Source organism: Leucobacter sp. G161, assembly GCF_001482305.1.
Lineage (GTDB): Bacteria > Actinomycetota > Actinomycetes > Actinomycetales > Microbacteriaceae > Leucobacter.
Genome location: NZ_LOHP01000017.1, coordinates 1 through 114,409, shown reverse-complemented (window position 1 = coordinate 114,409; position 114,409 = coordinate 1). Strand labels below are relative to the sequence as shown.

The following is a 114,409-nucleotide window of genomic DNA, read 5'->3' as shown; positions in this document are numbered from 1 at the left end:
ACCGTTTCAGCGAAACGAGATGTGGTCATGGCGCCTCCTTGCGTCGTACATACCGTCCAGTCGGTATGAATACTTTAGCACCGACCACACGTCTCGACACTAGCCCCGAGCCGCGATAGATCACAATCGAGAATCAGACATACCGTCCGGTCGGTATTTCCGGTACGGTGGCGCCACCAACGACACGAAGAGGTGCCGATGAATTCACACACGCTGGAATCAGCTCCCGTTACTCCACGCCTGGAAGTGGACCGACTCACCGTAAAATTCGGTGGATTGACCGCCGTAGACGACGTTTCTTTCGATGTGCAACCGAGCGAGGTTGTCGCGCTGATAGGCCCGAATGGCGCGGGCAAGACAACCGTATTCAACGCGGTCTGCAGCCTGCTGCGCTGTGCAGGGGACATTAAGATCGACGGCAGCCCCGTGCCGCGGCAGACGCCGAAGCTCTCGAAGCTGGGGCTGTCACGGACGCTGCAGGGCCTCGGGCTGTTCTCGAGCATGACGGTGCGCGAAAACGTGGTGCTCCCCCTTGCCGGAGGCCCCACCAGCGAAGCCGAGGCGGCGGCCGATGCCCAGTTGGAGCAGCTCAACTTGCTGCACCTTGCAGACCGACTCGTGTCTGAGCTGTCATACCCCGACCGCAAGCGCGTGGCACTAGCGAGGTCGCTCGCGACTGACCCGAAGCTCCTCCTCCTTGACGAACCCGCTGGCGGGCTCGGAGCTGAGGACATTGCAGCGCTCTCAGACACGATCCGGGACGTCGCCGCAAGCGGCCGCTCAGTACTCCTGGTCGAGCACCACGTCGACTTCGTGATGGCCCTCGCCGACCGCATCGTCGTGCTCGATTTCGGACGGGTCATCGCACGGGGAACGCCTGACGAGATCCGCACCGATCCGCGGGTTGAAGAGGCATACCTTGGCGTGACCGCGGCGAACGGAGACGCATCGTGACGACCGAACCCTTAGCTGGCGCTGCCCTCTCCATCCGAGACCTCACCGTGGGTTACGGTGGCGGGCCAGTGCTCCACGGTGTCAACGTCGACCTCAGCCCCGGCGAAGTCGTCGCGCTGTTGGGGGCGAACGGAGCCGGGAAAACCACTCTGCTTGGCGCCCTCACCGGTCGAGTTCCCGTCACCAGCGGAGCTCTGTCGCTCGACGGGAAGGACCTCCGGGGTATGCGCACCGAGGATCGCGCCAGGCTCGGACTCGCTCTGGTGCCTGACGGACAAAGCGTCGTCGGCGAACTCACCGTGGATGAGAACCTTCGCCTCGGAGCGCTGTGGCGCCACCGTGGTCCGGCACGCGAACAAGCGATCCAGCGGATCTACGAGATGTTCGAGCCCCTCGATCGCAGAAAACTCGCCGACGGCCACCAGCTCTCCGGCGGCGAGCGCCAAATGCTTGCCCTGGGCCGGGCGCTCATCGCGGAGCCACGGCTCATCGCGCTCGACGAGCCTTCACTGGGGCTCGCTCCGCTTGTCGTCGCGCAGATCATGCGCACGCTGCGCGAGACCGCCCGCGAACGAGGCCTCACCGTATTGCTCGCCGAACAGAATGTCACCGGCGCGCTCTCGATTGCCGACCGTGGCATCGTGCTCAATCTCGGCAAGGTGGTCGTCGATGCAGACGCAGCCACGCTCGCCGAGGACTCCGCTCTTCGACACGCCTACTTGGGATTCTGATGGATAGATTTGCTTTTCTCTTCGCCACAGGGCTCGCGCGCGGAGCGATCTTCGCGCTGTTCGCCCTGTCACTCGTGCTCATTTGGCGCGCTACCCGCATCATCAACTTCGCGCAAGGAGCGATGGCGCTCGTAGCCACCTACGTTGCTTTCGCAGTCTCGGGAGCGACGGGCAGCTACTTTGCTGGCCTCGCTGCGGGAATCCTGACCGGAGCGCTGATGGGCTTCATCGTTGAACGTGGCGTCATGCGGTTTGCGCCGCAGTCGTCTCCGCTTACCGGTGTGCTCGCAGCGATCGGCCTCGTGATGGTGCTGCAGTCACTCCTCGGGATCTTCTTTGGGTCGCAGTATCGGGCCATGGCTGCCCCGTTTGACCGCAGCGCAATCGTGATCGGCGGTGTCCCGCTGTTGTCGCCCAACGACCTCTTCACCATCGGCGTGACGTTGGTGGTGATGATCGCGCTTGCGGTGGTCTTTACGAAGACTTCCCTGGGCTTGCAGCTTCGAGCATCAGCGTTCGCCCCCGATGTCTCCCGGCTGCTCGGTGTGCGGGTCACGCGCATGGTAACAATCGGGTGGATGCTCTCGAGCGCCGTCGCAGCCCTCGCCGCGATACTGCTCGTCCCCACCGAGCTCGGGCTGAATCCCCACGCCACGGACATGCTGTTCATTTATGCGTTTGCCGTCGCCGTCATTGGCGGCCTCGACTCCCCTGTTGGTGCCCTGCTGGGCGGCCTGACCGTCGGGGTCGCGATGAGCCTACTCACCGGATATCTCGGCGCGACAGTCGCGCCGATCGGTGTTCTCGTACTCCTCGTACTCGTCTTGCTCGTCAAGCCGGGCGGAGTGTTCTCGACACGGAAGGAGCGCAGCGCATGACCCGCGTCCTGCCCTCGTTGACCGGCCGCAGCCGCATTATCGTGTTCGGCGCGATACTCACGGTGCTTGCGATCGGCGCTACATTCATCCTCGATCCATATCGCAACTTCCAGTTTGCGACGATCGCTGCCTACTTCTGTGTGACAGCCGGGCTCACGCTTCTCGTAGGCCAGAGCGGACAGCTCTCCCTTGGCCACGCCGCTCTCATGGCAACCGGCGGCTACAGTTATGCCCTCACCGCGAATGCACTCGCCGATGCTGATGTCGCGGGACTCCCCAGGTTCCTGATTTCGCTCGTCGTAGCAATGCTCGTCGCAGGCGTCGTCGGCCTGCTCCTCGGGCTCGCAGCAGCCAGGCTCCACGGCCCGTACCTTGCAGGGATCACGCTGGCCCTCGTGGTCTCCGTGCCGGCGGTAGCAGCGACGTTCAAGGTGCTCGGCGGCGACCAGGGCCTTCCCAGCCCGTACCAGGGCGTGCCCGAAGCGCTACGCACCCTGATCGCTACGGAGCAGTGGCACGCGTGGGTCGCGATCCTCGTCGCCGGCGTGCTTGTCACCTGGCTCGTGCTCCTTCGGAACGGATCATTCGGCCTGCGCATGCGCGCCGTTCGAGACGACGAAACCGCGGCGCGGCTCAACGGCGTCGCCGCTGGCAGGGTCAAAGTCACCGCCTTTACCGTCAGCGCCATCGCAGCCGGCGCTGGCGGGGCCGTGCTCTGCTTCATCACGCAATCGGTAAGCCCCGGAGCGTACACGCTCCCGTTCTCGCTGCTACTCGTCGTTGCCGTCGTGCTCGGAGGCCTCGGCAGTATCGGAGGCGCGGCCCTCGGCTCGGTACTCGTCGTCATGCTGCCCTGGCTCATCACGACCGCGACCTCGGTACTTCCGCTTTCCGCAGATATGACCCAGCGGCTCACAGGCAACCTGCCCGTGCTGATCTTCGGCGCCCTGCTCACCGTCACGATTCTCGTGCGACCGGGTGGCCTCGTCGATCTTCTCCCCAAGCCCAAGTCTCGGGGGCCAGAGCAGGCTTCCGGGGTACCCGCACACCCTGTATCCACTGAGTGAAAGATGTCTTCAATGTTCATGATTAAGCGCAACACAGCTGTTGCAATCGCCGCCGCGACCGCGGCAGCGGCTCTCGTACTCACAGGCTGCAGTACGCCCAATGGCCAGGGAAATGGTGACGCGTCAGCGGTTCCCGGGGTAACCGATGACTCAATCACGATCGGCACGCACACTCCGCTCACGGGCCCCGCAGCCCCCGGTTACTCGTCGGTTTCCGCAGCAGCGCTCGCGTACTTCGAGTATGTGAATGCCAACGGTGGCATTCACGGCAGGACAATCAACTACATCATCAAGGATGATGCGTATAACCCAGCGAATACCCAAATGGTCGTCCGGGAACTCGTCCAGGACGACAACGTGTTTGCCGTCTTCAACGGCATCGGAACAGCCGCCCACACATCGGTGCTCGAGTACCTCAACGAGAATCAGGTTCCTGACCTCTTCATCGCCACCGGGTCAAAGAACTGGAATCAGCCAGAAAAGTTCCCGTACACCTTCCCGTTCAACGCTGACTACTCGGTTGAGGGCGCAGCGCTGGCACAGTATGCCGTTGACGAGTACCCCGGCCAGAAGGTGTGCGTGCTTGGGCAGGATGACGATCTCGGTGGGTTCATCCTTGAAGGAGTCGAAGAAGCCCTCGGCGCGGATGGGATCACACTGGCCGAGGAATACTCGACCTCAAACCCTGACATCACCGCGCAAATCGGCGCAATGCAGGCGGCCGGCTGCGAAGTGAACGTCCTGGGCAGCATTCCGGCGTTTACGGCGCTGGCGCTCAGCACTTCCGCCCGCATCGGCTGGGACACCAAGTGGTTTGCCACCTCAGTCGGCTTGGACCACACGACCCTGATGGACATCCTCGGCGAGGATGCCGGCCCAGCGTTGATCGAGGGGCTCGTTGGTGTGAACTATCTTCCCACCGCATATGGAGACAGCGAGTGGGTAGAGCTCTTCCGCGAAATCAACGACACGTACAACAGCAGCGCACCGTTTACTGAGAACGTCGTATTCGGGATGAGTGTCGCGTACCTCTTCACGGAAGCGCTTGAAAAGACCGGCGAGAACCCAACCCGAGAGGGGATCCTCGACGTCATTCGCTCTGGCGAGCTAAAGGGCAACGGCATTGCTCCACTCGCCTTCGGTCCGAAGAGCCACGGTTCGTACTACACCGTGGGAATCCTCGAGGTTGAGGATGGCCAGCAGGACTACATCGATGTCGCGTACACCGTCGAAGACGGCAAGGCCACCCGTGTGGCTATGGATCCGGTTCCGTTTGTCCCAGGCGGTATCCCCGGCTCCTAATCAGTGCGCGTTCAGCCCCGAGGGGCCGGTTCCCGCCGGCCCCTCGGGTCCACCACCACGCAGAGAAGAGGGACCCATGAATTCCCGTATTCGCACTACCCCTGTCGCGCTCGCAGCGGCAACCGCAGTCACTGCGCTCGTCCTCAGTGGATGCAGCATGCCGTCTGATTCTGGCGACGGCACCACCGCGACTCCCGGTGTCACCGACGACACCGTGACGATCGGCACTCACACACCGCTCACAGGCCCGGCCGCCCCAGGTTATGCGTCTGTATCAGCGGCTGCGCTCGCATATTTCGAATACGTCAATGACAACGGCGGAGTCTACGGGCGCAACATCAATTACATCGTCAAAGATGACGGATACAACCCCGCCAACACACAGATGGTCGTGCGGGAGCTCGTTCAGGACGAGGGCGTGTTCGCAATCTTCAACGGGCTTGGCACACCACCACACAGTTCCGTCATCGACTATTTGCACGACAACGATGTCCCCGACCTGTTCGTAGCTTCGGGTTCGACCATGTGGAATCAGCCCGAGGAGTATCCAAACATGTTCCCCTTCAACGCCGACTATGTCGTTGAGGGAGCGGGACTCGCGCAGTATGCGGCAGACACCTATCCCGGTCAGAAGGTCTGCCAGCTCGGGCAGGATGACGACCTGGGCGAGGATATGCTCGCCGGAGCCGAGATGGTGCTTGGCGAGGGTGGCCTGGTGCAGGTCGAGCAGTACTCGTCCTCAAACCCAGACGTGACGGCTCAGATTGGTGCGATGAAGGCGTCAGGCTGCGAGATCGCGATCTTGTCAACGATTCCTGGCTTCACCGCGCTCGCGATGACCACCGCAGCTCGTCTCGACTGGGAGCCGCTCTGGATGACCTCTTCGGTGGGCGCCGACTACCCTGTCCTCCTCGATCTCTTGGGTGACGCCGGCCCCGGCATGCTCGACGGGTTGGTCGCGACCGGGTATCTCCAGTCGACCGACGCCGACAACGGCTGGTCACAGTTGTTCAAAGAGATCAATGATCAATACAACGGCGGCGCCGAGTTTACCGGCGCGGTGTTCAACGGCATGAGCGCGGCGTACCTTTTCACCGAGGCGCTCGTTGCGGCAGGTGAACAGCCGACGCGTGAGTCCATCGTCGAGGCGATCCGCTCCGGCGACCTCGTCGGGAACGGCGTTCTTCCTCTGTCCTTCAGCGAGGACGACTATTCCTCGTACCGCGGCGTGGGCATCAGCATCGTCAACGACGGCGTCCAAGACTTCGTCGATAAGGCGTACCGTCTCGACGGCGATACGGTTTCGGCGATCGATCTCGATCCGGTTCCGCTCGTTGGGAAAGGAATTCCCGGCGCGTAGGCCAGGCGCACATAGGTAGGGCTCCCGGGGTGTATCCCCGGGAGCCCTACCTATGTGCTTACTTGGCTGGCGAGTAGATCCGCTGCAGCTCGCGCTTCAGGATCTTGCCGCTCGCACCCAACGGGAGATCGTCGACGATGTGTACGACGCGGGGATACTTGTAGGCTGCGACGTGCTCCTTCGCGAACTCGATGATCTCAGCCGGGTCGATCTCTGTGCCGGCGAGCGGCAGCACAGCCACGTGGATTTCTTGCCCACGCAGCTCGTCATCGACGCCGAACACCGCCGAGGCAGCGACCTTCGGATGGCGTGCGAGCACCGCTTCAACCTCGGTCGGGTAGACGTTGTAGCCAGAGCGTAGGATCATGTCCTTCTTCCGGTCGACGATGGTCAGGATCCCATCGGCGTACGTTCCCAGATCGCCAGTGCGGAACCAGCCATCGACAATTGCCTCCTGCGTGGCCTCCTCGCGACCAACGTACCCCTTGAACACGTTGTGTCCACGTACGATGACCTCGCCAAGATCTCCCTCGCCCTCGAAAAACTCAATGCGGTCTTCGATGTCCGGATCCGCGAGTGCGACCTCGACGCCCCAGAGGGTTTGCCCGACGGTGCCCGGCACGGTCGGCTCGCCGAACCGATTCACCGTAACGGTGGGTGCGGTCTCAGTGAGACCGTACCCCTCATGCGGCGGAACTCCGTAGGCCTCCTCGAACGCTTCCAGCAGCGCGACCGGGAGGGCAGCACCGCCGGAGTTCGCGAATTTCAGCGGCGGTCGCGCGTCTGAGCGGCGCGCGGCCTCAAGCAACCCGACATACATTGTCGGCACCCCGACAAACACCGTCGCCTGATGCTTGACCATGAGTTCGAGCGCTTGATCTCCGTCGAAGCGCGGCATGAGGATCACAGCGCTTCCCGCGCGGAACGCCATGTTCAGCACCGAGGTCTGCCCGAAGGTGTGGAACAGCGGCAGCCCGCCGAACGTGACGTCCTGGTTCGACACTTGAACCCCATCGATGAGACCGGAATGCACCTGCTCGATGATCGAGAGGTGGCTTCCGACAGCACCCTTGGGCGTACCCGTCGTGCCGCTCGTGAACAGGATTGTCGCTGCGTCAAGCGGGCCGGTCGGTTCGATGCGTGTGATGGGTTCTGCTGCGGCGGCCTCCGCCTCGAGCCGGGGAATCGCGCCGGGTGCGTCGGCAGGCAGGAGCACGGTCATGAACGGCACTCCGGCTTCGGCGGCGGCAGGCGCCGCCTCGGCGAGCGAGGTCGCCGAGGCGATGAAGAGATCCGCCCCGGCGTCCTGCAGCGTGCGCGTGATCTCCTCTGCCTTGAGCAGCAGGTGGATCGGCACGACGATCGCGCCGAGGGCGAGGACGGCGTAGTACACGCGAGGAAAATCGGGCACATTCGGGATCATCATCGCGACACGATCCCCCCGCCCGATCCCGCGGGCGCGCAGGGCGCCCGAGTAGGCCCGGGATTGGTCCCACAGTTCTCTGTAGGTGATCGCTTCGTCGTTATAAAACACGGCGGGCCGGTCTGCATGTCTCACAGCCGATTCGCTGAGAATGCTCGCTACCGAGAGCGTCGTGAAACCTCTCCCGTCTACTGCGGGATCGTGCGGGTGTGCCATCGTGGTGTCTCCTTTGACGTGTCTGACGGGTGCCCGAAGGGTTACAGCTTGAGCTGTGCCCTCCCGAGGCTGTTGAGGTGGACCTCGTCGGGGCCATCGGCGATCCGCAGCGTGCGAACCCCGGCGTACAGCCCGGCGAGCGGGGTATCGTCGCAGACTCCTGCGCCACCGAACACCTGGATCGCGCGATCGATGATCTCAGCGACCGCGCGCGGCACGGCGATCTTGATCGACTGGATCTCGGTCATCGCTGCCCGGTTCCCGACGGTGTCCATGAGCCAGGCGGTCTTCAGCACCAGCAGCCGAAGCGAGTCGAGCTGGATCCGCGACTCCGCGATCCATTCACGGATCACGCCCTGCTCGGAAAGCGACCGGCCGAACGCGTGACGGGAATTCGCGCGTTCGATCGCGAGCGACAGCGCACGCTCCCCCATGCCGAGGGCGCGCATGCAGTGGTGGATACGTCCGGGACCGAGGCGAGCCTGCGCGATGGCGAAACCGTCGCCCTCAGCGCCGATGATGTTGCTGGCGGGCACACGCACATCGGTGAACAGCACCTCGGCGTGCCCGCCGTGGTCGCGATCGTTGTAGCCAAACACGGTGAGCGGACGCACAATTTCAACGCCGGGCGTATCCCGCGGGACGAGAATCATTGACTGCTGCTTGTGCCGCTCTGCCTCGGGGTCGGTCTTCCCCATGACGATGAAGATCTCGGCTTCGGGGTTCATGGCGCCAGTGGACCACCACTTCCGACCGTTGATGACGTACTCATCGCCATCGCGGCGGATCAGCGTGCCAATGTTCGTGGCGTCGCTCGATGCGACGTCAGGCTCGGTCATGCAGAACGCCGACCGGATCTCGGCGTTCAGGAGTGGCGTGAGCCAGCGCTCTTTCTGTTCGGGGGTGCCGAAGTCGGTGAGCACCTCCATGTTGCCCGTGTCGGGTGCCGCGCAGTTCAGGGCCTCAGGCGCGAGCCGCGGGCTCCAGCCGGTGATCTCCGCGACCGCAGCGTACTGCAGGTTCGTCAGGCCGGCTGCGCCGGTCTCCGCGGGGTCACCCGGGAGGAAGAGGTTCCAGAGACCACGCTCGCGCGCCTCAGCCTGAAGCTCGCGAACGATGGGCTGCGTCGCCCAGTTATCGGGATCGGCAGCGAGCTGCTCATCGAGGATCGGTTCGGCTGGGAGCACCTTTTCGTCGAGGAACTCGCGTACCTTCGCTGTGAGCTCGAGTGTTTTTTGGTCGTGTGCGAAATCCATCAGAGCACCTTCAATCCATTCTCGGCAAGTGGCTCAACGAGCTCACCTATCCGGTCAAATCCTTCGCCGACGGTGCCGCCGGCCTGATAGCGGTAGTGGATCCCCTCAAGGATCACTGCGAGTTTGTACGCGGCGAATGCCCGGTACCAGCTGAGATCGGGGAGCGTGATCCCTGCCTCAGCCGCGTAGGATTCAGCGAGTTCTTCAAACTCGGGATACCCGGCGTCAGGATCGACCGCGCTCGCGATCGCTCCGCCGCTGGGGAGCTTGCCGATGTCCCAATACAGCGCGAAGATCCCGAGGTCGACGAGGGGATCACCGAGCGTCGCCATCTCCCAGTCGAGAATGGCCGAGATCTTCGGGGGGCTACCGTCGACGAGAGCGTTATCGAGCCGGTAGTCGCCGTGCACGATGCCGGTGCGCGTCGTCTCCGGAACGCCCTGCTCAAGTGCTGCTTGGAGCTCATCGAGAACGCGAACTTCGCGCGACCGCGACGCGTCGAGCTGCCGCCGCCAGGTGGCAAGCTGCCTGGTGAGATAGCCGACGGGTTTTCCGAAGTCTTCCAAACCGACCGCTTCGACATCCACAGAATGCAGTGCGGCAAGGTGGTGGATGAGCTCGAAGCTCAGATCGCGGATCTCATCACTGGTGTAGGCATCGTTCTGCTTGCGCGATACGACGACCTTGCCCGGAGCCTTCTCCATGAGGAAGAACGTGGTTCCGGTGATGTCGCCCCCGGTGTCGTCGACAAGGTCGATTGCAGTCGGGACAGGAATCGCGCTGCCCGCGAGCGCCGAAATCACTCGGTGTTCGCGAGCCATGTCGTGCGCGCTCGACAGCACATGACCGAGCGGTGGTCGGCGCAGAACCAGCGGCACTCGTGCGCCCTCAACCGAGTAGGTGAGGTTCGAACGGCCGCCTGCGATAACCTCTGCGCGCAGCGGACCTGCGGCGAGTTCGGGGTGTGCCTTGCTCAACCATGTGGTGAGCGCGGCAACGTCTAGGCCTGGGGTCTCAGGCATCTGCACCTGTCTTCCTACGGCTCCTCTTCGTGCCGCAATTCCGAGCATACCGGATGGTCGGTATGTGCGCGAGGGGGCGGCACAACTTCACGGGCGAGCGCACGCACGATGCGCTCAGCGTGCCCAGAGTCTGCGAATAGGGCACCGCAATACACGCCATAGCAACTGACGTCAGCGCCACCGACGGCCGCTCCGCCGCGAGCTTTTTCGGGTCGCGCGCGAGCTACCTGCCGGTTCGATTAACCGTCGACGCGCAGCAGGAGACGAAACGCTGCGCTTGCCCGCTCGACACTGGGCTCATCGCCCGAGATGAGATCCGCGTACGAGAATGACTCGGACACCCGCGAGAGCAGGTACGCAAGCCCGGCGGGATCAATCGCGCCACCGAGCGGGGCGTCCCCGAGTTCGCGTCGCACCAGCCACTCGACCGTCGCAAGGAAGCGACGCTGGATCGGGCTCTCCTTCGTCGTGAGCAGCCGGAGCGCACGCGCGGGCTCCCGCCGGAGGAAGGTCCGAAAGTAGGTGGCGTTAATGAGACCATCAACAAAGTTGGTGAGCATCGCCGCGAGCCGCGGCGCACCCTCGAGATGCGCCGTCGCCTGCTCGCCCTGCACAAACGTCGGCACGGCCAGTGACCACAGCACCTCGCTCAGGAGCGCGTCGCGGTTCCCCACCCAGCGAAACAGCGATGTCCGGTCCACCCCAAGATCTGCCGCGAGCTCGCCCATGCTGATGCGGTTGCCGGCGATGAACGCTTCACGCGCACCCTCGAACGCACGCATGGCGTCGTCACGGGTGTCGAGCCGGTCAGACAGCAGGGACGGGGCAGCTGCAAGGCCCACCTGAGCGATCTGCGCGCCAACTGTGCTGTTCATCCGATTACTCTATCGGCCCGTTATCGGGTCGATGCAACATTTCTGGAAATAGTGTGCACATTTCAAAATATGATGCATACTGGTCACGATCGCCGACGATCGGAGAGACCATGACCACGCCCAATGACGCGCCACGCGGTTCCGCCCCAGCAGCCAGACTTTCCGCTGATTTTTTCGCATTCCAGCAGCTACTCACGGAGACAGAACAGCGCGCCCTTGCCGAGCTCCGCGAGTTCTTTGACTCCGAGATTCGCCCCTTCGCAGACGACTATTGGGAGCGGGCAGAGCCCCCCAAGCATCTCCTCGCTCGCGCCGCAGAAATGGGCATGTTCCGCCACGCATTCCCCGACTACGCGCCCTTCGAAAACAGTGCAGTATTCCGCGGCTGGGTCGCGATGGAACTCGCGAGTGCAGATCCCTCAACGGCAACGCTCATTGGCGTGCACTCCGGCCTGGCGATGGGCGCGATCTCTGTCGGTGGTTCCGAAGCGCAGCGCGCCGAGTGGATGCCAAGACTCGTCACCGGCGAGCAGATCGGCGCTTTCGGACTCACCGAGCCGAACCACGGTTCCGACACAGCCAAGGGTCTCGAGACCACGGCTGAACGACGCGGCGACGAGTGGGTACTCAACGGCGCAAAGCGGTGGATCGGCAACGCCGTCTTCGCCGACTTCGTCGTGATCTGGGCGAGAGACCTCGCCGACAATCACGTGAAGGGTTTCATCGTCCGCACCCCGGCCGCCGGGTTCACCGCAACCAAGATCGAACGCAAGCAGTCCATGCGCGCCGTCGAGAACGCCGACATTGTGCTCGACAACGTCATTGTGCCCGAGCACGATCGGCTGCAGAATGTGTCGAGTTTCCGTGAGGTTGCAGAGGTGCTCCGGCAGGCCAGAGCTGGCGTGGGCTGGCAGGCCGTCGGTGTCTCCATCGCTGCTTACGAGGCGGCGCTGGCCTACGCGAAGCAGCGCGAACAATTCGGCAAACCCATCGCCTCATTCCAGCTCGTGCAGCTGAAGCTCTCAGAGAGCCTCGCGAACATCACCGCGTCACTGGCGCTGTGCGTGCGCGCCTCACAGCTCCAGGACGAGGGCTCACAGAGCGACGAGCACGCGGCGATGGTGAAGGCGTTCACCACCGCACGGATGCGCGACACCGTCGCCATGTGCCGCGACATTTGCGGCGGCAACGGGATCCAGCTCGACTACGGGGTCGCACGATACTTCGCCGACGCAGAGACCGTGTACACCTTCGACGGCACCTACGATATGAACTCGCTCGTCGTCGGCCGAGCCATCACCGGCATCGCAGCATTTACCTAACCACACCCAACACTCACTGAGGAGACCCGATGCCAGAGGCATACATCGTTTCAACCGCACGCTCACCGATTGGCCGTGCGCGGAAGGGTTCGCTCGCGTCGCTGCGTGGCGATGACCTCGCAGCCCGCATGGTGCAGGCAGCGCTCGACCAGGTGCCAGGGCTCGACCCCGCCCGCGTGGAAGACCTCATCCTGGGCTGCGGTCAGCCCGCAGGCGAGCAGGGCTTCAACATCGCCCGCATCGTGTCGGTGCTGCTCGGCCTCGATGGCGTCCCCGGTACCACGGTCAACCGGTACTGCTCGTCCTCCCTGCAGAGCACCCGGATGGCCTTCCACGCGATCAAGGCTGGCGAGGGCGACGTGTTCGTCTCCGCTGGTGTCGAGATGGTCAGCCGCTTCACTCAGGGAATGGCAGACGCCACCCCCGGCGTGGAGATCGAGAATCCGCTCTTCGCCGACGCCATGGCGCACTCCCTGTCCCGCGAGGGCGCTGGCGCGCCGAAGTGGACCGACCCGCGCGAATCCGGCGCACTCCCCGACCCGTACATCGCGATGGGCCAAACCGCCGAGAATGTCGCGCAGCTCCACGGGATCACGCGCGACGAGCAGGACGCATTCGCGGCCCGCTCGCAGCAGCGCGCGGAAGCAGCCATCGCTTCCGGATTCTGGGAGCGTGACATTACCCCGGTGACCCTCGCCGACGGGACTGTCGTGGCCGCCGACGACGGCCCGCGCGCTGGCGTCACGGTCGAGTCACTCGCCGGCCTCGACCCGGTATTCCGCCCCGACGGCACCGTCACCGCTGGCAACTGCTGCCCCCTCAACGACGGAGCCGCGGCGCTCGTCGTTGTCTCCGAGCGGGTCGTCAACGAGCTCGGGCTTCAGCCGCTCGCCCGCATCGTGTCGACGGGTGTCAGCGGCCTCTCCCCCGAGATCATGGGCCTCGGTCCGGTCGAGTCCTCGCAGCGTGCGCTCGCGAAGGCCGGTCTCACGATCGACGATATCGATCTCGTCGAGATCAACGAGGCGTTCGCCGCTCAGGTGATCCCCTCCGCACGCGAACTCGGCATCGACGAGGAACGCTTGAACGTCCACGGTGGCGCAATCGCGGTCGGCCACCCGTTTGGCATGACCGGCGCACGCATCACCTCAACACTCATCAACGGGCTCCAGGCAACCGGCGGTCGCTACGGCCTCGAGACCATGTGCGTCGGCGGCGGCCAGGGCATGGCGATGGTGCTCGAGCGTCTGTAACCACGCCCACGATTCTCCGTATCAATCACTCCCGAGAGGACTCAACTTATGACCCGCATTGCAATTGTTACCGGGGCGGCCCGCGGCATCGGTGCAGCCACCGCGATCCGACTGGCGAAAGACGGGCACGCCGTGGCCGTGCTCGACCTCGACGAGGCTGCGTGTGCTGACACCGTGACCGCCATCACCCAGGCAGGCGGCCGCGCGATCGCGGTCGGAGCGAACGTCGCAGACAGCGCGGCCGTCGATGCCGCGGTGGCTCGCGTTGTTGACGAGCTCGGCGCCCCGACCATCCTCGTGAACAACGCGGGGATCATTCGCGACAACATGCTCTTCAAGATGACCGAAGACGACTGGGATTCCGTACTCGGCGTACACCTGCGCGGAGCATTCCTCATGAGCCGCGCGGTGCAGAAGCACCAGGTCGAAGCCAACTGGGGTCGTATCGTGAACCTGTCGAGCACCTCGGCGCTCGGCAACCGCGGCCAGGCCAACTACTCGGCAGCGAAGGCTGGCATGCAGGGCCTCACGAAGACCCTGGCGATCGAGCTCGGCCGCTACGGTGTCACCGCGAACGCAATCGCGCCCGGCTTCATCGTCTCTGACATGACGCGCGCGACCGCGGAGCGCATGGGCCTCTCCTTCGAGGACTTTGTGAAGCACATGGCAGCGGAGGTCCCTGTCGGGAGGGCCGGCACCCCGGACGACATCGCGAACTCAGCAGCGTTCTTCTGCTCCGAGGACGCGAGCTTCGTGTCGGGCCAGGTGCTCTACGTTGCAGGAGGGCCGCGCGCATGACTATCTCAGTAGCCCACCCCAGCGCACTGCCCGAGGCAATCGGCCAGTCGGCCGTCGGCGAATGGCTGCAGGTCGATCAGGAACGCATCCAGGCCTTCGCAGATGCGACAGGCGATCACCAGTGGATCCACCTCGACGCCGAGCGTGCCGCGACTGGCCCCTTCGGCGCGACCATCGCGCACGGCTACCTCACACTCTCACTCATCCCGTTCCTCACGGGCGGCCTGCTGGCCGTTGACAACGCCGCAATGGTCGTCAACTACGGCCTCGACCGGGTTCGCTTCCTGCAGCCGGTGAAGGTCGGTTCGAAGGTGCGGGCACGGATCGAAGTGATCTCGGCGGAGGAGAGCCGCCAGGGCTGGCGCGTCGGCTCCCGCACGACGATCGAGATCGAAGGCGCCGAGCACCCTGCACTCGTGGCGGACACGATCGCGCTGTTCGTCGCCGGATAGCTCACGCCACAACGGGTGCCGCGCTCATCTGCATGAGCGCGGCACCCGTTGTGGTTCCCGAGGCCAGTACTCAGGCGAGACGAGGCACGAAACGCATCGAGTCCACGCGCTCGGCAATGAGCTCGTCGCGTGCCCAGCGCTCCTGCAAGCGGGTCAGCATCTCCGTGAGTCCGTCACGATCGAGGCCCTCAGCAATGAGCAAGTGCACCTCGGTCTCCGGCGCGGTGAGGTCACCCGCGGGATCTCCAGGAAGCAGCGCGAGTGCTTGAAGTGGCCCCTCGCCAGCGGCCGCTGAGAGGAACGCGGCGCGCACGTCCGCGTCAGCCCAGGCGGGGGCGCGGGTCTCCCCCAACGCAACCGATTCCAGCTCGGGCCGGCGCACCCCGAACTGTGTGTCGGGAGATCCTGGATCCACGATGATGAGGTCGGTGCCCTCCTGCGCCGCGGCAACCGCCGCCTGCGGCCCCGGCACCGGGATCGGGCGTGAGCCCGGGTTCCAGGCCTGCATCGCGGCGACCGAGGAAAAGACGGGCATCACGCGCCGGCCATCAGGGCTCGCGACTGTCACGATGGAAAGCTCCTGCGATTTCTCGACGATCCTGCCGTCGGGAGTCTCGCCGAGCTCACCCGCCTCAGCGAGCAGCGGAACGAGTACGCGGCACCGCGAGAGTTCGAGGAGCACGGCCTGTCGCAGCATCGACAGTGACTCAATCGTTGCGGGGTCGGCGCCCTCGGATCGGTAGCTTTCCCCGGCTGCACGCAGCGTGGCGATCGCTTCCCGCAACGCGGGAGGTGTCTCGCCGTCATCATCCGCGAACGCGGTCTCATGGTGGTCAAACGTGCGGCCCGCCCACGGGAACCCCGCCGAGTCGGCGTCGCCACCCGCGACGAGGCTCTCAGGGACACCGGTCGACCTCGGGGTGTCCCCCGTCGACGGAAGCTTCTTGATCGCCATCTCGAGCGCTGTCGCTACCTGCCGGCGACGTCGAGCGCTGCGGGCAGGGTAAATGCGCCGTCGTAGAGCGCCTTACCGATGATCGCGCCTTCGACGCCGTGCGACACCGTTTCACGGAGCGCGGCGATATCGTCGAGACTCGAGATGCCACCCGAGGCGATCACGGGGCGGTCGGTGCGTGTGCAGACCTTCTTCAGCAGCTCAACGTTCGGGCCCGCCATCATCCCGTCCTTGGTGACGTCGGTCACGACGTACCGAGGGCAGCCTGCGTCTTCGAGGCGTTCCAGCACGTCCCAGAGGTTGCCGCCGTCCTCGGTCCACCCGCGCGCTGCGAGGGTCTCACCGCGCACGTCAAGACCCACCGCGATCTGCTCGCCATAGTGGGCGATGACTGCGCGCGTCCATTCGGGGTTCTCGAGCGCCGCGGTGCCAAGGTTGACGCGGGCCGCACCCATTTCGAGTGCGGCTTCGAGGCTCTTGTCGTCGCGGATCCCGCCCGAGAACTCGATCTTCACCCGGTTTCCGGCGCGCGCAATGATCTTGCGCGCGATGCCGACATTCGAGCCGCGACCGAATGCCGCGTCGAGGTCGACGAGGTGGATCCACTCGGCGCCCTGCTCGATCCAGTCCATAGCCGCGTCGACGGGGCTACCGTAGTTGGTCTCGGTGCCGGCGGCACCCTGCGTAAGCCGTACGGCCTTGCCATCGACCATGTCGATGGCGGGCAGCAGCTGCAGTTTCGGGCTCGTGGCGAGCTCGGTCATCGGTTCTCCTTGGTGGTGGGTGTGAGTGAAGCGATCCAATTGCGCAGCAACTGAATTCCCGCCTCCCCCGATTTCTCGGGATGAAACTGTGTCGCGGTGAGCGGCCCGTTCTCGACTGCCGCTACAAACGGTTCGCCATATTCAGACCAGGTGACCTTCGGTGCGAGCGCGGGCGTGCGCCCTTCGAGGGTCCATTCTGTGGCGGCGTTGCTGTGCACGAAGTAGAAGCGTTCGTCTTCGATGCCGTTGAACAGCGCGGACCCCGCAGGCACGTTCACGGTATTCCAGCCCATGTGCGGAAGCACGGGGGCCGCAAGCTCGCGCACCGTTCCCGGCCACTCGCCGAGTCCCTCGGTAGTGACGCCACGCTCAATGCCCTCTTCGAACATCACCTGCAGGCCGACGCAGACGCCGAGCACCGGGCGGCCGCCAGCGAGTCGGCGACCGATGAGCTCGTGTCCCTGGATCGCGCGGAGCTGCGCAATCACTGCGTCGAAGGCACCGACGCCGGGCACGAACAGCCCATCGGCGTCGAGCACCTCGCTCGGATCGCGCGTGAGTGCGACGGCAGCTCCCGCGTGGGCGAGTGCCTTCACCGCCGAGTGAACGTTGCCCGAGCCGTAGTCGAGCACTGCGACGCGAGGAGCATCGCTTCCGCTCACAGTGCTCCCTTAGTGGAGGGAATGCCAGTCACGAGCGGATCCTTAGCCTTCGCGGTGCGGAACGCGCGCGCGAACGCCTTGAATTCTGCCTCGGCGATGTGGTGCGGATCGCGACCCTCAATGAGCTTCAGGTGCACCGACAGGCGAGCGTTGAGCGTCAGCGCCTCGAAGAAGTGCCGCACCATCGACCCGGTGTAGTGGCCACCAATGAGGTGGAACTCGAAGCCCGCGGGCTCACCCGAGTGCACGAGATACGGCCGGCCCGAGATATCTATGACGGCCTGCGCCAGCGCCTCATCAAGGGGCACCATGGCGTCACCGTAGCGCGAGATGCCTCGCTTGTCACCGAGCGCCTCGAGGATGGCCTGGCCGAGCAGGATCCCTGTGTCCTCCACCGTGTGGTGCACATCGATATGAACGTCACCCTCGGCACGGATCGTGAGATCAGTGAGCGAGTGACGTGCGAACGCCGTCAGCATGTGGTCGAAGAAGGGCACCCCTGTTTCGATGTCCGCCTCACCGGTTCCGTCGAGGTTCAGGCTCAGGCGAATGGTGGACTCACTTGTGGCGCGCTCAAGCGTCGCGATGCGTGCAGCTTCGGTCATGCTCTCGATCCTACCGCGCGGTGTCAGTGGCGCGCAGTCGTGCCCGCCGCCGAGCGAACAACCAGACAGCCAGAAGCACTGCTGCTGCGAGACCCAGCACGATCAGGTTCGAGACGCCCGATGTCGCGCGCATCACCCCGGCCTCAAGTTCGGCCTACTTGCTCGCGTCGAGCACCCCGCTGAAGCGTTCGGCACCGTCAGTCACGAGCATGAAGACCCCGACGGCAATGGTGATGAGTCCGCCGATGATGTTTGACCACGCGTTGCGCCACCGACCAATCACGAGTTCGCGCGGGCGCATGAGTGTGCGGATCCCCGGAATCCGGTTCCACAGCAGCGCAAGCAGAAGCAAGGGCAGGGTCATCCCGGCCGCATACAAGAGCATCGTGAGGCCGCCCATGAGCGCATTGCCACCGAACGCAGCCATCGCCAGCACCGCACCAAAGACCGGCCCGGCACAACCGCCGGCAAGCCCATAGACCGCTCCGAGCGCGTACACCGACGCAATCGAGGTCCCCTTCGCGCTCTGCTGCTTCGTGAGCGCGGGCAGCGGAATACCCAGCAGCATCACCAGGCCGAGCACAATGACGAGGACAAGCACGACGGTCATGAGCCCGCTGCGGTTGGCAGCGACCCAAGCGCCGAGCGTGCCAGCGAGAAGGCCGAGCGGCACGAGCGTCGTTGCGAGCCCCAGGAAGAATGCGCCGGTGCGCGAAAACAGGTCGCTCGGACTGTGGAACGCGTAGGCAAAGAACGCCGGAAGCACCATCACCGAGCACGGGCTCAGCAGCGCGAGTGCGCCACCGAGAAAGGCTCCCAGCAGACTGAGATCCATACGCCGCGTTACTGCTCCGCGGCGGCCACTGCCGCGTCGAGCTGCTGGCGGAACGTGTCAACGGGCTGCGCACCAGACATCACCTGGCCGCAACCGGTGGTTGCGAAGAATGGCACGCCCGTCACTCCGATCCGCTGCGCCTCCGCGGTGTCCTCGCGCACGGCGTCCTCGAACTTGCCGCTCTCGACCGCTGCCGTGAACTTCGCGATGTCAGCGACACCAGCGCTCTTCGCAAACTTCGTCAGTGCCGCGAGATCGAACTCGCCATTCGCGTTCTGCGCATCTTCGGGTGCGTGGTACACCTCGTCATAGAACTCGAAGTACTTGCCCTGCTCGCCGGCGGCACGCGATGCTGCTGCGATAAGAATCGAGTTCTCGCCACCCACGAGGGCTGCATCGTGGATCTCGAGCCGTACCTTACCGGTCTCGACGTACTCCTCAATCAGCACCGGAAGGGTATCTCGCGAGAACGAGCCGCAGTACGGGCAGCGGAAGTCAGTCCACTCGTGCAACACGACGGGAGCGTCGATGTCACCGAGTGCACGCGGGTCGTCAGCGTCGAGACGGTCGACCACCGGGCAACTGGCTGCCGTCGCGTCAGTCGTGTCACCTTCGGCGCCAGAGGAGGAGCTTGCGCCGCTGCTGTCAGGCCCTGTCGCTGCGTCCTGCAGGCTCTGCGTTCCCAGCGCTGCGACAAGCAGCAGTGAGACAGCCGCGAGAATCACGGTGGCGAGGCGCATCCGCCGGTATCTGCGTTCGAGAGTCGGGCGGTCGAGAGCTTCTATCGGCTTCGGCATGTATTTGAGCCTAACGGCTTTCCTTGAGGCCTTGGCACAGGAACACTTCGTAGACGAAACTCACGCTTCGACCACGCGCGGCTCGAGCCGACCCGTTACACGCTCCCGGCGGCCCCGAACTCCTCGATCGCCGAAATAACGGTGGAGGTCTCAGACTCGGTGCCCGCGGTGATCCGAACGTGCCCGGCAATACCGAGATCACGCACGAGAATCCCCTGCGCACGCAGCCGCTCAAACACCGCGCCAGGGTCAGCGAAGCCGCCAACCAAAAGAAAATTCGCCCCGGATTCGTGCACGGTGTACCCGCGCTCCGCGAGCGCCACACCGAGCCGGTCTCGCTGCGCGCGAATCTCGCCGACTGTCGCAAGCATGGCCTCCGAGTGCTTCACTGCCGTCACCGCTGCCGCCTGCGTGAGGCCCGACAGGTGGTAGGGCAGCCGGACGAGCCGGAGGGCGTCGACTACGGCGCTGTCCGCAGCAAGGTAGCCCAGTCGCACCCCGGCAAACGCGAACGCCTTGCTCATGGTGCGACTCACGATCAGGCGGTGCCTACCGGGAAGGAGCGAAATCGCTGACTCTGTGGCGGTGTCGAACTCCTTGTAAGCCTCGTCAACGACGAGTATGCCGTCGAATGCGTCGTAGGCGGCAATGACCGTTTCCAGGGACATCGGCGTCCCCGTCGGGTTGTTCGGAGCACAGAGCACCACGATGTCTGGCTGGTGCTCTCGAATTGCCGCGACGGCTAGCTCCGGTGTCACCCGAAAATCGGCGTCCCGTGGCACACCGATCCAACCGGTGTCGGTGCCATCGGCAAGGAGCGGATACATCGAGTAGGTCGGCGTAAAGCTCATGAGCGTGCGCCCTGGCCCGCCGAAGGCCTGGAGGATCTGCTGGAGCACCTCGTTGGATCCGTTGGCTGCCCAGACCTGCTCAGGGGTGAGGCCGTACCCGAGGTACCCGGCGAGCGCTTCACGGAGGCCCATGAACTCGCGATCAGGGTAGCGGTTCACTCCGCGGAGGGCCGCTGCCAACGCTTCCGTGGCTTCGGCGATGAACGCCTCGGGAAGCGGATGCGTGTTCTCGTTGACGTTCAGGCTCACGGGCACTGCCGCTTGCGGAGCCCCGTAGGGGGTCTTGCCGACGAGGTTGTCACGGAGGGGAAGATCGCTCAATTCAGCCACAGCTTCAGTCTACTCAGCACTTCTGTCCCCGGTAGCCACCACTCCCACGAGTGCCCTGGAACCGGACACAGGGCGCGGTCGTGTCCTGCGGGCCGCGAACAGCCAGGCTTAGAGACCCGAAGCCTGGAACGTGAGGTCGTTGCCCTCGAATCGCAGCGGCACGGCGACCGCCTCGCCGGCCCGCAACTCAGACGCCTGCATCTGGTTCAGGCGCTGAATCTCGGCAACCACATCGCGAGGATCAGCTGCGGGCTCGAGGTCTGTGGCGATACTCCAGAGCGAGTCACCCGACTGGGCGACCACGTACGGGAAGCCCTGCACGCCCTCGGCGCCGTTCGCAATCGCGCCTGGAGCCGCGAAGGATGCGGCGAAACCGAGCGCTCCAGCAATCAACACCGTCGCGAGCCCACCGAACACGAGTCGACCCCTGCGCGTCAGACGGAGCTTCACCGGAGCATGCGCCCCAGAGGCGGAAGCGACGCCAGTTTCTCCGCGTGCCGCACCAATGCGGGGGCTGAACTGGGTGACGTTTGCAGTAGCAGTCATGAGGGGTTCCTCTCTCGAGAGTGTTCGAAGCACTTTCGCTTCTTCGAACATCTCTTTCGAATATATCTTCGATAGATCGAAACCGCAAGCGCCGTATTCGAATGAATATCGCCTCTTTTCAAGCGACACTCGAACGAATGTTTGCCTCGCCTCGAACACAGGGGCTAGGGTTTCGAACAATGAGGTCACCCAATCAGGGACCTCCGACATTCACGGCAACTGGCGGATTTCCGCGGAACTTCCAGCCCCCTGCGCCACGAGCACCCCACCGAGAGGACGAGCGATGAGCGAACTGGCCGCAACACCACGGAAGCCGCTGACCGAGAAACAGCAGGCGATCCTTGAGTTCATCGCCCGATCAGTTGAGTCCCGGGGATACCCGCCGAGCATGCGAGAGATTGGCGACGCTGTCGGCCTCTCCTCACTCTCGAGCGTGACACACCAGCTCAGCAGACTGGAACTCGGGGGCTATATTCGCCGCGACCCCAACCGCCCGCGGGCACTCGAGATCCTCGTCGAGCTCGCGGTTACGAGCAGCGCCCTGGCCGACGCTCCCGCGACACAGGCGCAAGAGACCGCCTTCGTGCCGCTCGTCGGCCAGATCGCGGCCGGCGTGCCCATCACCGCCGACCAGCAGGTCGAGGAAATCGTCCCCCTCCCCCGTCAACTCGTGGGAGACGGACAGCTCTTCATGCTCAAGGTTGTCGGCGAGTCCATGATCGATGCCGCCATCTGCGACGGCGACTTCGTGGTTGTCCGCCAGCAGCGCGAGGCCGACAATGGCGACATCGTTGCAGCCATGCTTGACGGCGAGGCAACGGTCAAGGTATTCCGCCGACGCGACGGACACACCTGGCTCCTGCCACGCAACAGTGCGTTCGAGCCGATCCTTGGCGATCACGCAGAGGTGCTCGGCAAGGTCGTGGCCGTCTTCCGCTCGGTATAGCCACACAGCCGCACCCCGACCCCAAGAAGCCCCGCCTCGGACACTTTCCGAGGCGGGGCTTCTTGCCTCTCGCGCCACCATCTTGCCTTCTTGGACTGAGTCCATCTAGTATTGCCGCATGCGCTCCACCGCCGAAGTTCGCACTGTCCTCCCCTCCGCCAATCCACTCCGATCCCCGGCTGCGCCAACGTTCACCGTCCTCGGCTTTGCCCCAGACTTCGTGGACTACCAACGCGGTCTTGAGGCGCAGCAGGACGCGGCAGCGGCTCTCTCCTCCGGGGCCACACGCGGGACAGTCCTCGTCCTCGAACACGACCCTGTGTACACCGCAGGCCGCCGCTCCGAGCCACACGAGTACCCGAATGACGGGACCCCGGTTGTGCCCGTCAACCGCGGCGGCAAGGTGACCTGGCACGGTCCTGGTCAGCTCATCGCTTACCCCGTCATCAGGCTCGCCGACGGCCTGGGCGGGGTGAACCTGGTGCACGCGCTCGAGAAGGCGCTCATCGCCACGATCGCGGACCTAGGCGTTCCCAGCTATCGCATCGAGGGACGCACGGGGGTATGGACCGATCCGCCGCGCGACGCACCCCCGGGAACGCCCCCAGACAAGCTCGCGCAGATCGGCATTCACGTCAGCCGCCGGATCGTCACCCACGGCATCTCGCTGAACTGCAGTAACGACCTCGCACCGTTCGCCAGCTTCGTGCCATGTGGCATCAGCGATGGGGGCGTCACCACGCTCAGCGAGCGCGCCGGGCGGACGATCACCCCCGCCGACGCCGCACCGATACTGCAATACCACCTCGCCCCCGCACTCGAAAGGCTCTCTGCATGACCGTCAAGATTCTCCCGTCGAGCGGCACCCGCCCTGAGCCGGAGGAACGTCGCCTCCTGCGCGTGGAAGCGAAGAACGCTGAAACACCCATCGAGCGCAAGCCCGAGTGGATCAAGACGCGGGCCCGCACCGGCCCCGAGTACCAAGCGGTACAGTCGCTCGTCACGAGTGAGGGGCTCCACACCGTCTGCAAGGAGGCCGGCTGCCCGAACATCTACGAGTGCTGGGAGGATCGCGAAGCGACCTTCCTCATCGGCGGTTCCATCTGCACCCGCCGATGCGACTTCTGCATGATCACCTCAGGCAAGCCGCTCCCCCTCGACCTCGACGAGCCACGCCGCGTTGCGGAGTCCGTGCGCACCATGGGGCTCCGCTATGCCACCATCACCGGCGTGACGCGCGACGACCTCCCCGACACCGGGGCATGGCTCTACGCTGAGACCATCCGGCAGATCCACGCCCTCAACCCGGGTTCCGGGGTCGAGGTCCTCGCCGACGACCTTGGCGGCCGTTCGGAGGACCTCGCGCAGGTCTTTGAGGCCGCGCCCGAGGTCTTCGCGCACAACCTCGAGACCGTGCCGCGCATCTTCAAGCGGATCCGCCCAGGCTTCCGCTACGAACGGTCGCTGGAAGTACTCACCGAGGCCCGCGACGCCGGCATGATCACGAAGTCGAACCTCATCCTCGGCATGGGTGAGACCCGAGCTGAGATCATCGAAACGATGCGGGAGCTGCGCGACGCTGGCTGCGACATCCTCACACTCACCCAGTACCTCCGTCCGTCGAAGCTGCACCACCCGATCGACCGCTGGGTGCGGCCCGAGGAGTTCGTCGAGCTCAAAGCTGAGGCAGACGCGCTCGGGTTCGACGGGGTGCTCGCGGGCCCCCTCGTGCGGTCCTCCTACCGCGCTGGTCGTCTGTGGGCGCACACGATGGCACGCAAGGGTATCGAGGTGCCGGAGCATCTCAGGCACCTGGCTGAGCAGGCCGCGGGAGCAGAGGCTGGTGCGGACTTCCCGCAGGCCGTCGCCGCAGTCTGAGCACCCGCTGCCCGCTGCCCCTCCCTCCACAAGTTCTCCGCCCCTCCCTCCACCAGCGCCGAGAAGACATGCTTTCAGCGAGGTCATGCCTGATCCGCAGCCAAAAAGGCATGACCTCGCTGAAAATACATGACCTGAGCGCTGTGGGGCGGGTGGGGCAGGTGGGGGCAGGTCGGGGGCAGGGGCAGAGCAGCACGCCCGCGCCCACGGGCGCTACCCCAGCAGGTCGAGCTCCCCGAGCACCGCGAGCACCTGCTCGTGCCTGTTGAAGGTGTAGAGGTGGATCGACGGGGCACCGCCCGCGAGGAGCTCCCGCGCGAGCGAGATCGTGTGCTCCACCCCAAGCTCGGGCGCGTATCCGCCCGCTTCCTCCAAGGACCGTTCAAGCAGCACTGGCGCAGGCCGCCCGGCGAGCGAGGCGACCTTCCGCAGCTGCCCGCTCGTCGATACCGGCATGAGCCCGGGCAGCAGCGGCATCCTCAGCCCCGCTGTGCGGGCAGCGTCGGCGAACGACAGGTATTCCTCAGCACGGAAGAACAGCTGGGTGATCGCAAACTGCGCGCCAGCGGCCTCCTTCGCGAGTAACCAGTCAATGTCGGCCGACTGTCCCTGCGACAGCGGGTGCCCGTTCGGGTACGCAGCAACCGCGGTGCGGCCCACGCTCGTGAATGCCGGCCGCTCGGCTCGCGCCTCCGAAATGAGCTCGGTGAGTTCGAGCGCGCTCAGCGACCCCGCAACGAGCGGACTCGCCTCGTCTGAGCCGCGCGGCGGGTCTCCTCGGAGCGCGAGGAAGTCGTGAATCCCCGCGTCGAGGATGCGGTGGATCGTCTCGCGGATCACCTCCCGCGACTCGCCAACGGTCGTGAGGTGCGCGAGCGGGAGGGCGTCCGTGTGGTCGCGGAGGTAGGCGAGCAGGTCGAGCGATGCGTCGCGGTGCGAACCGTTTGCCCCGTAGGTCACGGAGATAAAGTCGGGGCCCGCGGCTGACAGGTGCTGCACCGAGTTCCCGAGGGCGAGCGCCGCCGCCCCCGACCTGGCGGGGAACACCTCGAACGAGAAGCGGGCGCGCGTTGGCGCGCTCCCGGTCAGCAGGGTGGCGTTCACGCGAGCACCTCCGACGCGAGCTGGGTCCCGCGCACGCGGGCCGCGATCTTCGCGAAGGCGACATCGCGCGCGTGGTCTGGGGAGCCGTGCCTGGGTTTCTCGTCAATGAGGTAGGGCGAGAAGCCGCAGTCATCGGTGGATCCGAGCAGCTCCGGCGGCACGAACCGTGCCGCGCGCACGAGCTGGTCGCGCACCTGTTCAGCGGTCTCAAGCTTCGGGTTCGTCGGGTTGGTCACGCCGAGTAGCACGCGCGGAGCTTCCCGGCCCGCCGCGCGCAGCGCAGCGATCTCCCGACCGATGAGCCGGGCGACCCGATCCTGGTCGGGCTCCCCCGCCGCCTGCACGAGGAAGTACCCCGCCTCAATCTGGAACAGTTCGGGCAACAGCTCCGCGTAATCGACGTCGGCGCTGTGCGCGGAATCATTGTCATTGCCCGGACACGTGTGCACGCCGACGGCCTGGCGCTCGGAGTCAGTGAGCTCGCCGAGTACCCGGTTGATGAGGTCGATGAACCCGCCGAGCGCGCGCGGGCCCGCCCAGGGTGCCGGCACGTCGCGCCGCAGCGCAAGCCGCCCCTCGGTGAAGTCGATCGAGACGCGGCTCGCGCCGGCAGCGAACGACCTCCTAATGTCCTCGACGCAGCCCGCGACCACGTCTTCGAGGAACTCCGAGCGCGTGTACCCGCCGAGCCCCTCCGCTGGCACGGTGAGCGACAGCATCGACGGCGAGATCACGGCCTGCTTGAGCGGCAGGGTCGTGTGGGCTCGGGCGAGCGTCACGTCGGACGCCGCCCACGAGCTGAACCGAAACGGTGCCGTGGCAAGCCGGGGCACGACCCGGTGGTGCCCGTCGGCGAACACCGCGAACACGGGCCCCGCCGTCACGTCTCCGCCCGCGAGCGGGTAGCTCGCGAAGCTCTGCCTGCGCTGCTCGCCGTCACTCACGATCGGCGAGCCGGTCTCCGCGAGGCGGTCGAGCGTCGCGCGCACCGCGAGATCCTGCTCGCTCGCGAGCTCCTCCTCGGAGATCGCGCCGATCTCCGCGTCGAGCACCGCACGCTGCAGCCGCCCCGGCCGCGGGAGCGACCCGACCTGCTCGGTGGGCAGCTCGCCCACCGGCCAGGCGAGGCCGCTCCCTGCGACGCCGCTCCCAGCGAGGCCGTTCCCCGCGGTGCCACTCCCCACTGCATCGGCGGACACTATGCGCCCGCGCGAACGGCCTTCGCGGCCAGCACAAGGTTCGTGAGGCTCGCGACAGTCTCGTCGTAGCCGCGCGTCTTCAGCCCGCAGTCGGGGTTCACCCAGAGCTGCTCGCCGGGAATGCGCGCGGCGGCGATGCGGATGAGCTCCGTCTGCTCGTCGACGCCCGGCACGCGGGGCGAGTGAATGTCGTAGACGCCCGGGCCGATGCCGCGCGAGTAGCCGTGATCGCCGAGGGGCGCCACGACGTCCATGCGGCTGCGCGCTGCCTCGATCGACGTCACGTCGGCGTCGAGCCCGTCGACCGCGTCGATGATCTCGCCGAACTCCGAATAACAGAGGTGCGTGTGGATCTGCACCTCGGGCGCGGCCCCACCGGTCGCGAGTCGGAACGATCCGACCGACCAATCGAGGTACTCCGCCTGGCGCTCGCGGTCGAGCGGCAGCAGCTCACGCAGCGCCGGCTCGTCGACCTGCACGATCGTGATGCCCGCGTCAACGAGGTCAGCGATCTCGTCGCGGAGCGCGAGCGCCACCTGCGAGGCGGTCTCGCCCAGCGGCTGGTCGTCGCGCACGAACGACCAGGCGAGGATCGTGACCGGGCCCGTGAGCATGCCCTTCACGGGCCGGTCGGTGAGGGACTGGGCGAACGCCGACCAGCGCACCGTCATCGGCGCGGGGCGCGAGACATCGCCCCAGAGGATCGACGGCCTCGTCGCCCGGCTCCCGTACGACTGCACCCAGCCGTGCTCGGTGACCGCGAAGCCGTCGAGCAGCTCGGCGAAGTACTGCACCATGTCGTTGCGCTCGGCCTCGCCGTGTACGAGCACGTCGAGCCCGATCTCCTCCTGCAGGCGGATCACCCGCTCGATCTCCTCGCGCAGGAAGCCTTCGTACGCTGCCTCATCAATTTCGCCCTTCACGAAGGCCGAGCGCGCCTTCCGGATCTCGCCGGTCTGCGGGAACGAGCCGATCGTCGTCGTTGCCAACTGCGGGATGTTCAGGCCACGCTGCGCGCTGCGGCGATCTGCTTCGGCAGCTCGGTTGCGGTCGGCCTCGCCCGCGGCCGTAGCCCTGTCGCGGATCGCGGGGACGTGGACGCCGGGAGCTTCGTCGCGGTCTGCGAGCACCCGGTCCACCTCGGCGAGCTCGGCCTCGATCGCGGCGGCGCCTTCGCTGAGGCCGCGGGCAAGCAGTGCGACCTGTTCGACCTTCTGGTCGGCAAACGCCAGCCACGACTTCAGCAGCGCGTCGAGCTGCTGCTCGTCGGCAACGTCGTGCGGCACGTGCTGCAGGCTGTTCGAGGTGCCGACAGCGACATCGATGCCCGCCTCGGCGAGCGCACGAAGCGTCGCGAATGCCGCCCGGAGGTCGGTGCGCCAAATGTTGCGGCCGTCGATGACGCCCGCGACGAGCTGGGTGCCGGCGAAGGCCTGCGCGAGGGAGCCGTCGGCAAGGGCAGCCGCGGGGAGCGTGCCGCGCACAAGGTCCGTCTGCACGGCTTCCACCGGGAGCGCGCCGAGCCGCACGAGCGCGCGGGACGCGTCGCCGTATGGGGCGGTGAGCAGGATCCGCGGGCGGGCGGTCCCGGCCGCGGCGGATCCGAGCACGCCGTATGCGCGCTCAACGAGGGCGAGCGTTTCGTCGCGTGAGGTGCGGAGCGAGTCGGACACGAGCGCGGGCTCGTCAAGCTGCACCCAGGTGGCGCCGGCTGCGGCGAGCGCCTCGAGCAGCTCAGCGTAGACCGCGGTGACCTCGTCAAGTCGGTCGATGGGGTCGAAGCCCGCAGGCGCGCCGTCTGCCGCCTTCGCGAGCAGCAGGTAGGTGACGGGGCCGACGAGCACGGGGCGGGATTCGATCCCCTGCGCTGCGGCCTCCGCGACCTGGGTGACGAGCTGCGCTGGGTTCGCGGCGAACGGAGTGCGCTCGTCGATCTCAGGCACGCTGTAGTGGTAGTTCGTGTCGAACCACTTGGTCATCTCGAGCGGCTGATGCTCAGCGTTACCGCGGGCGAGCGTGAAGTACGTATCGAGGTCTGAGCCGCTCGCGTCGAAGCGCTCAGGGATCGCGCCGAGCGCGAGCGTCGCGTCGAGCACCTGGTCGTAGAAGCTGAAGCTCTCGGGAACCGCGCCACCCGCCGCTGGCAGGCCGAGCTCGACGAGGCGTGCGCGGGTGGCGGCGCGCAGCTGGCTCGCGGTCTCGGTGAGCTCGGTCTCGGTGATGCGCCCCGCCCAGAACGACTCGACCGCGCGCTTGAGCTCGCGGCGGCGGCCGATCCGCGGGTAGCCGAGGATCGTGGCGTTGGGAAGTGGTGCAGCGGTCATGGTGGGCCCTCCGTCAGGTGCAGTGCGTTGCGTGAGACGGGCCGTTCAGAGTGCCCGTGTGCAGCAAAAGTACCTGGAAGGCGGGGGCTCGCGTGCCTGAGTTTCGCCCTGTTACCGCGTGCGACGAAGTGTTACACCTCTAGACCGCGACCGTGCGCCTGCGATTACCCGAAGATATGCCCGAACCCTCGGGAACGGGCATACGGTTCGTCGATCACAGAGGAACGGGCGCGATGCGGTGCGGCGGGGTGGGGCAGGGCGCGGTGGGGTGCAGCGCGGGCGCAGTGAGGTGCAGCGCGGGCGCAGTGAGGTGCAGCGGGGTGGGGCAGGGCGCGATGCGGTGGGGCAGGGCGCAGCCCGGGGCCGAGCCACCACTGAGGTGCCCTGCCCCGTGCGCGCTAGACGAGGAAGTCGTCGAGTTTCGAGAACATCTCGGGGGTGACGAGCGCGCGCACGCGCGTGCCCTCCTCGACATAGTCCAACTCAAGAATGCGATTGCGCTCGTGTAGCTCGGCGACGAGGTCTCCCCTGTCGTACGGCACCACAACGGTGACCTCGCGGTCGGGCGTCGGGAGGGCGGCGTCGATCCGAGCCTTGAGCTCCTCGATGCCCTCTCCCGTGCGCGCTGACACGAAGACCCCGTCGGGCGCGAGCCCGTGGAGCAGCATCCGCCGCGAATCGTCGATGAGGTCGGCCTTGTTGAACACCACGACCTCGGGGATCGCCTGCGCGTCAACCTCTGCGATGACCTCGCGCACGGTCGCGAGCTGCGCCTCCGGGTCCGGGTGCGAGCCGTCGACGACGTGGAGAATCACATCTGCGTCGCCCACCTCTTCGAAGGTCGAGCGGAAGGCCTCGACCAGCTGGTGCGGGAGGTTGCGAACGAAGCCGACGGTGTCGACGTACGTGAACGTGCGCCCGTCGGTGGTCTCCGCGTGCCGCACCGCGGTGTCAAGCGTCGCGAACAGCTGGTTCTGGACGAGCTCCTGCGTGCCGGTGAGCCGGTTGAGCAGGCTCGACTTGCCAGCGTTCGTGTAGCCGGCGATCGCAACCGACGGCACCTCGCCACGCTTGCGGTTCGCACGCTTCGCTTCGCGGGCGGGAGCGAACTCAGCGATCTGCTTGCGCAGCCTGGCCATCCGGGTATTGATGCGCCGGCGGTCGAGCTCGATCTTCGTCTCACCGGGGCCGCGCGAGCCCATGCCCGCGCCGGCAGCGCCCACCTGGCCACCCGCCTGACGCGACATCGACTCGCCCCAGCCGCGGAGCCTGGGCAGCAGGTATTCGAGCTGCGCGAGCTCAACCTGCGCCTTGCCCTCACGGCTCTTCGCGTGCTGGCTGAAAATGTCAAGGATCACGGTGGTGCGGTCGATGACCTTCGCGTTCACGACGTCCTCGAGCACACGCCGCTGGCTGGGCCCGAGCTCGTCATCAGCGATCACCGTGTCCGCGCCGAGCGCCTGCACGAGCTCGGCGAGCTCCTGCGCCTTGCCCTTGCCGAGGTAGGTGGCAGGGTCCGGGTTTGCGCGGCGCTGGAGCACACCGTCGAGCACAGTCGCCCCCGCGGTCTCAGCGAGGGCCGCGAGCTCGCGCAGCGAGTTCTCCGCTTCTTCGAGCGCGTCCTGCGCGGATTGCGTACGCGACGACGAGTAGATGCCGATCAGCACGACGTTTTCGAGGCGCAGCTGACGGTACTCAACGTCGGTAACGTCTTCCAGCTCGGTAGAGAGGCCGGCGACGCGAGTCAGTGACGCACGATCCTCGCGATCCATTTGGATCCCGTGATCGTCAGCGTCGAGCTCGTCGTGCGTCGAGCTGCCGAGTGCTTGTGCCTCAGAGAGGTCACGGATGACGGAAGCGCCTACGCCGGAGGCGCGGCGAAGCACCCGCTCAAGCGGGTCATTAGTTGTGTCCGCGGATTCCGTGGCGGTATCAGGCGCGGGTGTTTTCGAGACGGCGGCGTCGCCGGTCACGGTCTCATCAGTCTGGTCTTCAATGAAATCACTCATGTGCTTCCTAAGTGTACGGGCCTGGGACGCTTCGCACACGGATGTTCGCTTCGGGCACGCCCGATACGTTCCTCCCTGAGATACTGGAGCACGTGAACCAGCACTACTTTTCCGAGTCCCCCGCGGGCGACTTCACCCCACGCGAGATCGCAGTCACACTCGCCGGAGGCAGCCACAGCGTACTCACCGCTGGCGGCGTCTTCAGCCCTGAGCACCTCGACCAGGGCACCGCCATCCTGCTCGACGCGCTGGGCGACCTCTCCCAGCTGTCATCAGCGGAAGACACCGGCGCTGGCCCGATCCTCGACATCGGCTCGGGTTGGGGCCCGATCGCGCTCGATGCAGCGCTCGCGCACCCGGGCCGCGAGGTCTGGGCGATCGACGTGAACGAGCGCTCGCGCGAACTCACCGTGCGCAACGCCGAGCGGCTCGCCCTCACGAACGTGCGGGTTGCCGCACCCGAGGACGTACCGACTGACATTGTGTTCGCCGAGATTCGTTCGAACCCACCGATCCGTGTCGGCAAGGAGGTTCTCCACGGCATCCTCGAGACTTGGCTGCCCCGGCTCGCTCCCGGCGCGAGCGCATACCTCGTGGTCGCGAAGCATCTCGGGGCCGACTCGCTGCAGCGGTGGATCGGCGACACATTTCCCGATCTCACTGTTGACCGCGCCGCACGAAAGAAGGGCTTCCACGTGATCCGCGCAGCCCGACGGGACTAACCCGAGCTAGGGCAGCTCAATCTCGCCGCGATAGACGAGCTCGGCTGGGCCTGAGAGAGACACGTGCTCACCTTCCTCTGTCGCGAACATCCGGACCCCGAGGCGACCGCCTGGCACCGTTACGCTCCAGCTATTGGGCATCTGTTCCCCACCCCAGTGGCGGAAGGCCAGCGCCGAAGCGGCCGCGCCTGTGCCGCACGACTGCGTCTCCCCGACTCCGCGCTCGAATACGCGCATCCGAATGTGGGCGACACCGTTCTTGAGGAACGGATCCGCCGGGACGACGAATTCGGCGTTCGCGCCGTCTTCGGGCACGGGTTCAAATGTCGGTGTGCTCTCGAGCTGCAGCCCATCGAGCTCCGTCTCGTCAGCAAGCACCGTCACCACATGCGGGTTACCGACCTCGATCCCGAGTCCAGGACGAGCGACCTCGAGCCCTGTGGCAGCAACGAGCCGCTCCTTGCCCAGGCGCCACCGCCCGAGGTCAACGGTGTAACCGGCGGCGCCAACAAGCACATCGCGGACGCCCGCGCGGGTACCGATGGGCAGCGTGTCATTTCGCTCGGGTGAGACCAGGCCCTCGGAAATGAGGTAGTGCGCGTACACGCGGATGCCATTGCCACACATTTCTGCGGTAGAGCCATCGGCGTTGCGGTAGTCCATGAACCACTCGGCTTCGGGCTCCTCGGCGAGAATTGCAGCTCCCTCGCCGATCGCGTTCGAGCGCACCGCCCGAATCACCCCGTCGGCTCCGACCCCAAAACGGCGATCACACAGGAATCGAACGATGTCGGGGGTGAGGTCGAGCGCGCCGTCGGGGTCAGTGATGAGCACAAAGTCATTGCCTGTGCCGTGTCCCTTGGTGAATGTGATCGTGGTCATGGGCGACTCCTTCGGGTGGGGTACGGCGCGGTGTTCTCTGTTACGGTACAGCACGCCACCCTCGGATTCGCTTGACGTACTACGCCTCACATAGTACGTTGAACGCAGTGAGTTGCGGCGAGCGCACCCACATTTCAATTGCGAAGAGAGAATCACGTGATCGGTGCCGATGCCATACGGGGGTACGTCGACCTCATGGTGCTGTCCCTGCTGCGAAGGCGCCCCTCGTACGCCTACGACCTCGCGCAGCAAATCAGCGCGGTGGCTGGCAACGAGTACGCCATCAAGCAGACCACCCTGTACTCGGCGGTGAAGCGGCTCGAGACTTCGGCGCTGGTCACCTCGTTCCCCGGGGCCTCTGACTCGGGCAAGCCGCGAACCTACTACCAAATTACCGCCCTGGGGCTTTCCCACCTCGCCGAGAAACTCGCCGAGTGGGAAATCACCAAGTCTGTCGTCGACCGCTTTGTCGAAGGAGCATCCTCGTGAACGTCATCATCGCTTACCTCGAAACCATGTTCGGAGCCTACCCGGCCAGTCCGCGCATGAGCGAGGCGCGCGCGGAGCTCCAGGCCATGATGGAGGATGCCTACGCCGCGGCCATCGCCGACGGCCTGTCTGAAAACGAGGCAGTCGGCAAAGTCATCACGGAGTTCGGCAATCTCGACGAGCTCGCCCCCGTGCTCGGGATCTCCCGCGAGATCCACCCGCAGGATCAGGCTACGGGCCAGGTCGCGCCGCCTGCGGCGACGGCCACAGGGCTGCCAGGATCGGCGACGCCAGGCGCGGCCGGCGCCCGACCCTCCGGGTACTCGCAGCCGCCTGCGCAGCCGCTGCCAACTCCGCCGTCCCCGGCGTACCCGCCGCTTCCCCTTGCGGAGGCGAAGGCTTACGCGCAGCTGCGCCAGCAGACCGCCCCGAGGCTCGGCAGCGCGGTCGCACTGTTCGTGTGCGGCCCCGCCCTGCTGGTTGCGCTCACGACGCTCTGGCCGAGCGGCGAGCAGCGCATCGGGAGCTTCGTCGGGATCCTCGCGCTGCTCTTCTGCGTCGCGGTCGGCGTGCTGCTGCTCGTCGGCCGGTCGCAGCAGCTCAAGGCCTTCGCTCGGATTGAGCACGGCCAGTTCAGCGTCTCACCCGAGGTCACAAGCTGGGCCAACGCCCTCTCCCAGCAGTACGCGCGCCGCCGCAACGGGCGCCTGCAGGCCGCGATTGGGCTCTGGATCCTCGCCATCATCCCCGTCATGTCAACGATCGTCCTCCCGAGCGGTTGGAGCGGTGCCGCGGTCGCGATGTCACTCCTCATCGTCGCGGCCGGACTGCTCGTGTTCCTCCCCGCGAACTGGGCTGAGGAGACCGCCGGCGTGCTCACGCAGCGTACAGGCGCGGCGGCGACCGGAGGCTTCGGGGCCGCAGACGGCGATGACGAGCGCAGCGTGGTGGGCGTGATCGCGAGCTTCTACTGGCCGATCGTGACCCTCGGCTACCTCGCGTGGAGCTTCCTTTGGGATGCGTGGGGCGACTCGTGGATCATCTGGCCGATCGCCGGTGTGCTGTTCGGTGTCATCGCGGCCGGGTTCGGCTCGCTGGAGTCGTACCGCAAGGCGCGACGCTAGGGCCTCACAGCGTTCGCCGCGGGAACCCCGCTCTCGCGCGGGCGCAAACGGATTCCCCGGCTGCGCGCCGTCGCAAGATCTGTGATCCACCACACATCTGCCCAATTTCGAGGCAAGCGGCATAGCTTCGGCAGATCACAGGTGTACGGTCACGAAGCGGGCCGGGGAGCTCGCGGGCAGCTCCCGCGCAGCTCGCGGGCAGCCACCTGGCGGCAACTTGGCAGCTCCCGCGCAGCTACCGCGCGGCCGCGACGGCATCGAGCGCGGCAAGATCCCGCCCCGCGGTCTGGTCGATCCACTGCACGCCGGGATACCGTTTGAACCAGCTCACCTGCCTGCGCGCGTAGCGGCGCGTGAGCGCCTGCGTCTCGGCAATGGCTTCGGCCTCGCTCATATCGCCCCGGAGCTCGGCGAGGGCCTGCGCATAGCCGATCGCGCGGCTCGCGGTCTTGCCTTGTTCGAGGCCGTGCGGGATCAGGCCACGAACCTCGTCGAGCATGCCGTCAGCCCACATCCGCTCGACCCTGCGATCGAGGCGCTCCGTGAGCACCTCGCGCTCGCAGGAGATCCCGATGATGCGGGTCGCATCGTGCGACTCCCCCGCACTCCAGTACTCGGGCTCGCTCGGGAGGGTCACCCGCGCGTCGCCGCCGAGCAGCGCGACCTCGAGCGCCCGCACGACGCGCCGCGGGTTACGCCGGTCGACGGCCTCAGCCACGTCTGGCGCGAGTTCACGAAGGCGATTCACGAGGGAGGCTACGCCGCGCGATTCGAGGTCGGCCTCGAGCCCTGCCCGCACCGTGTCGTCGCGCGGCGGAAACTGGAAGTCGAAGATGACGCTTGAGACGTAGAGGCCCGATCCACCGACGAGGATCGCGTCAGCGCCGCCCGCGAGAATCTCTGAGATGCGCTCTCGCGCGGCCGGCTGGTACGCCGCCACGGCCGCTTCTTCCCGCGGGTCGAATGCGTCGAACAGGTGGTGTGGGATCCCCCGACGCTCCCCCACAGGAAGCTTCGCGGTGCCGATGTTCATTCCACGGTAGAGCTGCATGGCGTCGGCGTTCACAATCTCGGGCTGTGCGCCCGTGATCGCCGCGCGGCGCTCGGCAAGGTCGAGCGAGGCCTCGGACTTGCCAGTGCCGGTCGCGCCGACGATCGCCCAGAGCGTCGCCACTATTCGCCGATGCGGAGCGTGGGGAGCCCGAGGTTGACCGCGCGGCCTGCCCCGGTAGCGCCGGCGCTCGCCGGGGCGGGCACGCCGCAGCTCTCGGCCTGGCGGCGATCCCACGCATCCCCCGCGCGCGTGCGGCGCACGGCATACGTCGAGGTGTCGTCGGCCACCACGAAGAACGAGCCAGCACTGGTGATCGTGGCTGTGGCCATGTCGCCGGGCCGAGGCGTCTCGGCCCCCTCCGGAACCGTGAAGTGCACGAGCCGGTTGTCGGGCGCACGGCCCGAGAGCCGGTGCGTCTCGCCGTCTTTGCGCCCCTCGCTCGCGGCGACGAGAATCTCGACGGTGTTGCCGATGAGCGCCTCATTCTCGGCGAGCGACATCCGGTCTTGGAGGGCTGCGAGCCGCTCGAAGCGCTCCTGCACGACCTCCTTGGGGATCTGGTCTTCCATCGTTGCCGCCGGGGTGCCTGGGCGGATCGAGTACTGGAACGTGAATGCGCTCGCGAAGCGTGACTCTTCGACGACCCGCATGGTCTCGGCGAAGTCTTCTTCTGTTTCGCCTGGGAATCCGACGATGATGTCGGTCGTGATCGCGGCGCCAGGGATGCGTGCGCGCACGTCGTCGAGGATCCCGAGGAACTTCTTGGAGCGGTACGAGCGGCGCATCGCCTTGAGGATCGTGTCTGAGCCCGACTGCAGCGGCATGTGCAGGGAGGGCATCACGTTCGGCGTCTCGGCCATCGCCGCGATGACGTCGTCAGTGAAGGCCGCGGGGTGCGGGCTCGTGAAGCGCACCCGCTCCAGGCCCTCGATCTCGCCCATGGCGCGCAGCAGCTTGCCGAACGCCTGCCGGTCGCCGAACTCGACGCCGTAGGTGTTGACGTTTTGCCCGAGCAGCGTGACCTCGATCGCGCCGTCGTCGACGAGTGCCTGCACCTCGGCGAGGATGTCGCCGGGGCGGCGATCCTTTTCCTTGCCCCGCAGCGAGGGCACGATGCAGAAGGTGCAGGTGTTGTTGCACCCGACAGAGATCGACACCCAGCCACTCGACGCAGAGTCGCGCTTGGTCGGGAGCGTCGACGGGAATACTTCGAGCGACTCGAGGATCTCGACCTGCGCCTCCTCGTTGTGGCGGGCGCGCTCAAGCAGCGTCGGCAGTGACCCCATGTTGTGAGTGCCGAAGACGACGTCCACCCAGGGGGCCTTCTCGACGATGTCACCCTGGTCCTTTTGAGCGAGGCAGCCGCCCACGGCGATCTGCATCCCTTCGCGCTCGCGCTTCACCTGGGCGAGCATGCCGAGGTTGCCATAGAGTTTGTTCGCCGCGTTCTCGCGCACCGCACACGTGTTGATCACGTATACGTCTGCTTCGTCGGCACGGTCGGCTGGCACGTAACCCGCCGCCTCAAGCGAGCCCGACATCCGCTCGGAGTCGTGCACGTTCATCTGACAGCCGAGCGTGCGCACCGTATAGCTGCGGGGTGTCCCGTCCGGGCGGATCGCTGCTGGCGACGACTCGATCTTCACTGCTTCGACGGTAGACATACCCACAATTCTACCCGGGGCCGCCCAAGGTCAAGAACGCAGCCAGCCTAGCGAAAGCGGACGGTTCCACGCCCGCTGCCGCTCGGACCGGCACCGTCAAGCGCTTCGCGCGCGGCGCGCGAAGCCCGTTCGCCTGACCAGCCACGCCTCGCAAGAAACCCGAGCAAGCGACGCTCAGCCGTTTGCCGGTCGAGGCCCGCCATGCGCCGGGCCCGGTCGATCGCGGTCTGTTTGAGCAACTCAAACTCAGCCTCGTCGTCAAGCCCCTCAAGCGCCGCCTCGATCGCAGCGTCAGGAAGATAGCGTTCGCGGAGCTTCTGCCGAATCCGCGCTTTACTTTCGCCCTTGGAATCTCGCAGCTTCGCCGCAACGGAGCACGCCAGGTCGGCGTCGTCGAGGTAAAGCGATTCCTGGCACTTCGAGACGGCTGCCTCCGCGTCGAGGTCGGGATGACCCGCCGCGACGAGCGCACGCTGAAGTTCACCGCTCGACTGCGCACGTCGCGCAAGCAACTTCACCGCAGTTTCGTATGCCGTCGGCCCCTCGTCGAGGGTCTCCTCGGGCACGTCTGGGGCGTTCAGGCCGTCAGGACGCTCGAAGGGCGCCGCAACAAGCCGAGGCCAGCTGGCCGGCGGCGCACCCTCGGGCTCCGGGGCGTCATCGTTTCCACTCACGTCGCCCTCGGAGTCCACCGCAACGGGAGCCGGAGCCCACGCAGCGGTGGTCTCCGGATCCGTCTCTGATGCGGGCGGCTGCGCCGGGGCGTTCTGCGGCTCAGGTCTGCGCAGCTTACTTCGGAACTCGATGACCTCAGCAAGGTCTCCGGTTTCCTCCCGAGGCGGCTTCGGCCGCTCCTCGGGGGGCGGCAGGAACCTAACAGCCACGGTTACGCACTCGCTGCGAGTTCGTCGCCCTTCGCAGGCGTGGCGGCCTTTGCTGCAGCAGCTCCCTTCGCGGGAGCCTCTGCCTTCGCAGGCGCCTCTGCTGCCTCCGCTGGGGCCTCCTCAGTTCGCCCATTGACCCCGAGCTTGGTGAGGATCTTCTCTTCGATCTCGAGCGCGGTATCCGGGTTCGCGATGAGGTAGCGGCGAGCGTTCTCCATGCCCTGGCCAAGCTGATCGCCGTCGTAGGTGTACCACGCACCGCTCTTCTTCACGAGCCCCTGCTCGACGCCGTAGTCGATGAGCGAACCCTCGCGGGAAATGCCAACGCCGTAGAGAATGTCGAACTCGGCCTGCTTGAAGGGCGGGGCCATCTTGTTCTTCACGACCTTTACGCGGGTACGGTTACCCACCGCGTCCTGGCCGTCCTTGAGGGTCTGAATGCGGCGAATATCGAGTCGCACCGATGCGTAGAACTTCAGTGCTTTACCGCCGGACGTCGTTTCCGGGCTACCGAAGAACACACCAATCTTCTCGCGCAGCTGGTTAATGAAAATCGCGGTCGTCTTCGTCGAGCTCAGGCTACCCGTGATCTTCCGAAGCGCCTGCGACATGAGGCGCGCCTGGAGGCCAACGTGGCTGTCTCCCATATCGCCATCGATTTCTGCCTTCGGTACGAGCGCCGCGACCGAGTCGATGACCACAAGGTCTACCGAGCCGGAGCGGATGAGCATGTCAGCGATCTCTAGCGCCTGTTCACCGGTGTCGGGCTGCGCAACAAGCAGCGCGTCAATATCAACGCCAAGCTTCTTTGCGTATTCGGGATCAAGCGCGTGCTCCGCGTCAATGAAGGCCGCAATGCCGCCCGCACGCTGCGCGTTGGCGATTGCGTGGAGCGTCAGCGTGGTCTTTCCCGAGGACTCCGGGCCGTAGATTTCCACGATACGTCCGCGAGGGAGCCCTCCAATGCCGAGCGCGACGTCGAGCGCGACCGAACCCGTCGGAATCACCTCGACAGCCTGCCGCTCCTGGCTACCCATGCGCATCACTGCGCCCTTGCCAAACTGGCGATCAATGAGGGCGAGTGCCGACTCGAGTGCCTTCTCGCGGTCCTTTGGTGCTGCCATGATGACTTCCTTCGTATTCGCGCGGATGTTCCGCTGATCTGCCGCCTACCGACTGTCACGGCACCGCTTCTCGGTGCTGACAAGGCTGGGTAGTTCCCTAGCTTCAGACCCTAGACCGGGCCTCCGACATTCACTGCCGGAGACACCGATCTGTGGATCGATCACACCAGTTCACTACCTGTGGACGAAGATAACACTCTTCGAACACATCTTCGAATACAGCGCGACGGCGTGTCGCGCAATGGAGTCAATCTTCTTGCGGATCACTGAGGCCGCGCCCATGGCGGCGGGCCTCAGGTACTTCGAATTCGGCGCAGAGCGCCTCCCAGACATCGCGCGGGGACACTCCCCGCGCGAGCGCCTCATCGGGTGTCGAACCCAGTGTGGCGAGCCAATAGTCGCGCAGCAGAACCCCCGAATGGGCCTCCCCGAACTCCTCGGCTACCGCAGTGCGGAACGCGCGATGCCGCATCGACCGCTAGCGGGAAATAAGCTCGGAACCGTAACCGGAAACGAGATCGACCGGTACCGTGTCGGGAACCCGGCTCGGCATAGGAAGCGAGAGCCCCTCAACGATCGCTAGACGTTCGCTCACCTCACCGAGGATGACCGAGAGCGGGGTGTCCAACGCGTCTGCGACAGCGGCAAGAATCTCGCTCGAGGCTTCCTTCTGCCCGCGCTCGACCTCACTGAGGTATCCGAGCGCGACGCTGGCATCTCCAGCAACCTGTCGGAGCGTACGCCCCTTCTGCAGACGGAAGTCGCGAAGCACATCACCAATTTCTTGACGTACTAGCAGCATGTGCAACCTCCTTGAATCTGCACGACCATCGGGTCGTGCATGTTACTTTACCCGGCGGAAGCCGATTCGGCATCCACCGCCACTTATCGTGACACTGGGAACAACCAAGAGACTACCCGGTCTATTCCCGGAACTTCCTGAACTTGAGCGGAGTGCACTCAGGTCTATCGAAATTCTCAGGCTTTTCCAGGAAATCGCTGTGCTGGTGCCGCTTCCTGCGCCCGGAGCGCTTCGACGACCAGCTCAAGCGCAGCATCGACAGCCCGCTCTCGAATGGCTTGCCGGCCACCCGCAATCACGGGAAGAAGCACGGCTTCCTCCCCCGCTGCCGAGCTCACGCCGATCCACACAGTCCCGGACGGCTGCCCTGTCTGGGCATCCGGCGTTGGCCCGGCGACTCCTGTCGTTGCGATCCCGAGATCCGCGACACGGCGTGAGCCGTCTGCGGCTTCGACCGCACAGGCGTGGCGCACGCCGACAGCCATCTGCCTTGCGACTTCGCCATCGACGGGCCCACGGACGTCCAACACGGCTCGATCCACCCCGAGCAGCGAGGCCTTGAGTGCAGTGTCGTAGGCCACGACGCCGCCAGTGAAGACCGCGGATGCTCCGGGAACGGACACTATCGCCGCGGCGAGCATGCCGCCGGTGAGCGATTCTGCCGCTGCGATGCGCAGCCCGAGCTTTGCCGCACGCTCAACGATCTCCGCGGCCAGCGCGTCACGATCACGCATGTCGGGTGGCTGCTCCCCGCCCACGAACGAACGCGATGATGTAGTCGACGCCGCTCGCGAGCGTGAGCAGGACCGCGATCGTCATCGTGACAATATTCACCCAGGTGAACACCGTGCCTGCGGTCCCGGCAAGCTGTGCGAGCGGAGTGAGCGCGAGCGTGATCGCGACCGCCTGCGCCACCGTTTTCAGCTTGCCCATCCAGTCTGCGGCAACGACCACGTCGCTGACGATCATGAGCCGATGGATCGTGATGCCCACCTCGCGGACGAGCACGAGAATAACGATCCACCAGGGCAGCTCACCCAGGATCGCGAGGCCAACAAATGCCGCGCCAGTGAGTGCCTTATCGGCGATGGGATCGAGCAGCTTTCCGAGGTCGGTAATCAATCCCCGGGAGCGCGCGAGGTAGCCGTCGAGGGCATCGCTCGCGATTGCGACAACAAAGAACGCCGCGGCTCCCCACCGCATCGCGACGCTCTCCCCGGAGGCGAGCAGCAGCCACAGGAAAAACGGTGTCGCAACGATACGGGCAGCAGTGATGATGTTTGGAGCGTTCCAGTTGCTCGGCTTCACGCTGTCAACGGCTTGATTACTCATGCGCCCACTCTACTGCGGCTGACCGCGGGAATACCGGCGCCCGCGGCCGTCGGGCTAGTCACGACCGGTCAGGTGCCACGCGTCTTCCGAGCCCTCGTCGTCGTCACTGTCGCCATAATCGAAGGCTTCGGGTGCCGCTGCCTCTCGCTGCGCAAGCGGATCGTCGTACCGGCTGTCGGCCTCGTAGGAGGATTCGCCAGTGACCTGCCCGATCACCGCGGTTTCCGCTTCGGCAGCGGGTGGTGCGGGCGGAGTCGCGTACGACGGAGCCGCTGCGGGCGGCGCGGCTGCGGCGGGAGGGCCACCGCCCTGAATCCTGTTGAGGACTTCCCCGAGCTGTTCCGGGGCGACGAGCACGTCGCGGGCCTTCGACCCCTCAGACGGGCCGACAATGTCGCGGGACTCCATGAGGTCCATGAGCCGCCCCGCCTTCGCGAAGCCGACGCGCAGCTTCCGCTGCAGCATCGATGTCGATCCGAACTGTGAGGTGACCACGAGCTCAATCGCCGCAACGAGAACCTCAAGATCGTCGCCGATGTCTGCGTCGATCTCTTTCTTCTCGGCAACCTGGGCAACGTCGGGGCGGTACTCAGGAGTCGCCTGCTCCTTCACGTGTTTGACGACACGCGCGATCTCGCTCTCATCAACCCAGGCACCCTGCACGCGGATCGGGCTCGATTCGCCGTTGAGCAGCAGCAAGCCATCGCCCTGCCCGATGAGGCGTTCCGCACCGACCTCGTCGAGGATCACTCGGGAGTCCGTGCCAGATGCCACGGCGAACGCATACCGGCTCGGCACGTTCGACTTAATCACGCCGGTGACGACGTTCACTGACGGGCGCTGCGTCGCGAGCACGAGGTGAATACCCGCCGCGCGCGCGAGCTGGGTGATGCGCTGGATTGAATCCTCCACGTCGCGCGGGGCGACGAGCATGAGATCGGCAAGCTCGTCAACGACGACGAGCAGGTAGGGATAGGGCTTCAGCTGACGCTGGCTCCCCTCAGGCAACACGATCGAACCGTCGCGAACGGCAGCATTGAAGTCATCGATGTGTCGGTAGCCGAACGACGCCAGATCGTCGTAGCGCATGTCCATCTCTTTGACGACCCACTGCAGCGCCTCAGCAGCTTTCTTCGGGGCGGTAATGATGGGGGTGATGAGGTGCGGGACACCCTGATACACCGTGAGTTCGACGCGCTTCGGATCGACCAGCACCATGCGCACCTCGGCCGGGGTCGCCCGCATGAGCAAGCTCGTAATCATCGAGTTGATGAAGCTCGACTTGCCCGAGCCGGTCGCGCCCGCGACAAGCAGGTGGGGCATCTTCGCGAGGTTGGCGAGCACGAACTCACCCTTCACGTCTTTACCGACGCCGATCGTCATCGGATGCGCGTTGCGCTGGGCCTTCGCCGAACGCAGCACGTCTCCCAGTGCAACGTTCTCGCGGTCCTTATTCGGGATCTCGATACCGATGGCGCTCTTGCCAGGGATGGGCGACAGGATGCGCACCTCGTTGGAGGCAACCGCATACGAGAGGTTGCGCGACAGAGCCGTCACCTTCTCGACCTTCACGCCCGGCCCGAGCTCGACTTCGTACTGCGTCACCGTCGGGCCACGCGAGAAACCGGTCACGACTGCGTCGACCTTAAATTCCTCGAACACCCGAGCGACGGCTGCCATGATCTGCTCGTTGGCTTCACTGTGGGTCTTCGGCGGCGGGCCGGCAGAGAGGAGCGCCTGCTCGGGAAGTGCGTAGTCTGCCTGCGCTGCTGGGGCGTGTGGTGGCGCGACCGCGAACTCGCGCTCCTCGATCTCCGGCTCGGGTTCACGCGCAGGCTCGGCGAAACTGTCGAACGAGTCGTCTCCCAGGCCAGACCCTCGCCGTGTACCTGCCGCCGCTTGTTCGACGCCCTCAAGCCCGGAGAACACGTCAGTCGGCAACAGGTCGGTTGTCGGCTCTTCTGCGAGAGCTGACTCGAATGCCCCGACCGGTGCTGCGTCGCTTGGGGCGAGCACCTCGTCGATTGCAGCCGGGTCAGGCAGGTAGTTGGGGTCTTCTTCGCGGCCCGTGGCGTTGCGGCGCCACCAGGGCAGAGCTTCAGCCTTCTCGTCCGAGTGGTCGAACAGCTCGGCCGTCTTATCCGACGCAGTCGCCTTGGGGCTCTCGCTGTCGCGGTCCCGTGGCTCAGGCACCGGCGCCCCGAAGAGGTAGGCATAGCCCTCACGCAGCCGGTGGCCGATGCGACTCGGTGGGGTCTTCGTAATAATGAGCACGGAGAACCCCAGCAGCAGGCTGAGGACGGGCACGGCGACCCAGATGGTTGCCAGGTTGAGCGGGGCACCGATGAGCCAGCCGAGTAGCCCTCCTGCCTCGGCGAGCCCCGGCATGCCGTCTCGCGGCTTGGGAGCGTCGCCCAGCACGTGCGCAAGCCCGGATGCGCTCGCAAGTGCGAGGAAGAGCCCAATTGCAATCCGGCGATTGTCATTCACCGTGGATGGGTTGTTGAAGAGCCAGAGCGCGAAGCCGCCCATGATGATCGGCAGGCCAAACGCGATCCTGCCGAACAGGGCCCCGAATGTCCAGGTGTCGAGCTGCGTGGCGACGCTGTTGCCGATGAGGAACCACTCAATCACCGCACCAACGAGGGCGAGCAGCACCAGCAGCATCGGGAATCCATCGCGCCGCGCCTCAGGCTCGAGCGGCTCCGACCTGAACGCTCTTGCACCAGCGCCAACGGCATGCGACAGGCCTCGCCAGGCGCGCACCACGATGCTCTCGGTCGGCTCCTCAGCCATGATCACTTTCGTCGTCGCCGAAGTGCGGGTCGACCCTTTCGGAGCCGATGCGGGTGTTTGGGCACCCTTCGAACGGGTGCTCTGCGATCCGGTGGATCGACTCGAGCCCCCGCGCGACGAAGCGTTTTTGGCCATGTGAATACGGTACAAGCCGCCGCTGACATTGCCGGGACGACTGGCGGCGCGCCCCAGACTCGGTTGCGGCGGCTTCGCTGCCGCGGCTTAGAAGCCGACGCCTCGGTTCGCCATGAACGGCCGCGGATCCTGCGGGACGCCGCCAACAAGGGTCTCAAAGTGGAGGTGCGGTCCCGTCGAGTTACCCGTGCTGCCGACGAGGCCGATGATCTGGCCTGCGCTCACCGGCTGTCCTAGCCCAACGGAGGGCGTGAACTGCATGTGTCCGTAGAGCGTGGAGACGCCGCCGCCGTGATCGATACGCGCCATGTTGCCATAGCTGAACTCGCCAGCCCATCCGGAGAAGGAGACAGTGCCGCTCGCGGCAGCGTACACGGGGGTACCCTGCCCAATAGCAAGATCGATACCGGTGTGACCGTAGTATCCCCACCATTCGGTCGACACCCAGTATCCGCGCGGGAGGGGGTTCGTCCAGCCTGACGTGGTGACGCCACCGCCGCCGCCACCGGGGTTCCCGCCTCCGGTGTTGCCACCGCCGCCTCCGCCACCGGGGTTGCCGCCGCCGGGATTGCCGCCACCGTTATTGCCGCCACCGTTGTTGGCGTTCGCTGCCGCTTCTTCCTGAGCCTTGCGGATGGCCTCGAGACGCGCAGCTTCTTGACGCTGACGTTCCTGTTCCTCGAGCACCAGGCGCTCCTCGTAGCCCTTGGTCGTCGACGTCGTCTTGTCCTCGAGAGCTGCGAGTTGCTGCACAAGCTGTTTCTGCTGCTTCTCTTGCTCGAGCTGCTCGGAGCGGGCAGCATTTGCGATCTCCGCTGCCTTCTGCTGGTTCTCTTCGGCTTCCTTCGCAAGCTTGTCGCGCTCTTCACGAGCGGAGTCAGCCTGCTCGCTGAGGGTCTGCGCTGAGTTCATCGCGCGCTCGGCATTTTGCCAGATCGTCGTGTTGCGCTCTGTCGCCTTCTCGGTCTGCGCAAGGCGATCGAGAAGTGCGTCAGCAGTGCTGCCATCGGATTCGAGGAACAGACTGAGGTTCCTGTCGACACCGCCGGAACGGTAGATCTGGGAGACCAGAGCTGCAGCCTGCTCGGAAGCCTGTGTGGCCTCGGCCTCACTTGATTTCGCCTGCGTCTCAAGGGCTTCGAGTCGCGCCTGTGCATCACGGAGCTGGCTCGCTGCTTGATCGTACTTCACCGAGGCAGCCTCGGACTCGGCTCGGGTGCGCTCGACTTCCTGCTCCACGCGTACGAGCAGGTCCTTAATCTCCTTGACCTTGCCCGCTGCTGCCGATTCGTTCTGCTTTGCCTTCTCAACGTCCTGCCAGGTCGGCAGATCAGAGACGATGGCAGACGCCGGAGATACGGGGCCCACCCCGATGCCGCTCAGCAGAACAGCGCCAGCGGCGGCAATTCCGAGTGCGAGCCCCGCTCTGCGACGCAGTCGTGACTGTGGCTTACTCGTCATCGTGAGATCTCGCTCCCTTGTACGTGGGTGCTGCCGCTGTGTGAGGCAAACAGCTATCGTCGGTAACTTACCAGTTGAGCTTCAAGGTTTCTAGGAGCGCCTCTCAGAAAACTGCCGGGTGTTGGTTAGCGTCTCAGGACGCGCCGCAGGATCGCCTGTGCCTCCGGCACCCGCAGCACCATGAGCATCGTGAGGTAGACAACCCCCATCACCGCGGAGATTGCCAGCGCAAATACCACGGCAAGCATCAGGCCGTAGTCGGGCGCCAACCCGGTTGCAAGGCCGAACAACAGCATGCCGACAATAAGCGTCGGCACCGCGGCGATCGCATAGCGCCCCATACTCCCTGCAAGATCACGTCCACCGATGCTCCCAAGCCGTCGGCGCAGGAGCCACAGCGCGAGCAGTGCCTGCCCGATCGTCGAAGCCGTCCAGATCGCTGCATAGGTCACGCCGATGTGCGCGGCGTCGACGAAGTTCACCGCAATCAACAGCCCGACAATGAGCGCGATGAGCTGCGCCGTAATGAAGGCGAAGGGTGTGCGTGCATCAGACAGCGCGAAGAACGCGCGCTGCGTGGTGAACATGAGGCTGTAGGCGGCAAGGCCGATCGAGTACACACGCATCACGAGCGCCATAGCTTCGATGCCCTCTGCGGTTCCTGTCGGCCACAGCACACGGGTGACAAACGGTGCCGCCATGAACATCAGTGTCGCAGCAAACAGCATGAGCATGGTGACCTGTTTCGCGGCCGCCCGGTAGGCCTCGCGGAACTCGGGGATGTTTCCGGTCTGGCCGAGTTCGGACATCCTCGTGAAGTAAGCCGTGACGAGCGACACCGCAATCACCGAGTGCGGCAGCATGAACACCAACCAGATGTTCTGCAGCGCGGCTGTCGCCGGCCCCTCCCCTGACGCCATATTCATAATGGGCGTCGCGACGAGACCACCGATGGTCATGAGCGTCGCGGTCAGCAGCGCCCAAAACGCGGTCCGGCCGGTCTGTCTGAGCCCAACGCCGCGCCACTTGAAGTCGGGGCGGAACGAGAGCCCGGCCTTACGCCAGGGCACGATGAGGATGAGCGCTTGCGCCGCGATGCCGAGCGTCGCGCTCCCCCCAAGGATCCCGATGGACAGCGGAGTCCAATGCTCAATGGGCGGGTTATTGCTTGTGCCGAACAGCACGATGTACACGATGATGCCGCCGATTGCTACGACGTTTGCGATCGCTGGCGCCCATGTGAACGGCCCGAAGACATTCTTCGCGTTGAGAGCTTCGCCCAGTACCGTGTACCAGCCATAAAACATGATCTGTGGGATGCACCAGTAGGCGAAGGCGATCGCGAGAACCCGCTGCGGTTCGGGCCATCCCGGCGTGAGCAGCTGCAGAATCAACGGCGCACCGAGCATCGCGAGCGCCGTGACCGCGAACAGCGCGACCGACACCAGCGTGAGCACTTTGTTGAGGTATGCCTTGCCGCCGTCTGCATGCTGCACAGACTTGACGATCTGCGGCACGAGAATCGCGTTGAGCATGCCGCCGGCAAGCAGCATATACAGCGTGTTCGGCAGGATGTTGCCGTTCGCAAACGCATCCGCCGAGCGGGACAACTGCCCGATAGCGACACCCAGCAGCGCGGTCTTCACAAATCCGAGGATGCGCGAAACCATCGTGCCCGAGGCCATGATCGCGCTCGCGCGCTGCAGGGCTGAGGCCATTAGTAGAACACGTCCTTGCGGGTCGCGAGCGTGTAGCGCCGCGCGACGCGGTCACCCAGCGTGCGCCAGATCTTCGCTTTGCCTGGCTTGAGCGCAAGGTCGAGTGTGCCGACAAAGTCAGTCACGTCTTTTGAGAGCCGGAGCTTGTATTGGCCGACCCCGTAGAGCCGGTGTTCTTTGTCATCGAGGCGGTCGCTCGGCGGCGTCCCGATGAGGTCGTGCCGGGTCGCGCCCTGCTCTTTGCCCCAGCGAATGAGTTCGAGTTGCATCCGGTACATTGCCCCGGTCGGAAGCTTCGCCTTCGCGGAGGCGCCGTCCTTGTAGCCGCTCGTCTGGCCGAGCGCGGTCGCGAACATCCCGGCCACGGGAACGTCTCCGTCGTAGCCGATCACGAGCTGCCCGCGCCCAGCGGCCTGGAATCCCTGCCAGAAGTCACGGAAGTACTCGTACGGGCGCAGTTCGAACTTGTCTTCGGCAGTGCCGGAGAGCAAGTCAAACATGATCCGGCAGTTCGCCTCGTTCGCCTCGACGCGACGCACGTCGAATCCCTCGCGGTCGGCCTTGCGAATTTTCGTGCGCGTACTCGCCGAGAAGCCCGCCATAATGGCGTCTTCATCACCCGAGATGTCGAGGATGATCGTGGAGACATGCGGCAGCACATGCGGGGCTGGATCGTAGCCGGCTGCTCGCAGCGTGTCGAATGTCTCGTCACTCGCGAGGAGCCGGGGCTCAACCTTCAATAGGAACACGCCCTCAGCGCGCGCGAAATCTGCGAGTCGCTGCCCACGCGCCACGAATTCGGTTGTGCTTATCGAAGCACCACTTGCGTCAGTTGACGCGTCGGGGCCGCCAGGTACGTACCAGAACCGGCCGAGCAGCGGGATTCGCTTTTCAAGCACGAGCGTTGCGGGAAAATTCTCCCCGCAGATGTACCGCGGCGTGTAGCGCTGGTGGCGCTTGACCTCGCCGTACTCGCGACTCTGCCAGATTTCACCGCCGCCGGGAGCGAGCTCAACGAGCTCGTCCCAGCGTGCGATTTCATCCGCGGAAGCGAAGCGGAGTTGATCCACCGCTATACCACCACCACGACAGGAACGATCATCGCCTTGCGGCGCAGCTTCGTGCCGACCCAGCGGCCAACGGTGCGACGGACAACCTGCTGGAGCGCGTGCGAGTCGGTGACGCCCTCCTTCATGGCCTTCTCGATCGCGTCGGCGACCTGCGGCTTAATCTTGTCGAAGACATGATCGGCCTCGGCGACGCCCTTCGCGTGGATCTCGGGGCCTGACACGATCTGGCCGAGCGTGGTCTCCACGACGGTGATGACCGAGATGAAGCCCTCTTCAGCGAGCGTACGACGGTCACGAAGATCGTCGTCCGTGACCTTGCCGACGCTCTTACCGTCAACGTAGATAAAGTCGATCTTCAGCTGGCCGACCTCGCGAGCGACGCCATCACTGAGATCCACAACGGTGCCGTTCTCGGCGATAATTGTGCGGTTCTGCGGTACACCGGTCTCGATCGCAACGCCTGCGTTCGCGATGAGGTGGCGGTACTCGCCGTGGATCGGCATAACGTTCTTCGGGCGCACGATGTTGTAGCAGTACATGAGCTCACCCGCCGAAGCGTGGCCCGAGACGTGCACGTTCGCGTTGCCCTTGTGCACGACGTTTGCGCCGAGCTTCATGAGGCCGTTGATGATGCGGAAGACCGAGTTCTCGTTGCCGGGAATCAGGCTCGACGCGAGGATGACGGTGTCGCCCTCCCCCACCTCGACCTGGTGCTCCTTGTTCACCATGCGGCTGAGCACGGCCATCGGCTCGCCCTGCGATCCCGTCGACATGTAGACGATGCGGTGGTCGGGAATGTCGGCGCTCTTCTTCAGATCGACGAGCACGCCTTCCGGCACGTTGAGGAATCCGAGATCAGAGGCGATCTTCATGTTCCGCACCATCGAGCGGCCGAGCAGCACGACGCGGCGGCCGTTCTTCGAGGCAGCATCGAGCACCTGCTGGACACGGTGCACGTGGCTCGAGAAGCTCGCGACCACGACCTTGCCGGTCGACTTCTCAATGACGCGTTCGAGCACGGGCCCGATGTCCTTCTCGAGTGCGGTGAAGCCGGGGACCTCAGCGTTCGTCGAGTCGGTCATGAAGAGGTCAACGCCCTCTTCACCGAGCCGCGCAAATGCGCGCAGGTCAGTGATGCGGCCGTCAAGCGGCAGCTGATCCATCTTGAAGTCGCCCGTACCGATCACCATGCCTGCGTCGGTGCGGATCGCAACCGCGAGCGCATCGGGAATCGAGTGGTTCACCGCGATGAACTCAAGATCGAACGGCCCGAACTTCACCCGGTCGTCCTCGGCGACAAGGTGCGTCTTCGGCTTGATCCGGTGTTCCTTGAGCTTGGCCTCGATGAACGCGAGCGTCAGCTTCGAGCCAACGAGGGGAATGTCCTCGCGGCGCTTCAGCAGGTAAGGAACGCCACCAATGTGATCCTCGTGGCCGTGCGTGAGCACGACCGCGACGATGTCCTGGAGCCGATCCTCAATCAGCGTGATGTCGGGAAGAATGAGATCGACACCCGGCTGGTGCTCCTCCGGGAAAAGCACACCACAATCAACCACAAGCAACTTGCCGTCGATTTCGTAGACGGTCATGTTGCGGCCGACCTCTCCGAGGCCGCCGAGTGGCGTAATGCGAAGCGTGCCCTTTTTGAGCTTGGGCGGAGCGTAAGGGGGGTTGGGCACTGGGCCTCCTGTTATTAGCGGGTGGTGCCTGCAATCTTGGGCAGGGCACCGCCGGCAGCCGCATTGCGGTCCGGCCTGAAGTTTGAAAGGTCGACGCCTGGCAGGTCGCGAACGAGCGCGAGGTCGTCTTCAATGAGCGCGGCCTCCCACTCTTCGGGCCCGACAAGCGGGAGCCGAACGCGGGGGCTCGAGATACGGCCGAGGCCGTGCAGGATGTACTTTACCGCCACAGTACCGGGAACGTGCGTCATGGCCGCGCGCACGAGCGGTTCGAGCTGCTGGTGTGCGGCGCGTGCGGTCTGCAGGTCGCCGGCGTTCACCGCGTCGATCATCGCGCGGTACGGGGCCGCCGCGATGTTCGCGGTCACGCCGATGAGGCCGGTTGCGCCAATCGACAGGTGCGGCAGCACGTTCGGGTCGTCGCCCGAGAAGTACATGAGGTCGGTCTGGTTGAGCACGCGGCTCACCTCGCTGAAGTCGCCCTTGGCGTCTTTCACGGCGAGAATGTTCGGGTGCTTCGCGAGGCGGAGGATCGTCTCGTATTTGATCGGCACTCCGGCGCGGCCGGGAATGTCGTACAGGATCACCGGGAGATCGGTCGCGTCAGCAACCATACGGAAGTGCGTGAGCAGGCCCGCCTGGGTCGGCTTGTTGTAGTACGGCGTGACGATCATGACACCGTCTGCGCCGGCCTTCTCGCTGGCCTTGTACATCTCGATGGCGTGCGCGGTCTCGTTGGAGCCGCCGCCCGTGATGATCTTTGCGCGGCCGCTACTGACAGACTTGGCGACCTCGACAAGTTTGAGCTTTTCAGGGTCAGTGAGGGTCGACGTCTCGCCAGTGGTGCCAGTGACGACGATGCCGTCGGCCCCACTCACGATGCAGTCTTCGATGTGCTGTTCGGTCGCAGCCCAATCAACCTCACCCTCGGAATCGAAGGGGGTGATGAGAGCGACGAGCACCTGCCCGAAAGGATTCTCTACGTTTGCCACCTCTCTAGGCTACCGGATCAGTCGCCCCCGCGAGGCCAGCGCGTCGAAAAGTGTCAGCTACGGGGTCGCTCGTCGGTGATACCGTTCGAACCGATACCCGAGCCCGCTGGCCGCCACGAGCGGCTCACCCGGGTCGACGAGCACCCACTCAGGGCCGATCTCCGGCGCGAAAGTGTCGGCGTCGGCGACATCCATGTCAATGCGTGTGACCAGGAGGTCCGAAGCGTAGGGCATCGCCGTGCGGTACAGCTCACCGCCACCCATAATCCAGGCGTCGACACCGTCGAGCGTCTCGAGTGCTGCATCGAGCGAGAGGGCGGTCGTCGCGCCGGCGGCCGCGTACTCCGGGTCTCGCGTTACGACGACGTTTGCACGCCCCGGCAGTGGCCGGAACCGTTCGGGAAGCGATTCCCAGGTGCGACGCCCCATGATGACGGGTGCGCCGAGCGTCGACCGCTTAAAGTGCGCGAGGTCCTCCGGCAGGTGCCACGGCATGTCGCCGTTTCGACCGATCGCTCCCCCGCGGGCCTCCGCCCAGATCATCCCGAGCACCATTACACCGCCACTGGCGCTTTGATACCGGGGTGGTGTTCGTAGCCCACGACCTCGAAGTCTTCGTACTCGTAGTCGAAAATCGACTCGCGATCCGCCAGCTCCAGCGTCGGGTACGGGAACGGTTCACGACTCAGCTGCGTGGTGACCTGTTCAACATGGTTGTCGTAGATGTGACAGTCTCCCCCCGTCCACACGAACTCCCCGGGCTCAAGGCCGGTCTGCTTCGCGATCATTTGGGTCAGGAGCGCGTACGACGCAATGTTAAACGGGACACCGAGGAACAGGTCGGCCGAACGCTGGTACAGCTGGCAGGACAGCTTGCCGTCTGCGACGTAGAACTGGAAGAAGGCGTGACAGGGCGCAAGCGCCATGTTCGGGATGTCAGCGACATTCCAAGCTGACACGATAAGCCGACGTGAGTCAGGGTTCGTCTTGATCTGCTCGATGACGTCGGTGATCTGATCGATGTGTCCGCCCTCAGGCGTCGGCCAGGAGCGCCACTGAACGCCGTAGACGGGACCGAGGTCGCCCTGCTCGTCAGCCCACTCGTCCCAGATTGTGACCCCGTTGTCCCGAAGGTACGCAACGTTGCTTTCACCCCGGAGGAACCAGAGCAGCTCAATCGCGATGGATTTGAAGTGCACGCGCTTCGTCGTGATGAGCGGGAAAGACTCCGCAAGGTCGAACCGGAGCTGCTTGCCAAACAGGCTTCTCGTACCGGTTCCCGTGCGATCTGACTTTGGTGTTCCGTGCTCAAGAACCTCTCGAAGCAGGTCCTCATAGGGGGTGGGGATCGCCGATGCTGTCATGCGTTCATCGTACCGCCAGTGCGGCGCAGCCACGCAGCCGCTTCGCTGACAGCGAGGCCCCCAACACGCTGACTGGGCCCCGCGAGCGTATGCTCGCGGGGCCCAGTCAGCGTGTTGGCCCGGTGCCGGGCGGCAGCACGTTAGCCCTTGAGCCCGTCGTCAAACAGTTCGAGTGCGGACGTGTCGTTCGTAGCGTCGGTGGTGCTCAGCACCTGCCCCTTGAAGAAGCGCGGCGAGAATCGCGACTGGATGAGCATCAGCACCACGCCGAGCCCCAGCATAACGATACCGATGAGACCGACCAGACCGATCCCGGCAATGTTGCTTCCTGAGCCAGCCGCGGGGTCGAGGCTGTCGATCGTCGTCTGCACGAAGACGACAAGCAAAAGCACTCCGCCGAGGCCTGGCAGAATGACCTTGGAGATCAGCGAACCGACTCCTTCTCGCGGCGCCTGCTTGCGGAAGTACCAGGTGCTCGCGAGTGCGGTGATCCCGTAGTAGAAGCACACCATCATGCCGAGCGCGGTGATGGTGTCCCAGAGCACGTCCTCGCTGATGAAGCGCATAATCGCGTAGAACACCGATGCAACAATCGACGAGAGGAACAGCGCGACGTACGGCGACTTGTGCTTCGGGTGGATCTTCTTGATCGATGCCGGGATCGCCCCGTAGTGTGACATGGCCAGCAGCGTACGGGCCGGCGAGATCGCGGTCGAGTTAATGGATGCCATCGCGGACACCAGGATCGCGAACGACAGGAAGATCGCGAACGGCCCCATGACCGGGTGCGCGAGTGCTGCGAACACGTTTTCAGCGATATCGGAGTTGCCGAGTCCGGTAGGTCCATCGCCGATGCCTGCGTACGCGACGGTAGCTGCGGCGGTGCCGACATACATGACCACGAGGAACAGCACGAGGATCATTGCGGCCTTGCTCTCGGTGGAGACGCGGCCCTTCGACTTCTTCGTTTCCTCGCCCATGGTGAGCACGGTGTCCCAGCCCCAGTAGACGAAGATCGAGACTGCGATGCCTGCGGCGAACGCGCTGAAGCTCGATACCTCGAGCGGGTTGAACCACGACAGCTCGGGCATCTTGCCCTCGGTGTTGGCCGGGTCAGCTGCGCCAACGAACATGGCGATGGCAAACCAGAGCATGACTGCGACCTGGAAAAAGACGGTGATGTACTGGAAGATCTTCGTCGACGTCATACCGCGGTATGAAATGAACGTCGCGATCGCCATGAAGCCCAGGCACACGAGGATGTTGATGAACTTGTTGTCAGACAACAGTGCGATCTCGGGGTTGTCAGCGAGGATCGCAATCGATTGGAAGAGGAACTCCACGGCAATACCGGCGAGGTTCGACAACACCAGCACGGTCGCGGCGATGAGGCCCCATCCCGCCATCCAGCCCACCCACGGGCCGAAGGCGCGGGTTGCCCACGTGAACGAGGTGCCCGAGTCGGGCATGGCAGCGTTCAGCGCACGATAGCCGATCGCGACGAGCAGCATCGGCAGGAAGCCCATGAGGAAGATCGCGGGGGTCTGGTAGCCGACCTCGCTGGCGGCGGGACCGATAGCCGAGGTGAGCGTGTACGCGGGAGCACAGACAGACAGGCCAATGACAAGCGCTCCCATCACTCCGACGGTGCCGGACTCGAGGCCCTTCTTACTGATTCCGGATACGGAATCCAGCGTTCGGGTTGCCGGATCGGCGTCGCCGAGGTCGTATTTAATCATCGCGTTGTATCGTCCTCCATCGGATGTCAGCGGTCCAAACCTTCGTGGGGCGGCCACCGTGTTCTGCGGAAGATTGTAATCCGAGACGAACGATATGCCCTAATTACTCATCGAATAAACACGAAATTAGTTGCGCTTCAGTGAAATTGCTTGCCGAATCGCACTTCTTGCTCGTTTTCGATCGCCTGCGGCGTCGTAGACGAGCCCCAAGCGCATGAATGCCTGCCAGCTCCCTGAGTCACTCTCGGCGGCGGCCTTGTAGCGCGGGAACACCGCATCGGCCTGCTCCCTGAGGACGCTCCGATCCGGGATCTCACTCGAGACCAGCTCTTCAGGGTGCAGGCCAGCCTCACCGAGCTCGTCGACCAGCTGGGTGGATCGGAACCCGAACACGATTTCACGCACGAGCGCCCACACTCCGAGCAACGGCAGAATGATGAGCGCAACACCCATCGCGATCGCGATGGGTTCGGTCGAGCTGAGCAGCGCGACTGCGCGCACCCCGGCAAACAGGAAGTACAGCACGAGCAGCAAGCTCATGAAGGCAACCCCGATGATCGCCCTGACGCGCGCGCTCACGCGAGTGTCCCGACGCCCAGCACGCGGTCGAGACCCACGGTGAGGCCACTCGCAGTCCGAAGCGCGTCGAGGCCCGCCCGGATACCCGCAACGTACGCCTCGTTCGAGTACGTGTCGTGATGAATGCTCAGCATCTCCCCCGGCCCGCCAAAGCGCACCTCCTGCAGCGCGACAGTTCCGCTGAGTCGCAGACTGTGTACGGGGATCCCGGCAATGAGCTCGCCGCGCGCCGGCTGCTCTGCGAAGGGCGAGGCGACGGGCGCTGCTCCAGCAGCCTCGCGAGCAGCGGCAACGAGTTCCGCTGTGCGGACGGCTGTGCCCGAGGGCGAGTCGACCTTCGCGGGATGGTGCGTCTCGACCACCTCGATCGAGGAAAAGTAAGGCGCCGCTATCTGGGCAAGGGCGGTGCCGAGCACCGACCCGAGTGAGAAGTTTGGTACGACGATGACTGCGGAACCCGCGACCGAGTCGACAGTCTGCTGGAGGCCGGCAAGCCGATCCGCCGACCAGCCGCTCGTGCCGACGAGGACCCGCTGCCCGCGACGAATCGCGCGCTCAACGATGGCTGGTGACGCGTCCGGCGTGGTCACGTCGACAAGGATGTCGGCGTCAGCGCCATCCTCCGGCTGGCTGCGACTGGTCAGCCTTGCCGCAAGCGTAAAGCCGTCGTATTCCTCGATCACCTCGCATATCAGCGCCCCGAGTCGCCCTGTCGAACCGGCTACCGCCACGCGTATGCTGCTTGCACTCATGTTCCGAGTCTACCGACGCTGTCTGCGGTAGCCTCGAAGGTATGACTGCTGCCCAGCGCCCCAAGGCGACGCTCCGCACTCTCGACGAGATCAAGACGTATCTCGCGGAGTCTCCGCAACCGATCTTCTACCTCAGCCGTAGCGCGACAAACCTCCTTGGGGTTGATCGCGCGGTGGCCGGATTCCGGTACATCACGCTGAGCGATAGCTGGGATGGATCGAACCCCAAGTGCTTTTCCCCGAGCGACGTGCCGCGGCTCGAACCGCGGGGCAACGTGAACGTCGTGAACTGGCTGCTGAAGAACGAGCAGGTGCAGGCACACATCCGCAAGCACACCCCCGCTGGCTACACTCCGCAGATCGCGATCGCGATGTTCGATGCAGAATCCGAGCGGCTCTGCGCCGAACTCGGCTACGAGCTCATCATGCCCTCGCTCAAGCTCCGCCAGCACCTCGATTCAAAGATCGTCACGACGCAGCTCGGCAACGAGGCCGGCACGTTCAGCGTGCCGAACATCCTCACCACGGTGACCGGATGGGACGACCTTCGTGCACAGGCAGAAGCTGAGGGGCTCGGCGAGAACCTCGTCATCCAGCTGCCGTATGGCGACTCGGGCCGCACCACATACTTCGTGTCCTCGCGCGCTGACTTCGACAGGATCGCCAGCGAGATTTCGGGAACCGGATCAGCCGCTCCGACCATCAAGGTGATGCGCTACATCAACCATCAGCCACTGGCAACCGAGGCGATTATCACTAGCGCTGGAACGGTCGTCGGGCCAGTGCTCCGTGAGATCACGGGGCATCCCGAGCTCACGCGCTACAAGGGCGGCTGGGCCGGCAGCGAGATGTACCCCTCGCTCGTCAGCGATGAGACAAGGGCCCTCGTCTCGAGCGTCGTACAGCGCTTCTGTGACCGCCTGGGGCAGGAGGGTTACCGCGGCATTCTTGAGGTCAGCACGCTCCTCGACACGGACACCGGCGAGGTCTACCTCGGCGAACTGAACCCCCGCATCAGCGGATCCTCGTCGCACTCGAACCTGCAAGGACTCTCGACCGCGCCGGGATCACCCGAGACGCATCCAGCGCTTCCGCTGTTCGCGTTCCACGTACTCGAGTACTCGGGGGCGGATTTCACGCTCGACCTCGACGCCATTCATGCGGAGAGCAGCGCGGCAGTCGCTGGCCAGACATGGAGCACACTCGTTATTCAGCACCAGCGCCCCGTCACCGAGCGCACCACGATTGCGCCGCGCACGGGCCGCTATCGGATCGGCGCGGGCGGCTCGCTCGAGTTCCTCTCGCCAGACATCGACTGGCAGGAGATCACCGAACCCGACGAGGCGTTCTGGTTCCGCAGCAGCGGACCCGGCGAGATCGTGTCGACGGGAGTCGATATCGGCATGCTGATTACTCGTCGCCGCTCGCAGGAGGAGCACTACGCGCTCACCGAGGGAACGAAACAGCTCATCCCGTCGATCCTTGGCAAGTACTCGGGCAAGCGGGTACCGACGATCCAGCGGTATTGGCGGGCAGGCCTCCGCCGGCTCCGCGGCGAATAGGCTGGCACCGATGCGGTGAGGGATCCTCACACCTGCGGCGTAGCGGCGAGCCTTCGGGCTCGCCGCTACGCCGCAGCCGGTTACAGGCTCGTCTTCGCAGTGTCCCCGACCGCGACGATCGTGAGCGGCGCTTCAGCGAAGTGGCTCGCCACTGACTTGATCTCGTCTGCGGTGACCGCTGCGAACCGTTCAAGCGAGGTATCGAGATCGTAGAGCTCCCCCGCGCCCAGCTCAGCGCGCGCCAGCCGGCCCATGCGGGTCTCGGTGTCTTCGAGCGCGAGCGCGGATGAACCTGCGATCTGGCCGAGCGAGCGCTCGAATTCCTCCTCGGTGATGCCCTCGGCAGCGATTCTCGCCAGCTCCTGGCGGCTGAGGTCGATGACCTGTGCGGTCTTCTCAGGGGCGCTGCCGGCATAAATACCGAACAGACCAGCGTCAGAGTAGCTGGCCCCAAATGAGTACGTCGTGTAGGCGAGGCCGCGCTTCTCGCGGATCTCCTGGAAGAGACGGCTCGACATCCCTCCCCCGAGCACCGAGTTCATCATCCCGAAGGCAAAGCGGCGGGGATCCCCTGCCACAAAGCCAGGAGCACCCATGAGTAGATTGATCTGTTCGCTCGGGCGCTCGACCTTTACGGTCTTCGCCTCGCCCGCAAACGCCGTCTGTGCCGCCTGGGGCGCCCGCTCGCGCCGCACCGGGGTCCGGGCCTCGTCGGTGTGCCAACGCGCTTCGTGCGACGCGTTGAGCGCTGCGAGCACGAGCTCGACGAGCCGGTCGTGATCCACCGCTCCCGCGGCGGTCACGACGAGCGTGGAGGGATCGTACCGGGCGCGGTAGTGATGATCCACGGCGTCACGGTTCGCAGCGCGGATCGCCTCTGGCGTGCCACCGATCGGTCGCCCGAGGGGATGCCCGCTGAGCACCTCCTCGAAGAACCGCTCGCTCGCGACATCGCCGAGGTCGTCAGCTGCCATCGCGAGCTCTTCAAGGATGACGCCACGCTCGGTCTCGAATTCTGCGGGATCGAGCACCGAGTTTGTGACCATGTCCGCGAGCGATCCCACTGCTTGCTCGAAGTCCGCGTCGCGCACCTTCGCGTAATAGCAGGTGTATTCCTTTGCGGTGAGCGCGTTGTGTTCTGCGCCGATCCGGTCGAATGCGGTCGCGATCTCGTAGGCGTCGTTGGACGGTGTTCCCTTGAATAACAGGTGCTCGAGGAAGTGGGTCGAGCCCAGGCTCCCGGGCTCATCAGCGCGCTCCGCTTGCTCATCGCGGGAGCCGACGCCAACCCAGAATCCCACCGTGGCGGATCGGGCTGCCGGCATGTGCTCAGTGAGGATCCGAAGCCCACTCGGGTGGATCGTTCGACGGATGGTCCCGCCACCTAGCTCAACGGAGAGTTCAGGCAGATCGAGAGGAAACAGAATGGGTTCGCGCATCCCTCCAGACTAGCCCGCCCGCCAGAGAATGCACGTCTATGGCTGCACGTCCGAGCGTTGACACAGCGTGCCGCAGCTAGCGGGCACCGTCCGGTTCGCTGTCCGCGTCACCGGCCCGCTTCGCGGCGTCCACGAGCCGCAGCATCGACTGGTGGATTCCCGTGAGCTCCTCGACGCTCATCCCGAGACGTCGCGCCATCTCCCCCGGCACTGCAATCGCCCGGTCGCGGAGCGCCTCACCAGCTTCGGTGAGCGTAATCTCCAGGCGTCGTTCGTCGCTCGCGCTCCGAACGCGGGCCACGAATCCTTCCCGCTCGAGCCGCTTCACGAGCGGCGACAGCGTTGAAGGCTCCTGACTCAGTAATTGAGCGAGCTCGTTGAGCGAGAGCTGATGGTGTTCCCACAGCGCAAGCATCACCAGGTATTGGGGGTGGGTGATGCCGAGCGGGTCGAGTACGGGCTTGTATGCACCAATCACGCTTCGGGACGCGACAGAGAGCGCAAAACACACTTGGCGTTCGAGTAGCAGCGGATCCACGTCATTCACCCCTTCATTCTCGCGCATTTTCCTAGCTTCACCTATACTTACTTTGTACGTGATCCATTCGTGCCCTAAACATTAGCGAGGTAAGTTATGTCTCTCGGCGAATCAACCACCGAGACTGCAACCCCCGAGCGGCTCTTTGAGCCGAGCCCGACGCCACGCATGGCCGCTTCGGAGATCGCGCTCATCATCCTCGCGATGGTGCTCGTCTTCGGCGGTTTCTACATGATGGCGCTCGCGTTCAGCGTGCCCGACTGGGCATTCTGGCTCTTCGGCGGCGGCATCATTGTCGACGCAATCGGCTTCTGGGTTGCCTTCGGTCTGATCCCCAGCCGCGACAAGTAGACCGCCTCCCCGCGACCTACACAGCAGCTCAGATACCAGAAAGCGCCCGCCGCTCCCCTTTCGGGAAGCGACGGGCGCTTTCTCTTGGATGATTACTCTGCGTCAGCCTCGGCCGGAGTCTCAGCTGCAGCTTCCTCAAGCACGGGCTCGAGCGAGAGCTTGCCGCGGTCATCGGTCTTCGTGATCTTCACGAGGATCTTCTGACCAACCGAGAGCACCTCGTCAACCGAATCGATGCGCTTGCCGCCGACGAGCTTGCGCACCTCGGAGATGTGCAGCAGGCCGTCCTTGCCGGGCAGCAGCGAGATGAAGGCACCGAATGCGGCGTTCTTCACGACAGTACCGAGGTACTGCTCGCCGACCTCGGGGTTCTGCGGGTTCGCGATCGCGTTGACCTGCAGGCGGGCAGCCTCGGCCGACGGGCCGTCAACCGCACCGATGTAGACGGTGCCGTCGTCATCGATGGAGATGTCGGCGCCGGTCTCGTCCTGGATACCGTTGATCGTCTTGCCCTTGGGCCCGATGAGCTCACCGATCTTGTCAACCGGGATCTGCACGCTGATGACGCGGGGCGCGGTCGGCGCCATCTCGTCGGGCGTGTCGATTGCCTGATCCATGACGTCGAGGATCGCGGTGCGAGCCTCCTTCGCCTGCGCGAGTGCGCCAACGAGAACGTCGGTGGGGATGCCGCCGAGCTTGGTGTCGAGCTGCAGCGCGGTGATGAAGTCCGAGGTACCTGCGACCTTGAAGTCCATGTCGCCGAGTGCGTCCTCAGCACCGAGAATGTCGGTGAGGGTCGCGTACTGCGTCTCGCCGTTCACGGTGTCGGAGACGAGGCCCATTGCGATGCCTGCGACGGCTGCGCGGAGCGGCACGCCCGCGTTGAGCAGCGACAGCGTCGAAGCGCAGACCGAGCCCATCGAGGTCGAACCGTTCGAGCTGAGTGCCTCCGAGACCTGGCGGATCGCGTAGGGGAACTCATCACGAGCAGGGAGCACCGGCACGAGGGCGCGTTCGGCGAGGAAGCCGTGCCCGATCTCGCGACGCTTCGGGCTGCCAACACGGCCGGTCTCACCGGTCGAGTAGGGCGGGAAGTTGTAGTGGTGCATGTAGCGCTTGCTGGTCACGGGTGACAGCGAGTCGATCTGCTGCTCCATCTTCAGCATGTTCAGCGTGGTGACACCCATGATCTGGGTCTCGCCGCGCTGGAAGATCGCCGAGCCGTGCACGCGCGGGATGACCTGCACCTCTGCGTCGAGCGCACGGATGTCGCGGAGACCGCGGCCATCGATACGGGCGCCCTCGGTGAGGATCCGGCCGCGGACGACCTTCTTGGTGACGGCCTTGTACGCGCCGGAAACCTGGCCATCGGCCTCAGCCGGCAGCTCGCCTGCTGCGACCTTCGCGGCAACAGCTTCCTTGACGCTCGCCTTGAGGGCGTCGTCTGCGTTCTGGCGCTCGACCTTGTCGGCGATCTGGTAGATCTTTGCGAGCTCGGTCTCGGCGAGTGCCTCAACTGCTGCGTAGACCTCGTCGGCGAACGGCAGGAATACGGGGTACTCCTGCACCTCCTTGGCCGACTGCTTCGCGAGCTCTTCCTGAGCCTTCACGAGCTGCTTCAGGAACGGCTTCGCAGCGTCGAGACCCTGCGCAACAATTGCCTCGTCGGGGCGCGTAGCGCCAGCCTTGATGAGGTTCCACGAATCCTCGGTAGCCTCAGCCTCCACCATCATGATGGCGACGTCCTCGGTTCCGTCAGACTTCGTCACGACGCGGCCGGCGACCATGAGGTCGAAGACTGCGTCCTTCAGCTGCTCAACGGTCGGGAACGCAACCCACTGATCGCCGATGAGTGCGAGGCGCACGCCACCGATCGGACCGGAGAACGGCAGGCCCGAGATCTGAGTCGACATCGATGCCGCGTTGATCGCGAGCGCATCGTAGAACTCACCCGGTGCGATCGACAGCACGGTCACGACGATCTGCACCTCGTTGCGGAGGCCGTCGACGAACGACGGGCGCAGCGGGCGGTCGATGAGACGGCAGACGAGGATTGCCTCGGTCGAGGGGCGGCCCTCACGGCGGAAGAACGAGCCGGGGATCTTGCCGGCTGCGTACGAACGCTCTTCAACGTCAACGGTGAGCGGGAAGAAGTCGAAGTGATCCTTCGGCTGCTTCGATGCGCTCGTGGCCGAGAGGAGCATCGTCTCCTCATCGAGGTACGCAGCAACGGCACCCTGTGCCTGCTGCGCGAGGCGGCCAGCCTCAAAACGAATGGTGCGCTTACCGAACTTGCCGTTGTCGAGTACGGCCTCGGCGAACTTGATTTCAGGACCCTCCACGGGAACTCCTTACATACGTGAGCGCGCGGGGGCAGTCCGGAAGCGCTATCGCGCTGGCGCAGTGCGGCCCGGAGCTGATGTTCAGTAGACGATCACCCTGGCTTGCGAAGTTCAGAGGGATCCACCACCGAAGACCAGCCCACCCACCGACGGGCTCGGTTCATCTTTGATGCGGGCAAAACGCCCACAGGATCAGGATAGCATCGGCCCCCGAGAAACGCGCGGGAGACGGGTGAACGTCTCTCGCGTGTCTGTCGGGGGCCGATGCGGGAACTCAGCGGTGCTGCGGGTTAGACCTCAACCGCGATCGCGTGAATCGACTCTGCGCCGATGGATTCAGCGAGTGTCTCGACGAGCGACTCAGGCAGCGGCGAATCGATGGTGAGCACCGACAGCGCCATCCCACGCTTCTCGTCACGCGCAATCTGCATGCTCGCGATGTTGATGCCAGCATCGCCGAGCAGCCCACCGAACGCCGCGACAATGCCGGGGCGGTCCGTGTAGCTCAGCACGAGAAGGTGCTCGGTGAGGGGCAGCTCGACGTCGTAGCCGTTCACCTCAATGAGCTTCTCGATCTGCTTGGGGCCGGTGAGGGTGCCCGACACCGAGAGCTGGGTGCCGTCGGTGAGCGAGCCACGCAGCGTGATGATGTTTCGGAAGCTCTCAGCGACAGCGTCGGCGGAGAACCGCACCTCGACGTTACGCTGCTCAGCGAGGAGCGGTGCGTTCACATACGAGACAGGCTCGCTGACGATCTTCGAGAAGATGCCCTTGAGTGCAGCAAGCCGCAACGCCTCGACCCGGTGCTCGGCAAGGTCGCCATGCACCTCGATATCGATGGAGGCAAGTGGCCCGTTTGCGAGCCCCGCAAACACCTGACCGAGCTTTTCGGTGAGCGGGAGGCCGGGACGAACGTACTCGTCGATTCCCGCCCCTGCGACGTTGACAGCGTCGGGCACGAGGTCACCCGCGAGGGCAAGCCGCACCGACTTCGCAACTGCAACGCCAGCCTTCTCCTGCGCCTCGGCAGTCGAAGCGCCAAGGTGCGGGGTGACGTTCACGTTCGGCAGCCCCGTGAGCGAGTTATCGGCGGGTGGTTCCTGCACAAAGACGTCGAGCGCGGCTCCGGCGATTTCTCCGGCGGTGAGCGCCTCAGCGAGGGCGGCTTCGTCGATGAGGCCGCCACGGGCGACGTTCACGACGTACGAGGTCGGCTTCATCGCCTTGAGCTGCTCGGCTCCGATCATGCCAAGCGTCTCAGGCGTACGAGGCATGTGGATCGTGAGGAAGTCGGCGCGCTCGATGAGCTCGTCGAGGGTCACGAGCTGCACACCCAGCTGCTGGGCCCGCGGGGCGGTCACGTAGGGATCGAACGCGATGAGATCAACACCAAAGGGGCGCAGCCGCTCGGCGACGAGCGCACCAATGCGACCGAGGCCGATGATGCCGATGGTCTTCTCGTACAGCTCGGTGCCGGTGTAGGAGGAGCGCTTCCACTCCCCCGCCGAGAGCGAACCGTGCGCGCGAGGCAGGTGGCGCGCGAGGCCAAGAATGTGGGCGACAGTCAGCTCCGCGGCGCTGATGATGTTCGAGGTGGGCGCATTGACGACCATCACGCCGGCCTGGGTGGCCGCCTTGATGTCGACGTTGTCGAGTCCGACGCCGGCACGGGCGATCACCTTCAGCTTTGGCGACCAGGCGATCGCCTCGCTGTCGAGCTGCGTGGCCGATCGCACGAGCACAGCGTCGGCGGTTTCAAGCGCCGATCGGAGCGCTGCGCGGTCGGTGCCGTCGACGTTACGAACGTCGAAATCTGGCCCGAGTGCGGCGATAGTGGCGGACGAAAGTTCTTCGGCGATCAGCACGACCGGCTTTGTCACGAGTGGTTCCTTCGACGTAGAGAAGCATCACAGTTGCTGCGCACGGGGCGCAGATCCCCAGTCTAACTGCCATGAGAACCTTCTCTTTGCACACGGCAGCATACGAGAGGTTTCGAAGTGATCTCGTTACGAAATGAGATGCATAATCTCAAGCTGCACGGCCGCGCTCACGCAGAGCCCAGTGGCGAGCAGGAGCACACGCACCCACGCGCTCTTGCCGCGAGCAACGAAGAGCGACGTCAACAACGCGATGACGGGCACGGCGATCGCGAGGCCCAACAGCGTCCAGGGCAACGGCCCGAGTGCCTCACCAAGGAAAGCGGACATTCCCATCAGATTGCCGATCCCTGCGGCAACCGCGTACGCATACAGTGCGAGAATCGCGACGCCCGCGATCCACGCGGAAATAAGTTTGGCGTTCACAGTGCTGCTCCGCTCAGAAAGACCATGGGCAGGGGGAACGTCACGATGAGACCCAGCACGAGCGCGCACACCAGTCGACGGGTGCGATTTCGGGTGAGTGCCAGGGCAGAGAGGAACCAGAAGATCGGTGCGAGCGGCGCGATCCAGAACACGATCTGCTGCAGCATGCCGCCGATCGATCCCCTGCCGGCAAAAACCGCCGCGTTGACGTCTGCGTAGTACTGCGCCCAGCTCATCCAGACCCAGGCGTAGAGCAGGAACAGCCCGCCCGAGAGCCCCAGGAGCACGACGGTGAGGCTGCTCATCTGTGCGGGGCGCCCGGTGTCCGCATCGGCACCGGCGGCATCGGTCGTGTCGTCTACCACTTCGATGACGGGTTCCGGGGCCACCGGTTCAACGATCTTTGGGTTCGCCTCAACGGTCCACCCGCTCTGCAGGGCGCTCTCGCGCTCCTCGCCACTTCCGGTTCGCATGTTCACAATGTTATCGAGATTCATGCAGCCACTTCTGGGAAGTGGGTCGACCCCGGGCTACACTTAGTGCGTCTTCATAGCAATCCCTACAGAGGAATATAGAACCGTGGTTGATTCCAGTAAGAACCAGGCTGATCGCTCAGCCGCTGCTCCAGACGCCGCTTCGAACGGGGCCTCCTGGACGCCGACGGCAGCAGCGAAGTCAAAGGCGACCCAGTTCCGCTGGATCGCGCTCGCCCTGTGGGTCCTGGCGATCGCGCTCGAGGCGGTCGCCATTTTCTGGCTGCTCCGCCAGCGCGAATTCGTCGGCGAAGACGGCGTCCTCGTTCGCAACCAGGAGACGGGCCTGCTCGTACCGCAGGACGCGACCGCAGTGTTCCCGCAGTGGGCGTTCGTGACGCTCATCATCGGACTCGTCGTCATCGCTGCGCTCGCCATCACCGGCTCGTTCCTCTGGAAGAAGGCGAACCGCCTCGACCCGGCCAAGCAGGCAGACAAGTTCCGCTTCTTCGTGCAGAACCAGCTCGGCGCGATCATCGCGATCATCGCGTTCCTCCCGCTGATCCTCCTGATCTTCACGAACAAGGACATGGACGGCAAGCAGAAGGGCATCGCCGGCGCCATCGGCATCGTGCTCGCGCTCGCCGCAGCTGCCCTCGGCGCAGACTTCAACCCGGCGTCAGTCGAGAAGTACAACGCTGACCAGTCGACCGTGATCCAGCTGCTCGGCGCCGACGAGGTTGTCTGGGTCGCTGGCGGCAGCGTCTATCACGTCTGCGAAAAGGTCTCGGACATTCAGACCGGCAGCGAAAAGTTCACCGGCACCACCGCTGAAGCGATCGAAGCAGACAAGACCCGCCTGACGCTGAAGTTCGCAAGCGAGCTCAGGGCATGTGGTCTGAACGTGCCCGAGAACGCTGACGCGATCGAGGCGGCGCTCAAGCAGATCCAGGGCGGCGCGACCGACGTTACGCTCCCGGCACCTGAGTGGGCGAACCCGGGTGATGCTCCCATCGAGATTGCTGACGCACCGGCCACGGCTTAGCTTCAGCCACCACCCGTTTCTTCACTCCTCGTAGGATGGGCTGGTGACCACGCACCGCTTCGACCTCGCCACCATTGGCGCTGGGCTTCCCGTGTCGGGCGCCGGTGCCGAGCTCGAACGCGCCATCCGCACCGGTGCGGTCGTGGTGACGGCTCCCCCCGGGTCGGGCAAGACGACATTTGTGCCAGCCTTGGTTGCCAACGTGCTCGCAGAACGCGACGACGCCGGCGGCGGATCACCGCAGCAGACCCTGGTCTCCCAACCACGCAGAGTCGCGGTGCGCGCGGCGGCCAGGAGACTCGCGCAGCTCGACGGTAGCGCGCTCGGCGGTCCCGTCGGGTTCACCGTGCGCGGTGAGCGCGTCGTCGGCAGGGACACCCGCGTTGAGGTGCTCACGCCCGGGGTACTGCTGCGCAGGCTGCTGGGCGACCCCGGACTTGATGGCGTGGGCGCGGTCGTACTTGACGAGGTGCACGAGCGGTCAGTCGACGGAGATGTGCTCCTCGGTCTCCTTGCTGAGGTCCGGGAACTGCGCCCTGATCTCGTGGTCATCGCCATGTCTGCCACGCTCGATGCCGCAGCGACAGCCGAACTGCTTGGCGGGGTCGTCGTCAACATCCCGGCTGCGCTCCACCCGCTCGAGGTCAGCTACGCGGCGCCGGCCATCGCGCGGCTCGACGATCGCGGTGTCACGCGCGGGTTTCTCGCGCACGTAGCCTCGGTGGCCGCTGCTGAGCAGCACCGCGCCGGAGTCGACGCCCTCGTGTTTCTTCCCGGAGCCAGGGAGGTCGATGAGGTTGTGCGGCTCACGCGCGAGATCATTTCCCGCGGCGCTGATTCGGGTAGCACCGAGGTGCTGCCGCTTCACGGCAGGCTTCCCGCGCGCGAACAGGATCGTGCCGTTTCCGGCCGCGGTCCGGGGGAACCAGCGCGCATCATTGTCAGCACTTCACTCGCCGAGAGCTCGCTCACGGTGCCGGGAGTGCGGCTCGTCATCGATGCCGGCCTGTCTCGCGAAGTACGACGCGACCGAGCACGGGACATGACGGGGCTCGTCACGGTGAGCGCAGCTCGGGCGAGCGCTGAGCAGCGAGCGGGTCGTGCGGCACGCGAGGGCGCCGGCCGGGCCGTGCGCGCCTACTCGGAGACTGACTTTGCGCGAATGCCACCGGCTGTCACGCCCGAGATCCTCTCGGCCGACCTGACCGATACTGCGCTCCTGCTCGCCGCGTGGGGCACCCCGGGCGCGGTCGGCCTGAGATTGCCCACCGCTCCCCCGGCATCGGCTATCGCCCAGGCGGCCGAGACCCTCGCGACGCTCGAACTCACGGACGCCGCTGGCAGGCCGACCGCACTCGGCAATCGCGTTGCTCGGCTCCCAGTCGGGGTGCGAGAGGCGCGAGCCCTGCTCGCCGGCGCGGATGAGCTGGGCGACGCCCTCCCAGCAGCAGAGGTCGTCGCCGCATTCAGCGGAGACTTTCGCGCTCCCGACGCTGACCTCGCACGGCTGCTGCGTGAGCTTCGCACGGGGCGCGCCCCGGGAGCTGATCGCTGGCGCCGGGATGTGAAGCGTCTCGCTCGTCTCGCAGGCAGCGACGCCGGCGGGCGCCCGACGGACAGTGCCCCATCGGACCGTGCGCTCTCAGCGGGTCGGATCGTGGCCCTCGCTCGACCCGAGTGGCTCGCGCGCCGCACCGGCGAGCATTCCCGCAGCTACCTGCTGGCGAGCGGCACCAGGGCGGCGCTGCCTGAGGGCAGTCCCCTCCTCAGCGCTGAATGGCTCGCGGTCCGCGAGGTGCAGCGCGCTGACGGGCGGGCCGCCGACGGCACCGGCGCGGTTGTTCGACTCGCCGCGGCCATCAGCGAATCCGATGCGCTGCGGATCGGGGCTGCTCTCCTCGTGAGCGAGCGCACCGCAACGGTGACGGACGGACGCGTGCGGGTGCGCGAGGCCGAACGCCTCGGCGCCATCGAGCTGAAGTCCAGCCCGGTGCAGCCGCTACCCGAGGATACCGGCCCGGCCTACGCCGCTCACCTGCGTTCGGTCGGCATCGAAGCACTGCGTTGGAGCGAGGGCGCGGCGACGCTGCGCAACCGGCTCTCGCTGATCCACCGCGAGCTCGGTGCACCGTGGCCTGCCGTTGACGATCCTGCGCTGCTCTCATCGATCGAGAACTGGCTCGGTAGCGACCTCGAGCGTCTTCGGCCGGGTGCCCCACTGCACCAGCTAGACCTCGCTAGCGCACTGCGTCGGCTACTCCCCTGGCCTGAGGCGAGCAGGCTCGATGCGCTCGCGCCGGAACGGTTGGCTGTGCCATCGGGCTCGCACGTGAGCATCGATTACCGCGCCGTCACTGGCGCCGAGGGCCGCCCTGTCGTTGCCGTGAAACTCCAGGAGATCTTCGGCCTGTCAGAGACGCCGCGCCTTGTCGAGGGCCGCGTCCCGGTCCTGTTCCATCTGCTCTCCCCCGCGCGCAAGCCGCTCGCGGTAACCGACGACCTTGCATCGTTCTGGAACGGGCCGTATCAGGATGTCAGACGCGAGATGCGCGGCCGATATCCCAAGCATCCGTGGCCCGAAGACCCATGGACCGCCGAAGCAACCGCGCGCACGAAGCGCGCGAGCACGCCAAGGCTCTAGGGAAGCTGGCCAGGGCGGTCGAGGCCCATCGGGAGCTGCGCGTCATCAGGGTCGCCGCCCTCGAGAATGTCGATCAGCAGCTTCGCGCACTGTGCACCGAGCGTGATCGGATCGAGATTCAGGTAGACGAGGCGCGGGTCCACGGTTGCTGAGTGCGCCTCACCAGCAACCGATATCGCGAGCGTTTCCGGCACCGGAATGCCGCGCTCTGCTGCCGCTGTCGTAATCGCGCTGGCATACGATTCGTTGATGCAGTAGACGGCATCAAACTCGCCTCGTACGCCGGAGAGCAGCTCCCTCGCGCCCTCGATGGGTGTCTGCCCAGGGGCGATGATAAAGACAAGCGGCTCGATGCCCTCTGTCGCGCACCATGCGAGATATACGCGCTGTGATTCGAGCGTGTATTCGTCGATCACAGAGCCGCGAAAGAATGCTGGGCGCGAGGCCCCAACGTCTTGAAGTGCTTCGAGGGCAGCCGGCACGCCGTGGTCGAGGTCGTAGCGCACTGACCGGAGTCTCGGTGATTCAACGCTGCTCGAGTGCCCGCCAGCCGACACCACAGCCATGCCATCGTCAATCGCAGATTTGATGAGTGGGTCGTCTGGGCCGGGATCAACCACGATGATTCCGTCGGGGCGAATTGGGCCCCCCAAATCACCCGATGGTTTCACCGGCATCGCAGTAATCGAGTACCCGAATTCCAGTGCTTCCATTGCGGCTCCGGCAATGATTCCGCGGTAGTAGGGCAGGTACGTGAGTTCCCAGATCGGGGTTCCGCTGTGTCCAACGACGACACCAATGATGTATGCACGGCCCGAGCGAAACACCTTACTCATCGACCCTGGTCGATACCCGAGCTGCGTGCCGATCTCCAGGACGCGTCGGCGTGTCGCCTGGGCAACTTCTCCCTTTCCGTTGAACACGAGGGAGACCGTTGCGGGAGACACTCCCGCAGCATCAGCGACCTGCCGAATTGTGACTTTTCGCCTCTCGGCCATGCCTAACCTCTTCTGCTGTGCGCCGTCGGACTCGGATCACGATCGGCAAGGATTTCGCCCCAAAGTTGACAATTGCTGCGATCCAGTCTCATACTAACAACGATCACCTAAACCGGTTTAGGTTTTGCCAGCTAAGGCCCAGAGGTCACAGTTGTCCCGCCGACGCAAAGCACAGCCAAGCCGTTGTTGATCCGTGTGCCCCGCACGCGCTGTACTCACACACCAATGAAGATGGAGGTCGCGTTGCCGACTGACGTGAACACCGCCAAACGGCCCGTACGCATTCTTGCGTCGTATGTCATGGACGCCGACAACGTGTCCGAAAACCACTCAGACGAGTTGCACAGCCTCGCTTCCCTCGCTGGTCGCGCAATCGTCGCGGCCGCCGCGGACGTACAGGTAGTCTTCGTCGACTCTTCGAACCCGGATTCGAGCGTCGATCGTTCGCTCACCAAAGTCGACGGCGTACTCATGCTCGGCGGGATGGACGTCGACCCTCGCCGCTACACCGATGATGCGGCCGAGATCGCGAAGGCAGAGGCGTCGAGCCCGGTGGCCGATGCGTTCGAAATCGACCTCATTCGCACTGCGTCCGACCGCGGGCTTCCCGTGCTGGGGATTTGCCGAGGCGCACAAATCATGAACGTCGCTTTCGGCGGAACCCTTATCACCGACCTCGGCAAGGGCACGATTCACACGATCGCGGGAGCCACCGACTTCTGCGATCACCCGGTGCTCATCCAGGCCAGCAGCCGGCTCGGCAGCATCTACCCAGCAGAGACCGTCGACGTGCGATCCGCGCATCATCAAGCCGTTGACCAGATCGCGCCGGGGCTTCGCGTCACCGCTGCCGCGCCCGACGGAATCATCGAGGCCGTCGAGGCAGCTGACGACCGTTGGCTCGTCGGCGTGCAGTGGCACCCCGAGGATGAAGGCGGCAACCGCGAACACCTAGATCTTCTTGCGCAAGCTCTCATCGCTGAGGCCCGCAAGATCCATGAGAACCGACTCAATGGTTGAGTCGCCCGTTACGAAGGAGAAGAACATGACCCCCACACGCACCCTGGTAGCAGTCTCTGCAGCAGCCCTGCTCGGCCTTGGCCTCGCATCCTGTTCAGCTGAGGCACCCACCTCCGGCGACGGCGAATCCGCAACCGGTAGCTTCGGACAGTGCGAGCTGACCGGCACGGCCGGCAGTATCGAACTCGACACGCTCACCGCAGACACGCTCACCGTCGCGACGGTTCTCCCGAGCAACGGCTGGTGGAACGGCACGAGCCCCGAGACCATCGACAGCGGCTTCGAGTACTGCATGACCGCGAACATCGCGCACCGCGCAGGCCTCTCCACGCTCAAGCTACAGAACCAGTCCTGGGACCAGCTGATCTCGGCGAGCAACACCACCTACGACCTGGGTATGGCCGCAATCACCATCACTGACGAACGAAAGGAAGTCTTCGACTTCTCCGAGCCGTACTTCGAGTCGAACCTGGGCGTCGCAATCCGCGAGGGGGACGATGTCACTGAAGCAAATATCCGCGACAAGAAGGTCGGCGTCCTCCAGGGCAACATGGGCGCGCAGTACACCACCGAGACCCTGAAGCCCGCCGGCGGCGTGCAGCAGTTCCAGGCAGAGGTCGAGATGTTCACTGCCCTGCGCGCGGGTCAGATCGATGCTGTCATCACCGACACCACGCTCGCGCTCTCGAACACCGCTGCCTCAGGCGGTGAACTCGTGGTCACCGGTCAGTTCTCGGTCGACCAGAGCTACGGCGTCATCACGGAGAAGGGCGGCAAGAACTCTGCCGCGGTCAGCGCCGCCATTGCTGACATGCGCGAAGACGGTACGCTCGATGCGCTCTCGGCTGAATGGCTGACACCGCTCTTCGGCGCGGACCCCAACCAGATCCCCGTCTGGAAGTAGCTCCGAACCGTGTCTTCACAACCTCTCAATACAACGACCCTGGAAACCATGCCGGGGCTGCGGCTCAGCCCGCCGCCCCGGTCGCGGGGGCTCGCCACAATCGCTGTGGCGCTCAGCGTTGCCGTGCTCGTCGGCGTAGGCGTGCTCGCGGCAACGGGCCTCACCGCAGCTGAGCCAGGCACCACCGCCCGCACCGTCGGGTGGATCTTCGTGACCGCAGGGCTCGCCCTCACCGCGATTCCCGTATTCATTGCCATCAAAGGCTTCCGTGAGTCGCTGCGCTCAGCAAAGCTCGTGCGCGAGGATGCAGTACTCAGGGCGCGCAGCAACGCAAGCAAGTCGCGAGAGCTGTCACTCACAGCCCTCGGTCTCCTCGTCGCAGTTGCCGTGCTTACCGGGTTCATCCTGTTACTCGTGAGCAATGACGCAAGTGTCCAGCAGACGTTCTTGCGCTGGGACATCCTCGCGAGCACCTCCTGGATGGTTACCAAGGCATTTGGCCTGAACATCTTCATTGCAATCGTGGCCGAGATCATCGTCTTGATCTTCGGGCTCGCGCTTGCGATCGCCAGGATGCTTCCCGGCCGTGCGGGTGCGCCGATCCGCTGGCTCGCGATCTTGTACATCGATGTGATGCGGGCGGTCCCCGCGATCATCGTGATCTACCTCATTGGGTTCGGGCTTCCACTCGCGGGGATTCCGATTCTCAAGGACCTCTCCCCGACCTGGTTCGCAATCATCGCGCTCGCGCTCACCTACAGCGCATACGTCGCGGAGACGTACCGTGCCGGTATCGAGTCCATCCATGCCTCGCAGTTCTCGGCCTCCCGCTCACTCGGGTTCTCCTTCGCGCAGACGATGCGCCTGGTGGTGCTCCCCCAGGCCGTGCGCAACGTCATTCCGCCGCTGCTCACGATGTTCATCGGGCTGCAGAAAGACACCGCGCTCGTAAACGTGATCGGTGCGATGGACGCGTTCAACCAGGCAAAGTACGTCTCGGCGACGCAGTACAACCTGTCGGCCGTAACGATCGTGGCGATCCTCTTCGTCATCGTGACCATCCCGCAGACGCGACTCGTCGACTGGTGGCTCGAACGCGGTAAGAAGATGCGAGGGGGTTCCTAATGAGCTTTATCCAGTTCGACAACGTCCACAAGCGGTATGGCGACAACGAGGTACTCAAGGGCATCAACTTTGAGGCCGAGAAGCACGAGGTTGTCTGTCTCATCGGGGCCTCTGGCTCAGGAAAGTCAACGCTGCTGCGCTGCGTGAACGCCCTCGAGGACATTCAGGAGGGGAAGATCATCGTTGACGGCGATGTGGTGTCCGGCCCCGGCATCGACGCTGACCGGCTCCGCCGCCGGGTCGGCATGGTGTTTCAGTCGTTCAACCTCTTCCCGCACATGACGGTGGCCGAGAACATCGCCCTCGCCCCAATGAAACTCCTCGGGGTCAAGAAGAGCGATGCGCTTGCTGAGGCCCGTGAACTCCTCACGCGCGTGAACCTCGATCACCGCGCTGACTACTACCCAGATCAGCTCTCGGGAGGTCAGCAGCAGCGCGTCGCCATCGTGCGCGCGATGGCGATGAAGACCGAGGTGTTGCTCCTTGACGAGATCACGTCTGCCCTCGATCCCGAGCTCGTCTCCGAAGTGCTGAACATTGTGCGTGCGCTCGCAGAGGACGGGCTCACCATGCTGCTCGCCACGCATGAGATGACGTTCGCGCGTGAGGTTGCCGACAAGGTCGTCTTCCTCGAACAGGGCAGAATTCTTGAGGAGGGTCCCCCCTCCCAGATTTTCGAGAACCCCAAGGAGGAGCGCACCCAGGCGTTCCTCAAGCAGGTACTCGAGGCTGGCCGCCTGTAGAGCGGGCAGCACGCCATCTCGCAACGGGAGGGGGTGCATCTGGATTGCTCCAGATGCACCCCCTCCCGTTTGGGCGTTTCGTCCGCTCCGGTGCCTGCCATGGGCGCCATGCGCCGCTGCTCTCACTCTGGTCAGTGGCGCGAACGACGAGAGGCCCCCGGGACATCCCGGGGGCCTCTCGTGTGACGATCAGACGTGGTTAGCGCGCGGCGCTACCGTCGACGTAGTCCGAATCGGTCTGCTGCCATGCGAACAGCTTGCGGAGCTCGACGCCGGTCTTCTCGATCGGGTGCTGCTCCTCCTTCTCGCGGAGAGCAGTGAACTCGGGAGCGCCCGCGTCCTGGTCCTCTATGAAGCGCTTCGCAAAGGTGCCGTCCTGGATATCCGAGAGGACAGCCTGCATCCGCTGCTTGACGCCCGCATCGATGACGCGGGGGCCCGAGACGTAGTCGCCGTACTCAGCAGTGTCAGAGATCGACCAGCGCTGCTTGGCGATGCCACCCTCGAACATGAGATCGACGATGAGCTTGAGCTCGTGGAGCACCTCGAAGTACGCGATCTCGGGCTGGTAGCCAGCCTCGGTGAGCGTCTCGAAACCGGCCTGCACGAGGTGGCTCATGCCACCGCAGAGCACTGCCTGCTCGCCGAAGAGATCGGTCTCGGTCTCCTCGGTGAAGGTCGTCTTGATGACACCAGCGCGGGTGCCACCGATTGCCTTCGCGTACGACTTCGCGGTCTCCCACGCGGTACCCGACGCGTCAACCTCGACGGCGATGATGTCGGGGATGCCGCGGCCGGCCTCAAACTCGCGGCGCACGGTGTGGCCGGGAGCCTTCGGAGCGACGAGGATCACGTCGACGCCAGCGGGCGCCTCAATGTAGCCGTAGCGGATGTTGAAGCCGTGAGCGAAAGCAAGCGTCTTGCCCTCGGTCATGTGCTGTGCAACGTGGTCGTTGTAGATGCCACGCTGGTGCTGGTCCGGCGCGAGGAGCATGATGACGTCGGCCCACTCGGCTGCGTCAGCAACGTTCTTCACGGCGAAGCCGGCCTCTTCGGCCTTCTGGATCGACTTGGATCCGTCCTTCAGCGCAATGACGACCTCGACGCCCGAGTCGCGAAGGTTCATCGCGTGCGCGTGACCCTGCGATCCATAACCGACGACGGCAACCTTCTTGCCCTGAATGATCGACAGATCCGCATCGCTGTCGTAGTACATTTCAGCCACTGGGCGTTCTCCTTTGTTGAGTGGTTTATCAAACTATTGTGTCCGCGAGGCGCTCAGGCACCCTGCCCAAGCCGCGGGGTTACACCTTGAATACGCGTTCAGAAATCGACTTCGATCCGCGGCCCATCGCGATGAGACCGGACTGTGCGATTTCTTTGATCCCGTAAGGCTCGAGCACGCGCAAGAACGCTTCGATCTTGCCTGAATCTCCCGTGACCTCAATCGTGAGGGCTTCAGGGACCACGTCGACGACGCGGGCCCGGAACAGGCTCACGGCTTCGAGGACGTGCGAACGCGTCTGATTGTCGGCGCGTACCTTGATGAGCACGTGTTCGCGCTGCACCGAGTTGCTGGTATCGAGTTCGACGATTTTGATGACGTTCACGAGCTTGTTCAGCTGCTTGGTCACCTGTTCGAGGAGCACCTCGTCTTCGTCAACGACGACGGTGATCCGCGAAAGACCTTCCATTTCCGTCGGGCCGACCGCGAGCGATTCGATGTTGAAGCCGCGTCGAGAGAAGAGCCCTGAAACGCGAGACAACAGGCCCGGCTTGTCCTCGACGAGGAGGCTGAGTACGTGACGAGCCATGATTACTCTTCCTCCCACTCGGGGGCTTGCTCAAGGACATACTGGATGTCACTATTCGATGTTCCCTGGCGCACCATCGGCCACACCATGGCGTCTGCACTCACTACGAAGTCGATGACCACTGGGCGATCGTTCGTCTCGAGTGCGAGCTTGATGGCATCGTCGACTTGGTCCTCAGTCTCCACGCGGATCGAGAGGCAGCCGTACGCGTCTCCGAGCTTCACGAAGTCGGGGATGCGCTGCGAGCCGTGACCGGTGTTCAACTCGGTGTTTGAGTAGCGGCCGTTGTAGATGAGGGTCTGCCACTGCCGCACCATGCCGAGCGAGGAGTTGTTGATCACGGCGACCTTGATGGGAATATTGTTCACCACGCAGGTCGCAAGCTCCTGATTGGTCATCTGGAAGCAACCATCACCGTCGATCGCCCAGACGGCACGCTCAGGCTCCGCAACCTTTGCTCCCATCGCTGCGGGAACCGCGTACCCCATGGTGCCGGCACCGCCGGAGTTCAGCCACGAGTTCGGGCGCTCGTACTTAATGAACTGTGCAGCCCACATCTGGTGCTGACCAACGCCAGCAGCGTAGATGCCCTCGGGGCCGGTGAGCTCACCGATGCGCTGAATCACAAACTGTGGAGACAGCAGCCCATCGGTGGTTTCGGAGTAGCCGAGCGGGAACTTTGCCTGCAGTTCGCGCAGGTGCGTCCACCAGACGCTGGTGTCAGCGAACTCACGGCTGAGCTTCGCAGTCGAGACGGCGGCAATGAGATCGGAGATGACCTCTGCTGCGTCGCCAACGATCGGCACGTCCGCTGCCCGGATCTTGCCGATTTCGGCCGGATCAATATCAGCGTGGATGACCTTGGCTTCGGGAGCGAACTGCACGGCGCGACCGGTCACACGGTCGTCGAACCGTGCGCCCAGCGTGATGAGCAGATCTGATTCCTGCAGCGCAAGCACGGCGGGAACCGTGCCATGCATGCCGGGCATGCCGAGGTGCTGTGGGTGCGAGTCGGGGAACACACCTCGGGCCATGAGCGTCGTCACCACGGGGGCGCCGACAAGCTCGGCGAGCTGCAACAGCTCCTCCGAAGCCTTCGCGCGACCCACGCCGCCGCCGACATAGAAGACGGGGCGTTCGGCCTCAGCGATGAGCTCTGCGGCGGCCTGGATCTGCTTGCTGTTCGCCTTGGTAATCGGACGGTAGCCCGGCAGGTCGACGCGCGGATCCCACACGAAGTCGAGCTCGCCCTCCTGCGCATCCTTCGTAATGTCGACGAGCACGGGGCCCGGACGACCAGTCGATGCGAGGTGATACGCGGCTGCAATCGCGCCCGGAACCTCGGCGGCGGTCTTCACGAGGAACGAGTGCTTGGTGATCGGCATCGTGATCCCCATGATGTCCGCCTCCTGGAAGGCGTCCGTTCCCATGAGATGCGAGAACACCTGGCCGGTGATCGCGAGAAGCGGCACCGAGTCCATGTATGCGTCAGCGATCGCAGTGACGAGGTTGGTAGCCCCGGGGCCGGAGGTCGCGATGGCGACCCCGACCTTCCCGGTCGCCGCCGCGTAGCCCTCGGCCGCGTGCCCGGCGCCCTGTTCGTGACGTACGAGTACGTGCCGCAGGTCGTGATCGCCCATGAGCGTGTCGTACAGGGGAAGCACGGCGCCGCCCGGGAGCCCGAAGACATCGGAGACCCCAAGCGCGTCAAGGCTGCGAACCACAGCCATCGCGCCGGTCATGCGTTCGCCGCGGACGCGCGGGTCAGCTGATTGACGTGGAATAGCGTTCGACTCCAAGGTCATGTTTTGCTTTCTTACGGTTATGGATGAATCGCGGATCACGGGCGGATCGGCATGTACGCGAAACGGAGGAACTAGCCGGTGATGGCACCCTCAGATGCCGAATGCACGAGCTTCGCGTACTTCGCCAGCACGCCGCGCGTGTACCGCGGTGGAAGCGGGGCCCAGTTCGCACGTCGGGCCTCAAGCTCAGCGGGATCTACCAGCAGATCGAGCGTTTGTGCCGCGATATCAACCCGTATCAGGTCACCGTCGTGCACGAGCGCTACTGGGCCTCCATCCGAGGCCTCAGGCGCGATGTGGCCGATACACAGGCCGGTTGTGCCGCCTGAGAATCTGCCGTCAGTCAATAGTAGTACATCTTTCCCGAGCCCCGCACCCTTGATGGCACCAGTGATCGCGAGCATCTCGCGCATACCCGGTCCACCCTTGGGTCCCTCGTAGCGAATGACGACAATATCGCCCTTGCCAATCTTGCCCTCGGTGAGCGCGTCCATGGCTGCGCGCTCACGCTGGAAGACTCGCGCGGGGCCTTCAAAGACCTCTGCGTCGAAGCCCGCCGTCTTCACGACGGCGCCCTCGGGCGCGAGCGTGCCGTGGAGGATCGTGATGCCACCGGTCGCGTGGATCGGATCGTCGAGGTGGTGGATCACCTTGCCGTCAACGGGATCCGGGTTGAGCTCGGCGAGGTTTTCAGCCATCGTCTTGCCGGTGACCGTCAGCGCGTCACCATGCAGGAGCCCTGCGTCGAGCAGCGCCTTGAGTACGACGGGCACGCCGCCCTGGCGATCGATGTCTGCCATCACGTACTGGCCGAAGGGCTTCATATCGGCGAGGTGGGGCACCTTTGCGCCGATCCGGTTGAAGTCCTCGAGTGTGAGATCCACCTCTGCCTCGCGAGCGATGGCGAGCAGGTGGAGCACCGCGTTCGTCGATCCGCCGTAGGCCATGAGCAGCGTGATCGCGTTCTCGAATGCCTTCCGGGTGAGGATGTCGCGGGCGGTGATGCCCTTCGCAATCATGTTCACGACGGCCTCGCCTGAACGGTGCGCGAAGTAGTCACGGCGGCGATCATACGAGGGGGGTGCGGCCGAGCCGGGGAGGCTCATGCCGAGGGCCTCAGCGATCGATGCCATGGTATTCGCGGTGTACATGCCACCGCAGGCACCCTCGCCTGGAACGATCGCGCACTCGATGCGCTTCAGATCTTCCTCGCTCATCGTGCCAGCCTTGCACGCGCCGACCGCCTCAAAGGCGTCGATGATGGTGACTTCCTTCTCGGTGCCGTCGGTGAGCTTCACCCAGCCAGGAGCAACCGAGCCCGCGTAGAGGAACACCGAAGCGAGATCGAGGCGCGCAGCAGCCATGAGCATGCCGGGCAGCGACTTATCGCAGCCGGCAAGCAGCACTGACCCGTCGAGGCGCTCAGCCATCATCACGGTCTCGACCGAGTCAGCAATGACCTCGCGGGACACCAGCGAGAAGTGCATGCCCTCGTGCCCCATGGAGATGCCATCGGAGACCGAGACGGTGCCGAACTGCAGCGGGTACCCGCCGCCCGAGTGCACGCCCTCCTTGGCGCCCTGCGCCAGCCGGTCAAGGCTGAGGTTGCACGGGGTAATCTCGTTCCACGAGCTCGCGATGCCGATCTGGGGCTTGTCCCAGTCTTCATCTCCCATGCCGACAGCGCGAAGCATGCCGCGCGCAGCTGCCTTCTCAATGCCGTCAGTAACGTCGCGACTCCGCGGCTTCATATCGATATCTGCCATCTCTGCCATGACTTCATCTTATGCCCTGGCAGATTCCTTCTGCGGGACGTATAACGCAAGGGGCGCCCTGGTCAGTGACCAGGGCGCCCCTTGCGACGTGCGTGTGAGCGGCTACTTCCCGAGCTTCGGGAGGACCGCAAACGGCAGGATGAAGCCAATCGTCGAGAGCAGGAGCCCGCCGGCGAAGACGAACAGCTCCTTACTCATCCCGAGCGAGGGGTTAAAGCCGTACGTAGCGAGCACGATGCCGCCCATTGCGAGCGCAAACGAGAAGATAAACACGACCGCCGTGATAGCGCTGACTGAGCCCTGTGAGCTCTCTTCGAACAAACCCTCGCCCTGCTTTGCCATGTCCCTGATTTCCTCCGTGGTTCAACCGATTGAGCGCGTCCATGCGCGATACCCCCAGCGTAGCCTAGACGGAGCCGCGCCGCCCGTCGGGAACACTCCACCCATTAGGCTGGTGTCGGACGCCCCTGGGTGTCCGCATAGATTCAGCAGTTCTCGCCCGGAGGTGTCACATGGCTCGACAAGGTTTTGAGGTTGGCAAGTACCTCACGAACATCGGTGTCCTCGGCGCTGCTGCAGGCGTCGTCTCAACCGCACGCCGCACGAGCAACATGCCTCGCGACTGGCGCAGGTTCATCGTCTGGGGCGTGTGGATCGCGGGCCTCGTACTCGCGATCTCGAGCGTCGCCATGCAGGATCGCGACGAGGAGTTCGAGGAGCTCTGATCCAAGCACCGCCCCTTGCCCGAGATGGCAAGGGTGCGATAGCTTGCTTCAGTTAGGTGCGTCGGGAAGTCTGGTCGACAATTCGCTTTGACCACCCCGCACCGAGGAGCCTCCGATGACGAGCCCCATCCCCACGCCACCGATCCCGCACTCGCCAGACGCCAAGAGCCAACGGCCGCAGCGCAGGCGGCTCTTCTCGTACTACAGCAAACGCGAGATCGCCCGCGTCAACCGCCTGCTCCGTCGCGAGTTCTTCGGCGGGCTCATCATCATGGTCGCTGCGCTCGTCGGATTTATCGCGGCCAACTCCCCCATCGCCGACTGGTTCTTGGACCTCCGAAACTTCGAGTTCGGCCCCGAAGCACTCGGACTCAAGCTCAGCGTCGGCCACTGGGCGTCAGACGGCCTGCTTGCCATTTTCTTCTTCATGGTGGGCCTCGAACTCAAACGTGAGTTCGTCGAGGGCGATCTCCGCTCCCCCCGCACCGCAATCGTGCCGGTCGCGGCAGCAATAGGAGGTGTGTTGATCCCCGCCGGCATCTATCTTGCCGTCAACGCAGGAACCTCCACCGCGCACGGCTGGGCGATCCCCACGGCCACAGACATCGCGTTCGCAGTCGCCGTGCTCGGCCTCATCGCCCCCGGCATCAACCCCGCGCTGCGCATGTTCCTCCTCACGCTCGCCGTCGTCGATGACTTCATCGCCATCGCGATCATCGCGGTCTTCTATACCGACGGCGTCAACCTCATGCCCCTGCTCATCGCGATTGCCCCCGCTCTTGCGTTCGCGGCTCTCGTACGCTGGCGTGGCGAATGGTTTGCGCAGTCGAAGTGGGGCGCGTGGATCATCCTGCTCCCCCTCGGCATCATCACCTGGGCGCTGTTCTACAATTCGGGGATCCACGCCACCATCGCGGGCGTGGTCCTCGCGTTCCTCGTGCCCGTCCGCGGCAAGTCGGGCGGTGAGGTCGCCGAAACCCTGAACACGCGATTCCAGCCACTGTCTGCCTACATTGCGGTGCCCGTCTTTGCTCTCTTCGCGGCGGGCGTACCACTGGGCGGCGCCTCGCGCTTCCCGTTCGACACCGTTGCGATCGGCATCATGCTCGGCCTCGTGATCGGCAAGCCGCTCGGGATTACGCTGACCACGTGGCTACTCACTCGCTTTACGCGCGCCACGCTGGGAGCAAATGTGCGCTGGAGCGAGATCATCGGCGTGGGCGCGCTCGCCGGCGTCGGGTTCACCGTTGCCATGCTCGTCTCCGAATTGAGTTTCACCGATCCAAGCGATGTCGACACCGCACGACTGTCGGTCATGGTCGCTTCCCTGCTTGCGGTAGCGGTCGCTGCGGCCGTACTCATGCCGGGCGCACGCCGCCGTAGAAAGGGCACGGACATCACGCAACACGCCCGCGATACCAAATAACGCGGGCCTGATTTGGACGGTGCTTTTCTCCCGTGCTAACGTAGTCCCTGTTGCCGAGCGCAACATGCGCCTTTAGCTCAGTTGGTAGAGCAGCTGACTCTTAATCAGCGGGTCCACGGTTCGAGCCCGTGAGGGCGCACAGATTGGCCCGAGATCATCATGATCTCGGGCCTTTTTGCTTTTCTCGCGTCGGCAGAGCCTCCACCTGTGCTCCACGTTGAATCGGCGCAAACCAAGAATGACGGCGTCGTCGGGGCACTGCCGAGCAACGCCGACAACGTCCCCGCAGCGCAGTCGCGCTTCTTCGGACCCAATGCCGATGGCGTGAATACGTGGCGGCGTCGGCAGGAGAGTCTCCGCCTCACTGACCGTCGCGGCGCGGAGGCCCATGGAGCAGCCTGTGGACACAGTGGAGTCGGCCGCGACCGAGCTCGGCACGAACTCTCAGGATAAATTCGCAACAGTGCTCACTCGGGGAAGGCCGAAGAGTGAGTGGCGAACTGACGCTCCCAGCGACGACATGTGGCGAACTCCCGCACTTCGCGCCCGCTGATTACCTGACGGACCGGACGCCTTCATGTTCGGGACGTATGGTGGTGGCCCAACGACAAGCACGGAGGGCGTCATGAACGACAAGAAGAACACCGAAGAAGAGACCATAGACGAGCCAGTGATGGATGGTGCTGACGAAGAGTTCGACGGTGACGAGGATCCCCGCAAGGGACAGTCTGATCCAGGGTTGATCCGCCACCCCGAGAAAGACGACAAGAACACCGCGCCTTACAACCTGTAGATACCGCCTCCCTACACCTCTTGCTGTTGCCTCCATGGCGCCCGCCCGAACACGACAGGCCCCATGGAGGCAACACCAAGTGACGCCACACCTCGCTGGAGCTTCGAGGCGCCCGAGAATGGCGCAATGGGCCACCAGACGCTCACGAGGATGGCGGTGACTGACAGCGTATACGCCGATAACACGGAGGACCTCATCGCGAGCTTGGATCAGGGTCATCCAAGCGAATCGCAAAGCGCTGACTCGACGGACACGCTCCGGAGCCTCATCAGCGCTGCAGCCCCGATGTCACCGACACGGCATCAGGACACTCATCGCCCTCCCGCAACATTGGATGCAATAAAAGTTATTGTATGCAATAATTTCCGCATGACGGTTTATGATTCGCTACGTGCGATGGTAATGAGGGGTGGCCTCCGCGAAGACGATCGCATCGCCGAATCGCAGCTCGCCGAGCAGCTAGGAGTGAGTCGCACCCCCGTGCGAGAGGCGCTACAGCGCTTGGAGAGCGACGGCCTCGTGAATGCTCAAGGACGTGGCGTCCGATTGCGGATGCTGAGCACGAACGAGTTGACGCAGGTGTACGTTGCGCGTGCCGGGCTCGAGGGCTGGGCCGCGTTCCTGGCAGCACAACGCGTCGCCAGCGGAGAAGTCGCGCCGGCTCGCCTCGCATCGCTGGAGACGTTGGCGGCCGAAACCCACGAGCTGACAGTCTCGGGTGAACTCACCCGCGCCGTCGAAGCGAACCGCGCGTTACACGAAGCCGTGGCCGCCATCGCCGATAACACGGTCGTCAGCGCCGCTTTGGAGCGGTGGTGGGACCAGATCATCATCAGCACGAGACACAGCCTGCAAGCCCCCGAGCGCGCCCAAACAGTGCATGCCGAACACACGGCAATCCTGAGCGCACTTCGCAATGGGGACGCCCCCGCCGCGCGGGCCGCCGTAGAAGCACATGCGCTTGGAACCCGAGACGCTGTGAATGAAACCCGAACCAAGTTGAGGAGCACATAATGACCAGACACAGCTACGAGATCAGCGTTACCTGGACCGGCAACACTGGCACCGGCACCAGTTCATATCGAGGGTTCTCCCGTGACCACGAGGTGCACGCCGCCGGAACTGTACCCATTCTCGGTTCATCTGACCCAGCCTTCCGAGGAGATCCCAGCCGCTGGAACCCCGAGCAGCTGTTTCTTGCGTCGATCTCGCAATGCCATATGCTCTGGTATCTCCATCTCGCAGCGACGGCAGGCGTAGTCGTGACTGCTTACGAGGACCGCCCTGCTGGCATCATGGTCGAGGACGCCAGCGGTGGCGGGCAGTTCGAGAGCGTCACTCTCCACCCGAGCGTGACGATCACTGCCACAAGCGACCCAGAAGTAGCGGCTGAGCTGCATAACAAGGTTGGTGCCTTCTGCTTCATCGCTCGATCGATCAACACACCGATCCACCACGAGGTCGTCGTGCGATCCGAGGAGCCCACCGCAGAACTACCCAAATGAACCGCTCGGCAACTTCCGGCTGACACGGGGCTGTCGGGCGCACGTGCCGCGTGAGAACTCCGCGCACACCCCGATCGTGCGCTCGTCTCCCCCGGTCTTCTCGGAACCCTCGCAGTGACACACCTTCGGGCCATGTCACTGCGAGGTTAGCGTGGCTCGCATCTGCGGCAACAGCCGAGTTCACAGGACAGACCGCCGTGCACCCCTTCGTGCAGCTGTCACATTATTTGTGAGTGTCCTGAAGCAGCCAGAAGAGGAGCTTGTCGAGGGTGGGCGGCATAGCAGGCGGCGGGCTGAGCTGGGAGTATCCGGCACAGTCAATGGCGTCGGAGCACGACGTGTCCAGGATTACGGCGTGGTGATGCGGCAGGAGCAAGATTCGTCACACACAAACTGGCCGTAACCCCAACAGCCAGCACACCAGTGCGGGCACTCGTGGAGGTAGCTATCAGGTAGAGCACCTGTCTCCACAACCCGAGGTTGCGGGCTCGAGACCTGGACGACCCGCACGGCAACACGTAGCCATTGGGAGGACTACACCAGACCTGGCATTGCGGGTCGAGGTTTCCCGGCATCTATGAAACGGTGGCCCCGGCCGCAGCGAGCGACAACGCCAGCCGCATGCCGGCCCCACGCACGTCCCACGCGGCCGAAGCGTTCAAGAGCGCTGTCATCAAACACCACCCTCGCACAGCGGGTCCGCGGTTCGCGTCCCTGAGGGCGCCCAGATTGGCCCTCAAATCATCACCATCGCTAGTATCGTGCGTTCCCGGGCAGACGACGTGAACGGGGCCAGGAACCGGAGTTCCCCTCTGCTACGCTGATTTTGGTACCCGGCGCGCTTCGCGCAGGCCCGCGTTAACCGCCCTGTTCGTTGAACACTCACGGAGCCACCATGTCTGAGCAGCCCGCCGCAACTTCCACTCACTCCGCTGATCTCGCGTTCGCGCTTGAGCTCGCGGATCTCGCAGATTCCATCTCCCTGCCCCGCTTTCGTTCGGCAGACCTGCGAATCGATACCAAGCCCGACCGCACGTTCGTCACCGATGCCGACCAGGCCGTCGAGGACGCGCTCCGGCAGCGCATCGAAGAGCAGCGGCCGGCAGACAGTTTCTTTGGCGAGGAGTCGGGGCGTGCGGATCGCGGCTCGCGTCGCTGGATCCTCGACCCGATCGATGGCACCTCAAACTTTCTCCGCGGCGTCCCGAACTGGGCCACACTGATCGCACTCGAGGTCGACGGCGTACAGACCGTCGGCGTCGTCTCGGCACCCGCGTTTGGTGCCCGCTGGTGGGCCGAGCTCGGCCAGGGCGCGTGGGGACAGGACGCAGGCGCCGCTCCGCGCCGCCTGCACGTGTCGGGGGTGAGCGATCTCGAACACGCCTCGCTGAGCTTCCAGTCCATCAACCAGTGGCGTGAGGCTGGATACCTCGCCTCGCTGCTCTCACTCGAGGAGCAGGTCTGGCGTGACCGCGCGTACGGCGACATGTGGTCGTACATGCTGCTCGCCGAGGGCCTCGTCGACATCGTCGCCGAGTTCGATGTGAAGGCATACGACCTTGCGGCGCTTGTACCGATCGTCACCGAGGCCGGTGGCCGCTTCACCGATATTGACGGCAACGAGAGCGCCTGGAATGGCAGCGCACTTGCCACCAACGGCGCACTGCACGACGCGGTCATCTCCGTCGTCGCAGCCCACCACACCGATTCGAGCGCGCAGTGAGCGCCACGCAGACCCCCACCGAGCGGGCTTCAGCGGGTATCGCCATCGGAGCATTCCTCCTCGACGCCGCCTTCGTCGTAGCGTTCGCTGCCCTCGGCCGTGGCAGCCACGACCGCGAGGCCACCCTTGCCGGGCTCTTCGAGACGGCGTGGCCGTTCCTGGCAGGCCTCGTGATCGCATGGCTGGTGACCCTCGCGTGGCGGCGCCCGGTCGCGGTGTGGCGCACCGGACTTCCCGTCTGGATCGGTTCCGCCGGCCTCGGTCTGCTGCTGCGCGCGCTCGTCGGTCAGGGCACGGCGCTCCCCTTCGTGATCGTCGCGACGCTCACGCTCTGCGCGATGCTCGTCGGATGGCGCCTCATCGCCGCGCTCATGCGGGTGCTGAGCGCCCGCCGCGCCCGTTAGTCCTCACCCCGCAACTCCTGCGCCGTCCAGCGCACGCTGGTGACCTCGGGAACGGGGATGACGTCGGCGATCGCGGCCTCGAGCGCCGCATCGTTGCGTTCGAGCGACACGACGGTCGCGGTGAACTCGACGATCCCATCGGCGACGTCGTTCGCCTCGAGCGAGTGCACGGTGAACTCCGGATTCTGCAACGCAGTCACCACCTGAGCGCGAACAGCCACCTCCGCAGCGGCGGACGATCGCACGACGAACTCGTACTCGGTTGCGACGGGTTCCTTCGTTGCGGATCCCCCGGCCCGGTCAAGGAAGCGTCCGAGTGGCCGCAGCAGAATGTTGGAGAGTACGATCGCGATCGTGCCGCCGACGGCAACGAGCAGCATACCGCCGCCCGCGAGCGCGCCGACCGCCGCCGATGCCCACAGCGTCGCCGCGGTGTTCAGTCCGGAGATGGACGCACCCTGCTTCATGATGACGCCGGCCCCGAGGAAACCGATGCCGGAGACGATCTGCGCTGCCACTCGGGTGGGATCCGCACCAGACTCGGTGAAGCTGAATGCCCCCATGATGACGAACAGAGACGCGCCGAGGCTCACGAGCGCGTTTGTGCGCACGCCGGCCGTGCGGGAGCGAAGTTGCCGCTCAAACCCGATCGCGGCGCCGAGGCCGAGACCCGCGACGATGCGGAGGGCGAGGTCGAAAAATTCCATGATCATATACCTTTCACACTTGAGATACCGGCTCACGCAAGCGGCGGGCGCGAGGCGAACCTCGCACCCGCCGCAGCGGTGAGACGGACGTTAGATCCAGCTGCCGACGCGGCGCACGTAGCTGCGCTTCGCGAGCTGCACGACGACGCAGTACGTCGCGAGCGTGCCGATGAGCCAGGGGAAGTAGCTCCACGGCAACGGGACGAGCCCAACGGCAGCACCGAAACCCGTGAACGGGAGGATCAACCCGAACACGCAGACGATCCCAGTCGCGATGAGGAGTGGCGCGCTCGCCCGCGACTGGAGGAACGGGAGCTTCCGCGTGCGCAGCAGGTGCACGATGAGCGTCTGCGAGATGATCGACTCGATGAACCAGCCCGACTGGAACAGCGCCGCCTGGTCCACCGAGTTCGCGGAGAACACGAACCACATGAGCGCAAAGGTCGTGATGTCGAAGATCGAAGAGAGCGGGCCGATGCGCAGCATGAACTGCGCGAGCGTCTTCGACTCCCACTTCCTGGGCTCACGGATCTGCTCCTTATCGACCTTGTCCCACGGGAGTGTGAGCATCGACAGGTCGTAGGCCAGGTTCTGGATGAGCACGACGATGGGGATCATCGGCAGGAACGGCAGTAGCGCGCTCGCGACGAGCACCGAGAAGACGTTGCCGAAGTTCGACGACGCCGTCATCTTGATGTACTTCATCGTGTTCACGAAGGTGCGCCGTCCCTCCATCACCCCGTTCTCGAGCACCGTGAGGTCCTTGTCGAGCAGGATGATGTCGGCGGACTCCTTCGCGATGTCCACGGCCGTATCCACCGAGATACCGACGTCGGCGGTGCGCAGCGCTGGAGCATCGTTGATGCCGTCGCCGAGATAGCCGACGGTGCGCCCGCCCTCGCGCATTGCTTCGATGATCCTCGCCTTCTGCGAGGGGTTCGTCTTCGCAAACACGTGGGTGCGCTCGGCGAGCTCGGCGAGCTCCGCCAGCGACAGGGCCTCGGTTTCTTCGCCCAGCACGATGTTGGTGGCATCGATCCCGACCTCGCGGCACACCGTCGCCGGGACGAGTGGGTTGTCCCCCGTGATGACCTTCACGTCGATGCCGTGTGATGCGAGCGAACGCAGCGCGGGCTTCGCGGAGGCCTTCGGCGGGTCGAAGAAGGTGAGGATCCCGACCATCGTCATCTGCACCTCGTCGTCGACCGCATACTCGATGTCACGGCTGCGGGGTCCTGCGACCGGAATGTCGCGGATCGCGAGCCCGAGCGCGCGCACCCCGAGCGCGTTGTGCTCGGCAACGATCGCCTCGATCTCGGCCCGTCGGTCTGCGGTGAGGCGACGCTGCTCGGTGCCGACCATCTCCCACTCGGAAATGCGCAGGATCTCCTCCGCGGCACCCTTCGTGACGATGACGTGCAGCTGCTCGTCTTCTGCAACGACCACCGACATCCGGCGCCTCGCGAAGTCGAATGGCATCTCGTCAATGAGTTCAAAGCGGCTCACCGAGCGGTCGAGATCGTCCCCCGCCGCGCTGAGCACGGCCTCGTCCAGGAGGTTGCGCAGCCCGGTCTGGAAGTGCGAGTTCACGGTCGCCCAGCCGAGGGTGCGGTCACTCGAGTGACCTGCGGTGTCGAGGTGGCGCTCGAGCACGATCCGATCCTCCGTCAGCGTGCCCGTCTTGTCCGTCGCGAGCACCTCCATGCCGCCGAGGTCTTGGATCGCGGCAAGCCGCTTCACGATCACGCGTGAGCGGGACATCATCTGCGCGCCCTTGGCGAGGTTCGCGGTGACGACGAGCGGCAGCATTTCAGGGGTGAGGCCGACCGCGGTGACAACCGCAAACAAGAAGGCGCTCCCCCAGTCCTTCGTGATCCCGTTAATGATGAACACTGCGGGAACGACGACCGCCATGAAGCGGATCAGCGTCCAGGTGACCTTCTGGATGCCGGTGTCGAAAGCGGTGAGCGGTCGCGCACCCTGGATCGACGCTGCAAGGTTACCGAAGGCCGTCCGGTCACCGGTCTGCAGCACGAGGGCGGTGCCCGATCCAGACACGACTGAGGTGCCCATGAATCCGAGGTTCTCGGCCTCGAGCGGATCCTTCGTCGCCTCGAGCGGTGTCACCCGCTTCTCGACCGGCATTGCCTCGCCCGTGGGCATGGCCTGGTGCACCTGCAGGTCGGTGCTCCGCAGAAGCCTGACATCGGCGGGCAGCATATCGCCGGCCGCGAGCTCGACAATGTCGCCCGGCACGATCTCCTCGTTCGGGCGTTCGCCCGTTACCGGTACCCCATCGATCTGGCGAGTGACCGCGGAGGTCGTGCGCACGAGCGCCGCGAGCCGCTCAGCCGCGCGGCTCGAGCGAAACTCCTGCCAAAACCGCATGACCGAGCTCACGAGCACCATCGCGCTAATCGTGAGCACGCCAAACCAGTCCGCGCCTTCCTCGGGGCCGGCGAGCAGCACGTCCGTGACGAACATCACCGCGACGAGTCCGATGAGGATCAGAATGAACGGGTTGCGGAGCGTGCGCAGGTACTGCACGATCGGCCGGGGCGGGCGCTGGTGGCGCACGAGGTTCGGGCCCCACTGCTCGAGCCGGGCCTGCGCCTCGGTGGCGGTGAGCCCGTTGCGGTGCGCATCGACGAGGCCGAGGGCGCTCTCCGGCAGCGCAGTGGCTGCCCGTTCGAGCAGCTGGGTGTCAACCGCCGGAAGGCGGGCCGCTGACTTGCGCTGCTTCCTGGGCGTTTGGGGTGTCGGTGGGGTTGCTGGGGTTGTCGTGGCGGTCGTGTGCATGACAGGCGGTCCTTCGGGTGCGGACGCGCGCCGTGTCAGATCGCAGCGGGCTGCGCGGGCGGCATCAAGCGGAGTGGTGCGCGAGAATTCCTCGGCTCACCGCGCGACGCTCCCTGGGGTGCTGTACAGCTTCAGCTCTGACCGGCTGCTGCTCGTGCCCGGGGGCCGCGCGGGGTGAATGATCGACTGTCGTCGTCCACGGTGCCACCTCCTCGGTTCCGCAGCGCCCGCCAGCACGAGCAGGCCGGAACCCTCTGGTTCTCGCCACACCTCCACGTCAGAGCTTTGGCACTGCGTGACGTATCCGGGTACCGGAATCCGCTTGGGGCCGACCCTTAAGCCGGGAGGGCCTGTCCTCAGCCTGGGCGTCTCTCGACGTCGTGGGATGAGCGGACTGTGTTCACGCAGGAGCCTCGCCGAACGAAGCGCTACGCCCTCCACCATAGCAACACTTGCCCAATTGCGCAAACGCATTGAGAACTCCCGGGTCCCGCACAACAGGAAATGCCCCGCTCAACTCGACCGAAACACCCGACTGATCCCGCCACTCACCTGCGATGCCTGCATCCATACGGCAAAGCGTGTTGCCGGCCCCAGCAGGAACCGCTGCAGCTGACGCACGATCGGAACCCGCCTCCGTTCGGAGGTTGGCACCCACTCGAAGATGACGCCAAGCTGGGTTCCGCCCGCGGCAGGTTCGAGCGCCACCGTGATGCGGCGCGAGTTCAGGGCCGGCGCATCTGGAAAACTCAGACGCCATGAGACCAGCTCGAACTCATCGAACGCCAAGAGCTCGATCCGAGTCCGCCGCCGCTCGGGCGGCTGCCTGTTCGGCTTCCCGTCGGGAAAGTGCGTCACCGCGTCGGCCTCCCAGGTGTCCCCCACTCGGAGGCCTCGCCCCGCGAGCTCAGCGGGCAGGTCGACGGCTCCGACCAGCGGATCCCACTCGGGCATTCGCGCAGGATCCGCGAGCAGCGCCCACACCGACTCAACCGAGGCGGGCACAAACGATTCGAGCGAGCGGCTGTAGCGCCCAGGTGTCTGCTTCGGGGCATCCTTAAACGCGGGAATCCGTTCAGCGGAGTCGAGCCTCGCGAGCAGCTCCTCCGGACCGACTTGGAGGCGCTCAAGCACCGCACTAATGAGCCCGCTCGGCTCCTCAAGGAGCGCCCGCAGCACCGCCGACGCGTCTCCCGAGAGGCCATTCTTACTCGCGCGTTTCCACACCTCCAGCGCCCGCTCGGTCCACTCGTAGCCGCCGGTTTCATGAAACACGATGGGTCCAGGTGGTGGCGGCTCATGATCCACTCCGAGCGCCCGCAGTTGCTCGGCGTGCTGCTCGGCAACTGCGGCTCGCGTGGCCTCGAGCGTAACCCCCGACCCCCGAAGCACTTTGCCGGCGTCGTGCTCACTCATCGTCAGCGCGAGCAGCAGGTGCTCAAGGTCCGCGTTGCGCAGCCCGAGCCTCGAAGCCTCCTCCATCCCTGCCAGCGACAGTGTGTGCATGGTTGCGGCAGCCGCGGTGAACTTGCTCATGCGCGCGCCCTCCCGTTGATCAGGCGCTGGTCGACCCGCTTCGCGTATTTCTTGTGCACGGCCTGGCGGCTCACGCCGAGCGCGTCGGCAATCGCTTGCCAGTTCATTCCGGCAGCGAGTGCCGCCTCGACCTGCCGGAGTTCGAGGGAGTCAGCGAGTGCACGGAGCGAGACGACGGCGCGCAAGCCCGCGCGCGGATCGCTCACGTCGGTCGCCCGTTCGGAGAGTGTTGCAAGGTTCATGCTGTCAACCTACGTTGCGCAAGCATTCCTTGTCAACCCAGGTTGCGCGGCGCGGCGGCGCCGGAAAGCAAAAAGGCCGCCCACACAGGGCGGCCTTCTGCAGAAAACTCAGTGCGTGATGCTGATGTCCGTGGAGCCGCGGGGAATTGAACCCCGGTCCACTTCGACGATTCCATGCCTTCTACGAGCGTAGTTCGTTAAAACGTTCTACTCGGCCCCATTCTTTGCAACGAACATCCAGGATGACAGGCCCAGTCCCAGTGAAAGTCCCGATGTGCCCTGACACGCAACACACCAGCAAGCCCCCTAAATGACGCCAGGAAACCGGGGCGGAGGCACACCCGGCCTGACGGACTCGGTCTCGTGCTTAGGCAGCGAGAGCGAAGTCGGTGCGCTTTGAAGTGGCACCTATGGTTTGCGAAGGGCGTTTACGAGATAACTCCGCGTCCTCGGCCCGCTTCTCACAGTCTCAAATCGACGTGTCGAAACCGATCGGCCCCGTCTGTGCGGATCGCCAGGCAACCCGCGGACATTCGCATCACACACTGTTGAGTTTTCAAGGTTCCCGGACCAGCCGGGCCCTCTAGGTTACCACGGAAGCACCGCAGCACCCCAGAGGGCCCGTCCGCCAGTGGCGAAGTCGGAGAAACTACTTCGTCAGGAAGACGAGCGTCTCGGCGACTCGGTTAGAGAAGCCCCACTCGTTGTCGTACCAGGCCGAAATCTTCACAAGCTTCCCGTCAACACGAGCAAGACCCGAGTCGAAGATCGACGAGTGCGGATCGGCAACGATATCGCTGGAGACGAGGGGATCCTCGGAGTAGAGCAGCACGCCCTTCAGGCGACCTTCAGCGGCCTCCTTGAACGCGGCGAGGAGCTCCTCGCGGGTCACCTCCCGCTTGACAATGACAGTGAGCTCAACGATCGACCCGACGGGGACGGGCACACGCAGCGCATCGCCCTGCAGCTTGCCATCGAGCTCGGGCAGCACGAGCCCAATCGCCTTGGCCGCTCCGGTCGACGACGGAACGATGTTGATGGCTGCGGCGCGGGCGCGGCGCGGATCCTTGTGCGGCCCGTCAACGAGGCTCTGGTCACCGGTGTAGGCATGCGCGGTCATCATGAAGCCCTGCTCGATGCCGGCGAAGTCGTTGAGCACCTGCGCAATGGGAGCAAGCGCGTTTGTCGTGCACGACGCGCTCGAGATAATGCGGTGGTTCTCCGGGTCATATGCCCCGGTATTCACACCGTACGCCAGGGTGACATCGGCACCCTTCGATGGCGCGCTCACGAGCACCCGCTTCGCGCCGGCCTCGAGATGCTGGGCGGCATCTTTCGCCTTCGTGAACCGACCGGTCGACTCGACCACGACATCGACGCCAAGCTCGCCCCACGGCAGCTGGGCCGGTTCGCGTTCCGCGAGAATCTTGATCTTGCGATCGCCGACAACGAGGAAGTCGCCCTCAAACCGCATCCGCTCCTTGGCCCGTCCGTAGACCGAGTCGAAGTTGGAGAGCTGGGCGAGCGCAGCGCCATCCCCGAGATCGTTCACCGCAACGATGTCGAGGTCGCTCCCCTGATCGAGGATGGCGCGGAGCACGCCGCGTCCGATCCTTCCGAAACCGTTGATTGCAATGCGAGCAGTCATTTTTCCATCTCTCTCGAGCGTCTTGGGGTACTCCATCCATTCTCATAAGAAAGAGAATCACCCTCAAGTGGCATTAACGCCCACTACCGCAAGCATCACGCCACGGCGAAAGTGGAGTCACTCGCCCTGCGTAAACGTCCGCCGATACTCACTCGGCGTCGTACCCAGCACGCGCCGAAAGAACTGCCGCAGGTTCGCTCCCGAGCCGAGTCCCACTGAGAGCGCGATCTCATCGATCCCGAAGTCTGTGTTTTCCAGGAGCTCCCGGGCGAGATCGATACGCGCACGCATCACCCACTGCATGGGGGTGTACCCGGTTTCCTCACGAAACCGACGCGAAAAGGTGCGCGGGGAAACGTTCGCGTGCCGGGACAGCGACTCAATCGTGAGCTGCTCGTCGAGGTGAGTGAGCGCCCACTCCCGCGTAGCTGAGAAGCGCTCCCCGATCGTCGGCGGCACACTCCTGCGCACGAACTGCGCCTGACCCCCGCTCCGATAGGGCGCCGCGACCAGGCGCCGCGCCGCATGGTTCGCCGTCGCCATCCCTAAATCCCCGCGCAAGATGTGCAGGCACAGGTCAATCCCTGATGCGGCCCCCGCCGAGGTGAGCACGGCTCCTTCGTCGACAAACAGGACGCTCTCGTTGACCTGGATCTGCGGGAAGCGCTCCGCGAAGATCCTCGAATAGTGCCAGTGCGTGGTCGCGCGTTTGCCGTCGAGCAACCCGGTCGCCGCAAGCGCGAAGGCCCCAGTCGAGATCGCCGCGATGCGCGCGCCGCGCTGGTGCGCTGCGATGAGCGCGCTCACGAGCGCCGCCGGCGGTTCGTCGCGGTCAGGGTGCCGATACCCGGGAATAAAAATCAGCTCGGCATCCTCGAGCGCTTCGAGTCCGTGCTCGACCGCATACGACAGCCCGTCGCCGCCGCTGACGAGCCCGGGCGTGACACCGCATACCCGCAGGTCGTAGGGCATGCGCGGCCGCGTGGTGAAGACCTGGGCGGGGATCCCGACGTCGAGGGGCTTCGCACCGTCCAAGATGACAACCGCGACGCGACGCAGCCGGTCAACCATGTCGAGTCCTATTCGCCGGTGCGGTTGCGCTGCCGCATTGCGCGCTCCGCCTCACGCTTGTCCTGGTGTTCGCGAAGCGTTTGACGCTTATCGAATTCCTTTTTGCCCTTGGCGAGCGCGATCTCGACCTTCGCTCGACCATCGAGGAAGTAGAGCCGCAACGGCACAATTGTCATGCCGCCCTCACGGGTCTTGTCGTGCAGCTTGTCAATCTGCTTACGATGCAGCAGGAGCTTACGCTTGCGGCGCGGTGAATGGTTCGTCCACGAGCCGTTGAGATACTCCGGAATGTAGGCGGCGTCGAGCCAGGCCTCGCCACGATCAATGAACACGTAGCCGTCAACGAGCGAGGCCCGCCCCATCCGGAGCGACTTCACCTCGCTCCCCGTCAGTACCAGCCCGGCTTCATACGTATCGAAGATGAGGTAGTCGTGGCGCGCCTTTTTGTTTGAGGCGATGAGCTTCTCACCGGTCTCCTTAGGCATGTTCACTTCCTCCCGTGGTCTGGCACGCGGGTGCGCGCAAGGATCCAGCCTAGCGGAGCGGCGCGGCGTCGTGCGAACTGCGGTGATTCGCAGGGCACGACAACCGCGTGAGCGCTACACCCGCAGATATCTCGTGATGGCGATCTTCGCCGCGATCGCGGAGAGGATCACGCCCAGGGCGATGAGGATCGGTGGCACGATGAGCGATTGCTCGACCGTGATGTAACTCGTGAATGGCACTTCCTGCACGAGGAAGCCCTGCACGAAGAACTTCACGATCGCAACGGATGCTGCCCCGGCAAGGACCGCACCTATCAGGGCCGCGATGATCCCCTCGAGAATGAACGGTGTCTGGATAAATCTGTTTGAAGCGCCGACGAGACGCATGATGCCGATCTCCCGCCGTCGCGAGAACGCGGACAGTCGAATCGTGGTCGAGATGAGCAGCATCGCAGCAATCAACATGAGTCCCGCAATGCCGATCGCCGTGTAGCTGGCGACGCCGAGGAACAGGAAGATGCGATCAAGCAAACTCTGCTGGTCCTTCACGCTCTGCACCCCGGGGATACCCGTGAACGTCTCGAGAATGATCTGCGACTTCGCGGCGTCCTTGAGCTTCACCCAGTAGGTCTGGTTCAGCTGGTCGGGGCTCGTCACGTCGAGGATCGGATTGCCCTCGAACTGCTGCGTGAACTCCTCGTATGCCTGATCGTGGTCGAGGAAGAAGTAGTCGTCGATGTACGGCGCGAGCACCTCAGAGTTCAGCGCTTCTTCGACGGCGGCGATCTGATCCTCACCGGCATCTGTGCCGTCACACGTGGCGCTGCGATCGTGCTCCGTGCACAGGTACACCGCGACCTGGGCCCGGTCGTACCAGAACGACTTCATCTGCTGGACCTGCTGCTGCATGAGGATCGCCGCACCGACAAAGGTGAGCGACACAAAGGTCACCAGAATGACGGAGATCACCACGGAGAGGTTGCGGCGAAGTCCGCTCCACACCTCGCCAAATACGAGCCTGAATCTCATCGGGTCGGCCCCACATTTCCCTGGTCTTCGTCACTCAGGCCGAGGCGCTCAGCGAAGCCGCCCGACTCTGCAACCTGCACGGTACTCTCCACGTCCGGTTCAAGGAACGACGGAATGCGTTTGCCCGGCACCGCCTCGTCTGGTGGCGGCGGGACGGTCAAGTCGCTCGGCTCTTCGAGGCGTGTCGCGAGTGGATCATCAATGTCGTCAGCCGCTGACTCTGCCGCGGCGGATGGCAAGGGTTCAAAGAGCTCCGCAGCAACGGCCTCCACTGCGGCATCCGCAGCGTCTTGCGTTTCCATTCGGTCGACATCCGGGGCGAGCGCCGCACGGACAACCGCTTCGGTGGTGCGGAGCACCCGTGCGCCGGTCTCACTGAGCTCGGCAACCGGAATCGACGCGGTGTGGCCATAGCCACCTTCGACGTCGTCGCGAACGACAACGCCCTGCGACAGCTCGACGACGCGCTGCTGCATGATGTCCACGAAGGTCGCCTCGTGGGTGGCCATGACCACAGTCGTGCCAGCAGCGTTAATGGACTTGAGTAGCTGCATGATCCCGAGGCTCGTTGCCGGGTCCAGGTTGCCTGTGGGCTCGTCCGCGAGCAAGATGGCTGGCTTGTTCACGATCGCGCGCGCGATCGCGACGCGCTGCTGTTCGCCGCCCGAGAGCTCATGGGGGAAGCGCTTGGCTTTGCCGGTGAGGCCGACCATTTCAAGCGTGTCAGGCACCGCTTCCTGGATGAAGCCGCGTGACTTCCCGATCACCTGCAGGGTGAACGCCACGTTGTCGAAGACTGTTTTGTTTGCGAGCAACCGGAAGTCTTGGAAGACGTTGCCGAGCCCGCGACGGAAGTAGGGAACCTTACGCGAGGAAATCTTGCTCAAATCTTGACCCGCGACATGCACCTGACCCGAGGTCGGTCGATCCTCACGCAGGATCAGTCGCAGGCAGCTGGACTTGCCGGAGCCTGACGCGCCCACGATGAAGACGAACTCGCCGCGATCGATTTTAAGATCGATCCCTTCGAGCGCGGGCTTTTGCGTGCCGCGGTACTTCTTGGTGACGTTTTCAAAGAGGATCATAACGCCACAGAGACTACGCGCCGTTGGGTGAATAACCGCTGAGGCGCGCGCGAGTCTCGAGCATTCCCGGCACGCTTTGCGCCAGCTCAGGGCTCCCTGTGGGAAGGCCCGCCCGCTGTTACCGGTTCAGTGAACGCCAGCGGATACCCGCCGCAATGAATCCGTCGAGGTCGCCGTCGAAGACCGCATCGGGCTGCGAGGATTCGTGTCCCGTGCGCAGATCCTTCACGAGCTGCTGACCGTACAGGAAGTACGAGCGAATCTGGTCACCCCAGCTCGCGGTGATGTTGCCAGCCAGTTCCTTCTTCTTCGCGGCTTCCTGCTCTTTCTGGAGCACGAGCAGCCGGGTCTGCAGCAGACGCATCGCGGCCGCGCGGTTCTGGATCTGACTCTTCTCGTTCTGCATCGAGATGACGATCCCGGTGGGAAGGTGGGTAATGCGCACCGCGGAGTCCGTCGTGTTCACCGACTGGCCGCCAGGCCCGCTCGACCGGTAGACATCGACGCGAATGTCGTTCTCGGGGATCTCGACCTCGGTTGCCGCGGCAAGCAGCGGGATCACCTCGACCGCTGCGAAGCTCGTCTGGCGCTTGTCCGCGGAACCGAACGGGCTGATGCGGGCGAGCCGGTGCGTACCGGCCTCGACCGAGAGCGTGCCAAACGCGTAGGGAGCATCGACCTCGAACGTTGCCGACTTGATGCCGGCACCCTCGGCGTACGAGGTATCGAGCACCTTCGTCGGGTACTCGTGGTCCTCAGCCCAGCGCAGGTACATGCGCAGCAGCATCTCCGCGAAGTCGGTCGCATCGTCGCCGCCGGCGCCCGAGCGAATCGTGATGACCGCCGACTCCGAGTCGTATTCGCCCGAGAGCAGCGTCTGCACCTCGAGGTCCTGCACGTAGGCTTCGATCGACGCGAGTTCCGCATCGGCTTCGGCCTGCGTGTCAGCGTCGCCCGCCTCTTCAGCGAGATCGCCGAGGACCTCGACATCGTCGATGCGCGCCTCGACGCCGCGCACCTTCCGCACGCGCGCCTGGCGGTGGGAGAGCCCACTCGTCACCTTCTGTGCGGCCTCCGGGTCGTCCCACAGATCGGGCGCTGCTGCCTGCTCCTCAAGCTCGGCGATCTCGCGATCGAGCTTCGGGAGGTCGGTGACCTCCGCGATATCGGCGTAGGTGGCGCGGAGCGAGCGGATCCGGGCGGAGAAGTCCTGTTCGAGCATGATCCCTCAAGTTTACTCACCTGTGAGGATCGGCGCTGCACGCGGCCCGGGTTCTCCCCCGGCTCAGATCACGAGCTGCGCCCCGAGCGAGGCGTGCGGCTCCCCCAGGTCTGCGTCCCTGGCCGAGCGCAGCCGCTGCACGGCGTCCCGGAGATCCCCCGCCGGCGCAGAAAACGGGAAGCGGATGAATCGCTCAAACACCCCGGGGCTCCCAAATCGAGGCCCCGGCGCGATCCGCACACCTGCGCGGGATCCAGCGCGCGCGAGCCGACTCGAATAGTGCCCGCCGAGATCCACCCACGTACTCACTCCCCCAGCAACGCGTGGCATTGTCCACTCAGGGAAGTGCGCGGCAACCTGCTCGGCCAGCACCCGGTACTGGGCAGCATGTTCCACGGCGCGTTCTCCGAGAATCTCGTCATACTGTTCGAGCGCCAGCAGCGCCATGACCTGTTCCCACGACCCCGTGCCGAGATCACCGATGCGCCGAGATACTTCGAGTCGAGCAATGAGCTCGGGGGTCGCTCGGATCCAGCCGACGCGCAGCCCGCCCCACACTGTTTTACCGAGCGACCCGACCGTGATGATCGCATCGCGCTGGTGCGAGTGCTCGGCAGCCGCGGCGAAAGGACGCACGAGACAGGGCGGTCCGAGCGTGAGTTCCGCGGTCGTCTCGTCAACAAGCACATAGGTTCCCTGCGCAGTGAGCGTCGCGATGAGCTCCGCGCGCAACTCCTCCGGCATGCTCTGGCCGGTCGGATTGTGATGGTCAGGGATCAGGTAAGCGAGCCGCGGCGACGTCCGCGAGGCGATGTCGATGATGCTCGCCGCGTTGTAGCCGTCGGAGGCCACGGGGAGCTCGGCGACGAGCGCCCCCGTCGCCGCGAGCGCCTCCCGCGCGTTGGGGTAGCTCGGTGATTCGATGAGGCTGCGATCACCGCGGCGCAAGAGCGTTCGGGCGACGAGGAAGTTCGCGTGCTGCGCCCCCAGGGTCACCATGATTTGCTCTGCCGTCGTCGGTAGCCCTCTCGCGGTGTAGCGATCGGCAATTGCGCGCCGCAGGTCGGACCGGCCGAGGGTGTCAAAGCCAATCTGTTGAAAGACATCAGCGTGCTCGGCGAAGGCGCGTGCGCTGAGCGCCGCCAATCCGCCCCAGGGCGCCGGGCAGGCGGTCGTGAGATCAATCTCCCCGTCACCGTGCTGGTCACCGTCAACCACGGTCCCGCGTTGCGCGCGGATCACCGTGCCGGATCCCTGCCGGGAGTGCACGATACCGCGCTCCCGCAGCCGCTGGTAGCTCGCGCTCACGGTCGTGCGACTCACTCCGAGCGCCTCCGCGAGCGGGCGCTCAGCCGGCAGCGCGCTTCCAACGGGAACCGTGCCGTCCCGCGCCAGGAGCGCGACCGAGTCGCTGAGTTCGAGGTAGCTGTGTCCGTCCCCGCGCCAGTCTCCCAGGAGCTGGACGAGTCTCCGTGCGGTAAGCCGTTGCGCAATCATAAGGCCACTCTATGCAAAGTGGCATCTTGAACACCAGGCCAAAACAGAGTGGACTGAAACCATGCTGTTCCGACTCGCGCGACTGATCCCTGGCCTCCTCCTCTACGGGATCGCCGACGCCTTCATGATTCGCGCGGCCGTCGGCGTGGACTCTTGGACGGTATTCGCACAGGGCATCGCGCAGCACACCCCGCTGAGCATCGGTCTGCTCACCAACGTCATCGGGCTCGCCGTGCTCCTGCTGTGGATCCCCCTTCGACAGCGCCCCGGCCTCGGCACCGTACTCAACATCCTGCTCGTCGGCCCTGGCATCGATCTCGGGTTGTGGCTGTTGCCGACCCCAGAGTCACTCTGGCTGCGGGTCGTGTTCTTCACGACAGGCATGCTGCTGCTCGCGGTTGCGAGCGGCATCTACATCGGCGCCCACCTCGGGCCCGGCCCGCGCGACGGGCTGATGACCGGGATCCACAACCGATTCGGAACGCCAATCTGGATCGGTCGCACGGCGGTCGAACTCCCCGTGCTCGCGTTCGGCTGGCTGCTCGGCGGGAATGTCGGGCTCGGCACCGTCGCATTCGCGATCCTCATCGGCCCGCTCTGCGGCATCACACTGCCGCTCTTCGACCCGGAGGCCCGCAAACTGGCTCGCGAAACGCGAGAGCGGGAAGCGGCCGAAGCCACTCCCCGCTCCTAGCGAGACGCTGCGGGTCAGTCGGTCTCGTGGCCCGCAGGCAGCTTGTTGTACCCGGTGACCGGCTGGATCTCATCGAAGCCCGCAACCTTCTTACGGAAGCCCTTCGTGAGGAACAACAGATAGATCAGTCCGAGCGCGGCCCACGCGACGCCGCCGACGAGCGCTCCAAAGTGCAGGTTGGCCCAGAGCACACCCGTGAGGACCATGCCAATGCCGGGCATCACAATGTAATTGAAGATGTCCTTCGGAGTGCGGCGACGACCCTGCTTAATGGCGAACCACGCGATCACCGACACGTTCACTGCGGTGAACGCAATGAGCGCACCAAAGTTGATGAATGCGGAAATAATCTCGAGGGTGAACGCCATCGCCAACAGGCTCACGACGCCAGTGAGCACAATGTTGAAGGTCGGGGTGTGCGTCTTCGGGTTCACGTAGCCGAAGAACTTCTTCGGCAGCACGTTGTTGCGGCCCATGACGAGCAGCATGCGGGAGACCGACGCGTGCGACGCGAGGCCCGATGCGAGCGTCGCCGCGAACCCGGCCGCGGTGAGTACGGCCTGCAACACGGGCCCACCGACGAACTGGCCGATGAGCGGCAGGGTTGAATCCTCAACGAACTGCATGTCGCCGCCCGGTGCGAAGACTTCCCACTCCTGGAAGCGGAGCTGTGTGAAGTAGCCCGCGACGAGGAAGATCGCTCCGCCGAGCACGACGGTGAGGAGGATCGCGCGCGGCACGATCTTCGGGCTCTTCGCTTCCTCGACGTACATCGTGACCGCGTCGAACCCGATGAACGAGAAGCAGACAATGGTCGCGCCAGTGAGCACCGCGCTCATCTGTACGCCCTCGTGGAAGAACGGCTGGGTAGAAGCGATCGAGCCAGCACCCTCGCCATCCTGGAGCTGTGCCCAGACCATGACAACAAAGACAACCATGACGACGATCGAGAACACGAGCAGGATCATATTCAGGTTCGAGGTGCCGCGCATCGTGAAGTAGATGACGCTCGTAACGAGGAGACAGTAGAGCACTACCCAGATCCACCCCGGGGTGCCGGGGAACACAGCCTCGAGGTAACTCCGAATGATGAGGCAGTTCACCATGGGAAGCAGCAGGTAGTCGATGAGTGAGGTCCAGCCCACCATGAAGCCGACGTTCGGGTGGATCGACTCGCGAACGTAGGTGTATGCGGAGCCCGCGCTCGGGATCGCGCCCGCCATCTTGCCGTAGCTCACGGCAGTGAACATCATCACGATGAGTGCGACGAGGTAGGCCAGCGGGACCACGTTGTTCGTGTCACGTGCGACGAGGCCGAACGTGTCGAAGACCACCGTGGGAGTCATGGACCCGAGGCCCAGGCCGACGATGGCCCAGAGCCCGAGGTTGCGTTTGAGCGACCCACCGCGTTTCGCGGCGGGCGTGAACGTCTTTGTCATCTGCTCTCCTCAAGGCCGAGAGTCGCATAGGCCTGTTCGCTCCGATGCGACAATATTCGAGCGGGATCGTGTCCCGCCGGAGATCATCTTGCACCCAACGGGGAGCACACGCAAAAGCCCGCCCAACAAACCGAATTATCTTCGGTTCATGGGCGGGCTTTCGCGCGCAACGCTCAACAACAGCTGAGGATTTCGTTAGCGACTTGCCAACTTTTTCTGTCGACTGATATTCACCGACTGCACGATAATCACGAACAAGAGCGCCCCGACGAACACGATCGATGCGAGCACATTCGCCTGCGCTGGCACGCCCTTGAGCGCCGACACGTAGATGAACTTCGGGAACGTCGTTGCCGTACCGGAGTTGAAGTTCGTAATAATGAAGTCGTCGAACGACAGTGCGAAACTAAGCAGCGCAGCCCCGATGATGCCTGGCATGAGCATCGGCAGGGTAATCCGCCAAAACACCTGTCCAGGCGATGCGTAGAGGTCACGGCCAGCTTCCTCAATCGCGGGGTTCAGCGAGGCCACGCGAGCCTTCACCGCGACCACCACGTACGAGATGCAGAACATCACGTGGGCGAGGATCACCGTGCCAAGGCCCTTCTCCACACCAGCGAGCAGGAACTGCACCGCGAGGCCAGCGCCGAGCACCACCTCGGGGGTCGCCATCGGAGTGAACAGCAGCAGGCTGATTGTCGAGCGGAACTTGAAGCGGTACCGCACGAGCGCGATCGCGATCATCGTGCCGAGCACGGTCGCGATGACCGTTGAGACGACACCGACCATGATCGAGTTCGTGAACGCCGTGCACACCTGAGGTGCCCCACACGGATTCTGCCAGTTCGCGAGCGTGAAGCCGTTCCAGACGATGTTGTTACGGCCGCGCTTCTCATTAAACGAGAAGAGGATGACGTGCGCAATCGGCAGCAGGAGATAGATGAGCCCGATCGCCCCGACGACGGGAACAAAGGCCTTGCCCAGACTGAAACGTTTCACAGCAGATCCTCCGCCCCGCTCTTACGGACATACGTCGCGATCATGATGAGGATGATAATCATCAGCACAATCGACAGCGCCGCCGCCATCGGATAATTCTGGGTTTGCAGGAAGTTGGATTCGATGACGTTTCCGATCATCGCCGTACTGGTTCCACCCAAGAACTCCCGCGACGCGACAACGTAGTCGCCGGACATCGGAATGAAGCTCAGCAGGGTACCCGAGACGATGCCAGGCATCGACAGCGGCAGCGTTACCCTGCGGAACGTCGTAACAGGCGACGCATACAGGTCGGACCCGGCCTCCAACAACCGCAGGTCGAGCGCCTGCAGCGACGAGAACATCGGCAGCACCATGAACGGAATGAAGTTGTACACGAGACCGAAGATCACGGAGAAGTGCGTACCTATGAGTTCGCTCGGCAGAATCGACTTCCACGCGAGCGTCCGCAGCAGCATGCTGATGAAGAACGGAGCGACGACGAGAATCAGCAGGACGCCCTGCAGCATCGGCTTCGACCGAACCTTCACGCCGATGAGATACGCCAGCGGGTAGCTGATGATGAGCCCGATAATCGTCGCAGTCAGTGCGTAGATGAACGAGCGCAGCAGGTGCGGCCAGTATTCCGAGAGTGCGACCCAGTAGTTGCGGAACTCGAGCGCAGGAACGTACTGGCCAATGCCACCGGTGTCGGCCGGGGCTTGCAGCGCGGTGATCGCAAGCTGGATGAAGGGAGCGACGAAAAACAGCAGCATGTAGGCGATGCCTGGCGCGAGCAGGAGGAGGACGATCCACCCCTGCTTGCGCGGGTGCTGTTCAACCGCTTTCGTGTTTCCGGAGAATGCCGTAAACGCCATGGCGGTATCCCCCTACTCGGCTCTGGCTGCCTGCGCGGCGATCGCCTGCGTCGAGAACTCCGCGGTGATCGAACCGGTGCCGGTCGCGTCATCTGCCAGGCCAAAGGTGTGCTCCACGAGCCAGCTCAGCCACACCTCGTCGCCGAGCCGCGCGGCGGGCCCAGCGTCAACGTTCTGCGCGAACACCTGCACGGAGCCGAACTCTGGCGCTTCAACCGTGTACTGGGTACTCACGCCGCTGAACGAGACGTCGGTGATGCGCCCCGGGCCAATCACATTCACGCCGGGCTCTTCCGCCGGTGCGCCGCTGTGCAACCGGATCTTCTCGGGCCGCACGCCCACCGTGATCGTCCCAGACGTCCGCTCGGTGCGCGCCAGCGGCACGGTGATCCTGTCGCCGTTGAGCGAGGTGTGAATGGCCTGGTCGCTCTCCCCCGTGACCTGCACGAGGAACAGGTTCGACTGGCCGAGAAAGTTCGCAACAAACACGGTCTTCGGCAGTTCGTAGAGCGCTTCTGGGGCGCCCATCTGCTCGATCCGCCCCTTATTCATCACCGCGACAGTGTCAGCCATGGTCATGGCCTCCTCCTGGTCATGGGTGACGTGGAGGAACGTGAGCCCCACCTCTTGCTGGATCTCCTTGAGTTCCTGCTGCATCTGGCGACGCAGTTTCAGGTCGAGCGCGCCGAGCGGCTCGTCGAGGAGGAGCAGTGCCGGTCGGTGCACGACCGCACGCGCGAGCGCAACCCGCTGCTGCTGCCCGCCCGAGAGCTGGGCGGGCTTGCGATCCGCAACATGATCGAGTTCAACGAGCCGCAACGCCTCGTGCGCCTTGCCGACCGGATCGCCAAGCTTCCGGCGGCGCAACCCAAACGCGACGTTCTCGAGAATCGACATGTGCGGGAACAGCGCGTAGGACTGGAACACCGTGTTCACAGGCCGCTTGTGCGGTTTCAGCGCGGTCACATCGGTGCCGCCGATGCGGATCTGTCCCTCCGTCGGCTCTTCGAGACCCGCGACGAGCCGCAGCGTGGTGGTCTTGCCGCAGCCCGAGGGCCCGAGCAACGCAAAGAAGGATCCGGCCGGAATGGTGAGGTCGAGGTTCTCGATCGCGGTGAACCCGGGAAATCGCTTCTGGATGCCAACGAGTTCAAGATCCGCGCCGGCCTCTGCAAATGAGTTCGTGGTGTTCATGCGTTACAGCCCCAACACCTTCTGGAACTCGGCCGAATACTGCTTATCCTCTTCCGGGGTGAGCGACCGGAAGCTGTGCAAGCGAGTCCAGTCCTCCTCGGACGGGAAGATGAGCGGGTTGTCGGCGTTCTCAGGGTTGAGCTTCTGCATTGCCTCCTGGGTGCCCTTGACCGGCGGAACAAACGTGACGTAGTCGGCCACTGCCGCCATGACCTCGGGGTCGTAGTAGAAGTCGATCATCTCTTCGACGAGCTTCTTCTGCGCGGCCGACGTGCCATTGGGCACGGTGAACGAGTCGGCGGCGATCATGCCCCCGGACTCGGGCACCTCGATGGTCCACCGCGGGCCATCGGGCGACTCGGCGTTCATCATCACGACGTCACCGGTCCACACCATCGCCGCGAGCGTGTCACCCCGCTCGAGATCTTGCGTGTACGAAATTTCCCTTGACGTTTTTGATCTGGCCGCTCTGAATGCCGTCATCGAGCCATTCGATAGCCTCTCCCCACTCCTTGTCGCCCCACTGCCCCGCGGGGTCGTAGCCGAGACCGGCGAGAATCATGCCCATCGTGTCGCGCATCTCGGTGAGCACGCCCACCTTGCCCTTGAGTGACGGCTGCATGAAATCGTCAAGCGTCTTAATGCCGCCAGGCACGGCCTCCGTGTCCCACATGAGGCAGGATGCCGGCAGCTGCCAGGGAATCGAGAATTTGCGCCCCTTATCTGCGTCGAGAGCGTCCCACTGCGTGTCGACGAGATTCGCGGTCACGTTTGGGAGGTTCGCGTAGTCAAACGCCTGAACCTGCTCCGCCTGAATGATGCGCCCGTTCATCCAGTCGGTGAACGTAATGACGTCGTAGCCGGTGTGCTGGCCCAGTTCGAGCTGATCCTTGATCTTCCCGTAGAACGTGTTGTTGTCGTCAATGTCCTCGATGTACTCGACGGCGATGCCGCTCTCTTCCGTGAAGAGGTCGAGGGAATCGTACGAACCGGTCTCCTCGTTGAAGTCGAGGTAGTAGGTCCAGTTACCCCACACAAGCTTCTTGCCATCACCGCCACCGCCAGTGCCGCCACCGCCCGGGGCGCATGACGCGAGTGTGAACGCGCCCAGGCCCGCTGCGCCGACTGCGGCGCCCTTGAGCATCTGACGGCGGTCGAACTGCGCGCTGCGCACCATGTTCACGATGTTCTGAACGATGGGATCTTCGGGGATACGGCGTGCCATGGAAGTCTCCTTTGACTTTGACTCAGCAATCAAACCCAGGGTAGCGCCAACCACGCGCGCCTTTGGTCGTTCCACGAATATTGCACACCACCCACGACGAGGCCAAACCGATAGGACGAATCTCGCAGGTTATTCACGCATTGGTTGCAGTTTGTTATAAATACTGCCGAGAATCCCTGCGTTCACTGCAGGTTGCAGAGCTTTTCGACAGCGCGACCATGCCTCGAGCGCGGTGTCTCACCCGACCGAAGCCGCACGTCGTCCAGGCCCGGAACGGGGCCGAGCAACCTGGCAGGGCAGGGCATATACACAGAAAATCGACACTGAAACAACGGAATCCTTTGCTATTTCCAGCCCGAACTGTCAGAATCAGAAGCGTGAGCAGCAAACGAACCCCCTCTGCCCTCGACTCAACGCCGAAGGCGATCATTGAGCAACTTCAGCTCGACGGTCGTCGCTCGTACGCTGAGATCGGGAAGGCGGTCGGACTCAGCGAGGCCGCCGTCAGGCAGCGGGTACAAAAGCTCACAGATGCCGGGGTCATGCAGATTGTTGCCGTGACAGACCCGATGCGACTCGGCTTCCACCGACAAGCAATGCTCGGCATCCGCGTTTCCGGCGATACCCGGGTCGTCGCCGACCGCCTCGCTGAACTGCCCGAAGTGAGCTACGTCGTTTTGAGCGCTGGCTCCTTCGACATCCTCGCCGAGGTTGTCTGTGAGGACGACGACGGGCTCATCGAGCTCCTGAATGAAAAAGTCAGGGACATCGATGGCGTCTCAGGTACTGAGACGTTCGTCTACCTCCAACTCAACAAACAAAAATACGACTGGGGAACAAGATAACCATGTCTTTCGATCCGACTGCTGCGGTCGACACTGCCGCGCTCCAGGCTTCGGCCAAGCGCCACATGTGGCCGCACTTCACCAACCGCAAGGTGCTCAACGACGGTATTCCCGTCATCACGCGCGCCGAAGGCCACCACATTTACGACGCCGCTGGCAAGGAGTACATTGACGGGCTCGCGGGCCTGTTCGTTGTCAACGCCGGCCACGGCCGCCAGCGCATCGTCGACGCAGCTGCGAAGCAGATGAAGCAGCTCGACTTCATGCCGCTCTGGTCGTACGCTCACCCCGCCGCCATCGAGCTGTCGGAGCGTCTCTCGTCGTACGCTCCCGGCGAGATGAACAAGGTCTTCTTCGCCACCGGTGGTGGCGAAGCTGTTGAGTCAGCCTTCAAGCTGGCGAAGCACTTCTGGAAGATCAAGGGCAAGCCGATGAAGCACAAGGTCATCTCGCGTTCGGTCGCCTACCACGGCACCCCGCAGGGAGCTCTTGCGATCACCGGCATCCCCGACATGAAGAAGTACTACGAGCCGCTGACCCCCGGTGGTCACCGCGTGCCGAACACGAACTTCTACCGTGCTGAGGAAATGGGCGCTCCGTCCAACGACATCGAGGCATTCGGCCAGTGGGCAGCGAACCGCATCGAAGAGGCCATCCTCTTCGAGGGCGAGGACACCGTTGCAGCCGTCTTCCTTGAGCCCGTGCAGAACTCGGGTGGCTGCTTCCCGCCTCCCCCCGGTTACTTCAAGCGCGTTCGCGAGATCTGCGACCAGTACGACGTGCTCCTCGTCTCGGATGAGGTCATCTGTGCGTACGGCCGCGTCGGCGACTTCTTCGCTTCGAAGGCACTCGGCTACGAGCCCGACATCATCACCTCGGCGAAGGGCATCACCTCGGGCTACGTCCCGCTCGGTGCCATGATCGTCTCGGACAAGGTGTCGGAGCCCTTCAACTCGGAAGAGAACACCTTCTACCACGGCTTCACCTTCGCTGGTCACCCGGCGGCAGCTGCTGCGGCTCTCGAGAACCTCGATATTTTCGAGGAAGAGGACCTCAACGGCCGCGTGCGCGAGAACAGCCCGCTGTTCCGTGCCGAGCTCGAGAAGCTGCTCGACATCGACATCGTCGGTGACGTGCGTGGCGAGGGCTATTTCTTCGGTATCGAGCTTGTCAAGGACAAGGCGACCAAGGAGACCTTCAACGAGGCAGAGTCGAACCGCCTGCTGCGCGACTACCTGTCGCCCGCTCTGTGGGACGCCGGCCTCTACTGCCGTGCTGACGACCGTGGAGACCCCGTCATCCAGCTCGCTCCGCCGCTGACCATTGGTCCGGCAGAGTTCGCTGAGATCGGCGGAATCCTCCGCAGCGTTCTGAAGGACGCTTCGTCGAAGATCTAATGATCTAAGACTCCAGTCATGTGGCCCCCTCGCTTCGGCGAGGGGGCCACATGCGTTTGCGGGCCCAATCCCCTCCCCACTGCCCTCCCCACTGCCCCGTTTTATTTGTTCCGACCGCAGTTAGGCACGCACACAGGTCATATAGGAAAACTGGGGTCGGTTAGGACGTTGCCTCGCTCGGTCCCTGCGGTGCACGCCCCGATCCGAACCCGGGCGAACCGCTGCTGGTCACCCGGGCGGGATTCGGATCCCGAAGTCGCCAAGCCTCGCCCCCAGATCCCGAGCGGAGCGCACATGGCGCGCGTCCCAACGCACCATCCGCTTCCCGGTCGCCCCGCGAATATCGTCTTCTCGCCGCTTCTCAGCAAGAACAACCTCGTCGGCGCTCCGACCGTGTCGAGCCGCAGGATCAAGATATTTCACGCTTCCGTCGACCTCACCGTAGGCCTGCTGCCCGAGGAATTCAAAGTCCACCCAGTAGATGCGCTCCTCCCCCACAAACACCGGAACCTGTACCTCGTGCCGCACTCGAAGCCGGGCAAGCTGCAGCCGACTCACGCTTTCGAGCACTGACTCAGCACGTCCGTCCGCGAGGCGCAACACCTGCCGCGCGCTCCGAACTCCGGGTCGCCAGCTCCCCGCAAGCCGAGCGAGCGTCGCCTCGCGCCAGCCTTCCAGCTCCGCGATTTCAGCGCCCCGGTCCATGCGAAACATTGCCCGCACAGCCGCGTCAAGCGCCCCGATCGCGAGCTCAGGCGCCGCGGAGTGCGCCAGGTCGACCACTGTTCGTTCGAGGCTCGTGAAGCGCACACCGGCGATCTCCACAAGCTCCTCAGGATCCAGCGTCTCGACGTGGCGAGCAACGGGACGAGTCGACCGCCCGGGAGATTCCGGTGGAACACTCACGTGCGCGCGCAACCCGTCTAGCCCGAAAAGCGGGAGCCCCCAAAGCGCTGCCGCGGATTCTCGAGCAAAGATCCAGCCCCGCCGTTTGTAGAGCTTCGCATAGGCGAGCGTTACTGCGAGAAGCCGCTGTTCAGGGAAGAGTTTGAGCCACTCTAGGTGATCGATGTACGCGCCGCGGGCGAGCCTCATGAGGCGGTGCGATAGAACTCTGGTCGCGAGTTCACTATCGCTGAGTTCGCCTAGCCCGACGATCTCGCGGCGCAGTCGGATAGCTGCACTCGCTTGGCGGATCCGTTCTACAATGTGTCCTGTGCTGATGTCGATAGTCATGCCAGCAGCGTGATGCGGCCGCGCCCGCTTTTCACCGATGGGGAGTAGTTCGTGGAGGATCCGCGGTCTGACGAGCTGTCGATCCTGCTGGGGAGCACGCTTGTGCGCCTCAACCGCCCCTAGTTATTTGGTCCGCGTCGTTTTCGGGTCGCACAAGGCTCAGACTAGAAAATACGGGGGTGTGGGAAAGTGGGCCGGCAGCCGGCGGCCGGCAGCCGTACCTGGTCCGGCAGCCGCACCAGGGAGGGCCAGCGCCTCCCCTACGATGCCGGCTCGTGCCGAAACGCTCCCCGGTACTCCAACACCGTTCCCAGCAGCGGGCTACGCACGCTCGCGTCGACGATGTTCCGCCCAGCCACGTCGTCGTACCCATCCACGACCTCCGCCCGCACAGACAACAGCGCTGGAAGCCGCACGCGCAGCCGCCCGAGCCGCAGCCACGCCCGCTCAGACACAAGCCGCAGATGGCCCGCATCAGTCACTGAACAGCGCAGTTCAAGCTCGACTCGACGCGCGCTTCCGAGGAGGTTGCGTAGGGTTCCGGGAGTTTCGCCAGGACGGAGCACATCAACAAATCGCTGGTCCCCCGAGCTGAACCGGAAGACACGCTCCGCCCCCAAGCCGAGCCCGCCACCGTTATCCCAGACGACCGTATTCACGACCTGAAATGGCACGTCGAGCTCGAACGCAGTCACAAACAGGTGCGGACCAACAAGCGGTCTCGCGAAGAGATTCAGCTTTCGCCACCGGCTTCCGGCAACCTCGAACTCGCCGGTCACGGCGACCGCCCCTCCAACAACACCCGATCCTGCCGCGTATCGCCGCACCTCAGGGTGCAGCCGCGCGGCCTCAGCACCGAGCGCTTGGAGAAACACTGACCCACCCGGGACAGCGGCACCCGGCTCAGGCCGCGGTCCTGACACAGCGCTCACTCGCGCACCTCCTCGCGGTATGGCTTGAGAGCCCCCGGAACCTGACTGGCCTCGGGAAAGGAACACACAAATTCGCCGCGGTAGCCAAACAGTACGCCGAGGCGTGCGTGACGCACCTCAAGATCGATCACAAAGCACTGCTTCAGATCGTCGAAGTACTCGGTCAGGTACGCCCGCCCCGTCAAGAACCCTGGGAAACGGAACGCGATCCACCCTTCGTAGAAGCGCTGCGCTCCAGAGACCAGCCGCAGCCCGCCGTCTTCGGTCACGGAGAGATCCAGGTCTACCGCCAAGTGCTGATGCGTGCCGAGATAGTCGATGATGCGCTCGGCGGCCTCACTGTAAATCATCGTTGCGTCAAATCGCCGGCGCCTCCCCTGGCCGAGCTCCATGGTGCGCACAAACGTCACCGTCTCGCGGCCGAGGCCGTCAACATAGGCGTAGTTATCGATCTGGAACGGGAGCCCCCTGCCGCTCTCCGGGAACATGATGTTGCGGGTTGCCCCCAGCAGCAGGAACGGTCTCACCCACCACGGGCCCGGGTGGATCTCCCGCATCACCCCGGTACCAACACAGGCGTATCCCACCTCTACGCTCACCCCGAATCGCCGCTGCATCTGTGGGTGCAGGCGCTCAAACTCATCGCCGAGGGCGCGAGCGAAAATGCTCTCGGCGGGAGGGATCGGAAGGGCGGGAAGGGTCACGGTTGTTGGCCTTCTGACGTGTCATCTGATGGCTCGAATCGCAGCCTCGCGAGCGAAGCGGGTGCGGCATCCATGATGGTTGTCGATCCCCCGCTCGTTCTGCGGTCTGCCCCCTCGCGGACCGCGCCACGCGCACCCGGCCACGAACGGCAAGCTCCCGCACGCGCCCGCACACCGCCGAACCAGCCTCGCCACCATCCGACGAGCTCGGGTTCAATGCCGTCTTCCGCCCAGATCCGCAACCGATCGAAGCTCCAGGCGGTGAGCCACCACACAAGACGGCGCGTGACGAGTGGATCGGCGATCCTGCCGACCCAGCCCCACCCGGGCGCGTAGTCATAGCCGGTGATAAATCGCACCCCGTCGCCCTCAGGGATGTATCGCCAATATCCGCGGCCGGTGCCGAGCGGTGAGAGCGGGTCCTTGGTGGTGAACAGCAATGCTGAGGTTCGGGATCCACCGGCCGCCCGTTTCTCGCCGAGAGAGACACCGGTCCCCCTGATCGTGTGGATCCCCAGCCCCAGTTCGTAGCGGAACTCCTGTGCTCCGTCGCCGCGGGACCGCGTCGGCTGGATTGCACTGAACCGGGCGTCCCAGCGTGCGTGCTGCGTGGGATCCTGTGTGAGCTCCCAGACCCGCTCGAGCGGGGCGTCGATGAATGTCTCAACGTACAGCGCGCAGTCTCGGGTGCGGTGCTGTGCGCGGGCCATGGTCACAGCGTACCCGGAAGTGTGAGCAAGCGATGCGTGGCCCAGGTTGCGGGGGTGCGCAGCTCACCTGAGCCACAGCTCACCTGAGCCGAGTCTCACCTGAGCCACATCTCACCTGACCCGCAGCTCACCTGACCCGCGTCTCACCTGAGCCTATTTTTCCTCGATGAGCCTATTGCAGGGCGCATGAGGCTCATACAGGAAAACACGGGGTAGTGAGGATCGCAGGAGCCTGCGCAGGAGCCCGCGCAGGAGCAGGAGCAGGAGCGAGGCCGCGCACGGGCCCGCCCTGCACGAGAGCGGGCCCGCGCACACCCGGCAGCTCCATCCGTCCCCGCGTGCACTTCCCCAAAACAGACAGAAGCCCCTCTCCCGAAGGAGAGGGGCTTCCCAGAGTCACGGGCGATCAGCGTTCAAGCTGACACGCACTCGACCGAAACTTTTCGGCCGGTGCCTTAGCGGCGGAGGCCGAGACGCTCGATGAGCGTACGGTAACGGGCGATGTCGGTCTTCTGGAGGTAAGCCAGGAGACGACGGCGCTGGCCGACGAGAAGCAGCAGGCCACGACGCGAGTGGTGGTCGTGCTTGTGCTCCTTGAGGTGCTCGGTCAGATCCTTGATACGACGCGAGAGCATAGCCACCTGAACCTCAGGGGATCCGGTATCACCGGGGGTGGTTGCGTACTCTTCGATGATCGCCTTCTTGACATCTGTGGGCAATGACATAGGTGATCCCCTTTCTCCAGTTGCGCGGCGCCTTCAGCGGGATGCTTGGGCTCTCTGTATCCGCGGCCGATCTAACGGCAACCTCACTACCTTAGCACCGTTCGTGACCCCAATCGTCACGCACCTCATTCGTGATCGCTGAAACGTCCAGGAAACAGAGATGTGACGCACGTGTCTCGGGAGGGAAACGGCGATGAAACGGCCCGCCCGCAGACTGTGAACACCCGAGCTCACGGTGGAGCCGGACCGCCCGAAACGGGCGAGAACGAAGGGACTCACATGGAAGCAACAGACGTTTGGACGCTGACGAGCACGGCCCTCGTGCTCATCATGACCCCGGGACTGGCGCTGTTCTACGGCGGCCTCGTCCGCGTTCGCTCGGTCGTCAACATGATGCTCTTCAGCGTAAGCGCGATGGGTATGGTCGGAGTGCTGTGGATCCTCTTCGGGTATTCGATGAGCGTATTTGGGGAGGGCGATGGCTGGTTCGCAGGCAGCCCTCTCCGCGACTTCGGGCTCGCTCACACAGATCCCAGCGAGTTCATCGGTGTTGGATTTGGCGCTGTCTTCGCAATGATCACGACGGCCCTCATCTCGGGCGCGATCGCTGACAGAGTCGGACTCGGCTCCTGGGTGCTCTTCGCAGGGATCTGGGCGTCCCTCGTCTACTTCCCTGTTGCCGCGTGGGTCTGGGGCGGCGGCTGGATCTCCAAGCTGGGCGTCTGGCTCGGCACGCCCGACGTGATTGACCTTGCCGGCGGCACCGCGATCCACATCAATGCGGGCGCCGCAGCGCTCGCCCTCGCCCTCGTGGTCGGCAAGCGTCGCGATTTCGCCCCCGGAGCACACAGACCACACTCGATCCCGCTCGTAACCATCGGCGCCGCACTCCTCTGGTTTGGCTGGATCGGGTTCAACGCTGGGCTGGCCACGGAGGCGGGGACCGCCGGCCTCATCCTCATCAACACGCTCGGCGCTCCGGCCGCAGCAATTATGGGGTGGCTTGCCGTGGACACGCTCCGTGGCCGCAAGCCGGGCGTCGTGGGTGCCGCGTCGGGTGCGGTCGCGGGGCTCGTCGCGATCACGCCGGCAGCAGCCAACCTCTCCCCCGCGTTCGCGCTGCTCCTCGGCGCTCTCGCAGGGGCGGCCTGTGCGGTCGCGATCGAGTGGAAGTTCCGCCTCGGCTTTGACGATTCACTCGACGTCGTTGGCTTGCATCTCGTCGCCGGTGTCCTCGGCACCGTCTATCTCGGCTTCTTCGCCCTTTCCGATGGACTGTTCACGGGTGGGGATTCCGGGCTGCTCCTCGTGCAGGTGATCTCAGTCGTCGGCGTCGTGCTGTACTCGTTCGTCGTTTCGCTCGTCATTGCCTTGGGCGTGAAGCTCACCACGGGGTTGCGTGTGCCACAGTCTGTCGAGGACAGCGGGATCGATGCCGCGGCACACGGTGAGACCGCGTACGCGTTGGAGGGCTCCGATCGCACGTAGCGCGTCAGGGTGACCTCGCAGTTCGGCGGGTAGGCTCGGAAGCATGACTGAATCGGTTACTGCCTCCGCCCTTGTCGACATCGCGGGGTCACTCGCCCGGTCAGTTGGCCAGATGATCCACGAGAAGCGCGCAGCCGGGGTGGACGTGGCCGCGACGAAGTCGAGCCTGACCGATGTGGTGACCGAGGCCGATCGCGAAGCCGAACGGCTCCTCACCGAGGGGCTGCGGAGCCTCCGACCCGAGGATGCGATCCTTGGGGAGGAAGGCGCAAGTGTTGCTGGCACGAGCGGGGTGACCTGGGTGCTCGACCCCATCGACGGCACCGTGAACTATCTCTACAACCTTCCTGCCTACGCGGTGAGCGTCGCGGCCACCGTGACGGACGGCGCACCGGGCACGATGTCTGACGGTCGCCGCGCGATCGCCGGCGCGGTCTACGTACCGACGACGGGCGAACTCTTCACCGCGTGGCACGGCGGCGGCGCCTACCTCGACGGGGCCCGGCTCTCGGGCCCGGCCGAGACGGAGCTGCTCTCCACGCTCCTCGCCACAGGTTTCGGGTACACGGTCGAGCGCCGCACGGAACAGGTTGAGGTTCTCCGGCAGGTACTCCCGCGCGTGCGGGACATCCGCCGTATGGGTTCGGCGGCGGTGGATCTGTGCATGCTCGCTGCGGGGCGTCTCGACGCCTACTATGAGCGCGGCCTGCAGCCCTGGGATTACGCGGCGGCGGCGCTCATCGCGCGCGAGTCCGGCGCGGTGGTACGCGGCCTCGGCGAGAACGCACCAGGCGAGGAGCTCCTCATCGCCGGCACCCCAGCCATCACCGCAGAACTCGCGGGCATCATTGCGGAGGCCTACCGCACGCTCCAATGATCTGAAATGATGGGGGCCAGTCGTTCACATGCATTTCAAAGGAGAAAGCCATGCGCAACGTCCCTCGTGACCCCATTATCGCCGCACTCGTGCAGCGGGCTCGCAGCAGCCAGCTCTCCCGGCGTCGCCTCTTACAGGGTCTCGGCCTCGGGGCCGCCGCCCTCGGCGCAAGCTCGCTCGCGGCGTGTGCCGGAGGAGGTCCAGCACACGGCGACGGCTCAGCGGGAACGCTTCGCTGGGCGAGTTGGACGTACTACCTCGATTTCGACGAGGAGACCCAGGAGTTCACTAGCCTGAGCGAGTTCATGGCCGACTCAAACATCAAGGTTGAGTACTTCGAGGACATCGACGACAACAAGATGTTCATGGCAAAGGTGAAGGACCAGCTCAAGCTGGGTACCGACACCGGCTACGACCTCTTCACCCTCACCGATTCCTCGCTGCTCCGCCTCCTCGAGCAAGAGCAGCTCATGGCTTTTGATCACACGCTCATGCCGAATGTCAGCGCGAACATGATCGACCTCGTGCGGCACTCGTCATTCGACCCTGACCGTGAATGGTCGGTCCCTTACCAATCCGGCATGACCGGGCTCGTGTACAACACGCAGCTCTACCCGAAGGGGGTGCGTTCGGTGAGCGATCTTTGGAGCGACGAGCTCAAGGGCAAGGTCAGCCTGCTGAGTGAGCAAGACGACACCCTTGGCCTGGTAATGCTCGAGCAGGGGGTCGATATCACCGGCGAGGAGTGGGGCGAGGACGAGTTCTTTGCCGCGCTCGCGGTCGTCGAGGAACAGATCAAGAACGGGAACGTCTACACGGTGAAAGGTAACTCGTACACGCAGGATCTGCAGAGCGGCGCGGTACTCGCTGGGATGGCCTGGTCTGGTGACGTCGCGATGATTAACGAGGAGGAAGGCGAGGAGGTCTGGAAGTTCGTCGTCCCAGATGCCGGGGCCACGATGTTCATTGATTCCTTCTGCCTCCCCGATCCCACCGCAGCCTACGAGCAGGCCCACGTGCTCGTCGATTACTACTACGACCCCGAGGTCGCCGCCCAGGTCGCCGAGTACGTGCAGTATGTGACGCCGGTCAAGGGCGCGCGCGAGGCGATGGAGAAGCTCAACCCCGAGATGGCCGAGAACACCCTAAGCTTTCACGACGAGGACATGAGCGCCAGGGTGCACGACATGCGCACGCCGACCGCGCAGGAAGACAACACCTACGCTCAGGCCTACC

The 114,409-nt window shown here is 64.7% G+C and carries 109 protein-coding genes, 1 tRNA gene, 1 other RNA gene and 1 riboswitch (1 of these 112 cut by a window edge); of the genes, 39 read left to right on the top strand and 72 right to left on the bottom strand.

Annotation, left to right across the window (positions count from 1 at the left end; translation table 11 throughout):
* A protein-coding gene (locus AUL38_RS02075) for an SDR family oxidoreductase (protein ID WP_059058836.1) crosses the window boundary here: on the bottom strand, positions 1-29 show its beginning. 715 nt of this gene lie to the left of the window's left edge; only the first 29 of its 744 coding nucleotides appear in the window; its start codon is at positions 27-29; the stop codon falls past the left edge of the window.
* A gap of 247 nt (positions 30-276) precedes the next feature.
* On the opposite strand from AUL38_RS02075, the gene AUL38_RS02070 reads away from it, so the two are divergent.
* The 6 genes from AUL38_RS02070 (at position 277) to AUL38_RS02045 (ending at position 6,292) form a co-directional block, all read left to right on the top strand.
* Positions 277-954, top strand: coding sequence for an ABC transporter ATP-binding protein (locus AUL38_RS02070; protein ID WP_235590563.1), 678 nt, complete (start codon positions 277-279; stop codon positions 952-954).
* Complete coding sequence (locus tag AUL38_RS02065) at positions 951-1,685, top strand: ABC transporter ATP-binding protein (protein ID WP_059058832.1); 735 nt, start codon at positions 951-953, stop codon at positions 1,683-1,685. Before AUL38_RS02070 ends, AUL38_RS02065 begins: the two co-directional genes overlap by 4 nt.
* Entirely contained in the window at positions 1,685-2,563 is an 879-nt protein-coding gene (locus AUL38_RS02060; RefSeq protein ID WP_059058830.1) for a branched-chain amino acid ABC transporter permease, read from the top strand. The genes AUL38_RS02065 and AUL38_RS02060 overlap by 1 nt, the downstream gene beginning before the upstream one ends.
* Positions 2,560-3,630, top strand: a complete 1,071-nt coding sequence (locus AUL38_RS02055) for a branched-chain amino acid ABC transporter permease (RefSeq protein WP_059058828.1) — start codon at positions 2,560-2,562, stop codon at positions 3,628-3,630. The genes AUL38_RS02060 and AUL38_RS02055 overlap by 4 nt, the downstream gene beginning before the upstream one ends.
* 18 nt (positions 3,631-3,648) lie before the next feature.
* Entirely contained in the window at positions 3,649-4,932 is a 1,284-nt protein-coding gene (locus AUL38_RS02050; RefSeq protein WP_235590562.1) for an ABC transporter substrate-binding protein, read from the top strand.
* Positions 4,933-5,008: 76 nt separating this feature from the next.
* Positions 5,009-6,292: an ABC transporter substrate-binding protein gene (locus AUL38_RS02045; RefSeq protein ID WP_059058821.1), complete on the top strand. Its 1,284-nt coding sequence runs from the start codon at positions 5,009-5,011 to the stop codon at positions 6,290-6,292.
* A 58-nt stretch (positions 6,293-6,350) separates the two neighbouring features.
* Here the strand turns inward: AUL38_RS02045 and AUL38_RS02040 are convergent, their stop codons facing one another.
* The 4 genes from AUL38_RS02040 to AUL38_RS02025 all read right to left on the bottom strand — a co-directional run bounded on the left by AUL38_RS02040 (position 6,351) and on the right by AUL38_RS02025 (position 11,084).
* The gene (locus AUL38_RS02040) at positions 6,351-7,931 is read right to left on the bottom strand and encodes an AMP-binding protein (RefSeq protein ID WP_059058819.1); all 1,581 of its coding nucleotides are present in this window, start codon (positions 7,929-7,931) and stop codon (positions 6,351-6,353) included.
* A gap of 41 nt (positions 7,932-7,972) precedes the next feature.
* Positions 7,973-9,187: an acyl-CoA dehydrogenase family protein gene (locus AUL38_RS02035; RefSeq protein WP_059058817.1), complete on the bottom strand. Its 1,215-nt coding sequence runs from the start codon at positions 9,185-9,187 to the stop codon at positions 7,973-7,975.
* Positions 9,187-10,209, bottom strand: coding sequence for a phosphotransferase family protein (locus AUL38_RS02030; protein ID WP_059058815.1), 1,023 nt, complete (start codon positions 10,207-10,209; stop codon positions 9,187-9,189). Before AUL38_RS02030 ends, AUL38_RS02035 begins: the two co-directional genes overlap by 1 nt.
* 239 nt (positions 10,210-10,448) lie before the next feature.
* Positions 10,449-11,084, bottom strand: coding sequence for a QsdR family transcriptional regulator (locus AUL38_RS02025; RefSeq protein WP_059058813.1), 636 nt, complete (start codon positions 11,082-11,084; stop codon positions 10,449-10,451).
* Positions 11,085-11,194: 110 nt separating this feature from the next.
* On the opposite strand from AUL38_RS02025, the gene AUL38_RS02020 reads away from it, so the two are divergent.
* From AUL38_RS02020 to AUL38_RS02005, 4 genes are read left to right on the top strand one after another with little or no spacing between them, the layout of a single operon-like run.
* Positions 11,195-12,406: an acyl-CoA dehydrogenase family protein gene (locus tag AUL38_RS02020; protein ID WP_059058812.1), complete on the top strand. Its 1,212-nt coding sequence runs from the start codon at positions 11,195-11,197 to the stop codon at positions 12,404-12,406.
* A 29-nt stretch (positions 12,407-12,435) separates the two neighbouring features.
* The gene (locus AUL38_RS02015) at positions 12,436-13,659 is read left to right on the top strand and encodes an acetyl-CoA C-acetyltransferase (RefSeq protein WP_059058811.1); all 1,224 of its coding nucleotides are present in this window, start codon (positions 12,436-12,438) and stop codon (positions 13,657-13,659) included.
* Between the two features lie 48 nt (positions 13,660-13,707).
* Entirely contained in the window at positions 13,708-14,457 is a 750-nt protein-coding gene (locus tag AUL38_RS02010; protein WP_059058810.1) for an SDR family oxidoreductase, read from the top strand.
* Positions 14,454-14,909 (top strand): MaoC family dehydratase, encoded by a 456-nt coding sequence (locus AUL38_RS02005; protein ID WP_059058809.1) that lies wholly within the window; start codon positions 14,454-14,456, stop codon positions 14,907-14,909. Before AUL38_RS02010 ends, AUL38_RS02005 begins: the two co-directional genes overlap by 4 nt.
* Positions 14,910-14,979: 70 nt before the next feature.
* Here AUL38_RS02005 and AUL38_RS02000 read toward each other — a convergent pair whose 3' ends face one another.
* The 8 genes from AUL38_RS02000 to AUL38_RS01965 all read right to left on the bottom strand — a co-directional run bounded on the left by AUL38_RS02000 (position 14,980) and on the right by AUL38_RS01965 (position 21,254).
* Positions 14,980-15,864, bottom strand: coding sequence for an SseB family protein (locus tag AUL38_RS02000; RefSeq protein ID WP_059058808.1), 885 nt, complete (start codon positions 15,862-15,864; stop codon positions 14,980-14,982).
* 14 nt (positions 15,865-15,878) lie between these two features.
* Entirely contained in the window at positions 15,879-16,628 is a 750-nt protein-coding gene (gene priA, locus AUL38_RS01995) for a bifunctional 1-(5-phosphoribosyl)-5-((5-phosphoribosylamino)methylideneamino)imidazole-4-carboxamide isomerase/phosphoribosylanthranilate isomerase PriA (protein WP_059058806.1), read from the bottom strand.
* Positions 16,625-17,290 (bottom strand): imidazole glycerol phosphate synthase subunit HisH, encoded by a 666-nt coding sequence (gene hisH / locus AUL38_RS01990; RefSeq protein WP_059058804.1) that lies wholly within the window; start codon positions 17,288-17,290, stop codon positions 16,625-16,627. The genes priA and hisH overlap by 4 nt, the downstream gene beginning before the upstream one ends.
* Positions 17,287-17,895 (bottom strand): imidazoleglycerol-phosphate dehydratase HisB, encoded by a 609-nt coding sequence (hisB, locus tag AUL38_RS01985; protein ID WP_059058782.1) that lies wholly within the window; start codon positions 17,893-17,895, stop codon positions 17,287-17,289. Before hisB ends, hisH begins: the two co-directional genes overlap by 4 nt.
* Before the next feature lie 154 nt (positions 17,896-18,049).
* The gene (locus AUL38_RS01980; protein ID WP_153006431.1) at positions 18,050-18,730 is read right to left on the bottom strand and encodes a cytochrome c biogenesis CcdA family protein; all 681 of its coding nucleotides are present in this window, start codon (positions 18,728-18,730) and stop codon (positions 18,050-18,052) included.
* Positions 18,731-18,738: 8 nt separating this feature from the next.
* On the bottom strand, positions 18,739-19,527 hold the full coding sequence (locus AUL38_RS01975) for a thioredoxin domain-containing protein (RefSeq protein WP_059058779.1): 789 nt from the start codon (positions 19,525-19,527) through the stop codon (positions 18,739-18,741).
* A gap of 95 nt (positions 19,528-19,622) precedes the next feature.
* On the bottom strand, positions 19,623-20,708 hold the full coding sequence (locus AUL38_RS01970; protein WP_059058777.1) for a histidinol-phosphate transaminase: 1,086 nt from the start codon (positions 20,706-20,708) through the stop codon (positions 19,623-19,625).
* Between the two features lie 108 nt (positions 20,709-20,816).
* Positions 20,817-21,254 (bottom strand): LysM peptidoglycan-binding domain-containing protein, encoded by a 438-nt coding sequence (locus tag AUL38_RS01965; protein ID WP_235590561.1) that lies wholly within the window; start codon positions 21,252-21,254, stop codon positions 20,817-20,819.
* Positions 21,255-21,537: 283 nt separating this feature from the next.
* On the opposite strand from AUL38_RS01965, the gene lexA reads away from it, so the two are divergent.
* The 3 genes from lexA (at position 21,538) to lipA (ending at position 24,078) form a co-directional block, all read left to right on the top strand.
* A complete protein-coding gene (lexA, locus tag AUL38_RS01960) occupies positions 21,538-22,200 on the top strand; it encodes a transcriptional repressor LexA (RefSeq protein WP_059058775.1) in 663 nt (220 codons plus the stop codon).
* A gap of 118 nt (positions 22,201-22,318) precedes the next feature.
* On the top strand, positions 22,319-23,038 hold the full coding sequence (gene lipB, locus AUL38_RS01955; protein WP_083506517.1) for a lipoyl(octanoyl) transferase LipB: 720 nt from the start codon (positions 22,319-22,321) through the stop codon (positions 23,036-23,038).
* Entirely contained in the window at positions 23,035-24,078 is a 1,044-nt protein-coding gene (gene lipA, locus AUL38_RS01950) for a lipoyl synthase (protein WP_059058774.1), read from the top strand. Before lipB ends, lipA begins: the two co-directional genes overlap by 4 nt.
* 213 nt (positions 24,079-24,291) lie before the next feature.
* Here the strand turns inward: lipA and AUL38_RS01945 are convergent, their stop codons facing one another.
* The 4 genes from AUL38_RS01945 to hflX all read right to left on the bottom strand — a co-directional run bounded on the left by AUL38_RS01945 (position 24,292) and on the right by hflX (position 30,714).
* Positions 24,292-25,182 carry a methylenetetrahydrofolate reductase gene (locus tag AUL38_RS01945; protein ID WP_059058771.1) on the bottom strand — a complete coding sequence of 297 codons (891 nt, stop codon included), beginning with the start codon at positions 25,180-25,182 and terminating at the stop codon, positions 24,292-24,294.
* On the bottom strand, positions 25,179-26,381 hold the full coding sequence (locus AUL38_RS01940; protein ID WP_235590560.1) for a hypothetical protein: 1,203 nt from the start codon (positions 26,379-26,381) through the stop codon (positions 25,179-25,181). Before AUL38_RS01940 ends, AUL38_RS01945 begins: the two co-directional genes overlap by 4 nt.
* A complete protein-coding gene (gene metE / locus AUL38_RS01935) occupies positions 26,381-28,705 on the bottom strand; it encodes a 5-methyltetrahydropteroyltriglutamate--homocysteine S-methyltransferase (protein WP_059058769.1) in 2,325 nt (774 codons plus the stop codon). The genes AUL38_RS01940 and metE overlap by 1 nt, the downstream gene beginning before the upstream one ends.
* Before the next feature lie 398 nt (positions 28,706-29,103).
* Complete coding sequence (gene hflX, locus AUL38_RS01930; RefSeq protein WP_201023660.1) at positions 29,104-30,714, bottom strand: GTPase HflX; 1,611 nt, start codon at positions 30,712-30,714, stop codon at positions 29,104-29,106.
* A gap of 92 nt (positions 30,715-30,806) precedes the next feature.
* On the opposite strand from hflX, the gene AUL38_RS01925 reads away from it, so the two are divergent.
* Positions 30,807-31,436 carry a class I SAM-dependent methyltransferase gene (locus AUL38_RS01925; RefSeq protein ID WP_235590559.1) on the top strand — a complete coding sequence of 210 codons (630 nt, stop codon included), beginning with the start codon at positions 30,807-30,809 and terminating at the stop codon, positions 31,434-31,436.
* 6 nt (positions 31,437-31,442) lie between these two features.
* Here AUL38_RS01925 and dapF read toward each other — a convergent pair whose 3' ends face one another.
* Complete coding sequence (gene dapF / locus AUL38_RS01920; protein WP_059058765.1) at positions 31,443-32,318, bottom strand: diaminopimelate epimerase; 876 nt, start codon at positions 32,316-32,318, stop codon at positions 31,443-31,445.
* Between the two features lie 156 nt (positions 32,319-32,474).
* Here dapF and AUL38_RS01915 point away from each other — a divergent pair, with 156 nt between their 5' ends.
* Both AUL38_RS01915 and AUL38_RS01910 read left to right on the top strand, forming a co-directional pair.
* A complete protein-coding gene (locus tag AUL38_RS01915; RefSeq protein ID WP_059058763.1) occupies positions 32,475-32,807 on the top strand; it encodes a PadR family transcriptional regulator in 333 nt (110 codons plus the stop codon).
* Positions 32,804-33,931, top strand: a complete 1,128-nt coding sequence (locus tag AUL38_RS01910) for a permease prefix domain 1-containing protein (RefSeq protein ID WP_059058757.1) — start codon at positions 32,804-32,806, stop codon at positions 33,929-33,931. The genes AUL38_RS01915 and AUL38_RS01910 overlap by 4 nt, the downstream gene beginning before the upstream one ends.
* Before the next feature lie 235 nt (positions 33,932-34,166).
* On the opposite strand, the gene miaA is transcribed toward AUL38_RS01910, so the two are convergent.
* The 19 genes from miaA to dapB all read right to left on the bottom strand — a co-directional run bounded on the left by miaA (position 34,167) and on the right by dapB (position 55,076).
* Positions 34,167-35,108, bottom strand: coding sequence for a tRNA (adenosine(37)-N6)-dimethylallyltransferase MiaA (miaA, locus tag AUL38_RS01905; RefSeq protein ID WP_059059005.1), 942 nt, complete (start codon positions 35,106-35,108; stop codon positions 34,167-34,169).
* Positions 35,105-36,649, bottom strand: coding sequence for a tRNA (N6-isopentenyl adenosine(37)-C2)-methylthiotransferase MiaB (miaB, locus tag AUL38_RS01900; RefSeq protein ID WP_059058756.1), 1,545 nt, complete (start codon positions 36,647-36,649; stop codon positions 35,105-35,107). Before miaB ends, miaA begins: the two co-directional genes overlap by 4 nt.
* 47 nt (positions 36,650-36,696) lie before the next feature.
* Complete coding sequence (locus AUL38_RS01895) at positions 36,697-37,533, bottom strand: regulatory protein RecX (protein WP_059058755.1); 837 nt, start codon at positions 37,531-37,533, stop codon at positions 36,697-36,699.
* A gap of 2 nt (positions 37,534-37,535) precedes the next feature.
* Entirely contained in the window at positions 37,536-38,657 is a 1,122-nt protein-coding gene (recA, locus tag AUL38_RS01890; RefSeq protein WP_059058754.1) for a recombinase RecA, read from the bottom strand.
* A 247-nt stretch (positions 38,658-38,904) separates the two neighbouring features.
* Positions 38,905-39,129 carry a DUF3046 domain-containing protein gene (locus AUL38_RS16740; protein WP_083506516.1) on the bottom strand — a complete coding sequence of 75 codons (225 nt, stop codon included), beginning with the start codon at positions 39,127-39,129 and terminating at the stop codon, positions 38,905-38,907.
* Between the two features lie 6 nt (positions 39,130-39,135).
* A complete protein-coding gene (locus AUL38_RS01885; protein ID WP_059058752.1) occupies positions 39,136-39,459 on the bottom strand; it encodes a helix-turn-helix domain-containing protein in 324 nt (107 codons plus the stop codon).
* Between the two features lie 176 nt (positions 39,460-39,635).
* A complete protein-coding gene (locus AUL38_RS01880) occupies positions 39,636-40,193 on the bottom strand; it encodes a CinA family protein (RefSeq protein WP_059058749.1) in 558 nt (185 codons plus the stop codon).
* Positions 40,186-40,791, bottom strand: coding sequence for a CDP-diacylglycerol--glycerol-3-phosphate 3-phosphatidyltransferase (gene pgsA / locus AUL38_RS01875; RefSeq protein WP_059058748.1), 606 nt, complete (start codon positions 40,789-40,791; stop codon positions 40,186-40,188). The genes AUL38_RS01880 and pgsA overlap by 8 nt, the downstream gene beginning before the upstream one ends.
* A 54-nt stretch (positions 40,792-40,845) precedes the next feature.
* Positions 40,846-43,722, bottom strand: coding sequence for a DNA translocase FtsK (locus AUL38_RS01870; RefSeq protein ID WP_083506515.1), 2,877 nt, complete (start codon positions 43,720-43,722; stop codon positions 40,846-40,848).
* 87 nt (positions 43,723-43,809) lie between these two features.
* Positions 43,810-45,183, bottom strand: coding sequence for a M23 family metallopeptidase (locus tag AUL38_RS01865; protein ID WP_059058746.1), 1,374 nt, complete (start codon positions 45,181-45,183; stop codon positions 43,810-43,812).
* A gap of 125 nt (positions 45,184-45,308) precedes the next feature.
* Positions 45,309-46,901 carry a murein biosynthesis integral membrane protein MurJ gene (murJ, locus tag AUL38_RS01860; protein ID WP_059058744.1) on the bottom strand — a complete coding sequence of 531 codons (1,593 nt, stop codon included), beginning with the start codon at positions 46,899-46,901 and terminating at the stop codon, positions 45,309-45,311.
* Positions 46,901-47,971, bottom strand: a complete 1,071-nt coding sequence (locus AUL38_RS01855) for a GNAT family N-acetyltransferase (protein ID WP_059058742.1) — start codon at positions 47,969-47,971, stop codon at positions 46,901-46,903. The genes murJ and AUL38_RS01855 overlap by 1 nt, the downstream gene beginning before the upstream one ends.
* Positions 47,972-47,973: 2 nt before the next feature.
* Positions 47,974-49,650: a ribonuclease J gene (locus AUL38_RS01850; RefSeq protein ID WP_059058739.1), complete on the bottom strand. Its 1,677-nt coding sequence runs from the start codon at positions 49,648-49,650 to the stop codon at positions 47,974-47,976.
* Positions 49,651-49,664: 14 nt separating this feature from the next.
* Positions 49,665-50,642 carry a 4-hydroxy-tetrahydrodipicolinate synthase gene (gene dapA / locus AUL38_RS01845; RefSeq protein ID WP_059058737.1) on the bottom strand — a complete coding sequence of 326 codons (978 nt, stop codon included), beginning with the start codon at positions 50,640-50,642 and terminating at the stop codon, positions 49,665-49,667.
* 57 nt (positions 50,643-50,699) lie between these two features.
* Positions 50,700-51,197: a dihydrofolate reductase gene (locus AUL38_RS01840; RefSeq protein ID WP_059058735.1), complete on the bottom strand. Its 498-nt coding sequence runs from the start codon at positions 51,195-51,197 to the stop codon at positions 50,700-50,702.
* On the bottom strand, positions 51,197-52,006 hold the full coding sequence (locus AUL38_RS01835; RefSeq protein WP_059059002.1) for a thymidylate synthase: 810 nt from the start codon (positions 52,004-52,006) through the stop codon (positions 51,197-51,199). Before AUL38_RS01835 ends, AUL38_RS01840 begins: the two co-directional genes overlap by 1 nt.
* A 140-nt stretch (positions 52,007-52,146) precedes the next feature.
* Entirely contained in the window at positions 52,147-53,745 is a 1,599-nt protein-coding gene (locus tag AUL38_RS01830) for an APC family permease (protein WP_083506514.1), read from the bottom strand.
* A gap of 126 nt (positions 53,746-53,871) precedes the next feature.
* Positions 53,872-54,324, bottom strand: a complete 453-nt coding sequence (locus AUL38_RS01825; RefSeq protein ID WP_235590557.1) for a hypothetical protein — start codon at positions 54,322-54,324, stop codon at positions 53,872-53,874.
* Positions 54,321-55,076: a 4-hydroxy-tetrahydrodipicolinate reductase gene (gene dapB / locus AUL38_RS01820; protein WP_059058733.1), complete on the bottom strand. Its 756-nt coding sequence runs from the start codon at positions 55,074-55,076 to the stop codon at positions 54,321-54,323. The genes AUL38_RS01825 and dapB overlap by 4 nt, the downstream gene beginning before the upstream one ends.
* Before the next feature lie 41 nt (positions 55,077-55,117).
* On the opposite strand from dapB, the gene AUL38_RS01815 reads away from it, so the two are divergent.
* Positions 55,118-56,638, top strand: a complete 1,521-nt coding sequence (locus AUL38_RS01815) for a hypothetical protein (protein WP_059058731.1) — start codon at positions 55,118-55,120, stop codon at positions 56,636-56,638.
* 80 nt (positions 56,639-56,718) lie between these two features.
* On the opposite strand, the gene AUL38_RS01810 is transcribed toward AUL38_RS01815, so the two are convergent.
* On the bottom strand, positions 56,719-58,077 hold the full coding sequence (locus AUL38_RS01810; RefSeq protein WP_059058729.1) for a pitrilysin family protein: 1,359 nt from the start codon (positions 58,075-58,077) through the stop codon (positions 56,719-56,721).
* A 76-nt stretch (positions 58,078-58,153) separates the two neighbouring features.
* A complete protein-coding gene (locus tag AUL38_RS01805; RefSeq protein ID WP_059058727.1) occupies positions 58,154-58,642 on the bottom strand; it encodes a MarR family winged helix-turn-helix transcriptional regulator in 489 nt (162 codons plus the stop codon).
* A 69-nt stretch (positions 58,643-58,711) separates the two neighbouring features.
* Between AUL38_RS01805 and AUL38_RS01800 the strand changes: the two genes are divergently transcribed.
* The gene (locus AUL38_RS01800) at positions 58,712-58,966 is read left to right on the top strand and encodes a hypothetical protein (protein ID WP_059058724.1); all 255 of its coding nucleotides are present in this window, start codon (positions 58,712-58,714) and stop codon (positions 58,964-58,966) included.
* 92 nt (positions 58,967-59,058) lie between these two features.
* Here the strand turns inward: AUL38_RS01800 and AUL38_RS01795 are convergent, their stop codons facing one another.
* The 4 genes from AUL38_RS01795 to AUL38_RS01780 all read right to left on the bottom strand — a co-directional run bounded on the left by AUL38_RS01795 (position 59,059) and on the right by AUL38_RS01780 (position 64,108).
* The gene (locus AUL38_RS01795) at positions 59,059-61,308 is read right to left on the bottom strand and encodes a polyribonucleotide nucleotidyltransferase (RefSeq protein ID WP_059058722.1); all 2,250 of its coding nucleotides are present in this window, start codon (positions 61,306-61,308) and stop codon (positions 59,059-59,061) included.
* 290 nt (positions 61,309-61,598) lie between these two features.
* Positions 61,599-63,188 (bottom strand): phosphoglycerate dehydrogenase, encoded by a 1,590-nt coding sequence (gene serA / locus AUL38_RS01790; protein WP_059058720.1) that lies wholly within the window; start codon positions 63,186-63,188, stop codon positions 61,599-61,601.
* A gap of 126 nt (positions 63,189-63,314) precedes the next feature.
* On the bottom strand, positions 63,315-63,611 hold the full coding sequence (locus tag AUL38_RS01785) for a hypothetical protein (protein ID WP_059058719.1): 297 nt from the start codon (positions 63,609-63,611) through the stop codon (positions 63,315-63,317).
* The gene (locus AUL38_RS01780) at positions 63,608-64,108 is read right to left on the bottom strand and encodes a hypothetical protein (RefSeq protein ID WP_235590556.1); all 501 of its coding nucleotides are present in this window, start codon (positions 64,106-64,108) and stop codon (positions 63,608-63,610) included. The genes AUL38_RS01785 and AUL38_RS01780 overlap by 4 nt, the downstream gene beginning before the upstream one ends.
* Before the next feature lie 82 nt (positions 64,109-64,190).
* On the opposite strand from AUL38_RS01780, the gene AUL38_RS01775 reads away from it, so the two are divergent.
* Both AUL38_RS01775 and hrpB read left to right on the top strand, forming a co-directional pair.
* A complete protein-coding gene (locus AUL38_RS01775; protein ID WP_059058717.1) occupies positions 64,191-65,129 on the top strand; it encodes a hypothetical protein in 939 nt (312 codons plus the stop codon).
* A 43-nt stretch (positions 65,130-65,172) separates the two neighbouring features.
* Complete coding sequence (gene hrpB, locus AUL38_RS01770; RefSeq protein WP_059058715.1) at positions 65,173-67,770, top strand: ATP-dependent helicase HrpB; 2,598 nt, start codon at positions 65,173-65,175, stop codon at positions 67,768-67,770.
* Here hrpB and AUL38_RS01765 read toward each other — a convergent pair.
* Positions 67,767-68,768 (bottom strand): LacI family DNA-binding transcriptional regulator, encoded by a 1,002-nt coding sequence (locus AUL38_RS01765; RefSeq protein WP_059058713.1) that lies wholly within the window; start codon positions 68,766-68,768, stop codon positions 67,767-67,769. The genes hrpB and AUL38_RS01765 overlap by 4 nt on opposite strands.
* A 225-nt stretch (positions 68,769-68,993) precedes the next feature.
* On the opposite strand from AUL38_RS01765, the gene AUL38_RS01760 reads away from it, so the two are divergent.
* From AUL38_RS01760 to AUL38_RS01745, 4 genes are read left to right on the top strand one after another with little or no spacing between them, the layout of a single operon-like run.
* Positions 68,994-69,788: a gamma-glutamyl-gamma-aminobutyrate hydrolase family protein gene (locus AUL38_RS01760; protein WP_083506513.1), complete on the top strand. Its 795-nt coding sequence runs from the start codon at positions 68,994-68,996 to the stop codon at positions 69,786-69,788.
* 25 nt (positions 69,789-69,813) lie between these two features.
* Entirely contained in the window at positions 69,814-70,692 is an 879-nt protein-coding gene (locus AUL38_RS01755; RefSeq protein WP_161937388.1) for an ABC transporter substrate-binding protein, read from the top strand.
* Positions 70,693-70,701: 9 nt separating this feature from the next.
* On the top strand, positions 70,702-71,817 hold the full coding sequence (locus AUL38_RS01750) for an amino acid ABC transporter permease (protein WP_201023659.1): 1,116 nt from the start codon (positions 70,702-70,704) through the stop codon (positions 71,815-71,817).
* Positions 71,817-72,560 carry an amino acid ABC transporter ATP-binding protein gene (locus AUL38_RS01745; RefSeq protein ID WP_059058703.1) on the top strand — a complete coding sequence of 248 codons (744 nt, stop codon included), beginning with the start codon at positions 71,817-71,819 and terminating at the stop codon, positions 72,558-72,560. The genes AUL38_RS01750 and AUL38_RS01745 overlap by 1 nt, the downstream gene beginning before the upstream one ends.
* Before the next feature lie 199 nt (positions 72,561-72,759).
* Here the strand turns inward: AUL38_RS01745 and ilvC are convergent, their stop codons facing one another.
* From ilvC to AUL38_RS01720, 5 genes are all read right to left on the bottom strand, one after another.
* Positions 72,760-73,785 (bottom strand): ketol-acid reductoisomerase, encoded by a 1,026-nt coding sequence (gene ilvC, locus AUL38_RS01740; protein WP_059058701.1) that lies wholly within the window; start codon positions 73,783-73,785, stop codon positions 72,760-72,762.
* A gap of 79 nt (positions 73,786-73,864) precedes the next feature.
* Positions 73,865-74,374, bottom strand: a complete 510-nt coding sequence (gene ilvN / locus AUL38_RS01735; protein ID WP_059058699.1) for an acetolactate synthase small subunit — start codon at positions 74,372-74,374, stop codon at positions 73,865-73,867.
* Positions 74,375-74,376: 2 nt separating this feature from the next.
* The gene (locus AUL38_RS01730; RefSeq protein ID WP_059058697.1) at positions 74,377-76,179 is read right to left on the bottom strand and encodes an acetolactate synthase large subunit; all 1,803 of its coding nucleotides are present in this window, start codon (positions 76,177-76,179) and stop codon (positions 74,377-74,379) included.
* Positions 76,180-76,250: 71 nt separating this feature from the next.
* Positions 76,251-77,945: a dihydroxy-acid dehydratase gene (ilvD, locus tag AUL38_RS01725; protein WP_059058991.1), complete on the bottom strand. Its 1,695-nt coding sequence runs from the start codon at positions 77,943-77,945 to the stop codon at positions 76,251-76,253.
* Positions 77,946-78,056: 111 nt separating this feature from the next.
* Entirely contained in the window at positions 78,057-78,296 is a 240-nt protein-coding gene (locus AUL38_RS01720; RefSeq protein WP_059058695.1) for a hypothetical protein, read from the bottom strand.
* A 170-nt stretch (positions 78,297-78,466) separates the two neighbouring features.
* Here AUL38_RS01720 and AUL38_RS01715 point away from each other — a divergent pair, with 170 nt between their 5' ends.
* From AUL38_RS01715 to AUL38_RS01685, 9 genes are all read left to right on the top strand, one after another.
* On the top strand, positions 78,467-78,679 hold the full coding sequence (locus AUL38_RS01715) for a hypothetical protein (protein WP_059058694.1): 213 nt from the start codon (positions 78,467-78,469) through the stop codon (positions 78,677-78,679).
* A gap of 115 nt (positions 78,680-78,794) precedes the next feature.
* Complete coding sequence (gene nhaA, locus AUL38_RS01710; protein ID WP_059058692.1) at positions 78,795-80,105, top strand: Na+/H+ antiporter NhaA; 1,311 nt, start codon at positions 78,795-78,797, stop codon at positions 80,103-80,105.
* Between the two features lie 66 nt (positions 80,106-80,171).
* Positions 80,172-80,244 (top strand) — tRNA-Lys (locus tag AUL38_RS01705).
* 68 nt (positions 80,245-80,312) lie between these two features.
* On the top strand, positions 80,313-80,558 hold the full coding sequence (locus AUL38_RS17055; RefSeq protein ID WP_153006430.1) for a hypothetical protein: 246 nt from the start codon (positions 80,313-80,315) through the stop codon (positions 80,556-80,558).
* 172 nt (positions 80,559-80,730) lie between these two features.
* Positions 80,731-80,898 (top strand): hypothetical protein, encoded by a 168-nt coding sequence (locus AUL38_RS17295; protein WP_161937387.1) that lies wholly within the window; start codon positions 80,731-80,733, stop codon positions 80,896-80,898.
* 369 nt (positions 80,899-81,267) lie between these two features.
* Positions 81,268-81,912, top strand: a complete 645-nt coding sequence (locus AUL38_RS01700; protein WP_161937386.1) for a GntR family transcriptional regulator — start codon at positions 81,268-81,270, stop codon at positions 81,910-81,912.
* Entirely contained in the window at positions 81,912-82,403 is a 492-nt protein-coding gene (locus AUL38_RS01695) for an OsmC family protein (protein ID WP_059058688.1), read from the top strand. The genes AUL38_RS01700 and AUL38_RS01695 overlap by 1 nt, the downstream gene beginning before the upstream one ends.
* An 895-nt stretch (positions 82,404-83,298) precedes the next feature.
* Complete coding sequence (locus tag AUL38_RS01690; RefSeq protein WP_059058686.1) at positions 83,299-84,126, top strand: inositol monophosphatase family protein; 828 nt, start codon at positions 83,299-83,301, stop codon at positions 84,124-84,126.
* Entirely contained in the window at positions 84,123-84,530 is a 408-nt protein-coding gene (locus AUL38_RS01685; RefSeq protein WP_059058684.1) for a DUF3054 domain-containing protein, read from the top strand. The genes AUL38_RS01690 and AUL38_RS01685 overlap by 4 nt, the downstream gene beginning before the upstream one ends.
* Here the strand turns inward: AUL38_RS01685 and AUL38_RS01680 are convergent.
* From AUL38_RS01680 to AUL38_RS01630, 12 genes are all read right to left on the bottom strand, one after another.
* Complete coding sequence (locus AUL38_RS01680) at positions 84,527-85,237, bottom strand: MgtC/SapB family protein (protein ID WP_059058989.1); 711 nt, start codon at positions 85,235-85,237, stop codon at positions 84,527-84,529. The two genes, AUL38_RS01685 and AUL38_RS01680, sit on opposite strands and share 4 nt — an antisense overlap.
* 90 nt (positions 85,238-85,327) lie before the next feature.
* A complete protein-coding gene (gene mgtA / locus AUL38_RS01675; RefSeq protein WP_059058681.1) occupies positions 85,328-88,036 on the bottom strand; it encodes a magnesium-translocating P-type ATPase in 2,709 nt (902 codons plus the stop codon).
* A gap of 263 nt (positions 88,037-88,299) precedes the next feature.
* A riboswitch (M-box (ykoK) riboswitch) is annotated at positions 88,300-88,468 on the bottom strand.
* Between the two features lie 81 nt (positions 88,469-88,549).
* The gene (locus AUL38_RS01670; RefSeq protein ID WP_059058679.1) at positions 88,550-89,572 is read right to left on the bottom strand and encodes an SRPBCC domain-containing protein; all 1,023 of its coding nucleotides are present in this window, start codon (positions 89,570-89,572) and stop codon (positions 88,550-88,552) included.
* Positions 89,569-89,814, bottom strand: coding sequence for a hypothetical protein (locus AUL38_RS01665; protein ID WP_059058677.1), 246 nt, complete (start codon positions 89,812-89,814; stop codon positions 89,569-89,571). The genes AUL38_RS01670 and AUL38_RS01665 overlap by 4 nt, the downstream gene beginning before the upstream one ends.
* 128 nt (positions 89,815-89,942) lie before the next feature.
* Positions 89,943-90,314: a transfer-messenger RNA gene (gene ssrA / locus AUL38_RS16735) on the bottom strand.
* A gap of 149 nt (positions 90,315-90,463) precedes the next feature.
* Entirely contained in the window at positions 90,464-91,462 is a 999-nt protein-coding gene (gap, locus tag AUL38_RS01660) for a type I glyceraldehyde-3-phosphate dehydrogenase (RefSeq protein ID WP_059058676.1), read from the bottom strand.
* A gap of 117 nt (positions 91,463-91,579) precedes the next feature.
* Positions 91,580-92,533 carry a GlxA family transcriptional regulator gene (locus tag AUL38_RS01655; protein ID WP_059058674.1) on the bottom strand — a complete coding sequence of 318 codons (954 nt, stop codon included), beginning with the start codon at positions 92,531-92,533 and terminating at the stop codon, positions 91,580-91,582.
* An 8-nt stretch (positions 92,534-92,541) separates the two neighbouring features.
* On the bottom strand, positions 92,542-93,018 hold the full coding sequence (gene smpB / locus AUL38_RS01650; protein ID WP_059058672.1) for an SsrA-binding protein SmpB: 477 nt from the start codon (positions 93,016-93,018) through the stop codon (positions 92,542-92,544).
* Positions 93,019-93,132: 114 nt separating this feature from the next.
* Positions 93,133-94,047: a permease-like cell division protein FtsX gene (ftsX, locus tag AUL38_RS01645; RefSeq protein ID WP_059058670.1), complete on the bottom strand. Its 915-nt coding sequence runs from the start codon at positions 94,045-94,047 to the stop codon at positions 93,133-93,135.
* Complete coding sequence (ftsE, locus tag AUL38_RS01640; RefSeq protein WP_059058668.1) at positions 94,044-95,132, bottom strand: cell division ATP-binding protein FtsE; 1,089 nt, start codon at positions 95,130-95,132, stop codon at positions 94,044-94,046. Before ftsE ends, ftsX begins: the two co-directional genes overlap by 4 nt.
* 118 nt (positions 95,133-95,250) lie before the next feature.
* Positions 95,251-96,354 (bottom strand): peptide chain release factor 2, encoded by a 1,104-nt coding sequence (gene prfB / locus AUL38_RS01635; protein ID WP_059058666.1) that lies wholly within the window; start codon positions 96,352-96,354, stop codon positions 95,251-95,253.
* A gap of 63 nt (positions 96,355-96,417) precedes the next feature.
* Entirely contained in the window at positions 96,418-97,851 is a 1,434-nt protein-coding gene (locus tag AUL38_RS01630) for a PLP-dependent aminotransferase family protein (RefSeq protein WP_059058664.1), read from the bottom strand.
* A gap of 61 nt (positions 97,852-97,912) precedes the next feature.
* Between AUL38_RS01630 and AUL38_RS01625 the strand changes: the two genes are divergently transcribed.
* A complete protein-coding gene (locus tag AUL38_RS01625) occupies positions 97,913-98,545 on the top strand; it encodes a YitT family protein (protein WP_083506510.1) in 633 nt (210 codons plus the stop codon).
* 14 nt (positions 98,546-98,559) lie between these two features.
* Here the strand turns inward: AUL38_RS01625 and AUL38_RS01620 are convergent, their stop codons facing one another.
* The 6 genes from AUL38_RS01620 to AUL38_RS17850 form a co-directional block, all read right to left on the bottom strand.
* Positions 98,560-99,984 carry an APC family permease gene (locus AUL38_RS01620; RefSeq protein ID WP_059058663.1) on the bottom strand — a complete coding sequence of 475 codons (1,425 nt, stop codon included), beginning with the start codon at positions 99,982-99,984 and terminating at the stop codon, positions 98,560-98,562.
* Between the two features lie 195 nt (positions 99,985-100,179).
* The gene (locus AUL38_RS01615; protein ID WP_059058661.1) at positions 100,180-100,983 is read right to left on the bottom strand and encodes an ABC transporter permease; all 804 of its coding nucleotides are present in this window, start codon (positions 100,981-100,983) and stop codon (positions 100,180-100,182) included.
* Positions 100,980-101,840: an ABC transporter permease gene (locus AUL38_RS01610; RefSeq protein ID WP_059058659.1), complete on the bottom strand. Its 861-nt coding sequence runs from the start codon at positions 101,838-101,840 to the stop codon at positions 100,980-100,982. The genes AUL38_RS01615 and AUL38_RS01610 overlap by 4 nt, the downstream gene beginning before the upstream one ends.
* Before the next feature lie 12 nt (positions 101,841-101,852).
* Positions 101,853-103,034, bottom strand: a complete 1,182-nt coding sequence (locus AUL38_RS01605; RefSeq protein WP_059058657.1) for an ABC transporter ATP-binding protein — start codon at positions 103,032-103,034, stop codon at positions 101,853-101,855.
* A 3-nt stretch (positions 103,035-103,037) separates the two neighbouring features.
* Entirely contained in the window at positions 103,038-103,430 is a 393-nt protein-coding gene (locus AUL38_RS17855; protein WP_255355583.1) for an ABC transporter substrate-binding protein, read from the bottom strand.
* Positions 103,431-103,443: 13 nt separating this feature from the next.
* A complete protein-coding gene (locus AUL38_RS17850) occupies positions 103,444-104,259 on the bottom strand; it encodes a PotD/PotF family extracellular solute-binding protein (RefSeq protein ID WP_255355582.1) in 816 nt (271 codons plus the stop codon).
* Positions 104,260-104,636: 377 nt separating this feature from the next.
* Here AUL38_RS17850 and AUL38_RS01595 point away from each other — a divergent pair, with 377 nt between their 5' ends.
* Together AUL38_RS01595 and AUL38_RS01590 are read left to right on the top strand one after the other, a co-directional pair.
* Positions 104,637-105,104 (top strand): Lrp/AsnC family transcriptional regulator, encoded by a 468-nt coding sequence (locus AUL38_RS01595; RefSeq protein ID WP_059058656.1) that lies wholly within the window; start codon positions 104,637-104,639, stop codon positions 105,102-105,104.
* A gap of 2 nt (positions 105,105-105,106) precedes the next feature.
* Positions 105,107-106,501 carry an aspartate aminotransferase family protein gene (locus AUL38_RS01590; protein WP_059058654.1) on the top strand — a complete coding sequence of 465 codons (1,395 nt, stop codon included), beginning with the start codon at positions 105,107-105,109 and terminating at the stop codon, positions 106,499-106,501.
* Positions 106,502-106,729: 228 nt separating this feature from the next.
* On the opposite strand, the gene AUL38_RS01585 is transcribed toward AUL38_RS01590, so the two are convergent.
* The 5 genes from AUL38_RS01585 to rpsO all read right to left on the bottom strand — a co-directional run bounded on the left by AUL38_RS01585 (position 106,730) and on the right by rpsO (position 110,808).
* Positions 106,730-107,737: a hypothetical protein gene (locus AUL38_RS01585; RefSeq protein WP_059058652.1), complete on the bottom strand. Its 1,008-nt coding sequence runs from the start codon at positions 107,735-107,737 to the stop codon at positions 106,730-106,732.
* Positions 107,738-107,997: 260 nt separating this feature from the next.
* A complete protein-coding gene (locus AUL38_RS01580) occupies positions 107,998-108,669 on the bottom strand; it encodes a DUF4166 domain-containing protein (protein WP_059058650.1) in 672 nt (223 codons plus the stop codon).
* Entirely contained in the window at positions 108,666-109,373 is a 708-nt protein-coding gene (locus tag AUL38_RS01575) for a DUF4166 domain-containing protein (RefSeq protein ID WP_235590555.1), read from the bottom strand. The genes AUL38_RS01580 and AUL38_RS01575 overlap by 4 nt, the downstream gene beginning before the upstream one ends.
* The gene (locus tag AUL38_RS01570; protein ID WP_059058648.1) at positions 109,370-110,083 is read right to left on the bottom strand and encodes an SRPBCC family protein; all 714 of its coding nucleotides are present in this window, start codon (positions 110,081-110,083) and stop codon (positions 109,370-109,372) included. Before AUL38_RS01570 ends, AUL38_RS01575 begins: the two co-directional genes overlap by 4 nt.
* A gap of 455 nt (positions 110,084-110,538) precedes the next feature.
* Positions 110,539-110,808: a 30S ribosomal protein S15 gene (rpsO, locus tag AUL38_RS01565; protein WP_059058646.1), complete on the bottom strand. Its 270-nt coding sequence runs from the start codon at positions 110,806-110,808 to the stop codon at positions 110,539-110,541.
* Positions 110,809-111,087: 279 nt separating this feature from the next.
* Between rpsO and AUL38_RS01560 the strand changes: the two genes are divergently transcribed.
* The 3 genes from AUL38_RS01560 to AUL38_RS01550 form a co-directional block, all read left to right on the top strand.
* On the top strand, positions 111,088-112,296 hold the full coding sequence (locus AUL38_RS01560; protein WP_059058644.1) for an ammonium transporter: 1,209 nt from the start codon (positions 111,088-111,090) through the stop codon (positions 112,294-112,296).
* Between the two features lie 43 nt (positions 112,297-112,339).
* Positions 112,340-113,173: an inositol monophosphatase family protein gene (locus AUL38_RS01555; RefSeq protein WP_059058642.1), complete on the top strand. Its 834-nt coding sequence runs from the start codon at positions 112,340-112,342 to the stop codon at positions 113,171-113,173.
* A 50-nt stretch (positions 113,174-113,223) separates the two neighbouring features.
* Positions 113,224-114,409: PotD/PotF family extracellular solute-binding protein (locus AUL38_RS01550; protein WP_059058640.1), on the top strand; the 1,186-nt coding region annotated here is incomplete at its 3' end.

Coding starts and splice junctions, on each gene's coding strand:
- AUL38_RS02060 (WP_059058830.1), top strand. CDS start 1,685: ATGGATAGATTTGCTTTTCTCTTCGCCACAGGGCTCGCGCGCGGAGCG.
- AUL38_RS02055 (WP_059058828.1), top strand. CDS start 2,560: ATGACCCGCGTCCTGCCCTCGTTGACCGGCCGCAGCCGCATTATCGTG.
- AUL38_RS02050 (WP_235590562.1), top strand. CDS start 3,649: ATGATTAAGCGCAACACAGCTGTTGCAATCGCCGCCGCGACCGCGGCA.
- AUL38_RS02045 (WP_059058821.1), top strand. CDS start 5,009: ATGAATTCCCGTATTCGCACTACCCCTGTCGCGCTCGCAGCGGCAACC.
- AUL38_RS02040 (WP_059058819.1), bottom strand. CDS start 7,931: ATGGCACACCCGCACGATCCCGCAGTAGACGGGAGAGGTTTCACGACG.
- AUL38_RS02035 (WP_059058817.1), bottom strand. CDS start 9,187: ATGGATTTCGCACACGACCAAAAAACACTCGAGCTCACAGCGAAGGTA.
- AUL38_RS02030 (WP_059058815.1), bottom strand. CDS start 10,209: ATGCCTGAGACCCCAGGCCTAGACGTTGCCGCGCTCACCACATGGTTG.
- AUL38_RS02025 (WP_059058813.1), bottom strand. CDS start 11,084: ATGAACAGCACAGTTGGCGCGCAGATCGCTCAGGTGGGCCTTGCAGCT.
- AUL38_RS02020 (WP_059058812.1), top strand. CDS start 11,195: ATGACCACGCCCAATGACGCGCCACGCGGTTCCGCCCCAGCAGCCAGA.
- AUL38_RS02015 (WP_059058811.1), top strand. CDS start 12,436: ATGCCAGAGGCATACATCGTTTCAACCGCACGCTCACCGATTGGCCGT.
- AUL38_RS02010 (WP_059058810.1), top strand. CDS start 13,708: ATGACCCGCATTGCAATTGTTACCGGGGCGGCCCGCGGCATCGGTGCA.
- AUL38_RS02005 (WP_059058809.1), top strand. CDS start 14,454: ATGACTATCTCAGTAGCCCACCCCAGCGCACTGCCCGAGGCAATCGGC.
- AUL38_RS02000 (WP_059058808.1), bottom strand. CDS start 15,864: ATGGCGATCAAGAAGCTTCCGTCGACGGGGGACACCCCGAGGTCGACC.
- priA (WP_059058806.1), bottom strand. CDS start 16,628: ATGACCGAGCTCGCCACGAGCCCGAAACTGCAGCTGCTGCCCGCCATC.
- hisB (WP_059058782.1), bottom strand. CDS start 17,895: ATGACCGAAGCTGCACGCATCGCGACGCTTGAGCGCGCCACAAGTGAG.
- AUL38_RS01980 (WP_153006431.1), bottom strand. CDS start 18,730: ATGGATCTCAGTCTGCTGGGAGCCTTTCTCGGTGGCGCACTCGCGCTG.
- AUL38_RS01975 (WP_059058779.1), bottom strand. CDS start 19,527: ATGCCGAAGCCGATAGAAGCTCTCGACCGCCCGACTCTCGAACGCAGA.
- AUL38_RS01965 (WP_235590561.1), bottom strand. CDS start 21,254: ATGACTGCTACTGCAAACGTCACCCAGTTCAGCCCCCGCATTGGTGCG.
- lexA (WP_059058775.1), top strand. CDS start 21,538: ATGAGCGAACTGGCCGCAACACCACGGAAGCCGCTGACCGAGAAACAG.
- lipB (WP_083506517.1), top strand. CDS start 22,319: ATGCGCTCCACCGCCGAAGTTCGCACTGTCCTCCCCTCCGCCAATCCA.
- lipA (WP_059058774.1), top strand. CDS start 23,035: ATGACCGTCAAGATTCTCCCGTCGAGCGGCACCCGCCCTGAGCCGGAG.
- metE (WP_059058769.1), bottom strand. CDS start 28,705: ATGACCGCTGCACCACTTCCCAACGCCACGATCCTCGGCTACCCGCGG.
- hflX (WP_201023660.1), bottom strand. CDS start 30,714: ATGAGTGATTTCATTGAAGACCAGACTGATGAGACCGTGACCGGCGAC.
- dapF (WP_059058765.1), bottom strand. CDS start 32,318: ATGACCACGATCACATTCACCAAGGGACACGGCACAGGCAATGACTTT.
- miaB (WP_059058756.1), bottom strand. CDS start 36,649: ATGTCTACCGTCGAAGCAGTGAAGATCGAGTCGTCGCCAGCAGCGATC.
- recA (WP_059058754.1), bottom strand. CDS start 38,657: ATGGCAGCACCAAAGGACCGCGAGAAGGCACTCGAGTCGGCACTCGCC.
- AUL38_RS16740 (WP_083506516.1), bottom strand. CDS start 39,129: ATGCGGCATCGCGCGTTCCGCACTGCGGTAGCCGAGGAGTTCGGGGAG.
- AUL38_RS01885 (WP_059058752.1), bottom strand. CDS start 39,459: ATGCTGCTAGTACGTCAAGAAATTGGTGATGTGCTTCGCGACTTCCGT.
- AUL38_RS01880 (WP_059058749.1), bottom strand. CDS start 40,193: ATGCGTGATCGTGACGCGCTGGCCGCGGAGATCGTTGAGCGTGCGGCA.
- pgsA (WP_059058748.1), bottom strand. CDS start 40,791: ATGAGTAATCAAGCCGTTGACAGCGTGAAGCCGAGCAACTGGAACGCT.
- AUL38_RS01870 (WP_083506515.1), bottom strand. CDS start 43,722: ATGGCCAAAAACGCTTCGTCGCGCGGGGGCTCGAGTCGATCCACCGGA.
- AUL38_RS01865 (WP_059058746.1), bottom strand. CDS start 45,183: ATGACGAGTAAGCCACAGTCACGACTGCGTCGCAGAGCGGGGCTCGCA.
- murJ (WP_059058744.1), bottom strand. CDS start 46,901: ATGGCCTCAGCCCTGCAGCGCGCGAGCGCGATCATGGCCTCGGGCACG.
- AUL38_RS01840 (WP_059058735.1), bottom strand. CDS start 51,197: ATGGTGCTCGGGATGATCTGGGCGGAGGCCCGCGGGGGAGCGATCGGT.
- AUL38_RS01835 (WP_059059002.1), bottom strand. CDS start 52,006: ATGACAGCATCGGCGATCCCCACCCCCTATGAGGACCTGCTTCGAGAG.
- AUL38_RS01830 (WP_083506514.1), bottom strand. CDS start 53,745: ATGATTAAATACGACCTCGGCGACGCCGATCCGGCAACCCGAACGCTG.
- dapB (WP_059058733.1), bottom strand. CDS start 55,076: ATGAGTGCAAGCAGCATACGCGTGGCGGTAGCCGGTTCGACAGGGCGA.
- AUL38_RS01815 (WP_059058731.1), top strand. CDS start 55,118: ATGACTGCTGCCCAGCGCCCCAAGGCGACGCTCCGCACTCTCGACGAG.
- AUL38_RS01810 (WP_059058729.1), bottom strand. CDS start 58,077: ATGCGCGAACCCATTCTGTTTCCTCTCGATCTGCCTGAACTCTCCGTT.
- AUL38_RS01805 (WP_059058727.1), bottom strand. CDS start 58,642: ATGCGCGAGAATGAAGGGGTGAATGACGTGGATCCGCTGCTACTCGAA.
- AUL38_RS01800 (WP_059058724.1), top strand. CDS start 58,712: ATGTCTCTCGGCGAATCAACCACCGAGACTGCAACCCCCGAGCGGCTC.
- AUL38_RS01780 (WP_235590556.1), bottom strand. CDS start 64,108: ATGAATCTCGATAACATTGTGAACATGCGAACCGGAAGTGGCGAGGAG.
- AUL38_RS01765 (WP_059058713.1), bottom strand. CDS start 68,768: ATGGCCGAGAGGCGAAAAGTCACAATTCGGCAGGTCGCTGATGCTGCG.
- AUL38_RS01760 (WP_083506513.1), top strand. CDS start 68,994: ATGAAGATGGAGGTCGCGTTGCCGACTGACGTGAACACCGCCAAACGG.
- AUL38_RS01755 (WP_161937388.1), top strand. CDS start 69,814: ATGACCCCCACACGCACCCTGGTAGCAGTCTCTGCAGCAGCCCTGCTC.
- AUL38_RS01745 (WP_059058703.1), top strand. CDS start 71,817: ATGAGCTTTATCCAGTTCGACAACGTCCACAAGCGGTATGGCGACAAC.
- ilvN (WP_059058699.1), bottom strand. CDS start 74,374: ATGGCTCGTCACGTACTCAGCCTCCTCGTCGAGGACAAGCCGGGCCTG.
- AUL38_RS01730 (WP_059058697.1), bottom strand. CDS start 76,179: ATGACCTTGGAGTCGAACGCTATTCCACGTCAATCAGCTGACCCGCGC.
- ilvD (WP_059058991.1), bottom strand. CDS start 77,945: ATGGCAGATATCGATATGAAGCCGCGGAGTCGCGACGTTACTGACGGC.
- AUL38_RS01720 (WP_059058695.1), bottom strand. CDS start 78,296: ATGGCAAAGCAGGGCGAGGGTTTGTTCGAAGAGAGCTCACAGGGCTCA.
- AUL38_RS01715 (WP_059058694.1), top strand. CDS start 78,467: ATGGCTCGACAAGGTTTTGAGGTTGGCAAGTACCTCACGAACATCGGT.
- nhaA (WP_059058692.1), top strand. CDS start 78,795: ATGACGAGCCCCATCCCCACGCCACCGATCCCGCACTCGCCAGACGCC.
- AUL38_RS17295 (WP_161937387.1), top strand. CDS start 80,731: ATGAACGACAAGAAGAACACCGAAGAAGAGACCATAGACGAGCCAGTG.
- AUL38_RS01700 (WP_161937386.1), top strand. CDS start 81,268: ATGACGGTTTATGATTCGCTACGTGCGATGGTAATGAGGGGTGGCCTC.
- AUL38_RS01695 (WP_059058688.1), top strand. CDS start 81,912: ATGACCAGACACAGCTACGAGATCAGCGTTACCTGGACCGGCAACACT.
- AUL38_RS01690 (WP_059058686.1), top strand. CDS start 83,299: ATGTCTGAGCAGCCCGCCGCAACTTCCACTCACTCCGCTGATCTCGCG.
- AUL38_RS01680 (WP_059058989.1), bottom strand. CDS start 85,237: ATGGAATTTTTCGACCTCGCCCTCCGCATCGTCGCGGGTCTCGGCCTC.
- mgtA (WP_059058681.1), bottom strand. CDS start 88,036: ATGCACACGACCGCCACGACAACCCCAGCAACCCCACCGACACCCCAA.
- AUL38_RS01670 (WP_059058679.1), bottom strand. CDS start 89,572: ATGAGCAAGTTCACCGCGGCTGCCGCAACCATGCACACACTGTCGCTG.
- AUL38_RS01665 (WP_059058677.1), bottom strand. CDS start 89,814: ATGAACCTTGCAACACTCTCCGAACGGGCGACCGACGTGAGCGATCCG.
- gap (WP_059058676.1), bottom strand. CDS start 91,462: ATGACTGCTCGCATTGCAATCAACGGTTTCGGAAGGATCGGACGCGGC.
- AUL38_RS01655 (WP_059058674.1), bottom strand. CDS start 92,533: ATGGTTGACCGGCTGCGTCGCGTCGCGGTTGTCATCTTGGACGGTGCG.
- smpB (WP_059058672.1), bottom strand. CDS start 93,018: ATGCCTAAGGAGACCGGTGAGAAGCTCATCGCCTCAAACAAAAAGGCG.
- ftsX (WP_059058670.1), bottom strand. CDS start 94,047: ATGAGATTCAGGCTCGTATTTGGCGAGGTGTGGAGCGGACTTCGCCGC.
- ftsE (WP_059058668.1), bottom strand. CDS start 95,132: ATGATCCTCTTTGAAAACGTCACCAAGAAGTACCGCGGCACGCAAAAG.
- prfB (WP_059058666.1), bottom strand. CDS start 96,354: ATGCTCGAACAGGACTTCTCCGCCCGGATCCGCTCGCTCCGCGCCACC.
- AUL38_RS01630 (WP_059058664.1), bottom strand. CDS start 97,851: ATGATTGCGCAACGGCTTACCGCACGGAGACTCGTCCAGCTCCTGGGA.
- AUL38_RS01625 (WP_083506510.1), top strand. CDS start 97,913: ATGCTGTTCCGACTCGCGCGACTGATCCCTGGCCTCCTCCTCTACGGG.
- AUL38_RS01620 (WP_059058663.1), bottom strand. CDS start 99,984: ATGACAAAGACGTTCACGCCCGCCGCGAAACGCGGTGGGTCGCTCAAA.
- AUL38_RS01610 (WP_059058659.1), bottom strand. CDS start 101,840: ATGGCGTTTACGGCATTCTCCGGAAACACGAAAGCGGTTGAACAGCAC.
- AUL38_RS01605 (WP_059058657.1), bottom strand. CDS start 103,034: ATGAACACCACGAACTCATTTGCAGAGGCCGGCGCGGATCTTGAACTC.
- AUL38_RS17855 (WP_255355583.1), bottom strand. CDS start 103,430: ATGGTGTGGACCGGTGACGTCGTGATGATGAACGCCGAGTCGCCCGAT.
- AUL38_RS17850 (WP_255355582.1), bottom strand. CDS start 104,259: ATGGCACGCCGTATCCCCGAAGATCCCATCGTTCAGAACATCGTGAAC.
- AUL38_RS01590 (WP_059058654.1), top strand. CDS start 105,107: ATGTCTTTCGATCCGACTGCTGCGGTCGACACTGCCGCGCTCCAGGCT.
- AUL38_RS01585 (WP_059058652.1), bottom strand. CDS start 107,737: ATGACTATCGACATCAGCACAGGACACATTGTAGAACGGATCCGCCAA.
- AUL38_RS01570 (WP_059058648.1), bottom strand. CDS start 110,083: ATGGCCCGCGCACAGCACCGCACCCGAGACTGCGCGCTGTACGTTGAG.
- rpsO (WP_059058646.1), bottom strand. CDS start 110,808: ATGTCATTGCCCACAGATGTCAAGAAGGCGATCATCGAAGAGTACGCA.
- AUL38_RS01560 (WP_059058644.1), top strand. CDS start 111,088: ATGGAAGCAACAGACGTTTGGACGCTGACGAGCACGGCCCTCGTGCTC.
- AUL38_RS01555 (WP_059058642.1), top strand. CDS start 112,340: ATGACTGAATCGGTTACTGCCTCCGCCCTTGTCGACATCGCGGGGTCA.